General features: G+C 59.5%; 104 protein-coding genes, 1 tRNA gene and 1 pseudogene. 64 read left to right on the top strand and 42 right to left on the bottom strand.

All coding sequences use genetic code 11. From position 1 onward, the window contains the following. Positions 1–106 precede the first annotated feature (106 nt). Positions 107–628, top strand: a complete 522-nt coding sequence (locus tag HDE79_RS16800) for a PepSY domain-containing protein (RefSeq protein WP_184603537.1) — start codon at positions 107–109, stop codon at positions 626–628. 63 nt (positions 629–691) lie between these two features. Here the strand turns inward: HDE79_RS16800 and HDE79_RS16795 are convergent, their stop codons facing one another. Next, positions 692–1,270, bottom strand: a complete 579-nt coding sequence (locus HDE79_RS16795) for a gamma-glutamylcyclotransferase (RefSeq protein ID WP_184603536.1) — start codon at positions 1,268–1,270, stop codon at positions 692–694. 198 nt (positions 1,271–1,468) lie between these two features. On the opposite strand from HDE79_RS16795, the gene HDE79_RS16790 reads away from it, so the two are divergent. Further along, positions 1,469–1,651, top strand: a complete 183-nt coding sequence (locus HDE79_RS16790; RefSeq protein ID WP_184603534.1) for a CsbD family protein — start codon at positions 1,469–1,471, stop codon at positions 1,649–1,651. 191 nt (positions 1,652–1,842) lie between these two features. Here the strand turns inward: HDE79_RS16790 and HDE79_RS16785 are convergent, their stop codons facing one another. Further along, entirely contained in the window at positions 1,843–2,532 is a 690-nt protein-coding gene (locus tag HDE79_RS16785; RefSeq protein WP_184603532.1) for a methyltransferase, read from the bottom strand. A gap of 326 nt (positions 2,533–2,858) precedes the next feature. On the opposite strand from HDE79_RS16785, the gene HDE79_RS16780 reads away from it, so the two are divergent. The 7 genes from HDE79_RS16780 (at position 2,859) to HDE79_RS16755 (ending at position 8,962) form a co-directional block, all read left to right on the top strand. Beyond that, the gene (locus HDE79_RS16780; RefSeq protein WP_184603531.1) at positions 2,859–3,680 is read left to right on the top strand and encodes an SAM-dependent methyltransferase; all 822 of its coding nucleotides are present in this window, start codon (positions 2,859–2,861) and stop codon (positions 3,678–3,680) included. Between the two features lie 218 nt (positions 3,681–3,898). Further along, the gene (locus HDE79_RS16775) at positions 3,899–4,183 is read left to right on the top strand and encodes a hypothetical protein (RefSeq protein WP_184603529.1); all 285 of its coding nucleotides are present in this window, start codon (positions 3,899–3,901) and stop codon (positions 4,181–4,183) included. A 52-nt stretch (positions 4,184–4,235) separates the two neighbouring features. Further along, positions 4,236–5,051, top strand: a complete 816-nt coding sequence (locus HDE79_RS22060; RefSeq protein ID WP_255488472.1) for a hypothetical protein — start codon at positions 4,236–4,238, stop codon at positions 5,049–5,051. Between the two features lie 69 nt (positions 5,052–5,120). Further along, positions 5,121–6,104 carry a GGDEF domain-containing protein gene (locus HDE79_RS22055; protein WP_255488471.1) on the top strand — a complete coding sequence of 328 codons (984 nt, stop codon included), beginning with the start codon at positions 5,121–5,123 and terminating at the stop codon, positions 6,102–6,104. Between the two features lie 180 nt (positions 6,105–6,284). After that, positions 6,285–6,836 carry a GNAT family N-acetyltransferase gene (locus tag HDE79_RS16765; RefSeq protein ID WP_184603527.1) on the top strand — a complete coding sequence of 184 codons (552 nt, stop codon included), beginning with the start codon at positions 6,285–6,287 and terminating at the stop codon, positions 6,834–6,836. A gap of 23 nt (positions 6,837–6,859) precedes the next feature. Further along, a complete protein-coding gene (locus HDE79_RS16760; protein ID WP_184603526.1) occupies positions 6,860–7,156 on the top strand; it encodes a hypothetical protein in 297 nt (98 codons plus the stop codon). 3 nt (positions 7,157–7,159) lie between these two features. Beyond that, positions 7,160–8,962, top strand: coding sequence for a GGDEF domain-containing protein (locus HDE79_RS16755; protein ID WP_255488469.1), 1,803 nt, complete (start codon positions 7,160–7,162; stop codon positions 8,960–8,962). Positions 8,963–9,039: 77 nt separating this feature from the next. Here HDE79_RS16755 and HDE79_RS16750 read toward each other — a convergent pair whose 3' ends face one another. Beyond that, complete coding sequence (locus HDE79_RS16750; RefSeq protein WP_184603524.1) at positions 9,040–10,017, bottom strand: aldo/keto reductase; 978 nt, start codon at positions 10,015–10,017, stop codon at positions 9,040–9,042. 289 nt (positions 10,018–10,306) lie between these two features. On the opposite strand from HDE79_RS16750, the gene HDE79_RS16745 reads away from it, so the two are divergent. Beyond that, positions 10,307–11,980, top strand: a complete 1,674-nt coding sequence (locus tag HDE79_RS16745; RefSeq protein ID WP_184603522.1) for a M28 family metallopeptidase — start codon at positions 10,307–10,309, stop codon at positions 11,978–11,980. A gap of 9 nt (positions 11,981–11,989) precedes the next feature. Here HDE79_RS16745 and HDE79_RS16740 read toward each other — a convergent pair whose 3' ends face one another. Then, positions 11,990–12,601: a TetR/AcrR family transcriptional regulator gene (locus HDE79_RS16740; RefSeq protein WP_184603520.1), complete on the bottom strand. Its 612-nt coding sequence runs from the start codon at positions 12,599–12,601 to the stop codon at positions 11,990–11,992. A gap of 138 nt (positions 12,602–12,739) precedes the next feature. On the opposite strand from HDE79_RS16740, the gene HDE79_RS16735 reads away from it, so the two are divergent. The 6 genes from HDE79_RS16735 (at position 12,740) to HDE79_RS16715 (ending at position 18,237) form a co-directional block, all read left to right on the top strand. Beyond that, complete coding sequence (locus tag HDE79_RS16735) at positions 12,740–13,864, top strand: MBL fold metallo-hydrolase (RefSeq protein ID WP_184603518.1); 1,125 nt, start codon at positions 12,740–12,742, stop codon at positions 13,862–13,864. Further along, the gene (locus tag HDE79_RS22050; RefSeq protein WP_255488468.1) at positions 13,861–14,250 is read left to right on the top strand and encodes an SDR family NAD(P)-dependent oxidoreductase; all 390 of its coding nucleotides are present in this window, start codon (positions 13,861–13,863) and stop codon (positions 14,248–14,250) included. Before HDE79_RS16735 ends, HDE79_RS22050 begins: the two co-directional genes overlap by 4 nt. Positions 14,251–14,294: 44 nt before the next feature. Beyond that, positions 14,295–14,780: a hypothetical protein gene (locus HDE79_RS22045; protein ID WP_255488467.1), complete on the top strand. Its 486-nt coding sequence runs from the start codon at positions 14,295–14,297 to the stop codon at positions 14,778–14,780. Between the two features lie 124 nt (positions 14,781–14,904). After that, the gene (locus HDE79_RS16725) at positions 14,905–15,813 is read left to right on the top strand and encodes a retroviral-like aspartic protease family protein (protein WP_184603516.1); all 909 of its coding nucleotides are present in this window, start codon (positions 14,905–14,907) and stop codon (positions 15,811–15,813) included. A 131-nt stretch (positions 15,814–15,944) separates the two neighbouring features. Continuing rightward, the gene (locus HDE79_RS16720) at positions 15,945–17,357 is read left to right on the top strand and encodes a serine hydrolase (RefSeq protein ID WP_184603513.1); all 1,413 of its coding nucleotides are present in this window, start codon (positions 15,945–15,947) and stop codon (positions 17,355–17,357) included. Between the two features lie 151 nt (positions 17,358–17,508). Beyond that, a complete protein-coding gene (locus HDE79_RS16715) occupies positions 17,509–18,237 on the top strand; it encodes a tetratricopeptide repeat protein (protein WP_184603511.1) in 729 nt (242 codons plus the stop codon). Between the two features lie 80 nt (positions 18,238–18,317). Here the strand turns inward: HDE79_RS16715 and HDE79_RS16710 are convergent, their stop codons facing one another. The 3 genes from HDE79_RS16710 to HDE79_RS16700 form a co-directional block, all read right to left on the bottom strand. After that, positions 18,318–21,158: a M14 family zinc carboxypeptidase gene (locus HDE79_RS16710; protein ID WP_255488466.1), complete on the bottom strand. Its 2,841-nt coding sequence runs from the start codon at positions 21,156–21,158 to the stop codon at positions 18,318–18,320. A 230-nt stretch (positions 21,159–21,388) separates the two neighbouring features. After that, positions 21,389–23,707, bottom strand: a complete 2,319-nt coding sequence (locus tag HDE79_RS16705; RefSeq protein ID WP_184603509.1) for a transferrin receptor-like dimerization domain-containing protein — start codon at positions 23,705–23,707, stop codon at positions 21,389–21,391. Between the two features lie 139 nt (positions 23,708–23,846). After that, entirely contained in the window at positions 23,847–25,199 is a 1,353-nt protein-coding gene (locus HDE79_RS16700; RefSeq protein ID WP_255488465.1) for a hypothetical protein, read from the bottom strand. 191 nt (positions 25,200–25,390) lie between these two features. Between HDE79_RS16700 and HDE79_RS16695 the strand changes: the two genes are divergently transcribed. Continuing rightward, complete coding sequence (locus HDE79_RS16695) at positions 25,391–26,164, top strand: class I SAM-dependent methyltransferase (RefSeq protein ID WP_184603507.1); 774 nt, start codon at positions 25,391–25,393, stop codon at positions 26,162–26,164. 9 nt (positions 26,165–26,173) lie between these two features. Here the strand turns inward: HDE79_RS16695 and HDE79_RS16690 are convergent, their stop codons facing one another. Continuing rightward, positions 26,174–27,340 (bottom strand): glycosyl hydrolase family 18 protein, encoded by a 1,167-nt coding sequence (locus HDE79_RS16690; protein ID WP_255488464.1) that lies wholly within the window; start codon positions 27,338–27,340, stop codon positions 26,174–26,176. A gap of 156 nt (positions 27,341–27,496) precedes the next feature. On the opposite strand from HDE79_RS16690, the gene HDE79_RS16685 reads away from it, so the two are divergent. Next, positions 27,497–27,688: an oxidoreductase-like domain-containing protein gene (locus tag HDE79_RS16685; RefSeq protein WP_255488463.1), complete on the top strand. Its 192-nt coding sequence runs from the start codon at positions 27,497–27,499 to the stop codon at positions 27,686–27,688. Between the two features lie 96 nt (positions 27,689–27,784). Then, positions 27,785–28,294 (top strand): DUF1993 domain-containing protein, encoded by a 510-nt coding sequence (locus tag HDE79_RS16680; RefSeq protein WP_184603504.1) that lies wholly within the window; start codon positions 27,785–27,787, stop codon positions 28,292–28,294. Between the two features lie 346 nt (positions 28,295–28,640). Here the strand turns inward: HDE79_RS16680 and HDE79_RS16675 are convergent, their stop codons facing one another. Further along, positions 28,641–29,363, bottom strand: a complete 723-nt coding sequence (locus tag HDE79_RS16675; RefSeq protein WP_184603502.1) for an rRNA pseudouridine synthase — start codon at positions 29,361–29,363, stop codon at positions 28,641–28,643. 144 nt (positions 29,364–29,507) lie between these two features. Here HDE79_RS16675 and HDE79_RS16670 point away from each other — a divergent pair, with 144 nt between their 5' ends. Together HDE79_RS16670 and HDE79_RS16665 are read left to right on the top strand one after the other, a co-directional pair. After that, positions 29,508–30,518, top strand: a complete 1,011-nt coding sequence (locus HDE79_RS16670; RefSeq protein WP_184603500.1) for an LLM class flavin-dependent oxidoreductase — start codon at positions 29,508–29,510, stop codon at positions 30,516–30,518. Positions 30,519–30,603: 85 nt separating this feature from the next. Then, positions 30,604–31,461 carry a PA4780 family RIO1-like protein kinase gene (locus HDE79_RS16665; protein WP_184603499.1) on the top strand — a complete coding sequence of 286 codons (858 nt, stop codon included), beginning with the start codon at positions 30,604–30,606 and terminating at the stop codon, positions 31,459–31,461. Positions 31,462–31,551: 90 nt separating this feature from the next. On the opposite strand, the gene HDE79_RS16660 is transcribed toward HDE79_RS16665, so the two are convergent. The 5 genes from HDE79_RS16660 to HDE79_RS16640 form a co-directional block, all read right to left on the bottom strand. Next, positions 31,552–32,013, bottom strand: coding sequence for a hypothetical protein (locus HDE79_RS16660; RefSeq protein ID WP_184603497.1), 462 nt, complete (start codon positions 32,011–32,013; stop codon positions 31,552–31,554). A 93-nt stretch (positions 32,014–32,106) separates the two neighbouring features. After that, the gene (locus tag HDE79_RS16655; RefSeq protein ID WP_184603495.1) at positions 32,107–32,493 is read right to left on the bottom strand and encodes a VOC family protein; all 387 of its coding nucleotides are present in this window, start codon (positions 32,491–32,493) and stop codon (positions 32,107–32,109) included. An 88-nt stretch (positions 32,494–32,581) separates the two neighbouring features. Continuing rightward, positions 32,582–32,893: a hypothetical protein gene (locus HDE79_RS16650; protein ID WP_184603494.1), complete on the bottom strand. Its 312-nt coding sequence runs from the start codon at positions 32,891–32,893 to the stop codon at positions 32,582–32,584. A 435-nt stretch (positions 32,894–33,328) separates the two neighbouring features. Then, complete coding sequence (locus HDE79_RS16645; protein ID WP_184603492.1) at positions 33,329–33,760, bottom strand: FKBP-type peptidyl-prolyl cis-trans isomerase; 432 nt, start codon at positions 33,758–33,760, stop codon at positions 33,329–33,331. Positions 33,761–33,895: 135 nt separating this feature from the next. Next, positions 33,896–34,453 carry a YaeQ family protein gene (locus tag HDE79_RS16640; protein WP_184603490.1) on the bottom strand — a complete coding sequence of 186 codons (558 nt, stop codon included), beginning with the start codon at positions 34,451–34,453 and terminating at the stop codon, positions 33,896–33,898. Between the two features lie 91 nt (positions 34,454–34,544). On the opposite strand from HDE79_RS16640, the gene HDE79_RS16635 reads away from it, so the two are divergent. The 13 genes from HDE79_RS16635 (at position 34,545) to HDE79_RS16575 (ending at position 49,215) form a co-directional block, all read left to right on the top strand. Next, the gene (locus tag HDE79_RS16635; RefSeq protein WP_255488462.1) at positions 34,545–35,423 is read left to right on the top strand and encodes a pseudouridine synthase; all 879 of its coding nucleotides are present in this window, start codon (positions 34,545–34,547) and stop codon (positions 35,421–35,423) included. A 107-nt stretch (positions 35,424–35,530) separates the two neighbouring features. Then, positions 35,531–37,531, top strand: coding sequence for an oligopeptide transporter, OPT family (locus HDE79_RS16630; RefSeq protein WP_184603486.1), 2,001 nt, complete (start codon positions 35,531–35,533; stop codon positions 37,529–37,531). Between the two features lie 129 nt (positions 37,532–37,660). Beyond that, complete coding sequence (gene mprF, locus HDE79_RS16625; protein ID WP_343205990.1) at positions 37,661–40,315, top strand: bifunctional lysylphosphatidylglycerol flippase/synthetase MprF; 2,655 nt, start codon at positions 37,661–37,663, stop codon at positions 40,313–40,315. 11 nt (positions 40,316–40,326) lie between these two features. Further along, a complete protein-coding gene (locus tag HDE79_RS16620) occupies positions 40,327–41,133 on the top strand; it encodes an AcvB/VirJ family lysyl-phosphatidylglycerol hydrolase (protein WP_184603484.1) in 807 nt (268 codons plus the stop codon). Positions 41,134–41,310: 177 nt separating this feature from the next. Then, positions 41,311–42,597 carry a hypothetical protein gene (locus HDE79_RS16615; protein WP_184603482.1) on the top strand — a complete coding sequence of 429 codons (1,287 nt, stop codon included), beginning with the start codon at positions 41,311–41,313 and terminating at the stop codon, positions 42,595–42,597. Positions 42,598–43,260: 663 nt separating this feature from the next. Next, positions 43,261–43,869, top strand: coding sequence for a glutathione S-transferase family protein (locus HDE79_RS16610; RefSeq protein ID WP_184603480.1), 609 nt, complete (start codon positions 43,261–43,263; stop codon positions 43,867–43,869). A 75-nt stretch (positions 43,870–43,944) separates the two neighbouring features. Then, positions 43,945–44,358: a VOC family protein gene (locus HDE79_RS16605; RefSeq protein ID WP_184603478.1), complete on the top strand. Its 414-nt coding sequence runs from the start codon at positions 43,945–43,947 to the stop codon at positions 44,356–44,358. Positions 44,359–44,382: 24 nt separating this feature from the next. Beyond that, a complete protein-coding gene (locus tag HDE79_RS16600) occupies positions 44,383–45,066 on the top strand; it encodes a DUF899 domain-containing protein (protein ID WP_184603476.1) in 684 nt (227 codons plus the stop codon). Positions 45,067–45,150: 84 nt separating this feature from the next. Then, on the top strand, positions 45,151–45,564 hold the full coding sequence (locus tag HDE79_RS16595) for a YciI family protein (RefSeq protein ID WP_184603474.1): 414 nt from the start codon (positions 45,151–45,153) through the stop codon (positions 45,562–45,564). Positions 45,565–45,623: 59 nt separating this feature from the next. Continuing rightward, entirely contained in the window at positions 45,624–46,880 is a 1,257-nt protein-coding gene (locus HDE79_RS16590; RefSeq protein ID WP_184603473.1) for an RNA polymerase sigma factor, read from the top strand. Positions 46,881–46,973: 93 nt separating this feature from the next. Then, positions 46,974–47,330 carry a YciI family protein gene (locus tag HDE79_RS16585; RefSeq protein ID WP_184603471.1) on the top strand — a complete coding sequence of 119 codons (357 nt, stop codon included), beginning with the start codon at positions 46,974–46,976 and terminating at the stop codon, positions 47,328–47,330. Positions 47,331–47,443: 113 nt separating this feature from the next. Continuing rightward, positions 47,444–48,514 (top strand): class I SAM-dependent methyltransferase, encoded by a 1,071-nt coding sequence (locus HDE79_RS16580; RefSeq protein WP_184603470.1) that lies wholly within the window; start codon positions 47,444–47,446, stop codon positions 48,512–48,514. Next, positions 48,511–49,215: a pseudouridine synthase gene (locus HDE79_RS16575; protein WP_184603468.1), complete on the top strand. Its 705-nt coding sequence runs from the start codon at positions 48,511–48,513 to the stop codon at positions 49,213–49,215. The genes HDE79_RS16580 and HDE79_RS16575 overlap by 4 nt, the downstream gene beginning before the upstream one ends. A 43-nt stretch (positions 49,216–49,258) precedes the next feature. Here the strand turns inward: HDE79_RS16575 and HDE79_RS16570 are convergent, their stop codons facing one another. Together HDE79_RS16570 and HDE79_RS16565 are read right to left on the bottom strand one after the other, a co-directional pair. Next, positions 49,259–49,591, bottom strand: a complete 333-nt coding sequence (locus HDE79_RS16570; RefSeq protein WP_184603467.1) for a YkgJ family cysteine cluster protein — start codon at positions 49,589–49,591, stop codon at positions 49,259–49,261. A 61-nt stretch (positions 49,592–49,652) separates the two neighbouring features. Then, positions 49,653–50,243, bottom strand: coding sequence for a DUF1415 domain-containing protein (locus tag HDE79_RS16565; protein WP_184603465.1), 591 nt, complete (start codon positions 50,241–50,243; stop codon positions 49,653–49,655). Positions 50,244–50,357: 114 nt separating this feature from the next. Between HDE79_RS16565 and HDE79_RS16560 the strand changes: the two genes are divergently transcribed. Beyond that, complete coding sequence (locus HDE79_RS16560) at positions 50,358–51,917, top strand: YdiU family protein (RefSeq protein WP_184603463.1); 1,560 nt, start codon at positions 50,358–50,360, stop codon at positions 51,915–51,917. A gap of 73 nt (positions 51,918–51,990) precedes the next feature. Here the strand turns inward: HDE79_RS16560 and HDE79_RS16555 are convergent. Next, positions 51,991–52,067 (bottom strand) — tRNA-Arg (locus tag HDE79_RS16555). Between the two features lie 145 nt (positions 52,068–52,212). Between HDE79_RS16555 and HDE79_RS16550 the strand changes: the two genes are divergently transcribed. The 8 genes from HDE79_RS16550 to HDE79_RS16515 all read left to right on the top strand — a co-directional run bounded on the left by HDE79_RS16550 (position 52,213) and on the right by HDE79_RS16515 (position 62,238). Continuing rightward, positions 52,213–53,139, top strand: coding sequence for a glycosyltransferase family 2 protein (locus HDE79_RS16550; RefSeq protein ID WP_184603461.1), 927 nt, complete (start codon positions 52,213–52,215; stop codon positions 53,137–53,139). Positions 53,140–53,655: 516 nt separating this feature from the next. Next, on the top strand, positions 53,656–55,191 hold the full coding sequence (locus HDE79_RS16545) for an aldehyde dehydrogenase family protein (protein WP_184603460.1): 1,536 nt from the start codon (positions 53,656–53,658) through the stop codon (positions 55,189–55,191). A gap of 116 nt (positions 55,192–55,307) precedes the next feature. Beyond that, positions 55,308–55,604: a DUF4190 domain-containing protein gene (locus HDE79_RS16540; protein WP_184603458.1), complete on the top strand. Its 297-nt coding sequence runs from the start codon at positions 55,308–55,310 to the stop codon at positions 55,602–55,604. A 6-nt stretch (positions 55,605–55,610) separates the two neighbouring features. Further along, complete coding sequence (locus tag HDE79_RS16535) at positions 55,611–56,387, top strand: SDR family oxidoreductase (RefSeq protein WP_184603456.1); 777 nt, start codon at positions 55,611–55,613, stop codon at positions 56,385–56,387. Positions 56,388–56,488: 101 nt separating this feature from the next. Next, positions 56,489–57,256: a class I SAM-dependent methyltransferase gene (locus HDE79_RS16530; RefSeq protein ID WP_184603455.1), complete on the top strand. Its 768-nt coding sequence runs from the start codon at positions 56,489–56,491 to the stop codon at positions 57,254–57,256. 2 nt (positions 57,257–57,258) lie between these two features. Continuing rightward, positions 57,259–58,296: a quinone-dependent dihydroorotate dehydrogenase gene (locus HDE79_RS16525; RefSeq protein ID WP_184603453.1), complete on the top strand. Its 1,038-nt coding sequence runs from the start codon at positions 57,259–57,261 to the stop codon at positions 58,294–58,296. 31 nt (positions 58,297–58,327) lie between these two features. Next, the gene (murB, locus tag HDE79_RS16520) at positions 58,328–59,362 is read left to right on the top strand and encodes a UDP-N-acetylmuramate dehydrogenase (RefSeq protein WP_184603674.1); all 1,035 of its coding nucleotides are present in this window, start codon (positions 58,328–58,330) and stop codon (positions 59,360–59,362) included. A gap of 170 nt (positions 59,363–59,532) precedes the next feature. Next, positions 59,533–62,238, top strand: a complete 2,706-nt coding sequence (locus tag HDE79_RS16515; protein ID WP_184603451.1) for a pitrilysin family protein — start codon at positions 59,533–59,535, stop codon at positions 62,236–62,238. Positions 62,239–62,288: 50 nt separating this feature from the next. Here the strand turns inward: HDE79_RS16515 and HDE79_RS16510 are convergent, their stop codons facing one another. After that, positions 62,289–63,548, bottom strand: coding sequence for an MFS transporter (locus HDE79_RS16510; protein ID WP_184603449.1), 1,260 nt, complete (start codon positions 63,546–63,548; stop codon positions 62,289–62,291). Positions 63,549–63,683: 135 nt separating this feature from the next. On the opposite strand from HDE79_RS16510, the gene HDE79_RS16505 reads away from it, so the two are divergent. The 8 genes from HDE79_RS16505 to HDE79_RS16470 all read left to right on the top strand — a co-directional run bounded on the left by HDE79_RS16505 (position 63,684) and on the right by HDE79_RS16470 (position 75,508). Next, complete coding sequence (locus HDE79_RS16505; RefSeq protein WP_184603447.1) at positions 63,684–64,490, top strand: helix-turn-helix transcriptional regulator; 807 nt, start codon at positions 63,684–63,686, stop codon at positions 64,488–64,490. Between the two features lie 195 nt (positions 64,491–64,685). Beyond that, positions 64,686–66,854 (top strand): polyphosphate kinase 1, encoded by a 2,169-nt coding sequence (gene ppk1, locus HDE79_RS16500; RefSeq protein WP_184603446.1) that lies wholly within the window; start codon positions 64,686–64,688, stop codon positions 66,852–66,854. Between the two features lie 596 nt (positions 66,855–67,450). Beyond that, positions 67,451–71,836 carry an RHS repeat-associated core domain-containing protein gene (locus HDE79_RS22165; protein WP_184603444.1) on the top strand — a complete coding sequence of 1,462 codons (4,386 nt, stop codon included), beginning with the start codon at positions 67,451–67,453 and terminating at the stop codon, positions 71,834–71,836. Continuing rightward, positions 71,833–72,270 carry a hypothetical protein gene (locus HDE79_RS16490; RefSeq protein WP_184603442.1) on the top strand — a complete coding sequence of 146 codons (438 nt, stop codon included), beginning with the start codon at positions 71,833–71,835 and terminating at the stop codon, positions 72,268–72,270. The genes HDE79_RS22165 and HDE79_RS16490 overlap by 4 nt, the downstream gene beginning before the upstream one ends. Before the next feature lie 84 nt (positions 72,271–72,354). Next, a complete protein-coding gene (locus HDE79_RS16485) occupies positions 72,355–72,672 on the top strand; it encodes a hypothetical protein (protein ID WP_184603440.1) in 318 nt (105 codons plus the stop codon). Between the two features lie 38 nt (positions 72,673–72,710). Beyond that, positions 72,711–73,133 carry a hypothetical protein gene (locus tag HDE79_RS16480; RefSeq protein ID WP_184603438.1) on the top strand — a complete coding sequence of 141 codons (423 nt, stop codon included), beginning with the start codon at positions 72,711–72,713 and terminating at the stop codon, positions 73,131–73,133. A gap of 222 nt (positions 73,134–73,355) precedes the next feature. Continuing rightward, a complete protein-coding gene (locus tag HDE79_RS16475; RefSeq protein WP_255488461.1) occupies positions 73,356–74,342 on the top strand; it encodes an alpha/beta hydrolase in 987 nt (328 codons plus the stop codon). Positions 74,343–74,383: 41 nt separating this feature from the next. Further along, positions 74,384–75,508 (top strand): LacI family DNA-binding transcriptional regulator, encoded by a 1,125-nt coding sequence (locus HDE79_RS16470; RefSeq protein ID WP_184603436.1) that lies wholly within the window; start codon positions 74,384–74,386, stop codon positions 75,506–75,508. Here HDE79_RS16470 and HDE79_RS16465 read toward each other — a convergent pair. Then, on the bottom strand, positions 75,456–76,571 hold the full coding sequence (locus tag HDE79_RS16465; RefSeq protein WP_184603434.1) for a Gfo/Idh/MocA family oxidoreductase: 1,116 nt from the start codon (positions 76,569–76,571) through the stop codon (positions 75,456–75,458). The two genes, HDE79_RS16470 and HDE79_RS16465, sit on opposite strands and share 53 nt — an antisense overlap. A gap of 119 nt (positions 76,572–76,690) precedes the next feature. Here HDE79_RS16465 and HDE79_RS16460 point away from each other — a divergent pair, with 119 nt between their 5' ends. Then, complete coding sequence (locus tag HDE79_RS16460; protein ID WP_221440208.1) at positions 76,691–77,575, top strand: phytanoyl-CoA dioxygenase family protein; 885 nt, start codon at positions 76,691–76,693, stop codon at positions 77,573–77,575. A 51-nt stretch (positions 77,576–77,626) separates the two neighbouring features. On the opposite strand, the gene HDE79_RS16455 is transcribed toward HDE79_RS16460, so the two are convergent. Further along, positions 77,627–79,417 (bottom strand): sigma-54-dependent Fis family transcriptional regulator, encoded by a 1,791-nt coding sequence (locus HDE79_RS16455; RefSeq protein ID WP_343205989.1) that lies wholly within the window; start codon positions 79,415–79,417, stop codon positions 77,627–77,629. 329 nt (positions 79,418–79,746) lie between these two features. On the opposite strand from HDE79_RS16455, the gene adh reads away from it, so the two are divergent. From adh to HDE79_RS16425, 6 genes are all read left to right on the top strand, one after another. Continuing rightward, positions 79,747–81,267 (top strand): aldehyde dehydrogenase, encoded by a 1,521-nt coding sequence (gene adh / locus HDE79_RS16450; RefSeq protein WP_184603431.1) that lies wholly within the window; start codon positions 79,747–79,749, stop codon positions 81,265–81,267. A 224-nt stretch (positions 81,268–81,491) separates the two neighbouring features. Continuing rightward, positions 81,492–83,189, top strand: coding sequence for a methanol/ethanol family PQQ-dependent dehydrogenase (locus HDE79_RS16445; RefSeq protein WP_184603428.1), 1,698 nt, complete (start codon positions 81,492–81,494; stop codon positions 83,187–83,189). A 12-nt stretch (positions 83,190–83,201) separates the two neighbouring features. Continuing rightward, positions 83,202–84,437 carry a transporter substrate-binding domain-containing protein gene (locus HDE79_RS16440; RefSeq protein WP_184603426.1) on the top strand — a complete coding sequence of 412 codons (1,236 nt, stop codon included), beginning with the start codon at positions 83,202–83,204 and terminating at the stop codon, positions 84,435–84,437. A gap of 78 nt (positions 84,438–84,515) precedes the next feature. Continuing rightward, positions 84,516–86,732: a TonB-dependent receptor gene (locus tag HDE79_RS16435; protein WP_343205988.1), complete on the top strand. Its 2,217-nt coding sequence runs from the start codon at positions 84,516–84,518 to the stop codon at positions 86,730–86,732. Between the two features lie 19 nt (positions 86,733–86,751). Further along, entirely contained in the window at positions 86,752–87,159 is a 408-nt protein-coding gene (locus tag HDE79_RS16430; protein WP_184603424.1) for a DUF779 domain-containing protein, read from the top strand. A gap of 48 nt (positions 87,160–87,207) precedes the next feature. Next, positions 87,208–87,531: an EthD family reductase gene (locus tag HDE79_RS16425; RefSeq protein ID WP_184603421.1), complete on the top strand. Its 324-nt coding sequence runs from the start codon at positions 87,208–87,210 to the stop codon at positions 87,529–87,531. 6 nt (positions 87,532–87,537) lie between these two features. Here HDE79_RS16425 and HDE79_RS16420 read toward each other — a convergent pair whose 3' ends face one another. From HDE79_RS16420 to HDE79_RS16370, 10 genes are all read right to left on the bottom strand, one after another. Further along, positions 87,538–87,849 (bottom strand): GFA family protein, encoded by a 312-nt coding sequence (locus HDE79_RS16420; RefSeq protein WP_343205992.1) that lies wholly within the window; start codon positions 87,847–87,849, stop codon positions 87,538–87,540. Positions 87,850–87,881: 32 nt separating this feature from the next. Then, complete coding sequence (locus tag HDE79_RS16415) at positions 87,882–88,058, bottom strand: hypothetical protein (protein WP_184603417.1); 177 nt, start codon at positions 88,056–88,058, stop codon at positions 87,882–87,884. Between the two features lie 88 nt (positions 88,059–88,146). Beyond that, positions 88,147–88,599, bottom strand: coding sequence for a hypothetical protein (locus HDE79_RS16410; protein WP_184603415.1), 453 nt, complete (start codon positions 88,597–88,599; stop codon positions 88,147–88,149). A 327-nt stretch (positions 88,600–88,926) separates the two neighbouring features. Then, positions 88,927–89,301, bottom strand: coding sequence for a nuclear transport factor 2 family protein (locus tag HDE79_RS16400; protein ID WP_184603412.1), 375 nt, complete (start codon positions 89,299–89,301; stop codon positions 88,927–88,929). Between the two features lie 248 nt (positions 89,302–89,549). Continuing rightward, positions 89,550–89,804, bottom strand: coding sequence for a hypothetical protein (locus HDE79_RS16395; RefSeq protein WP_221440206.1), 255 nt, complete (start codon positions 89,802–89,804; stop codon positions 89,550–89,552). Positions 89,805–90,090: 286 nt separating this feature from the next. After that, positions 90,091–90,513, bottom strand: coding sequence for an SgcJ/EcaC family oxidoreductase (locus HDE79_RS16390; protein ID WP_184603410.1), 423 nt, complete (start codon positions 90,511–90,513; stop codon positions 90,091–90,093). Positions 90,514–90,620: 107 nt separating this feature from the next. Continuing rightward, positions 90,621–91,139, bottom strand: a complete 519-nt coding sequence (locus tag HDE79_RS16385; protein WP_184603402.1) for a L,D-transpeptidase — start codon at positions 91,137–91,139, stop codon at positions 90,621–90,623. A gap of 65 nt (positions 91,140–91,204) precedes the next feature. Continuing rightward, positions 91,205–91,675: an isoprenylcysteine carboxylmethyltransferase family protein gene (locus HDE79_RS16380; RefSeq protein ID WP_184603400.1), complete on the bottom strand. Its 471-nt coding sequence runs from the start codon at positions 91,673–91,675 to the stop codon at positions 91,205–91,207. Between the two features lie 691 nt (positions 91,676–92,366). After that, positions 92,367–95,828, bottom strand: a complete 3,462-nt coding sequence (mfd, locus tag HDE79_RS16375) for a transcription-repair coupling factor (RefSeq protein ID WP_184603398.1) — start codon at positions 95,826–95,828, stop codon at positions 92,367–92,369. 169 nt (positions 95,829–95,997) lie between these two features. Then, entirely contained in the window at positions 95,998–96,609 is a 612-nt protein-coding gene (locus HDE79_RS16370; protein WP_184603396.1) for a GNAT family N-acetyltransferase, read from the bottom strand. Positions 96,610–96,646: 37 nt separating this feature from the next. Between HDE79_RS16370 and HDE79_RS16365 the strand changes: the two genes are divergently transcribed. After that, positions 96,647–97,192, top strand: coding sequence for an MmcQ/YjbR family DNA-binding protein (locus HDE79_RS16365; RefSeq protein WP_255488459.1), 546 nt, complete (start codon positions 96,647–96,649; stop codon positions 97,190–97,192). Next, positions 97,189–97,581 (top strand): VOC family protein, encoded by a 393-nt coding sequence (locus HDE79_RS16360; RefSeq protein WP_184603394.1) that lies wholly within the window; start codon positions 97,189–97,191, stop codon positions 97,579–97,581. The genes HDE79_RS16365 and HDE79_RS16360 overlap by 4 nt, the downstream gene beginning before the upstream one ends. A 25-nt stretch (positions 97,582–97,606) precedes the next feature. On the opposite strand, the gene HDE79_RS16355 is transcribed toward HDE79_RS16360, so the two are convergent. From HDE79_RS16355 to rlmJ, 8 genes are all read right to left on the bottom strand, one after another. Beyond that, positions 97,607–98,728, bottom strand: a complete 1,122-nt coding sequence (locus HDE79_RS16355) for a TOBE-like domain-containing protein (protein WP_184603393.1) — start codon at positions 98,726–98,728, stop codon at positions 97,607–97,609. An 8-nt stretch (positions 98,729–98,736) separates the two neighbouring features. Next, on the bottom strand, positions 98,737–99,609 hold the full coding sequence (gene cysW / locus HDE79_RS16350) for a sulfate ABC transporter permease subunit CysW (protein ID WP_184603391.1): 873 nt from the start codon (positions 99,607–99,609) through the stop codon (positions 98,737–98,739). 24 nt (positions 99,610–99,633) lie between these two features. Next, entirely contained in the window at positions 99,634–100,458 is an 825-nt protein-coding gene (cysT, locus tag HDE79_RS16345; RefSeq protein ID WP_184603389.1) for a sulfate ABC transporter permease subunit CysT, read from the bottom strand. Between the two features lie 5 nt (positions 100,459–100,463). After that, complete coding sequence (locus HDE79_RS16340; RefSeq protein WP_184603387.1) at positions 100,464–101,462, bottom strand: sulfate ABC transporter substrate-binding protein; 999 nt, start codon at positions 101,460–101,462, stop codon at positions 100,464–100,466. A 153-nt stretch (positions 101,463–101,615) separates the two neighbouring features. Then, positions 101,616–102,362, bottom strand: a complete 747-nt coding sequence (locus tag HDE79_RS16335; protein WP_184603385.1) for an SGNH/GDSL hydrolase family protein — start codon at positions 102,360–102,362, stop codon at positions 101,616–101,618. Positions 102,363–102,387: 25 nt separating this feature from the next. Next, positions 102,388–103,296 carry a cation diffusion facilitator family transporter gene (locus HDE79_RS16330; protein WP_184603383.1) on the bottom strand — a complete coding sequence of 303 codons (909 nt, stop codon included), beginning with the start codon at positions 103,294–103,296 and terminating at the stop codon, positions 102,388–102,390. Between the two features lie 84 nt (positions 103,297–103,380). Next, complete coding sequence (locus HDE79_RS16325) at positions 103,381–103,893, bottom strand: Slp family lipoprotein (protein WP_184603381.1); 513 nt, start codon at positions 103,891–103,893, stop codon at positions 103,381–103,383. A 132-nt stretch (positions 103,894–104,025) separates the two neighbouring features. Then, the gene (gene rlmJ / locus HDE79_RS16320; RefSeq protein ID WP_184603665.1) at positions 104,026–104,973 is read right to left on the bottom strand and encodes a 23S rRNA (adenine(2030)-N(6))-methyltransferase RlmJ; all 948 of its coding nucleotides are present in this window, start codon (positions 104,971–104,973) and stop codon (positions 104,026–104,028) included. A gap of 408 nt (positions 104,974–105,381) precedes the next feature. Here rlmJ and HDE79_RS22025 point away from each other — a divergent pair, with 408 nt between their 5' ends. From HDE79_RS22025 to HDE79_RS16305, 4 genes and pseudogenes are all read left to right on the top strand, one after another. Next, positions 105,382–105,504: a hypothetical protein gene (locus tag HDE79_RS22025; protein WP_255484035.1), complete on the top strand. Its 123-nt coding sequence runs from the start codon at positions 105,382–105,384 to the stop codon at positions 105,502–105,504. A gap of 366 nt (positions 105,505–105,870) precedes the next feature. Next, positions 105,871–107,586, top strand: coding sequence for a copper resistance system multicopper oxidase (locus tag HDE79_RS16315; RefSeq protein ID WP_184603379.1), 1,716 nt, complete (start codon positions 105,871–105,873; stop codon positions 107,584–107,586). Then, a complete protein-coding gene (locus HDE79_RS16310; RefSeq protein ID WP_184603377.1) occupies positions 107,583–108,788 on the top strand; it encodes a copper resistance protein B in 1,206 nt (401 codons plus the stop codon). The genes HDE79_RS16315 and HDE79_RS16310 overlap by 4 nt, the downstream gene beginning before the upstream one ends. A gap of 36 nt (positions 108,789–108,824) precedes the next feature. After that, positions 108,825–109,358: pseudogene (locus HDE79_RS16305) on the top strand (cytochrome c); the annotation flags it as partial. A gap of 211 nt (positions 109,359–109,569) precedes the next feature. On the opposite strand, the gene HDE79_RS16300 reads toward HDE79_RS16305, so the two are convergent. The 4 genes from HDE79_RS16300 to HDE79_RS16285 form a co-directional block, all read right to left on the bottom strand. Further along, complete coding sequence (locus HDE79_RS16300; protein ID WP_184603373.1) at positions 109,570–110,499, bottom strand: DMT family transporter; 930 nt, start codon at positions 110,497–110,499, stop codon at positions 109,570–109,572. Positions 110,500–110,604: 105 nt separating this feature from the next. Next, on the bottom strand, positions 110,605–112,773 hold the full coding sequence (locus HDE79_RS16295) for an AsmA family protein (protein ID WP_184603371.1): 2,169 nt from the start codon (positions 112,771–112,773) through the stop codon (positions 110,605–110,607). 149 nt (positions 112,774–112,922) lie between these two features. Further along, positions 112,923–113,516 (bottom strand): phospholipid methyltransferase, encoded by a 594-nt coding sequence (locus tag HDE79_RS16290; RefSeq protein ID WP_184603369.1) that lies wholly within the window; start codon positions 113,514–113,516, stop codon positions 112,923–112,925. 96 nt (positions 113,517–113,612) lie between these two features. Continuing rightward, a complete protein-coding gene (locus HDE79_RS16285) occupies positions 113,613–114,566 on the bottom strand; it encodes a peptidylprolyl isomerase (RefSeq protein WP_184603367.1) in 954 nt (317 codons plus the stop codon). Positions 114,567–115,343: the final 777 nt, after the last annotated feature.

Below are 115,343 nucleotides of genomic sequence, written 5' to 3'. Positions count from 1 at the left end.
CTCTCATTCAGCGACCGTTAGACGCCTGACGACCGCGCATTTTGCGGATGCAGCCGATGTCAATTAATGGCATCGTTGGGGTTCTGCTTCTCTCTCCAAAGGCTTTATGTCGTCGAATCATCGATTTCTCAAGATTCTCCGTACGATCCATCTGTATCTGGGCGTATTCATGGCGCCCGCACTGATGTTTTTCGCCATCACTGGCGGTTTGCAGACCTTCAGCCTGCACGAGACCACGCGCGGCAGCAGCTATACGCCGCCCGCGTGGCTTGCCACTCTGGCCATGCTGCACAAAAAACAGACCATCGCGGCGCCGGTGCGTAAACCGCGCCCATCGGAAAATACGGCGCCTGCCGCGGCTGCTGGGCCCAGCAATGCGTCTCTTGCAAATGCTCTGCCTGATGTGCACGCAGCCGCACCATCCAGGGGGCCTCCTGACAGTGAAGGCGCACGCCCGAAGAAAAATCTGCTGCCGATGAAGATGTTTTTTGCGCTGGTGGCGTTGAGCCTATGCGCGTCTACGCTCACCGGGTTGTACATGGCTTACCGCTATAGCCGTAAGCCCGTGCTGGTCAGCAGCATTTTGCTTGCCGGTTTGGTGGTGCCGCTGCTGCTATTGCTGTTTTGACGGTCGCCGATGTTCTGATAATACGCCACGCGTAGTCGAATATTTGCGCCTCCTGCGAGCTAGTCAGCCGTTCGAATGCTTGATCAGCTCAGCCAGTTCGCGCTCGATCTCAAACACGTGCGGATCGTCTGCATCCATTTGCCTCAGCGCTTCGGCGAGGTGAAGCAGGTAATCACGATTTGGCCCGCTCGGCCCTGCGGACTGGGCGATATGCCGTGCTATTTCGCGTTCGGACGCAGCGCCAAGAAACGCGGCGTTTTCTTCGGTGGCTATATAGACGAGTCCATCGCTGCGCCGGCCATCATCCAGACTCAATTCGGTAACGAAGCGCAGATAGCCGTTCTTTTCTCGGACGTCCAGATGACCAAGCGCTTCGGGTGTGATCAGGTACGCCATGCCAACGCAGACGGCGCCGGGTTGGGGGATCAGCGTAACAACCCGCCCAGGTGCTTCGGGCGTGCCGCGATGATCATGCGAGCCCTGCCAGAAGCGGCGCACCCAATGACGAATCGAGGCTGGCCGTCGTTCGATATAGGGGAAGTCGGCCTTGTAGATCAGCGAGCCATAGCCGAACAGCCAGACTTCGGTGTGGCCGTCGAAATAAGTCATCTGCTGGTTGATGTTGACGGTATTGAAGGACAAGGCTTGGCTCTCTCGACGACAGTTGATTATGCCGTTTCATCTCATTCGGCGACGTTTTGTGAGCGTCGACCGGCGCCCTGATGCTGAACGCAGTGCCCGCGTCAACGCGTCGCGCACAGCAAAGTCACGATTCTTCCACGATGGCGCGCCTACAAGGAACGGGCCTGTATCGAGCAGGCTTCTTTCAGGAGATAAAGCGTGGACAAGAATCGCACCGAAGGCACCAAGCACGAGATCAAGGGCGCAGTGAAGGAAGTGGTAGGCAAGGTCACTGGCAACAAGACCAAGGAAGTGGCGGGCAATGTGGAGAAGAATGCCGGCAAGGCCCAGAAGGAATTCGGCAAAGCTACTGATGCAGCGCGAGACGCAGCGAGAAAGTAATTGCCGATAACAGCAAACTTTGATTTAAAGCATGTCGGGCGTGTGGCGTCAGCCTCGCGTCCGATGTTTTTGCGTGGCTGATTTATCAGGTTGATGGATGCAATCGAGCTTTTTAAATCACGCTGTTCGAATCCATTCACAAGGCCACATCAGCATTTGCGGCGAATGTACTAGTGGAGCAGCCATCTGCTTCAGTGGCTATATGCAACTGCACTGACAGCGCCAAAACCATCGCGTCGATAACTCAGCAGTCGTCCGCGAAATGGCGCCACATCGTTTGCATCAAAGCGACTGCACTGTTCGGTAACGACGTAACCCTGAAGGGTGAGTGCGCGCGTGAAAAACGTGCTGTTGCCACGGCCGGGGTCGGTGATCAGAATTTCGGCATCAGCGGTTGCGTGACGCGATATCGTCGCTGCCAGCTGGTCGGCATGACCCGATTCGTAGAGCACATCGCTGCCGATAATCAAATCAAAGCGGCCCAGCGTGATGTCGGGTATTTCCCATCGAAGATCACGATAGACGATCGCCAGCATCTTGTTTTGCGCGGCGTTATGGCGCAGAAACGGCTCGGCCAGCGGATGATGATCGCTGGCCGTAATGTCGGCATGGCGATGCTGCAAGACCAGACTGGACAGCCCGAGCCCGCAACCGAGTTCAAGGATGCGCTTGCCGCCGATGTCGTGCGTCGACATTGCCTCAGCCATCACCCGGCCCGCTGGCCAGACTTGACCAAACAGGCTCCATAACGCCGATGAGATACCGATGCGCGCGGCCAGGTGATGCGGGTCAGCGAACTGCTGCAGATCGCTCAGCGCACGGATTCGAAAGTCGTGACCGCCGAGGCGGACCACAAGCTCGCGGGTGGTATAGCCCGGCATGGGGCAACTCCCGTGAGGGCTTCATCCCGGCAATAGCGGGACAGAGCATTGAGATAGGGAGCGAAGCGGCACAAATCGCCAGGTCGCGCTGATGAAACAGCTGCTGAGCCATGGTACGCCAATGAACGTCATGGGGTTCGATTTACTTGTGAACGGGTAGCTTGCTCAATCTATGGCCTCCTCACAGCTTGAGCCCATTGGTTCGATCACATCAAGTAGTTCTTAACCGGTGTCGTACCTCGGTGCAACCCGCTGTTTCAACTGACCGTGCGATATTCTTCCGGTTACGTTATTCATATTCATGTTTTCAGCAGGGGCTATTTCAAATGAACGCCATCCGACCATCCGGAAGTCTTGTTTGCGTCGGCCTTGGCATGACGCTGGGTTCCCACCTCGGGCCGCTGGCGCGCAGCCATATCGAACAGTCCGACGTGGTGTTTGCGGGGCTCTCCGACGGCATCGTCGAGCTGTGGCTGATTCGTATGCACCCGGATGTGCGCAGCCTGCAGCAGTACTACCGCGAGGGCAAGTCGCGCATGCAGACCTACCGGCAGATGGTGGAAGCCATCCTCACCGAAGTGCGCGCAGGCAAGAAGGTGTGCGGGGTGTTCTACGGTCATCCCGGCGTATTCGCCTGGGCGCCGCACAAGTCGATCGAGGTCGCCCGCAGCGAGGGTTATCCCGCGCATATGGAGCCGGGCATTTCTGCCGAGGATTGCCTGTACGCAGATCTCGGCATCGACCCTGGTCGGTTCGGCTGCCAGCACTACGAGGCCAGCCAGCTGCTGTTCTACCAGCGCCGGATCGACCCGACTGCTTACTTGGTGCTGTGGCAGGTGGGACTGGTCGGCGATCAGTCACTGGCACGCTTCTCTACCGGTGCGGCCTACCGCCAGCTGCTGGTCGATGTGCTGGCACGCGACTACCCGTTGGAGCATGAGGTGATCATCTATCGCACGGCAACGCTGCCGATCCAGCAAGCACGGATTGAAAGGGTGAAGTTATGTGCGTTGCCGCAGGCGGATATCGGCATGGCCGATACGGTGGTGATCCCACCAGCGCGAGCCATGCAGGTGGATCATGAGATGAGGGCGAAACTGGATGTGCTGGACAGAGCGATGTCTGATGCCGTTTGCGCTGTCGGCTAACACATCTGACAGAGAGTTTGGATAGGCTGCCAAGTAGGAGTGATACAGGCAAGGCGTTGCTCTGTCTTCGGTTGGGTTCCGAAGAGGCGAAAGTTAGTGTGAGGGAATTGCACGACGTACCGGTTCGGCAGAGAAAACTGACGTTTTGCAAAACATTCCGGATCGCTGCACTTAGCATGCGGTTTGGTCTCAACAAGCGACATAAGGGGGATTATCAAGTGTTCGATGTCATCGATTTTCTTGAAAGTGTCGGCCAGGACGCAGAGTGGCGTCATGCTGACTCGGAGGCACTGGCGGTCGCATTGACGGGAGTGCAGATTGGCCCAGAGTTGCGGATGGCGATCCTTGCCAGGGATGAACGGGAGTTGCAGGCGTTGCTGGGACAGGATCCTTTCTGCTGTCTTATCAATCCTGCCAAACCAGACGAGGATCAGGAAGAATGTGACGGCAGTTGTAAAGAGGGTGAAGACGAGGACAAAGACAAGAGCACGGATGATGATTAAAGACCAGACTTCACGGCTTGCTGTTTTCGCGCCTGCAACCACTGGCTAGATTATGGACCAGGCGGGCAGATACAGGTCGGTGTTCGCATACTGCGCGCTTCTGCTTTTATTCGTCGCAGGCGCGGTTGCTGCCGCTGCCGCTGCGTCCGTACCCAGCGATCCTGCGCAGTTGCTAAGACAAGCTGAGAGCATCCAACCCTCCAATCACACCGAGTTCAACGAGCTCATGCGTCGACTCGACGAATTTACGGTGAGGCTCTCACCGCAACAGGAGCTGCATCGACGTTACCTCGCGGCCCGGCAGATCGCCTTTGCCGGCAACTACGCCGCCGCCCTGCCGTCGTTGACAGTGATCGCCGATCAAACGGTGGATCCCGTTCTGGCGTTTCGCGCTAGCGCCTCTGTGATCGACCTGTTGGTAGCTGAATCCCTCTATGAGGAAGCTTTTGCCAGGTTGAATCCATTGATGGACCAGCTGCCGAAAATCAAGGAAAACGACGTCCGCATGCAGGGTCTCGGTGTTGCGGCGCAGTTGTACAACGAGGCCGGCCAATACGATGCTTCCATTCGTTATGCCGATCAAATAATCAAGGAAAGCACCAACGCTGAAAGTGCATGCAGGGGTTGGTTCTACAAGTCTGATGCGCTATTTGAAAGTGGCAGTGCACAGCTACCCATCGATCAGCTTCACGGTGGTACGGAAGCGTGTGGCAAGGCAGGAAACACACTTTTTTCTCTTAGTTTTCAGTATTTGCTGGCGAGTTTCGACATGCGACAGGGTCGGCCTGAGTCGGCCGTCCGCTTGCTGCAAGCAAGCTATCCCGAGGTTCTACAAGCGGGTTTTCCGCCACAGGTTTCTGAGTTCTAGGCTACGCTGGCCAAGGCTTACTGGAAGGATGGTGATCTTGCCTCTGCATCGAAATTTGCCAGCAGTGCCTTGACTACGAATGCCAACAGGCCATATTCGGAGTCGACGGCCAACGCCTATCAAGTGCTTTACGAAGTCGACAAGAAAATGGGCGACAGCAGTAGTGCTCTGGCAAACCTCGAAAAATATGTCGTTGCCGAGGAGGGCTACCTGAGTCGACTCAGCGCGAAGACGCTCGCCTATCAGATCGTCAAGCAGAAGGTGTTGGCGAAAAAACTGCAGATCGACGGACTGGATAAGAAGAACAAGATTCTCACTTTGCAGGGAGAGCTGGATCGCCAGGCGGCGGAAACCAGTCGGCTGTACATCGTGTTGCTGTTGCTGGTCTTGGCAACGATCGCCGTGTGGACTTACCGGATCAAGCGATCGCAGCTGCGCTTCATGACGCTGGCCCGGCGCGATGGCCTTACTGGTATCTTCAATCGGCAGCATTTCGTCAATGAGGCCGAGCTGCAATTGCATTACTGCCGGAAATCATCGCGGGATGCCTGTCTGGTGCTGATCGACCTGGATCACTTCAAAGCTGTCAACGACACTCATGGCCATGCGGTAGGCGATCGCGTGCTGCAGCGTGCCGTCGCGGCCTGCAAGGCCTACTTGCGTTCGACCGACATCTTCGGTCGCCTAGGTGGCGAGGAGTTCGGCATCCTGCTGCCCGAGTGCACGCTGGCACAGGTTCTCGTCTTGGCTGAGCAGATACGCGTGAAGATTGCGACCGCTTCTGCTGGTGAGGACGCTCCCGATATCCCTATCTCCGCCAGCTTTGGTATCTCCAGCGTTGTTCATTCCGGCTACGAATTGCGCCAGTTGCTGATCCATGCTGACGAAGCGCTGTACCGGGCCAAGCGCGAAGGCCGTAATCGGGTCAGCATAATCAATCACCCGGAATGTGATAATTCGACGACCCGGGATGATTTAGTGGATGGCAATCCACATGTGTTGCAAGGCACTTCGACTTTCAGATCAGCGCCGAGCGAGCAGGCAAAGGAATGAAGGCAGCAAGCTCCACCGTGAACATGGTCTGCCAGATCCCATCTCAGTTTGCTGGTGTGCCGGCAGACGGAATAGCCCAAACCGTAATAGTTCCGCTAACGCGTGCCATGCAGCCGATCACACGATCGGGGTCAGGCCGGCCGTGCTGGACTTGACGATGGCTGCCCAGGTATGAGCGGCGTGGCTGATACGACTTTCGAACTCGAAACCGAGCGCTTGCAGCTACGGTTGCTGGAGGCCGGTGACGAGACCTTGTTCTGCGGGCTTTATACCGATCCGGAAACCATGCGTTTTATTGCGCCGCCACTTTCAGCGGCACAGGCAATCAGTAGTTTTCGAAAAATCGTGGTTCGGCAGTACGAGCCATCCCTTGAAGGGCGTTTTCTGGCGGTGCTGGAGAGGGCGACGCGGCAGCCCGTGGGCATCTGCGGCACGTCGCAACACGATGTCGATGCGCTCCGGCTGGAAGTAGGCATACTATTGAGGTTGGAAGCCCGGGGAAGGGGATTGGCGCACGAGGCGCTCATGGCGTTGATGAAAAGGATCTTCGCCATGTCACCTATACAGGAAATATGCGTGCGGTTTTCCGCGGAATGTCCAGCGGTCGAACGATTGAATATCAGGATTGGCTTCACGCCTTGTGCGGATGAGGTGCCGGGAGAGGGGCTGATGTCAAAACGTGTCTGGTCAGTGCATCGATCACCGTGGTACGCGGATCAAACAGTCAACTGAAACCAGCAACAGGGGGAATACTGATGTCGAACGTAATCGATTTTCTTGAAAGAATGGGGCAGGACGCGCACCTGCGTCACGCATCACAGGATGAAGTGGAGCGGGCACTGACGGGCGCACAAATCGATCCGGAGTTGCAGGCGGCGATCCTTGCCAAGGATCAGCGTCAGATCGAGGCATTATTGGGACATTGCAACGTCTCCTGCATGTTGATGCCGGGTAAGGAAGACGAAGACGAAGACACTGAGGAGAGCCCGTCGCGGGATAACGAAGAGGTTACTTCGCAGTCCAAGTCTTGCACTGCGGCTTCGGTAGGCTAGTCGATGTTTTCATCGGGGAGGCGGCGCCAGGTGTTTTCCACCGGGCTGGCTTTGCTCGTGGTGTTGCTTATGGGCACGGCCATTGCGGCCGTGCCTGTACCTAGCGATCCGGAGCTGCTGCTCAATCAGGCGGATAGTATCAAGACGTCGGATCATGCCAAGTTCGTCTCGATCATGGAACGGTTGGGCGACAGTACGACGAAACTGTCTCCAGAGCAGCAACTCTATCTGCGTTATCTCTATGCGTGGCAGAGCGCCTATCGTGGTGATTACGATACGGCTATTCCAATGCTGAACGCAGTTATCGAGAAATCCACTGATGTGACCTTGCGATTTCGCGCGGGCGCCACAGTAGTGAACATGTTGGGGATCGGATTCCGTTATGAGGAAGCGTTTGCTCGATTGAGCCAGTTGCTCGATCAACTGCCACAGGTGACTGATAAGGCTGCGCGTGCGCAGGGCTTGAGTGTTGCAGCGCAGCTGTATATCAAGGCCGGGCAGTATGATCTGGCCTCGGGCTATGCCGATCAATTGATCAAGGAAAGCCTTACCGCTGATAGCGTCTGCAGAGGGAAATATTTAAAGCTTGAGGCACTTTTCAGAAGTGACAAGCTGGATGCGCCCAGTAACCAGTTCCAAGATGGTATTGATGCTTGTGGTGAGTCGCTCTTTGCTAACGGGATTCGTTATTTTGTTGCGAATTTAGAAATCCAGCAGGGCCGGCCAGTTGACGCCATCAAGTTGTTGCAAAAAAATTACGCTGCTGTTCAGCGCACTCACTATCCGCCGCTGATTTCAGAGTTCGACGCATCACTGGCACAGGCTTACTGGAAAGAAGGCGAACTCACTTTGTCGCAACAGTTCGCCCTTGACGCCGTAAACAGCAGCGTCAAGAACGAATATACCGAGCCGCTGACCATCGCATATAAGGTGCTCTATCTGATCGCCCAGAAGCAGGGTGATATGGGCGCTGCTCTCGCTTACCACGAACGATACATGGGCGCTGACAAGGGCTATCTGAGTGACGTCAGCGCAAAGGCACTGGCGTACCAAATTGTCAGTCAGCAGGTGCTGGCGAAAAAGCTGCAGATTGACACGCTGAACAAGCAGAACCAGATACTTGAGTTGCAGCAAGCGCTCGGCAAGAAAGCAGCGGAAACCAGTCGGCTCTATATCTTCGTGTTGTTGATGGTGTTGGCGTCGATTGCGCTATGGACCTACAAGCTCAAACGCTCACAGCTGAGCTTTATGAAGCTGGCCCGACGTGATGGGCTGACCGGCATTTTCAACCGCCAGCATTTTGTCGCATCGGCCGAGCAGCAGCTGCAGTACTGTCAGAAGTCGGGGCGCGTGGCGAGCCTTATCGTGATTGATCTGGATAACTTCAAGACCGTCAACGACACCCATGGCCATGCGGTAGGTGATCACGTTCTGAAGCGGGCTGTCGCCGCCTGTCAGGCGCATCTGCGTTCAACCGATGTATTCGGTCGTCTCGGTGGTGAGGAGTTTGGAATACTGATGCCCGAGTGTGGCAAGGATGTGATCGCTGGTCGGTCCGAATTGATTCGTCTAGCCATCGCCAGCGTGTCCGACAGCGAAGACGCCAGTGGTGTCGTGGTATCCGCCAGCTTTGGTGTCTCCACAACGCTCCAGTCTGGCTACAACCTGCGACAGCTGTTGATTCACGCGGACAAGGCGCTTTACAGCGCCAAGCGGGAAGGCCGCAATCGCGTGGTTTTATTTGATGACGATACTGCGGAGTCCATCAAGGCACCGTTGACGGTGTCGCCCTTGCACCGTCGGTGATCCATTCAAACTTTGCCAGATATTCAAATGCCGTGGCCTAGTCGCAGCGTTCGACTTGCAACGCACGAGAGCCAATATCAAGTGTGACCAGCCACTGCGTGCGGCACATAGGCTTCCTCAAGCTTGGCGATTTCATCGGCATCGAGCTTCAACGACAGTGCTGCCACCGCATCGTCAAGATGATGCGGTTTGGAGGCGCCAACGATGGGTGCGGTGACAAACGGTTTCTGCGCGACCCATGCCAGCGCCACCTGTGCCTTCGATACACCGCGCGCCTTCGCCACGGCAGCAACTGCTTCCACCACTTTGCGGTCGGCATCAGGCACGGTGTAAAGCGTTTTGCCGAAGACGTCGGTGGATTCGCGCTCGCTACCATCATTCCAGTCGCGTGTTAGTCGGCCGCGCGCAAGTGGGCTCCATGGAATGACGCCAATGCCTTGCTCGTGGCATAGCGGCATCATCTCGCGCTCTTCCTCGCGATAAAGTAGGTTGTAGTGATTCTGCATCGTGGAAAAGCGCGTCCAGCCGTTGCGCTCCGCTACGTACAGCGCCTTGCTGAACTGCCAGGCGAACATCGATGACGCGCCGATGTAGCGTGCCTTGCCGGCTTTCACCACATCGTGCAGTGCTTCCATGGTTTCCTCGATCGGCGTGCGTGGGTCCCAACGGTGGATCTGGTACAGGTCGACGTAGTCGGTGCCGAGTCGGCGTAGGCTGTGGTCGATCTCGCTCATGATCGCCTTGCGCGACAGGCCCATGCCGTTGGGGCCTTCGTGCATGCGGTTGAATACCTTGGTCGCCAGCACGATCTGATCGCGCGATCCGAAATCCTTCAACGCGCGACCAACGATCTCCTCCGAGGTACCGTCGGAATAGACGTTGGCGGTATCGAAAAAGTTGATGCCCAGATCGATGGCCTTGCGGATGAATGGCCGGCTGGTTTCTTCATCGAGCGTCCAGCTGTGCGCGCCGCGGTTGGACTCGCCATAGGTCATGCAGCCCAGGCAGACGCGTGATACATCGAGGCCGGTGCGTCCCAATTTTACGTATTCCATCATCGTCTCCAAACGCAGGGCAGCTAAGTAGGGGGCACCGCTGACAGTACTGATCGGTGCAATGCATATCGCTGAGAATAACTCGCTATTGCTGTGCAAGTGATTTGCGTGGCGTGAAAGCGTACGACTGATGAACCCGGTCGTATGGGCTTGCGATATTTCGTAGCCGGCTGGCTCCGGCAGTTGGGTGGAATGGAGAGGGCTTCACGTCCATCACGCTCATTTTCCGTGGACAGCCATCGACGAGCGCGCTACAACTGGGGTCTGTTCGCCCGTGCCGGAGTGTTTGATGCGCCTCGTTTCAAAAGTTCTATTTACCGCCTTGTGCGTCGCTGTGGGCTCCACGCAGGCCACCGATCCTTCCGTGGCACTCGCGCCGCAGATCAACGCTGCTGATTTCGCCCAGTTCGACAAGACCCTCAGCTCGGATGCCTTCGGTGGTCGCAAGCCTGGCACGGCAGCCGAGCCCCTGACCACAAACTGGCTGGTCGAGCAGTACAAGCGTATGGGATTGCAGCCTGGCAACCACGGCTCGTGGTTCCAGACCGTGCCGGCCGACTCTACCCAGCTAGTGAATACCGATGTCACGCTGGATATTTCGGCGCAGGGCAAGGAGACCAAACTCGCCTATCGCACCGACATGATTGTCGAGACGCTACAGGCGAAAGCTGCGGTCGATCTGAAAAATTCGCCGATCGTGTTCCTGGGCTTTGGCGCCGATGCCCCGCAGTGGCACTGGAACGATTACAAGGACATCGACGTGAAGGGCAAGACGGTGATCGTGCTGGTCAACGATCCCGGTTTCGCCACGCTCGATCCGAAACTGTTCAACGGCCGCGCAATGACCTACTACGGCCGCTGGACCTACAAATACGCCGAGGCTGCGCTCAAGGGTGCTGCTGCCTGTTTCATCGTGCATACCAGCGATGCGGCAGCCGGTTATCCATGGACGGTGATCAAGAACAGCGGTAGCGGCCCTCAGCTCAGCCTGCCTTCCAGCGTCGATCCGTCGCCGCGACTGCCGGTCGCCGGCTGGCTGACCCGTGATGCGGCCACACGATTGTTCGCCGCTGCCGGTCAGGATTTCGACAAGCTTGAAAAGGATGCCGCGAAGCCCGGCTTCAAGCCGGTGCCACTGCAGGCGACGGTGTCGGTGAGCCTGAAAAACAAGATCGGCCATATCGAATCGCACAACGTGCTGGCGATGGTGAAGGGCAGTAGCAAGCCCGACGAGGCGGTGATCTACACCGCGCACTGGGATCATCTCGGTACCGATCCCTCGCTGAAAGGCCATCAGGTTTACAGCGGCGCGATCGACAACGGCACCGGGCTGACCATGTTGCTGGAGCTGGCTGACGCGTTCGCGCACCAGAAAACCCCACCGCAGCGCAGCGTGCTGTTCTTTATGCCGACGCTGGAGGAGTCCGGCTTGCTCGGCTCTCAGTACTACGCGTCCAAGCCGGTGTTCGCACTGGACAAGACCGTCGCCGATATCGCCGTCGATGCGTTGCCTATCATCGGCCGTGCCCACGATATGACGGTGATCGGCAAGGGCCAGTCGCAGCTGGAAGACATGCTGGCCGACGTGCTGAAATCGCAGGGCAGGGTCATTTCACCGGAAACCACGCCGGAGAACGGCTTCTACTTCCGCTCCGATCATTTCAATTTCGCCAAGGTTGGCGTGCCGGCGATGCTCGCGAGTTCCGGTCTCGATCTGTTGAATGGTGGTCGCGACGCGGGCCAGAAAGCGGCCTCCGATTACACCGCACATCATTACCACACGCCCAACGACGTGTTCGATCCGAACTGGGATTACTCGGGCATTCTCGAGGACACGCAGGCGCTGTATGAGCTTGGGCAGAAGCTCAGCGAGGACAGCGTCTGGCCCAAGTGGTACGCCGATAGCCCGTTTGGTGCCAAGCGCGCGTCGTCGATGTCGAAGGCTGATGGCGCCGTGAAGTAAAGGTTTGGCTCAGCGTGAGCCGGTGGCGTGCAGCCGGCTCACCAAGGTAAGGCATGCCTCCTCGATGAGGCGTGCTTGCTCGGTTTTTTTCGGCGCCGGTTGCCAGGCAATCACGGAAAACCAATAGGCCGAAGATTTCAGCAGCGCCACAAAGATATCGGCAGCCACGTGTGCGTCGAGCTTGCCCAACTTGCCGGCCTCGCCAGCTTCGTGGAACCAGTGATACACGCTGTTTTCCTTCTCGCCAAACTTCTCCATCAGTCGCTGGCTCTGTACCTCGGAGCGCATGCATTCGACCATCAGCACGCGGCTGAGCCGGATGAAATCCGGGTCGCAGATCAGCTGCATTTCCCTCATACCGACATCGCGTAACTGCTCAACGAAATCGCGCTGACTGTCGTAATGCAGTTTGCTGAGTGGGTCCACCCGTTCCATCAGAAGCTTCAGCACTGCCTCGAGTACGGCTTCTTTGGAAGGGAAGTGCTTGTACAGCGTGCGCTTGGAAACCTCGGCGCGGGTCGCAATGGATTCCATGCTGGCACCGGCCAGTCCGTGCTCGGCGAGTTCGGCAATACCGGCATCGAGCATGGCGTTGCGTTTGGTGGCGCTGCGGTTCAACAAGGTTTGCTCCTGGCGTGATGCACTTGCAACAAGTGGGCTGCGTAACTCTGGGCTCAAAAAGTATACGGTATAGTTTACTTTCTTTATGGCTTGTCATAAAGTATACGGAATAGTTTACTTTTTGCCGGAACATCCATCATGGTTATTGCATTTGTTCTTGTTGCTGCTTTTTGTCTTGGCTTGCTCGCTTGGCACGTCATAACGAAGCGTAGTCGCGTCGCACGGGCGCATAGCGGTTCGCCGGCATGGCGCAATGGCCGCTTTCGCAACGTTGCCAATACCAGGGTTGCGAGCCTGGGCGAGGTGTGGAAGACGATGCGTGCCCATCGCGGCCTGCGCCGCAAACCGCAAAATCCACTGCCGGTGGCGACGGTGCGCGCGGATGTGTTGAGCGGCCCCGCGTCGCAGGCCTTGCAGGTGACATGGCTGGGCCATTCCAGCGTGCTGATTGAAATCGACGGACTGCGCCTGCTCACCGATCCCGTGCTCAGCGCCCGTGCGTCGCCGGTGCCGTTTGCGGGGCCGAAGCGCTTTGCGCCGCCGGCGCTTACCGTGGCGCAGTTGCCGCCGATCGATGCGGTCATCCTTTCGCACGATCACTACGACCATCTTGATCGCGACACCATCCGTGCGCTGGCCGGTCGTGTAGGCCACTTCTACACGACATTGGGTGTGGGTCAGCGACTGATCGCCTGGGGCGTGGACGCCAAGCGTGTGACCGAGCTGGACTGGTGGCAGGAAACACGCTTCGGTCCGCTCACTCTAGCCGCTACACCGGCCCAGCATTTTTCCGGCCGGGGCCTGCGCGACGGTAACTTGACGCTGTGGGCATCGTGGGTTGTGCTGGGCACACACGAGCGGCTGTTCTTCAGCGGAGACACCGGCATGCACGAGGGCTTTAGCAAGATCGGCGAGCGCTACGGGCCGTTCGATCTCACCCTGGTCGAATGCGGTGCCTACAACGAAACGTGGCCGGACGTGCACATGCAGCCGGAGCAATCGCTCGCTGCGCACCAGTTGGTGCGCGGCAGGACGATGATGCCTGTGCACTGGGGTACCTTCGATTTGGCCTTCCATCGCTGGGACGAACCGGCCGAGCGCATTCGCGCGCTGGCGGCAGAGCAGGGCGTGCATCTGGTACAGCCTCGTCCCGGCGAAACCGTTCGTCCTGACACGGCTCTTCAATCCCCGTGGTGGCGGGCGCTCGAAGTGAATGCCGTCGACCATCCTTCCATCAAACTCACCAAGGAAACCACCGCATGAGTGGCTTCACCATCAGCGACATTCCCTCACAGATCGGCAAACGCGCCATTGTCACCGGTGCCAACAGTGGCCTTGGCTACGAGACGGTACTGGCGTTGGCCAACGCGGGTGCCGATGTGATCCTTGCAGCACGCAGCGAGAAAAAGGGTAGCGAGGCGCTGGCCAAAATTCGCGCGCTGTCACCGCAGGCGAAGGTGCGGCTGGAGTTGCTCGATCTGTCCAGCTTCGCGTCTGTCGCCGATTTTTCTGGACGGCTAAATGCCGAAGGCCAGCCGCTGGATATGCTCATCAACAACGCCGGTGTGATGGCCTTGCGGCAGCGCCAGACCACCGGCGACGGTTTCGAGATGCAGTTGGCGTCAACTATCTCGGCCACTACGCGCTGACCGCGCAGCTGCTGCCGCTGCTGGGTCGCGCGCCGGCACCGCGCGTGGTCAACCTCAGCAGCCTGATGCACCGCATGGGCAAGATCCATTTCGATGACTTGCAGCTCGAACACGGTTACACACCCAATAAGGCTTACGGTCAGTCCAAGCTGGCGATGCTGATGTTTGCGTTGGAGCTGCAGCGACGCAGCGATGCCAATGGCTGGGGTCTCATGAGCAATGCTGCTCACCCTGGTTATGCGCGTACCGAACTGATTTCGAACGGTCCGGGATCGACGGGATTCATGTGGTATCTCAGCCGCTTGCTCGAACCGGCCGTCAGTCATTCCGCTGCCGCGGGTGCGCTGCCCACGCTTTATGCCGCGACCTCGCCGAAGGCAAAGGCTTCGGGCTATTACGGACCGGATGGTTTTTCCGAACTCAAGGGCTCACCAGCACCGGCCAATATTTCGGCAAGGGCAAATGATGTCGCGCCAGCTGCACGACTTTGGGATGTTTCGGAAAAGCTGACCGGTGTGAGGTTTGCCTAAACGGATGTCGGTGAATGGACACCGGTCACACCGAGAATCGGCATGACCTTTGATCCATGACCTCCGCTGGGTTCTTGATACATTGGTCTTCCGCGAGAATGCATTCGTACAGGAATTCCGTTGTATGAACCCCTGGATCAGATGGATCACTGCAAGTGCGCTGATCACCGTCGCCATTAACCATGTCGAAGCGCAGGTCGCCCTGAGTGCGGCTGGCGATGGGCACGACGTGGTTCCAGTGACTGTCAATGGTCGCGGACCGTATCCTTTTGTGTTCGATACGGGTGCCGATGCCTCAGCGGTCTATCAATGGTTTGCCGACAAGGCCATGTTGAAGAAAGCTCCTGGTGGCACTGAGGAACTCTCGGGGCAAACAGGCAGCAGCCGGGTGACCATGTACTCAATCGGCAGCCTGGAACTTGATGGTTACCGTCTCAGACATGCAAAAGCCTATGGGTTACCCAACAGGCATGACTCCGGCAAGGAGGCAGGAGTGCTGGGTAACGATTTCATGGACGGTGCGGTTGTTGCGTTCGATTATCCGTGCCGTCGGGTGGAGGTTCACGCAAAGCCGATTGATCGGGACAAGGTCATAGGCAAAGGCGCGCCGGCGACATTGAGCGGACACGTCAAGGGTAATGATCTGCTGATTCTGCCGGTTACGGTGAATGGCGTCAGCGGCATGGCCATACTCGATACCGGTTCGCGAAACACCCGCATGACGACCAGTTTCGCGCAAGCAGCGGGCATCGATGCGAGCTCGTCCGAATTTCATGACGGAGAACCCATTTATGGCGCCAACGCCAAACCGATGGTTCCCCGTAGCGGTCCCATTGGCACCGTCGGCTTTGCGGGTGTCAGCGTCAAGGCAGTGACGGCGCAGGTCATCGATTTGCCGGTACTCAAAGAGGATTTCGGTGACAAGCCGGCGATGCTGCTCGGGGCGGACCTGTTGGGAAACTTCCGACTTTTCTACGATCATCAGGCACGCGTGGTCTGGGTTCGCCCGTCGAGCTGCAGTGCGTCGAAGTAAGGTCTCACGATAAGCAAATCGGGTCCTGGCACCTGGATACCGCTAGGCTTCCCCTTGTAGCGTGTCTGTTGCCGTGGTCGAACCCGGTTCGACTACGTAAATCTCCGGGGCTGGGTTTCAAAGGGGGGCTCGTGTCCAAGCAAAGAAAGTCGGTCGGCGTCTACGTTGGGCGCATCTTTGTGGGGCTGTTGGTCATTCTGTTCGGGCTGATTCTGTGGAAGCGCCCGGACAACGCGATTCGTATTGCGACTGCCAGTATTTCCGACGTGATGTGTTCCGGTGTGTTTGTTTCGGGACTGCCGCCGGAGCGTGCGTTTGACGAGAGCTTTGCGACTGACAAGGGATTGAAGGTTTTGCTGCCGGGTCTGCATTACGTGGTCGACCGCGCGAATCGGCGCATCACGACCGACTGGCACGGTCGCTTTTCCAGCGTGTCTACTTATTACCCGTCCTACGGCTGCGCGCTGCCATGGCAGACACCGCGCGTTGGCACTCTGCAAGCTGCACACGAAGTAACGAATCCACCTGAAATCCGACCGCTGGTCGAGTCAAACGATCCGGAAATTCGCGATGCGCTGGCACGTGCGTTCGCGGAGCCGGCGACAGGCGCTCGCCGTCACGTGCATGCGATCGTGGTGATGCACAACGGCGACATTATCGCGGAGCGTTACGCGAATGGCTTTGATCCCGACACGCCGCTGTTGGCTTACTCGGTCAGCAAGTCGGTAATCAACGCACTGGTCGGCATACTGGTGAAGCAGGGTAGGCTGGACGTGCATGCGTTGGCACCGGTAGCCGCATGGAACGGACCTGCCGATCCGCGTCATACGCTCACGCTGGATAACCTGCTGCGCATGACCTCCGGTCTTGCGCTGACCGAGGACGATAGCGGCTTCGATCCGGTGTCGATCATGATGTTCCAGAAATCCGACATGGCGACGTATGCGGCGCAGGCAAAGTTGAAGGCGAAACCCGGTACCGAGTGGGAATACAGCAGTGGCAATACACTGATCGTCGCCGGTGTGCTGCGCGATGCCGTGGGAGGTGGCGCGGCTGGCATGATCCGTTTCGCGCATAGGGAGCTGTTCGATGCCATCGGCATGCGCCATGTGCTGATGGAGTTCGATGGTGCGCAAACCCTGATCGGCTCGACCCGTATCTACGCCTCCGCACGCGACTGGGCGCGCTTCGGTCGGCTGTATCTCGATGATGGCGTGGCGAATGGCCGGCGAATTCTTCCGTCGCAATGGAACACCTATTCGAGCAGCCCCACGCTCGATGCGCCCTACGGCGCCGGTTTCTGGAGCAACGTGCCAGCACCGGGCGACAAGGAACCTCGCATTGCGGGCTTGCCAGCGGATGCCTATTTCGCCTCGGGCATGAACGGGCAGCGCATTGTGATCGTACCTTCGAGACACCTGGTGATCGTCAGGTTCGGCACGACCGTCGACCCGCCGAATTTCGACATGAAGGGGCTTGTTCGTCTTGTTGCCGATATATCTGGTGCAGTCAGTGACACCCCGATAGACGCCTCACTGAAGTGACGTTCGCCGCTGGGTAGCAGGCATGCGTAGAGATGACGGACACCCCGATCCGAAACCCGGACTCACGTGAAGGGGTTCTGCTGTTCTCGGGCAACCGCTACGGCTCGTATAATGGAGGCATGCCTCAATGCCGCCAGTGGTCTCCCCCAGCATGACTGCTGACGAATTACGCAATCTGCTGAAACTCGATCCTGAGCACGCCGCGGAGACCGTTCAGGGGCTCGGTAACCAAGGACTCCTCGCAGCGCAGATTCTTTTTGGCCAGATGCTGCTGGAAGGCAACGGGACCATAAGAAGCCGAGCCGCCGCGCTGGCTTGGTTCGAGCTGGCCGGAAAACAGGGCAGTGCCGAGGCCATAAATATGGTCGGGCGTTGCCTGGAAAATGGCTGGGGCACCGAACCTGACCTAGCGCAGGCGCTGGCCTGCTACGTATACGCCGCCAAGCTGGGGCATGACTGGGCACAGTACAACGTGGCCCGCATGTATTTCGACGGCGCCGGCGTCGAGCCCGATGCCGAGCGGGCCGCGCATTGGTACGCGCAGGCGGCAAACCAGGGTCATGCGCGGTCGATGAATCGGCTTGCGCGGTGTTACGAGCAGGGTTGGGGAGTCGCGCAGAACCAGTCAAGGGCCACGGACTGGTACCGACGCTCTGCCGAGGCCGGCTACTTCCGTGGGCAGTACAACTGGGCTACTGCCCTGGTGAGGGCGGGCAAGGTCGACGAAGCGGCGAACTGGCTGATCCGGGCCAGTCAGGAAGCGACGAGCCAATTGAAGAAGGCTATTGCCAGCTACGCCGCACAGATTGACCACCCCGCGATGCGCGCGGTTGCTTCGTCTCTGAACGAAGCACTTCGTGCAGTCGATGCCTCAAAGTAGAAGACAGGCTCCGACGTGCCGAATGCATTGGGCTTGCGGATGGGCAGCCATCTTGATGACTGCCCATCCAGAGAGCTGACTTATGGTTCAGCCGTCTGGCCATCCAGTTGATTGAAGTGGGTGATGGCGTTGAAGACCAGGCCGTAACTGCCGATGGTTTCGCCGCGCCAGATCGGGTTGCCGGCGAATAGCAGCACGTTGCCCTTGCCGTAGTGGGCGTCGACGACGGCAGCGCGTTCGGCCATTTCATCGCCACCGTCGAGCAGGCCGGCAATCAGCAGCTTGTCGGCATCGGCGTAGCGCAGGATCACCTGCGGACGCTGATCGGCGGGAATCGCCAGCGGGTTATTGCGCAGCTGCTCGGCGTTGAGCGGGGTGGCCTGCCAGGGCTTGGGATCAGGCAGGGCCGGTGGTGCTACCGAGGCGCGGCCTTCGGGCGTGTCAGTGTCGTGCGGGCCACCGCGTCCGGTGGGGCGCTGGAAGTCCTTGGCATTCGGCAGGCCGTCGTCGCCGGTGATCTGGTTGGAGACGGTAAAGGACTGGCCCAACGAGCTGTATAGCGCCAGGTCGTCGCTGGCGTAACCGCTGGCGACAGGATTTTTGCGATCCACAAAAGTGCTTTGCAACACGCTGCCGACGACCTTGAGGTTGTGTGTGAGCGTGACAAACACGCCCGGCGCCATGCCGCTGTCGATGGCGAACTTGGCGGTATCCTCGGCGGTGACCAGCAGGCCGCCGGCGTGTACGAACTGCTTCAGGTTTTCGAGACCCTTGGCACCCAGGCCAGGTCGAATGTCGTCAGTCGAATCGATCTTGCCGATGTTGGGCGTGAGCTTGGTGGTTTTCCACGGCATGGGGTTACCCCACATCGGCAGGCCATCGACGATCTGTTCTGCAGTAACACCGCCAATCGGGCCGAACAGGATCACGTCGTACTTCGCATGCAGGTCGCTGCTGCGCGCCACATCCTGCGTGCTGATGTAGGTGTAGGGCACGTGCAGCTTGTCCAGCGCCATGCGCCACCAGCCTTCGGTCTGGGTATCCAGCCAGGTGTGCATCAACGCAATGCGTGGCAGCTTCGCCACTGGGATATCGATCGCGGCCAGTCCCTGCGGCGGCGTGATGGCATCGCTGACGGCGCTCATCGGCGCCTTGAGGATGGCATTGTCGGTGACTCGTACCACTTGGACGTTGAACAGGTCGCCCATCGACCAGGCGGTATCGTCGTAGGGATGCTGCTGCGGGTCTTTCGGCGACCAGTACTGGCGGTCAAGCAGGGCATCGGCTATGCGCGAGTAGGGCTGATCCATGCGCACGACGTAGCTGCCGGCGGCAAAGGTCCTCGAGGTGGCTTTTGCTTTCGGATCGTCGCCCTGTTTCGGGATGGTGATAGTGACGGGTGCGGTCGTGCGGCTGACCTCGACGTGCTGTAGCTGCATCACGTGCAGCAGTTGTGCTTGTGAACCGGTGCGCGTTTCGCCAGCCGGAAAAACATAGGCGGCGGGGCCAGCCTCCTGGGGTTTCTCGATCGAGCGCTTGCCCTTGAGGTAGAAATTCTTCAGGAACAACGGGCCGTTGTCGGAGAAATAATTCAGTGCGGTGAGCAGACCGGTCTGTTCGTAGTTGTTGTTGTCGCGCTGCGACCAGAGGACCTCGGGCAACGGGGGGTTCGGCCGGTACCAGGTGCGTGTGTATTCCTTGGGGCTGAGCGTGCGCTTGACCGTATCGGCACCGTCGTTGCCGAAGGTTTCGTAAAGACGGCTGACGCCGTTGTGCATGGCGGCGATGAACATCAGATAGCCCGGACTCCAGGTATCGAAGTCGCCGTGGGTGAACACGCCGGGCATGCCGAACTTGGTCAGCTCCTGCACGTTGTTCCAGCCCAGCTGTTGCCACTCGCCGGTCAGGATGGGATCGATCCACGCGTTGTACGGGCCATCGCCGACGGTGTTGTCGTAGAGGAACGGCACCGACTCATGCAGGTCATGCAGCACCTGCGCGTGCCAGCCGATATAGGTATCGGCGATGTTACGCGTCAGGTTCAGCGTCATGCCCATCGCGTCGCGGTTGTTGTCGTGCGCCACGTAATGGCCCCAGTACATCAGCGGCGAATAGTTCTGCCCCGGATGCGCAAGGTGCCAGTTGTACAGATCGACCATGCGGTCGCGGCCGTCGACTTCGACGATCGGCGTGATCAATGTGATCACGTGCGAGCGGATCTGCTTGATATACGGCGAGTCGTCCACGGCGAGGCGATAGGCCAGCTCCATCAGCGCGGTTGGTGCGCCGGTTTCGGTGGAGTGGATGGTGCCGGTGATGTAATAAACCGGCGTCGATTGCGCGACCAGCTGATCGGCGGTGTCGTCGTTCATGCCGATAGTGCGCGGGTCGGCCAGCTTGGCCAGCCGCGCCTTGTTGGCGTCCAGATCGGCGAGCACGTTTTCGTCTGCAATGGCCACCGCAATCATCTCTCGGCCTTCTTCGCTTTTGCCGATCGAGAACACTTTCACTCGTGGGCTGGCTGCGGCCAGTGCACGGAAGTAGCGATAGACATCAGCCGAGTAGGGCAGGTAATTCGGCGCGCCGGAAATATGGCCCAGTACCTTGTCGGGTGTTGGCACGGTCGCGGAGGCAGGCAGGTAATCGGTCAGCGGCGAGTTGAACGATGGATCGGTGGTGAACTTGAGGATCTGGTCGGTGTATGCCTGATCAATTGCCTGGGCCGGATCGCGGGCATAGGACTTCGCTCCTGCCGGATCACTCGCTGCCGACGTTGGGCCAACACCAAGCGCCAGCAGCACAGTCAGTGAAAGCCGGATGGACACGCGCATGATGCATTTCCCCTGATTGGCACGACGACAGATCGATGCACTCTGCCAGAACACGCAGGGTTTCGTGTAGCCCATCAGTTGGGTAGCCATGGCGGCAGACTCAGTCATTCACCAGGTCAGCCATTGACGGATACCGGATCGCAACGGTCCATTCGCTACAGACTCAGCCTGCCTCCAGCAAAGCAGGCTGAGTCGATTAAAGCGAAGGATTCAGTGCGAGGGGGGATCAAAGCGAGGCCGTCGGCGCGCTACCGGCTAACGCATTCACATCGACGCCCGACAAGCCAATGCCGGCCCCATGCTGGCGTCCAAATGCGGCATCAGCTCTTGGTGTCGAGCAATACAGTCAGCTGGTCAAGCTGTTGCCGGTAGTGATCGATGACCTTGGCTGTGATCACTGTGTAGTGATTGGCCTCGTCCCAACGACGTGCCTCCAGGGCCTCGCGCACGCCTGGCAGTGTCTTGACACCGTAGCCGGTCAGCATGCCGGGCGCATAGACCATGTGCTTGAACCATGGTCGTGTTGGCAAGCCGTCGGAATTGGTCAATGCCTGCTCCATGCGACCCATCTGTGCGTTCAGCTCAAGCCCCTGTTTTGCCGGCAGGTTGAAGCCGGTGGCTGCGCGTTTGCTGTAGGCGGTTTCGAAAGCTTGCGCGCTCTGTGTGAGTTGCTTTGCTGCCTGATCCAGCGGGGCGAGATCGATCGCCGGTACATCGGAATCGCGCTCAGGTGGTGCGATCGGACGGGTTGGGTCGGCATCGAGCGTGAATGCGTGGCCGTCAAGGAGTTTGTGCTGCTCGTCGGTTGCCTTGCGCGTTTTGTCGACGAGTTTGTGCAGCTCATCGACGTAACGATCGAGCGTGCTGCTGAAGTCACCAAAGCGCATCGGCAATACGTTGGCATCCGCACTGCGTAGCACGATGTGTCCGACAACCTTCGAGAGTGCGATGCCGTATTCGAACGTTGGATCGCCGAAGCGTACATAGTGATCGAACGAATCGTACTGAGAGTGGTAGATACCCTCATCGTCGTCCTCGTCGCTGAAGCCGAGGTCGAGCGAGGCGATGCCGAGGTGCTCCAGGAAAGCGCTGAAATCGGAACCGGAGCCGAGCGCGGAGAGCGGCACATCGCCGCCTTGCGCGGCGATTTTCGCTACATCCTTGGCTTCGGGTTTGGCATCCTCATCATTGCCGGCGATCAGCATGTGTGCACGCAGGCGCTCCCGTACGCTGACGTGGGTTTCTGGATCGGTCACACCATCGGCGACTTGGTTGACCAAGTGTTGCAGCGAGTGGCTGCCGCCAGCGGCGAGAAAGCCGCGGCCATTGGTGTCCGAGTTGACGTACATGACAGCCTTGGCCTGCAGCTCTTTCGCATGCGTTTCGGCCCATTCAGTAGAGCCGAGCAAACCAGGTTCCTCGCCATCCCAGCTGGCGTAGACGAGCGTGCGCTGCGGGCGCCAGCCCTGCTTGACCAGCGCACCGATGGCCTTGGCCTCGGCCATCAGCGCGACGTTGCCGGCAAGCGGATCCCATGCGCCGAAGACCCAGCCGTCGTGATGGTTGCCGCGCACAATCCACTGATCGGGCTCGGTGCTCCCCTTGAGCTTGGCGATGACGTCATAGACTGGCTTTTGGCCCCAGTCCGACTGCACGGTCAAGTGGACTTTGGCCGTGCTTGGGCCGACGTGATAAGTGAGTGGCAGCGAGCCGCGCCAGTTGGCGGGTGCCACCGGTCCAGCGAGCGCCTGTAGCAGCGGGGTGGCATCCGCGTAGGAAATTGGCAGCACCGGAATCTTCAACAGCGATGTGGCGTCTTTGATGGCAAGGCGTTTGGCGCCGGGGACAGAGCCGATACCTGGTGTCAACGGGTCACCAGGGTAGACCTGCATGTCCGCGACCGAACCACGCTGCACGCCGTCGGCCGGACGCCAGCCGCCCTTCGGGTAAACATCGCCTTTGGCGTAGCCGTCTTCGTGCGGATCGGAATAGATCAGGCAGCCGATCGCGCCATGCTGTTGGGCCAGCTTGGGTTTCAGACCACGCCAGCCGCCGCCGTAGCGAGTAAGCACGATCTTGCCGCGCACATCGATACCGCGCCTCGCCAGATCTTTGTAGTCGTCCGGCATGCCGTTGTTGGCGTAAACCAGTTTGGCGGTGACATCGCCATCGGCGCCATAGACGTTGTAGGGCGGCAGAGCGCCATCGTGGATGCTCGAGGTAGCATCGCCAGGAATCGTCGGTTCCTTGAGTGCGGCGGTGAAAGGGCGCGGGCCGAGTAGCTCAAGCGCCACTTTTTTTGGCGTGGGATAGAGCACGCTGAAGGTTTCGATATGCGCATCCCAGCCCCATTCGCGGAACTTCGCCAGCATGAACTCGGCATTGGCCTTGTCATGCGGTGAGCCGACCTGGTTCGGCTGCGACGACATCTGCTTGAGCCAGTTGCGCTGGTCGGCAGGGTCGAGCTGTGCATCGAAGCGTTGTTCAAGACTTTGCTGTTTGGCAGCGTCGCTGCTAGTGAAGCCGAGCATGGCCGTGTCGTCGCTGGCTGGGTTATTGCCGGTCGCTACCGCGGTAGCAACGCATGTCGCCATCGTACAAACAGCTATCAGGCGATGCTGCAATCTCAAACGTGTCATGCCATTTTACTCCTCATGGGTCTATCGATATTTGGGTATCTTCGAGCCAAGATCATTACCATCATCTTGCCAAGCTTGAAGATCGGACAAGAGCAGCGGATTTCGCGATGGCCGTGGGGATGAAGCTCGGAAGAGGCTACTAACGGGTTGCGGTATCTCCGGCAACGGTCACTTCCTGCTCGAAGAGCAGCTGTGCTCTTTGGTCGGTGTATGTCAGCTTGTATTTCCCCGGGCGCAAGTAAAGCTCACTGATAGGTGCGCCCTGATGAAAACGTATATGTTCTTCCTGAGTGGCGCTCAGTGGAATGGGATCAAGCGCAATGAGGTCAGCGGGAATAGCATCCATGCCTTCATCGAAATAGCGCGCCTCCACCATGCATGGATACGACTCCTTGCAGCGATCGCCACTGACTGGGTAGGGTTTGCGCAGGCCGCCTAGGTCGGCCCAAGTCGGTCTGCCGCGATCCAGCTTTTGCGCAGGAAAAAATACGCTGACGTCGTAGCCACTGCGCAAGGTCCAGGGTTTACCGGTGCCATCAATGAAAACGGTAGGGACCTGCGGATTGAATTTTCTGATGACCTCGGAAAGGTAAGGGTGATCGTCGTGACTGTCTTCATGCGGAAATAGCATGGTTTGCTCGACAGTCAGTGCATCGATTCCTGAAAGCTTGTGCAGGTATTCGGCCATGGATGATCCGCCAAGAAAACCTCCCGATTTCTGGATATGCGCGTAACCCGCGTCGAGTACCAGCTTGGCGTTAGGGTCCTTCTTGAATACTTCTTGGTAGACGTTGTTGGCTTGTTCTCTCTCACGAGCATCGCCGGTGGCGTCGGAAGTCGCCTCGTAGGCAACGACTTTGAACCCGAGTTTCAATGCGGTTCGGACCATTTCCGCGCAAATCGGCTCTTCCGTGTAAAAGCCGCTCTCCTTGATCGGATAACCCCGACCCTGAAGTCTGGTATCCGTTTGATAAAGTGTTTCTGCCGCAAAATAGTTAAAACCCTCTTTCCTCAATTCGCTTAGTACCTGCACGGTCAGAGTCCGCGTCATAGGTACGTTGTGCGCTTCATTGAAAAAAACGGCACGATAGTTTTTGGCCAGTTCGGGAATAGCTTGCAGGGCTGGCTTGGCGGAAAAACCCCCCTCGGCAAGAGGCGATGAATGATCCTCTGTGGTCAGTCCCTGCTTTATGGAAAAGCTGGCCGATGCGTCAGTGTAGTCGCCAATAAAGGTCTGGTACCAGCTGAGGTACTGTCCAAAGATCACGCGGAATGCAGTGTCGTTGTATCTGACGTGTGCGTAGCGCATCACCTGATACTGAGCCAATAAACCTTTACGGGTCTCGGCTTCGCGCATTATCAGCTCTGACTTGCGCGATGCCTCCAGTTGCTGCGACCGCCATTGCCCTGGCAATTGGGCATGAGAGGTCGTGGAAAGCAATGCAAGAAAAGATATATAACCCAGGGTGAGCCCTGTTCGAGATGCCTGCATATTGTTCCCCTGTTCCGTCACGACGAGGTAGCAAAGCTCTTTTACCAGTCCACGCGGCAACTGTCGCGTGGCTGTCACGAAGAGCTATTGTTAGCTGAAACGCAGTTGGCAAAACCCTGCCAATCGTCACATCACGTTTTCCATCAATCGGGAGCACAATGCGTGGACCTTTGCCGATTGCGGAGTCACTCATGCGTTCGACTATTCTTGCTCTCCTGATAGCCGTTGCCTTGCCTGGTGCAGCGCTTGCCCAGATGTCAGGTGCTCATACTGGTGCGATTTATGCCGTGGTGGCCAGGGCGGTGGGTGATCCCGCGCGACAGGCCGACAAAGTGAATGACGAACGCCGCAAGATCAGCTCGATCATGGAGTTTGCTCATGTGCAGCCCGGGCAGAAGGTATTGGAGTTGATTCCCGGTAGCGGTTATTTCACCCGCGTGTTCAGCGCCATCGTCGGGCCGACCGGCCATGTGTATGCGCTCTGGCCGAACGAGTACGCCAAAGAGGATGGCGACGATCTTTCCGCGATGAAAAAATTTGTGGCCGAACCGCATTACGCCAATGTCAGTGTGCTTGAGCAGCCCTCCAATCAGCTGAGTTCGCCGGAGCCGGTGGATTTGGTGTTCACCTCGCAGAATTATCACGACTACCCGGACAAGTTCATGGGCAGTGTCGATCCGGCAGTACTGAACAAACAGGTATTCGATGCGCTCAAGCCGGGTGGCTTGTTCGTGGTGATCGATCACGTGGCTCCTACCGGCAGCGGCATGCAGGACACCGATACGTTGCACCGGATCGACCCGGCGATCGTCAAGCAACAGGTCGAGGCCGCGGGTTTCGTGTTTGATGGCGAGAGCGGCGCGCTGCGCAATCCGGCCGACACGCACACCCTCAAGGTGTTCGACAAGTCGATCCGCGGCCATACCGATCAGTTCATCTATCGCTTCCGCAAACCGGCGAAATAAGCGGAGTAATCACTGCAGGTCACGCCAGATCGCGTCCAGTAGTACATTCTGCGGGTCTTCGCTCTGTTCCCAGTACATGATGCCGCCAAGGTGCTGCGTTTTTACGTAGGCAGCCTTGGCGGCGATTGACTGCGGATCGTCATAGCTGATGAAAGTATGGGTCGCTGCGTTCCACAGATAAGGTGCCTGCGCATCGGCATCCCAGTAGCGCACGAAGCCGTTCCGGCCGATGAAATCAGCTTCGAGCTGCGGCCACGGATGTTCGGTGCCGTAATGACCGTAAGCCTGGTACAGGCCGTTGTGGCTGGGCTTCACGTCGTCGAATTCGCGGCCGTAGAACGCTGCACCGATCAGCAGTTTTTTCGGCGGAACACCGGCGGCGAGAAACTGGCTCACCGCGCGGTCGGTGGTGCGCGCATCGGCTGGGGTGAGCGGCGACGCATGCAGGCCTGTGTGATGTCCTGTTGTCGGCGTCATCGAATTGACGAAGTCGTATGTCATCAGGTTGAACCAGTCGAGATAAGGCGCGATGGCGGCGATGTCGATGCCATTGACGAATGGGCCGTCCGCGATCGCCATGCTGAGTGTGTAACGACGCGTGCCGCGGTGACCGTTCCCCTGAGCCGCGCTATCCAATGCGGCGCGGACGTCTTTCAGCAGCAAGGTCAGATGGGCGTGATCCTGTGGACTGGAGCGGATGCCTGATTCCGAATGCTCCGGATATTCCCAGTCCACATCGAGGCCATCGGCATGGTTGTCCACCAGCAGTTTTGTCGCGCTGTCCGCAAAGCGTTGCCGGCTGGCTGCCGTGCTGGCCGCCTCGGAAAATCCACCTGAGCCCCAGCCGCCGACCGACACCACAATCTTTAGTTGCGGATGCGTCGATTTCAACACGGTCAGCTGATGCAGTCTCGATGCCGCAGCAGGATCGAGGACGACATGGTCGTCGACTACCCGGGCGAAGGCGAAGATCAAGGTGTCGATCTTGTCAGCATCGATGTGATCCACGTCTTCTTTGACGACATCGTAGCCCACGACCCGATAGTGGGAGGGCTTCACCGCCGCGATGTGTGCAGGCATGGCGCTACAGACCCGTAGAAGCAAAGCCAGGCACAGTGTCATGCCCAGCTTTTTGCCGATGATGTTGTCGCGATGTTGCCCGCCGTCGATTCGCATGTGCATCGTTCCAATGAGTACGATCGGTTATCTTCGCAGTCGCCGCTGGCCTTGCCTATAACCAGCTTGAAAGATGGTGCTGACGTCCATGTTGAGCTTCGCGTCGTTCGCTCGCACATGGGTTAGTGGTAGACGAAAAGGCGATCGCGACCAGTCATGCAAAACGACAAGCCACCCATGCACGACATCGCCGTCGATCCTGCGGATCCGCCGCCAGTGCGCCCAGTCGAGCCGGATGCCGCAGAGTGTTGCGGGGAAGGCTGCGTGCCGTGCGTGTTCGACATTTACGAACAGGCGCTGGAACGCTATCAGATCGCGCTGGCGGCCTGGCGTGAGCGACATGCTTGAAGTCAACGGCATAGCACCAGCCATGAGGGCATCACTGGACTACACTGCGCCGATCATTTCGCCATGTTCCACATTTGCCATGTCCCAGGAAATCCCATGCCTCACGCCATCTATATCAGTTCGGTTCCCGTATTCCGCCAGATGCTCGGCGGGCTTGACACCATCCTCGCCAAAGCCGAGGCGCATGTTGCAGCAAAAAGCATCGAGCCATCGGCGTTGACGCAGGCTCGGCTGTTTCCGGACATGTTCCCGCTGGCCAAGCAGGTGCAGATCGCGTGTGATTTTGCGCGTGGTGTATCGGCACGTTTGGCGGGTGCCGAAGTGCCGAAATACGATGACAAGGAGTTGAGCTTCGAGGCGCTGCGTGGGTTGATCGCGAAGACGATCGGTTTTATCGATGGTTTCGACAAGACCCTGTTCGACGATGCTGCAAAGCGCGACATCGTGACCCGGCCGGGCACGCCGAAAGAGCGTCATTTCACCGGTCAAACCTATTTGCTGAGCTACGGCTTGCCGCAGTTCTTCTTCCACGTGACCACTGCGTACGCGATCCTGCGGCACAACGGCCTGGAGATCGGCAAGCGCGATTACATGGGCGAGTATTGAGCGAACGATTGAGCCGAAAAGGTCACGACGGCGAAGTGTCGTACCGAGTGACTTGAGTGCGATGCGTACAAGCCGGATAGCTGCACCAGTCGACGTGTAATGACTGGTGCAGCTACCGTCGGGCAGGCAGGAGGATTACTTGGCGTTCTTCTTCTTTTCCTGCTTGGCCAGCTTCTTTTCCTTCATAGTTTTTTCCGGCTTTTTCTTGTCACTTTTCTTGGAGTCCAAACCCTTGCTCATGCTGCTCTCCGCGGTGTGGTAGGTGTGATGTAAAGCTCGGTCGCCCGCCGTTGCTTACGTTTCGAGAGACATGAAACAGCGTCGACAGGCTGATCCAAAGTTTACGCTAGATACGCTCGTGCGGCGCCAGATAACGCCACTGGCCCGGCGGCAATTTGGCCAGTGAAATACGGCCTATGCGCAGACGCTTCATCGCCAATACCTTCAGGCCGACCGCGTGGCACATCGGCTCGATCTGGCTGGGCTGCAATACCTTGAACGCAAATCGCAGCCGTTGCTCGCTCTGCCAGCTGACCTTGATCGGCGGCATCGCGTAATTATTGAAGCGCAGGCCGTGATTGAGCAGGGCCAGCCCATTGGCGATCAGTTCGCCGCTGACATCAACCACGAATTCCTGCTCGACTCGATCGATGTCCTCGGTGAGTTTGCGCGTCACCCGCCAGTCCTGGGTAAAGATCATCAGGCCAGTGGCTTCAGTTGGCAGCGGTAGCGGCGAAGTCAGCCGCTGAAGGTGGCGTTTCAGTGGCCGCACGCCGGAGGCGTCATCTGGCGACCGCGTGTCCGGTGTAACCAGCGCACTGGCCGGATTCGGGCCAGCGCCAGCGTCGTAACCGGCAGGTTTGTGCAGCACGAGGGTGGCCGGTTCGGTGGCGATCAATTGGGCGCCGGGATCCAGTTCGACAGTCTGCGTATCAACCATGAACTGCGGCTTTTCGACCACCACGCCGTCCACGCGCACCCAGCCGCCCTCGATGTACTGCTCGGCCTCGCGCCGTGAGCATTGCGCAAGGGCGACGACGCGTTTGGCGAGGCGAACCGGGTCAGTCATCGAGATGCCGTGAAAGAAGATGTGGCCATTGTAGGCGGGGTTCGGTCTCATGCATGCCGATCTGACGCAGCTGGAGCAAAAGCCGTTGGCAATCCACGCAATCGTCCCCAAATCATCGGCCATACGCTACTGCGAGAACACCACATGATTCCTTTTTCGATCCTTGACCTGGCGCCCGTCACGGAAGGCAGCGATGCTGCGCAGGCATTCCGCAACACGCTCGATCTGGCCCAGAACGCCGAGCGCCTGGGCTATCGCCGCTACTGGCTGGCCGAACACCACAATATGGCCGGTATCGCCAGTGCGGCCACCGCGGTACTGATCGGCTACGTGGCCGGCGGTACCTCGCGCATCCGCGTCGGCTCCGGCGGCATCATGCTGCCCAACCACGCGCCGCTGCAGGTGACCGAGCAGTTCGGCACCCTGGCTTCGCTGTATCCGGGGCGCATCGATCTGGGCCTGGGACGCGCGCCGGGCACCGATCAACCGACCGCCAAGGCACTGCGCCGCTATTTCGACAGCGCCGATGCGTTTCCGAACGACGTGATGGAGCTGCTGGGTTACTTCGAACCGGTAAAACCGGGCCAACCGGTGCGCGCCGTGCCAGGCGCCGGAATCGACGTGCCGGTGTGGCTGCTGGGTTCAAGCCTGTTCAGCGCGACCTTGTCGGCCCGACTTGGCCTGCCGTTCGCATTCGCCTCGCATTTCGCGCCCGACGCGATGGATGAAGCGCTGGCGCTTTATCGACGGGACTTCCGGCCGTCGGCACGGCTGCAGCAGCCGTACGCGATGCTCGGGGTCAACGTGGTCGCCGCGGAAAGCGACGCCGAGGCGCGCCGGCTGTTCACCACCCAGCAGCAGAGCTTCATCAATCTGCGCCGCGGCCGACCTGGGCTGATCCCGCCACCCATCGACGACATCGAGTCATACGCTTCGCCCATGGAACGACACGGCGTCGACCACGCGCTGGCCTGTGCCGTCATCGGCAATGCCGCTACGGTGGAAGGAGGTATCGAAGCCTTCATCGAGAGGCACAAGCCGGACGAGCTAATGATCACGGCCAACGTATTCGACCATACGGCAAGGCGTCGATCGTTCGAGATTGTGGCAGGCGTGCGCGACCGGCTCAGTGCACCCAGCGTGCAGGCAAGCTGAGGCCCGACAACGAGAAATAAGCGAGTAATGCCGCAGATCGGCCATAATCGGCGTTATTCCACGAATTGCTGAAGCTTTTCCACGCATGAAGACACCCAAGGGCCTGCAGGATCTGATCGACGAAGGCGTTATCGACCAGGTCCTGCGACCGCTGAAGAGCGGCAAAGAAGCTTCCGTTTATGTCGTGCGCTCGGGCGACGATATCCGTTGTGCCAAGGTCTACAAGGACATGGCACAGCGCAGTTTCCAGGCGCGCGTGCAGTATCAGGAAGGCCGCAAGGTGCGCGGCAGCCGGCAGGCCCGTGCCATGGGCAAGGCCACCAAGTTCGGCCGCAAGGAGGCCGAGGCCGCCTGGAAGAACGCCGAGGTCGACGCGCTCTATGCGCTCACCGCCGCTGGCGTGCGTGTGCCCAAACCGTATGGTTATTTCAACGGCGTGCTGGTGATGGAGCTGGTCACTGACGCTGACGGCTACTCCGCACCGCGTCTGGGCGAAGTGGAGTTGTCAGCAGATACCGCGCGTGATTACCACCGCTTCCTGATGCAGCAGGTAGCTCGCATGCTTTGCGTGGGGCTGATCCACGGTGATCTCTCCGAATACAACGTGCTGGTCGGGCCGGAAGGCCCGGTCATCATCGACCTGCCGCAGGTGGTCAGCGCCTCCGGCAACAACTCGGCGCGCACCATGCTTCGCCGCGACGTCGGCAACATCACCATCAGCCTCTCGCGCTTCGCTGCGGAATTGTTGGACAGCCACTACGCCGAAGAGATGTGGGCACTGTTCGAACTGGGTGAACTGCACCCCGATACCGAACTCACCGGCCACTTCGAATTCGACGAAAGCATCGCCGACGTCGACAGCGTGATGCAGTCGATCATCGATGCGCGGGAGGAGGCGATCATTCGCCAGCAGGGCAGGGACGAGGCGGCGCAGGCGGATTGAGGCGCTGTTTAGGAAGTTTCCGGTAATCAGCGCAATACGCACTCGTGAGCCGTTGTGGCAGCGGCTCACTTGTCCCAGTAGTTACGCCGCTCATTTTTTGATACTGGCGTGATAAGTCCCGACGTCATGCACACCTCCCCGACCAAACGTATATATATCGCCGGCTGACGAGCCATCCGATGTCACCATGCCGTCCATCACTAGATAGGCATCGCAGGTGCCCCCGGTGAGGTCGATCTTGATCTTGTTATCAACGAACCTGGCGACACCATATGACGCGAGGGGTAATGGTGGCGAGAGCACGTCGGGTCGAATGAAATCCACACGGAAGCCATCGCCAACGTCGCCCATACACGATCTTGCATGATCCGAAGTAATCAGCATTTCCAGCTCGCCGCGGCTTTTGCCATCGGCATTAACCACATCGACTTTCCATGGAATACCATGCGGAAATTTAGCTCGAAGCGCATCCATCGGAAGGGCGTCTGCCGCGATGACTCGGCTGGCTGCCGATAAAACAAGAAAGGCAATAAATAGTTTGTGCGACAGCATGAAGGGCCTGACGTTTGACTTAAGCGGACCGCCGAAGGCAGGTCCGCTTGAAGGAGGGGTTCGGCGGCGCATCCTGGCCGATCAGACCAGGGCTCATTTGCCCTCGGGCGGCTGCCAGAGTTCGACCTTGTTCCCCTCTGGATCCATGACCCAGCCGAACTTGCCATACTCGGAGTCATCCGTTTTCTCGAGTACGTTGCAACCTTCATCGCGTAGTGCCTGAAGCAGCGAGGTCAAGTTCTCGACGCGATAGTTGACCATGAAGGTCGACTGGCTTGGCGCGAAGTGTTCGCCATCGGCGGCGCCGATGGACCATGCGGTCGTTCCGTTTGTCGGATTGCCCGCAGCATCCGACCACGTAAACGCCGCGCCTCCCCATGCCTGGACGTCGATTCCCAGGTGCTGCTTGTACCAAGCTCGCAGCGCGACAGGCTCCTTCGCGTTGAAGAAGACCCCTCCGATACCCGTAACTCTCTTCATTTGCGCCTCCGAAGTGCGGCCAAGTTGGAGCGTACCGTGTTTGCGGCGACTAACGCTGGAGGCGTAGCCGTCCGCCTTGAACGAGTAGTTAGGCATAAGGATGAGATTCGCGATACCAGATGCCAATGCATAGAAGCAATGATGCAAGAGTACATGCGCCTGCACCAACGATTGCAACATTAAGAAAAATGCTCGTGCCTTGTGCCGGCCCAAAGGTGTAATTAATGAGTGCATACAGCAAGGAAAGCGGGATGCAGACTATGAAGAAGATACCAAATGCACCTGATACGCTAACTGCGTAGTACAGGCAGTCAAAGCGATCTTCGCCAGCCTTAAGAGCACCAACATTGATCGCAACTGCAAGCACCACAATGGTAAGAGTCAGTGCAAGGTGCCACATGTTGGTTGCTCCAAGGCCTAACGCTAATTAGACCCCATATCGGGCCATATGCATCGGATGTTCAGCTTTAGGTCGTAGCTCGTCAAGCGAGCAAATTTCGCAAATAGACAAGGGTTTGCCGGGTGACGGCTACGGTGTGGCGGAGCGAGGATGGCGTTCGCATATCTCACGGACTTGCCGGGCATGGCTAGGGCATGGATTCCCGAGGTAGAGCAACACAGGAGCGGTTACCGAATGCCCGGCAAGCGCCAAGCGGGGTGTCGTTTTCTACGGGCGTACCGTCTGTCGCCTTACGGGCCTGCTTCGGCTGTTCACCCATGTTGCCGCGTGCGTGAGGACAAGTAAAAGCAAGTAACTCGGCCTCCGCAGGAGGCCGAAAGCCCTCAGCTTCAACGCACCAAGATCATCGCAAACAACGCGGCGATACCGCCAACCTCATGGCGTAACCCCCAACAACTCCACATCAAACACCAGCGATGCGCCCGGCGGAATGGCATCGCCTGCGCCATCGTCGCCATACCCGAGTGTTGCCGGAATCAGCAGGGTACGCTTGCCGCCGATGCGCATGCCGGCTACGCCCTGATCCCAGCCAGCGATGACCCGGCCTTCGCCGAGGGGGAAGGTGAAAGGCGTGCCGCTGTCGAGCGAGCTATCGAATTTCTTACCGTGTTTGTCCTTGGCGGTTTCGTCGTAGAGCCAGCCGGTGTAGTGCACCTGCACTTGCATGCCGGGCTTGGCCACCGCACCGGTGCCGACCTTCTGTTCGATCACGGTGAGTTTGTCCACGCGACCGTTGGCGTGCGCTTGCGGCGTGGCGCTGCAGGCGGCGAGGGCGATCAGGGCGAGCAGGGGCAGCAACCAGCGCATGGCATGAGTCCTTGGAGTGGTTTGATTGAGGTATGACTGGTTAAATCAGAATCGGTTGAATCGGCGTGAGGCAGATTCAATCAGCGGGCAATTGTTCTTGAAAATGCGGCGATACGATAGTCGTATTGCGCTTGCTCAGCTGACGGCTTCAGCGACACCCATGCGTCGTAGGGGATCGATCGTCACCGACTCAACATCGTTCATCAGCTGTAGCTGGCCATCCTGGATCAGCGCCTGCAGACGCATGCCACGCTGCAGCAGCGGCAAGAGTTCGGCGACGGTGGTGGCGGAGATGTCGAGCACGGTGAGGTTTTTGTTGCGCCCCAGCGATGCGCCGACCTTGCTCCACCAGATGTCGGCTGTGTTGCCGCCGTAGTTGATCACCACGACCTGACGTGAGCGGCCGCAGGCTTTGCGGATGCGCGCTTCATCGGGCTGGCCCAGCTCGATCCACAGCTCGATTTCGTCGGTATAGGCCTTGCGCCACAGTGCCGGTTCATCCTCATCGCTGATGCCCTTGCCGAACTCCAGCCGATCGTCCGCGTAGAGCGCGAACGCCAGCAGGCGTACCATCAGCCGCTCTTCGGTTTCCGACGGGTGCCGTGCCAGCGTCAGCGCATGAGTGGCGTAGTAATGCCGATCCATGTCGCTGATCTGCAGTTCGACCTTGTAGATGGTGGAGTTGAGTGCCATGGGCATGCCGGTCGGTGATAACCCGCCTATTCTACGCTCCGATGCCGTCTGGGAGGCGTGTCTTACACTGCCGGTCGCCATGCGATCAACTATGACCTCCTTTGTCCGTGATGCCGAAGCCAGCACCGTGCATCTGCCGGCCGGCCCTTGGCAGACCGTGCTTGACGCGCTTTGCGCCACGTTTCCCGCGATCAGCCGTGAGCAATGGGTGGATCGCATGGCGCGTGGGCGAGTGCTGGATGCGCAGGGTGGGGCGATCACTTTGGCGACGCCGTATCCGCGAGTCGGGCTGCGCATTCATTACTACCGCGAAGTGGTCGATGAAACGCCCATACCGTTTATCGAAACCGTGTTGCACGTCGATGAGCATCTGGTGGTGGCCGACAAGCCACATTTTTTGCCGGTGATCCCGAGCGGCAGTTTTGTCGAAGAAACTTTGCTGCGAAGGCTGATGCGCCGGCTGGACAATCCCGATCTGGTGCCACTGCATCGGATCGATCGTGCGACCGCCGGACTGGTTTTGTTTTCGGCGAATAGGGCGAGTCGATCCGCCTATCAGGCGCTGTTCCAGCAACAACGTATCGAGAAGCGCTATGAAGCGCTGGCGCCGCCGTTGGCAGAGTCGTCGTTTCCATTGACGCGACGCACGCGGCTGGTACGCGGCGAGCCGTTTTTCCGCACGCATGAAATCGATGGCGAATCGAACAGCGAGACGCGTATCGAAGTGATCGAGCGCGGGAATGATCTCTGGCGTTACGCGCTGTATCCGATCACCGGTAAGAAGCACCAACTGCGGGTGCATATGTCGGCGCTGGGTGCGCCGATTTCCAACGACTCCTGGTATCCGACGTTGACCACCCAGGACCTTGACGACTATCAGCGTCCGCTGAAATTGCTGGCGAAAAGCTTGACGTTTGTCGATCCGCTTTCCGGCGAGCTGCGCCGTTTCGAAAGCTGTCTGGGCCTGTAAAACACGTTTTTCGCACGGCCGAGCTATGCCGCAACGTTGGCAAAATCACCACGCACGGCGATTCCACGCTATCTTTCCCGGCAGAATCCGTCCGGGGAGAATCATTCGTGAGTGCACAGTTACCGTCCAGCGCTGCGCCGCGCACCGAGTTGACCATTCGAGGCTTGATCATTGGTGTGGTGATCACGCTGGTGTTCACCGCGGCCAACGTGTTCTTTGGTCTGAAGGCCGGCCTCACGTTTGCCACGTCGATTCCGGCGGCGGTGATTTCGATGGCGATCCTGCGTGGATTCAAGAATTCCACAATCCAGGAAAACAACATCGTGCAGACGATTGCCTCGTCGGCTGGCACGTTGTCGGCAATCATCTTCGTGTTGCCGGGGCTGGTCATGATCGGCTGGTGGAACGGCTTTCCGTTCTGGATCACGTTCGGCATCTGCGCTACCGGCGGCATTCTCGGTGTGATGTATACAATCCCGCTGCGCCGCGCGCTGGTGACGGATTCCGACCTGCCGTATCCGGAAGGCGTGGCCTGCGCCGAGGTACTTAAAGTTGGCGGGGGTGATGATTCGGAATCATCGGCAGAAGAAAGCAGCAAGGACGGATTGCTGGCTGTCACGGCAGGCACGATTGTTTCGGCGGTGTTCGCCATCGTTGTCGCCACCAAGATTTTTGCCAGCGACGTGGTGCAGTACTTCCGCATCGGTGATCGCGGCGGTGCCACCGGTTACGATTTCAGCTTGTCGTTTGCGTTGCTTGCGGTCGGCCATCTGGTCGGACTTTGGGTGGGTATTGCGATGCTGCTCGGCGCGGTGATCGCCTGGGCCTGGGCGGTGCCGCACTACACGGCGCTGGCGGCGACAGCCGGAGCGGCCGCGGATGTGGCGCAGGCGGCCTGGAGCCATAAAGTACGCTTTCTGGGCGCTGGCACCATCGGTGTGGCGGCAATCTGGACACTGGCCAAGCTGGTCAAACCGGTCATCAGCGGTCTCAGTTCGGCGATGGCGGCTTCGCGCGTGCGCAAGTCCGGGCAGGGCGCCTTGCTGCCGCGTACCGAGCAGGACATGCCGATCGGCATCGTCGGCCTGATCAGCCTGATCTGTCTGCTGCCGATCGCGTGGCTGCTGGGCAATTTCGCCAATAGTGCCGGGCTAGGCTCGCACCTGTGGCTGCTGATTGTCGGTGGACTCGTTTTCGTGGTTGTGATGGGTTTCCTGGTGTCGGCCGTGTGCGGTTACATGGCTGGTCTGATCGGTTCGTCCAACAGCCCGTTGTCGGGTGTCGGCATCCTGGTGGTGATCATTGCGGCATTGCTGCTGGTGGTAGCCGTGCAGTCACAAGTATCGGTCAGTGCGGGCAAGGGCATGGTCGCGTTTGCGTTGTTCATCACTTCGGTGGTGTTTTCGGTGGCGACGATTGCCAATAACAATCTGCAGGATCTGAAAACCGGCCAGTTGGTCGACGCCACGCCGTGGAAGCAGCAGGTGGCGCTGGTGATCGGCGTGCTGGTGGGGGCGGCGGTCATTCCGCCAGTGCTCGATCTGTTGAACAAGGCGTATGGCTTCGCCGGCATGGCGGGCGTCGATCCCGCGGTTGCATTGCCTGCCCCGCAGGCCGGCCTGATCTCGGCGCTGGCGCAGGGCGTGATCCAGGGCAATATCGACTGGAGCCTGATTGGCCTGGGTGCGGCGATCGGCGTGGTGCTGATCGGGCTGGACGCGCTGCTTGGCCGCTTCAGCCAATCCGCCGCGTTGCCACCGCTGGCTGTCGGCTTGGGCATCTATCTGCCAACATCCACCACACTGATGATTGTCGTTGGCGCGGTAGTCGGCTGGTACTTCGACAAGCGTGCGGATCGGACGGCCAAACCGGAGGCGACCAAGCAGTTGGGTGTGCTGCTGGCCTCGGGCATGATTGTGGGCGAAAGCATCATTGGTGTGATCATCGCCGCAATCGTGGTTTTCTCGGGCAAAGCATCGCCATTGGGGCTGGTTGGGGAAAGTTTCGACAATGCGGCGATCTGGATCGGCGGCATCGCCTTCCTCCTGGTCAACCTGGCGCTATATCTCTGGGTGGCGAAGTTGGGCCGGAAGTCGGCTGAAGGCTAGTGCCCTCTGCGGCATGACGACCTGCAACATGAGGACCTGCAACTTGAGGACATGGGGCAACAGGTTATTCACGACCTGAATTAGGTGAGGCTTTACACTAGACCGCTATCAGAGGGAGTTCGTCGTCGCGTGAAGCCACAGGGCGCAGAGCCACAAGACGTGCAGCAGGAAAAGATTGAGCCGGCTTTGAGCGCCGAGCAGGCCCTGGCACCGCCAAGCCAGCGCATGGTGATACTGCGTCGGCTGGCCGGGCCGCTGTTCTCGGTAGCCATGCTGTGCCTGGCGCTGTGGGCGCTGCATCTGCTGGCCAAAGAGGTGGATTACCACCAGGTACGCAAGTACGTGAACCGGCTGTCGCGTCCGCGGTTGCTGCTGGCTGCGCTGTTCACCGCGCTGGGTTATGCGGTGATGACGTTGTACGACCGTTACGCGCTGGTCTCGATCGGGCGAAAGCTGCCATGGCGACGGGTCAGCTTGATCTCGTTTATCAGCTACGCCTTCAGCAACGCCGTGGGTATGTCGCTGCTGGTGTCGGGTTCGATCCGCTATCGCTTCTATATACAGAACGGCTTGACCACCGCGGAGGTCGCCAAGGTGGTGCTGTTCTGCACCACCAGCTTCTGGCTGGGCTTGCTGGCACTGACCGGCGTCACTTTGCTGTGCATACCGCTGCCGCTGGATTTCCCGATGGCGCCGTTACGCATGATGGCGGAACTGCGTATCCCGATTGCGCTGGCGCTGACCCTGGTGCCGCTGCTGTGGCTGGCCGGCGGTTTGTTGCATCGGCCACTGCGAATTTTTCGCCTGCGCATCAACATGCCTTCGGTATCGACCGGCTTTCGGCAGATCCTGATCGGCGCGTTTGACTGGGGTCTGGCGGCGGCGGTGCTGTACATACTGATGCCCGATCAGCTCAACAACGGATTCGGGCATTTCCTGGCGATCTTCGTGATCGCGCAGATTGCCGGTTTGATCAGTCATGTGCCAGGCGGGTTGGGCGTATTCGAGGCGATCATGCTGGCCGGCTTTGGTGCCACCGGCAACGAGGCGTTGGCGGCGCCCATCCTCGGCGCGCTGGTGGTGTTTCGGGTGGTCTACTATCTGCTGCCGCTGTGCGGCGCCATCGTGATGGTGCTGCAGCGAGAGGCGCGCGGCATCCGTGAGAAGTCGCTGCTGTCGCCGTGGTTCACCGGCTTGTTGCCATCGTTTTTTGCCGGATTGACCCTGGTTTCCGGCGCGGTACTGCTGTTCTCCGGCGCCACGCGTGCGCTGCCCAACCGCATGGAGATGCTGCGCGAGGTACTCCCGCTGTCTGTGCTGGAGGTGTCGCATCTGCTGGCCAGCGTGATCGGCATGCTGCTGCTGATTCTCGCGCGTGGGCTGCAGCGTCGGCTCGATGCGGCGTATGTGCTCACGCTGATCCTGCTGGTGGCCGGTGCGATCTTTTCGCTGCTCAAGGGCATCGACTACGAAGAAGCGACCCTGCTCACCCTGCTGGCGATGGCGTTGGCGCCGGCGCACCGGTTGTTTTATCGACGCGCTTCGCTGTTCAGCACCACGTTTTCGTTGGGCTGGATTCTGGCGATTCTTGCGGTGCTGAGCTGCGCGGTGTGGCTGGTAACGTTCAGCTTCAAGCACGTCGACTACAGCAACAGCCTGTGGTGGGAATTCAGCTTCCATGAAGGTGGTGCGCCGCGTGCGCTGCGAGCGCTGGTGGCGGCGGCGGCGGCGGGCATGCTGTTTGCGCTGGCCAGTTTGATCAAGCCAGTCAAGTTGCATCGCGAACCTCCCACGGAAACGGAGCTGGCACAGGCGCTGCCACTGATCAAGCAGTTTCCATCGGCGCAGGCGCATCTGGCGCTGATGGGTGACAAGACCTTGCTGTTCGACGCCGAACACAGGGCGTTTGTGATGTACGACATTGAAGGCCGCAGCTGGGTCACGATGGGCGATCCGGTAGGCGCGAATGAGGATGTTCGCCGCGAGCTGGTATGGGCTTTTCTGGAACAGTGCGAACGCGCAGGTGGATGGCCGGTTTTTTATCAGGTCAGCCCGGCGGATCTCGACCTGTATCTCGAAGTGGGCATGAACCTGCTGAAGATCGGCGAAGAAGCACGCGTGCGTCTGGACGGTTTCAACCTCGACGGCAAATCGAAAAAGGTGCTGCGCAACACGGTCAACAAACTCGGTCGTGATGGCCTGCGGCTGGAGATCGTGCCGGCCGAGGCGGTCGCGGCTTTGATGCCGCAGATCAAGCAGATTTCCGATGCGTGGATGGGCGACAAGCGCGGACGCGAAAAGCGCTTTTCGCTAGGCGCGTTCGACCCGCGTTACCTGGTGCGTACGCCGATGGCGCTGGTGTGGCAGAACGACAAGCTGGTGGCCTTTGCCAACCTTTTTCTGACGGAAACACGTGAGGAAGCCTCGGTCGATCTGATGCGCTTTTTGCCCGATGGCCCCACCGGCATCATGGATTATTTGTTCGTGGAGCTGATGCAATGGGCCAAGGATGAGGGCTATCGCTGGTTCAACCTCGGCATGGCGCCGCTGGCCGGCCTGCAGAACCGGCGGCAGGCGCCGCTGTGGAATCGCTTCGGCGCTCTGGTATTCGGACGTGGCGAGCGCTTCTACAACTTCCGCGGGCTGCAGCGCTACAAGGACAAGTTCGATCCGGAATGGGAACCGCGTTACATGGCTGTGCCTGGTGGTATCGCTTTGCCAATGATTCTAACCAACGTTGCCAGCCTCATCGCTGGCGGCCTCACGGGTGTTGTACGTCGATGAAAAGCAGGCCGATGAAACGCAAGAAGCTGGTTGTGCTGGCCGTCGTGGTCGTCGTTGCTGCGGTGGTGTTGCTGATATGGCAGCCGTTCGCGCGCGTCAGCCTCGAAAGCGTTGCCGTGCCGATGCAAGTGAGCAGCTTCAGCTCGCCACCCCCGGCTGGCAAAAGCGACGTAATGGCGATCATCTATTCCGGCGACGGCGGCTGGGCCGATCTGGATCGACGCCTGGGCATCGCTTTCATCGATCGTGGCATTCCCGTGCTCGGGATCAACACCTTCAAGTACTACTGGCGCAACCGCACGGCTGACGAATCCGCTGCTGAACTCGATGCGCTGATGACCAAGTACACCGCGGCATGGAACAAGCCGCGCATCTGGCTGATCGGCTATTCCTTCGGTGCCGATCTGCTGCCCACACTCGTCAGCAAGCTCAGCCCCGCCAATCGAGCGCGTATCACCCAGATGGTGTTGCTGGCACCGAGCAAAGAGATCAATTTTGAAATTGAGCTCCAGGGTTACATGATCAAGCAGGGCTGGTTTCAGGACCACTTCAAGTCATTGATGGAAAGCATCAACCCGATCAAGGAATACGACGCCATGCCCCCGTTGCAGGCGCTCGACAACAAGCTACCGGTGGTCTGCTACTACGGCCTCGACGATGCGGATGACACCGTCTGCACCGAGCCGAACGTGCCCAAGTGGATCGTCATGCATCCGAAGAAGGGAGACCACCATTTCCAAGGTGGCTACCAGCCGCTGGCCAAGCAGATGATGGATGAGTTGCCAGTGCAGGTATCCACAGTGGGCGCCACGCGCTGAATCAACTCAGGGGTACTGGCTGGCGCCGGTATCCGCCACCCTGCCTGATATGACAAAACGGTGTTGAGCCGGGAATTTCCGCCAGCTCATATGGCGGCTGGGTTGAACAGGTTCTTCTTGCACTGCAATGAAGCAATGCGATGATTAAGCAGTCTAAGACTGTGGTTACCAGAGACGATGGTTCAAATACCGGCGAAGATGCGGCGTCCTCGTGTACAGCAAACAGCGAGCTTTGCCTTTTCTCGATATCTGTATATGGCGGGTTGCCTATTGCTTGCCTTGTTCTGGCTAGTGGCTGTGATCCGCGCACGCGAAACGAATACGCTGATCGTCGACGAATGGGCGCACACGGCGCAGATTGTCAGTTTCCTTCACGGTGACTTGCACGACGTCAATGCCAATATGAGTTATATCCCCGGTTACCATTTGCTGGTAGCTGGCATCATGAAACTGTTCGGTAGCCAGTCGTTGGCTGGTGCGCGAACAGTCAACATGTGCTTTGGCCTGCTGGGCGGCGTGTTCTTTTATCTGGTGCGACGAGAGCTGGTGCAGGAGCACTTGTCGCGCACAGTTGCACAGTTCCTGTTCTTTCCACTGCTGTATCCATATTGCTTCCTGGCTTACACGGATGTCTTGTCGGTAGCACTGGTACTCGCCGCATTCTGGGCTACGTTGCGTGATCGTCATCTGTGGGCTGCGGTGGTCTTGATCGCAGCAATGGCAGTGCGGCAGAACGATGTCGTGTGGGCGGGCTTCCTGGCTATGTATGCACTATGGCCTATCTTGCGGGAGACACACTGGCGGCCTTGGCTTGCGGCATCCGAGGTATTTCGTATCGCGTGGCCATATTGCGCTACAACATTTTTATTCTTGGCGTACTGGGCATGGAACGGCACCATCGTTTTCGCAAATGCCATGGCCAATATCCATCCGGACGCCAGCTTCCATTGGGGTAATCCGTTTTTCTTCCTTTTCGTTGCGGGGATCTTCCTCCCGCTGCAGTTGGGGAGTGGTTTACGGCGATTCGCGCTGGCTGCATGTGCAAATTCTTGGTGGTTACTGCTTCCGCTGGCAGTTTTTGCGATCTATGCTGCGGGTTTCGCGGTCACCTCCATTGGCAACCTGATGGCGGCAGATCATTTCCTGCACAACGCCGTGCTTGTTGCAGTTGCCCGAAATCACTGGGCTTGGTGGGGATTCGGCCTAGTCGCAACTATTGCAGCTTGCGGGCTGGCCCATACGCAGTTCAGCGCTCCGCAGGGCTGGCTGCTTTTTCCGTTTGCCACTTTCTATCTGGCGGCATCCTGGTTGATTGAAGGACGCTACACATTAATCTCCTTCGCATTATGGCTTGCATTGAGGCGACAGGAGAATGACACGGCTGAACGCATCACGCTCGGTGTTTGGGTAGTGCTGGCGCAGTTCTTCGCGCTAAGCATCCTGGCGTCGCGCTTCATGCTTTGACCGCTGATGCCAGCAGGAGCTATGGCAGCCCCTGCGACAGACAGCATGCGTGACATGGTGACTTTTGCTTGGCGTTGGCGTGCCGTGGATCACATGGCGACATGCCCGGCTCACTCAATTGTGGGTGATCACTTGCTACCGGCTGCGCAGGTGCCCGGGACTGCCGACGCAGGTGCGCGGATTGGCTATACGCCCTAGCGTGCCGTTGAAAAACACACCGACCGCGCACTCACATCACGCGGGCCACTTTATTTTCTGATCGTCGAAGACCGTCTCGCCCCATTTTCGTATGCAAGACAGGCGCCTTACGGCGGCGGTCGAGGCAACTCCGTCTCATCTTGCGCTCCCAGCCAGAATGTTGCGCATTCGCATCAGGTTCCAACCCATCATGGTGGTCTGGAACAACGCATTCACCCGTCCGGACAAGATTCGTCCGGCTGCAACCCTCGCCCAGATGCGCTGAAGTCAAAGCAGAATCCGGGGCTTTCGGTGCTTGCCTGGGCCGGTTCCGTGTCCTGGGCTCAATGGAATCCATGACGATGTCGATTCGGGTCGATCCCGTTCGTCATGGAGGCATAGAGTCGATTTCTGGCTCTTTCTGAGAAGGCCTGCGGTTTCCACCGAAGAGCAGCCCTGAACTCACGAGCCAAAGGGTCACCGATCATGAAACTCTACTATTCAGACGTGCTTTCCCCGCGCAAGGCCTGCGCCGTGGCGAAGTATCTGCAGATACCCGTCGAGTACATTTTTCTCGATCTCAGTCGTGGCCAACAGAAGACACCACATTATCTGGCGGTCAATCCGAACGGCCATGTGCCAACACTGGTCGATGACGATCGGGTCTTTTGGGAGGCCGATGCCATCACCTGCCATCTGGCCATGCGCGCCAGCTCGGACCTCTGGCCACAGGACGAGCGGCAGATCGAGATCATCCGCTGGTTGAGCTGGGCAGCGCAGCATTTCAACCGCTATGCCGGGGAGCTGTATTTCGAATACATCATCAAGGCGCGCTTCGGTCTCGGTGATCCCGATCCTCGTGTTGTCACCGATGCACAGCAGCAGTTCCGCCGTTATGCCGCCGTTCTTGATGCGCATTTGGAGCGCCGTCGTTGGCTGGTCGGTAACCAACTCAGCGTGGCGGATTTCACCGTGGCAATCACGTTGCCCTATGCAGAGCATGCACACATCCCGCTGGACGATTTCCGCCACATGCGCGATTGGCACAACCGCCTGAACGAACTGGAAGCCTGGCGTGAGCCTTTCCCGGCTTGAATTCACTGCGGCGATGCACGTCTGTTGAGGCTAATGCTTGCAATACATCACACAGGTTTTATCAAGGAGAACACCATGAAATTGATTGCCTATCTGTTTTTCGATGGCCAATGCGAGGCAGCGTTCAAGTTCTACGAGCAGTGCTTGGGAGGCACGATGAACAGGATCGTGCGGGCAAGCGAGGCACCTGGCTGCGGTGCGATGCCGGCCGAATCGCGCGACAGAATCATGCATGCCCATCTGACCTTCGGCGATCAACAGCTGATGGGCAGTGACTGGATGGCTGATCAACCGTTCGAGCAAGCCAAGGGTTTCTCCATATCGCTCAATGTCGATACCGTCGCCGAGGCCGAGCGCATATTCGCAGCGCTGACAGAAGGTGGCGAGATACGGATGCCAATGGAAAAGACCTTTTTTTCCGCCCGTTTCGGCATGCTGGCCGACCGCTTCGGTACGCCCTGGATGGTCAACTGCGAAAAGGACGGCTAAGCCGTTGCCAACCGGAGTACACGCATGAATCTTCCTCCCATCGTGTCGAAAGACGAATGGCTGATCGCACACCAGCAGCTATTGGCGAAAGAGAAGCAAGCGACCCACGCACGGGATGCGTTGGCTGCGGAGCGGCGTCGTCAGCCGATGGTCCGTATCGACAAGGACTATCGGTTCCACACGCCCGAAGGCGAAGCTTCTCTATTGGGCCTGTTCGAGGGTCGCCGCCAATTGATCCTCTATCACTTCATGTTTGCGTCGGGCGTGCACGGTTGGCCGATCGCCGGTTGCCCGGGTTGTTCGATGTTCGTCGATAACCTGGGGCAATCCGCGCACCTGCATGCCCGCGAGACTTCAATGGTGCTGGTGTCGCGCGCGCCGCTGGAAAATCTGCTGGCTTACCGTCAGCGTATGGGCTGGACGGTGCCCTGGTATTCGTCGATCGACAGCGATTTCAACACCGACTTCGGGGTCACTTCCGATCAGGGCGAAGCATTCGGCTTAAGCGTGTTTCTGCGAGATGGCACGGATGTCTTTCGCACCTATTTCACTACCGGGCGCGGCGTTGAGGCACTCGGCAGCCACTGGACGCTGCTCGATCTGACTCCACTGGGTCGCCAGGAGGATTGGGAAAATTCACCCAGCGGCCATCCGCAAACCGCGCCCTACCTATGGTGGCGCCGACACGACGAATACGACGACGTATAGACGACTTCACGGCAAGGAAGGCTGCAAGTCACAGTTAGTTCGAGAGCAAGATTCGAGGCATGGTCCAACACGGGAGGCACGACGATGCGATTCATGGTGATGGTGAGGGCTACGCCGGACTCAGAAGCCGGCACGATGCCCAGTGAGCAGCGGATGGCGGAAATGGGTCGTTTCAACGAGGAGCTGGTCAAGGCCGGGGTGATGCTGGCCGCCGAGGGACTGCAGTCCAGCTCCAAGGGTGTACGGGTCGTTTTTTCCGGTGCCAGACGCACCGTGGTCGATGGTCCGTTTGCCGAAACCAAGGAGCTGATCGCCGGCTTCTGGTTGTGGCAGGTGCGCTCGCGGGATGAGGCGATCGAATGGGTCAAGCGCTGCCCCAATCCGTTCGACGGGGAATCCGAAATCGAGATTCGTCAGGTGTTCGAGGTGGAGGATTTCGGTGAGGCGTTGACGCCGGAACTACGCGAGAAGGAGCAGCGGCTGCGTTCGAGATCGTGAGTCCGTGTCGCATTTCCGACACTTGCATCGGTCAGTCGGCAATGGTTTGATCGGCGGCTATGACGTCGACCGATCTTCAGCGCCGCATCGAGGCGCTCTGGCGCATCGAATCACCGCGATTGATTGCGGTGCTGGCACGGATGCTGCGCGATGTCGGTGTTGCCGAGGAACTGGCGCAGGATGCCCTGGTGGCTGCGATGGAATCCTGGCCGCAAACCGGTGTTCCGGACAACCCGGCGGCGTGGCTGACAACCACCGCCAAACGCCGTGCCATCGATCATCTGCGCCGCCAGAAGCTGCTGGAACGCAAGCACGCACAGCTGGGCTACGAACTGGAGTCCGAACAGGAGCAGCGCACGGCCGACATCGAGGATGCTATGGATGACGAGATCGGCGACGACCTGCTGCGCCTGATGTTCGTGGCCTGCCATCCGGTGCTTTCCACCGATGCACGCGCGGCATTGACGCTGCGCCTGCTCGGCGGACTCACGACCAGCGAGATCGCCCGCGCATTCCTGCAGCCGGAGCCGACCATCGCCCAGCGCATCGTGCGCGCCAAACGTCAGCTGGCTGAAAAGAAGGTGGCGTTCGAGGTGCCGAGAGCCGCCGAATTGGGCGAGCGCCTGGCATCGGTGCTGGAAGTCATCTATCTGATTTTCAATGAAGGTTACACGGCTACTACTGGCGACGACTGGATGCGTCCCGGCCTGTGCGAGGACGCCCTGCGCCTGGGTCGTGTGCTGGCTGGACTGATGCCGACCGAGGCTGAGGTCCATGGGCTGGTGGCATTGATGGAAATCCAGGCATCGCGTGCACGAGCCCGCATCGACGCTGGAGGGAATCCGGTGTTGCTGCTGGAGCAGAACCGTTCGCTTTGGGATCGCCTGCTGATCCAGCGCGGTTTCGATGCGTTGGAGCGCGCGATAAAAGTCGGACCCGCCGGCCCGTATACCCTGCAGGCAATGATCGCTGCCTGCCATGCACGCGCGCTGGCCGCTGAGCTAACCGACTGGCCGCGCATCGCTGCGCTATATGCAACGTTGTCGCAGCTGACGCCGTCACCGGTCATCGAATTGAACCGTGCCGTAGCGGTATCGATGGCGTTCGGCGCCCAGGCGGGGCTGGATCTGGTCGATGCGCTGGTCAAGGCATCTGCGCTGGATAACTACCATCTGTTACCCAGCGTACGTGGCGACCTGCTGAACCGGCTGGGGCGTGTGGACGAGGCTCGTGATGAATTCCTGCGGGCTGCCGCGCTCGCCGGCAATGCCTGCGAACACGGACTGCTGCTGAAGCGCGCCGCCGCCTGTGGCTGATCGGTGGGGCTATCGCGAATGGATCTATGCTGTCGACGATTTTGCCATTACCGTCATTGACCCGATCCGACCAAACTATCGAAGGAGCATTTCATGGCTTACTTGTTGCTGATCGTCGAACCGCGCGGCCAGCGTGAAGCTCGCACTGCCGACGAAGGTCGCCAGGCTTACGCGCAAATGGTGGCGTTCGGTGAGAGCTTGAAGGAGCGTGGCCTGCTGACGGCGAGCCATTCGTTGCTCCCCGATGCTCACGGCGTGCGCGTACAGCAACGCGAAGGCAAAAGCGTGCTCAAGGATGGCCCGTTTGCGGAGGCCAAGGAAATGGTCGGCGGTTTCTTTCTGTTGGGTTGCACCAGCAGGGACGCGGCGATAGCTGCTGCTGCCGAGTGCCCGGCGGCGGCGTGGGCCACCGTCGAAGTGCGCGAGACGGGCCCCTGTTTCGTGAGTTGACGCCGAACGCCCTATGGCTTGGAAATGCTGCATGAGGCAACCCTAGGTCATATTCGATGTCCGAACTTGCCACGACGTACAATGTCACGCTTATTCAGCGTTGAAGCCTTCACGTGACAGCTATCGGTGTTTTCGCAGCGCCGCCCGATGCGGCGCTGGATGCCTTGTTCGTACCACTTGATACGGGAGAATTGCGTCTGCCGGCGGACGGTCGCGTGCTTTTTCTGCGCGCGCGTGCGGGCTTGCGTTTGCGCGAGAAGGCATCGAAAAGCTGGTTATGCGAGCAGAGCTTCATGCCGTTTGCGGATGAGCTCGGTCGAAATGGGTTTAGCGTAGGTGAGCCGGGTGAGGGCGAAACGTTTTCGCTGATCGTGCTGTTGCCGCCGCGTCAGCGCGAGGAGGCACGAGCCTTGTTCGCGCGCGCGTTGCGGCATCTGGCGCCGGGTGGGATGGTGCTTGCCAGCATGCCGAATACGGAAGGGGCGAAGTCGGGTGAGGCGGATCTGGCGAAACTGGCCGGTGACGTGCAGCATCTCTCGAAGCATAAATGTCGTGTGTTCTGGAGTACGCCAAGCGTGACGGACATCGATCAGTCATTGCTGAGCGAGTGGCTGTTGCTGGACGCGCCGCGCGAAATCATGGACGGCTATATCAGTCGACCTGGTCTGTTTGCGTGGAATCGCATCGACCGCGCGTCAGCGCTGTTGGCGGCGCATTTGCCGACGGATCTGCATGGCCGTGTGGCTGATCTCGGCGCCGGTTACGGTTACCTTGCCACGCAGGTGATCGCGCGCTGTCCGATGGTATCCGCGATTGATCTGTACGAAGCCGAGGCGCGCGCGTTGGTGCCGGCGCAGATCAATCTGGACAATGCGCGTAATAGCAGCGGCCGAGCCGTGGAGGTTTCGGTGCACTGGCATGATGTGACAAGTGGGCTGCCGCAAAAATATGACGCCATCGTCAGCAATCCGCCGTTCCATCAGGGGCGTGCGGATTTACCTGCGTTGGGTCAGGCATTCATCGTCAGCGCGGCCGATGCGCTGCTACCGGACGGTTGTCTGTGGCTGGTGGCGAATCGGCATCTACCTTACGAGGCGTTGTTGATGAAGCGTTTCCGCGATGTGCGTGCGGTGACGATGCAGGATGGTTTCAAAGTGATCGAAGCTCGCGGAGTGCGTGGATGAAACTTGTCAAAATGATTGCAAACCTGGGCTACGGCAGCCGCAAGGATGTCTCGCAGATGTTCCGCGCCGGGCGCATTACCGATCTCGATGGTGAAGTGCTGTATGCCGATGACGTGGTCGCGCACGAAACCATTCGCATTGACGACGAGCCGATCGATCCACCGATTGGCTTGGTGCTGATGATGAACAAGCCGTTGGGCGTGACTTGCTCGCGCAAAGACCCGGGTCGCGTGGTCTATGACTTGCTACCGCCGCGCTACAGCGTGCGTACGCCGGCGTTATCCAGCGTGGGACGGCTCGATCGCGATACCAGCGGCTTGCTGTTGTTTACCGACGATGGTGCGTTGTTGCACCGGATCATCTCCCCCAAAGCACAGGTAACCAAGGTCTATAAGGCCACGCTGGCGCAGGATCTGCGCGGTGACGAGGGCGAGTTGTTCGCCAGCGGCACGTTGATGCTGGAGTCGGAAAAAGAGCCGCTGGCGCCAGCCGTGCTCGAAGTGCTGGCGCCGCGCCACGCACAATTGACCGTTACCGAGGGTCGCTATCACCAGGCACGACGAATGTTTGCCGCGACAGGCAACCATGTGGAAACGTTGCAGCGTATTTCGGTGGGTGGACTCACCCTGGGTGAGTTGCCGCTCGGCGAATGGCGAGTGATGGATGCTGGCGAAGTCGCGCGGATTTTCGATACCGATTGATTCGTTGGTAATAACGAACGAGGAATCTTCATCAGATCAGTCGTCAGATCAGATTGACCTGCGTCGGAATCGACTCGCCATACCACTTTTGCCGCTCGTCCTGGCAGCTCGGGCTGCCCATCGCGTACTTGCGACAGATGGAGGGGCGCTCGTCGTAGATGGTGCAACGGGAGGTGTTGGGATCCACCGCCGCGCACCAACCGTCTTCGCCTTTGGCCAGCGTTTCCATGCCACGTAGGTCGCGGTGGATCAGCCATTCGGGCACGTGATCGTCAGGCATCAGCACGACCGTCAGGCGGCAGCAGATGGCTTCACATGACGTGCAGCGAATGCTGGGGTCGATGCTTTCCGCGTAGGGATTGGGGAGATTTTTCACTCGTCAGCATGACAGCATCGATGGTCATGCACCTGAACCGGGAGAATTCAGTCGCGCGCCGTCATTCGGCGTTATCGCGCCATAGCGCCTGCCAGCCATCGGTGCCCAGGCGTTGCAGTGTGTCCATGTTGCGGCGATAAATGGCATCGGTATCGGTCATCGCTTCCATCGCACGCTCCACGCTGGCTTCGCGCAGCAGGTGCAGTGTGGGGTAGGGCGAGCGGTTGCTGAAATTCTCGATATCGTCAGGTGCACTCTCGGCAAACTGGTAATGCGGATGAAAACTGGCGACCTGCAGCTCGCCTTCCAGACCCAGCGTTTCCACCGCTGCGTCGGCACTGTCGAGGAAATCGTTGTAGTCGAGAAAATCGCCCAGCACATAGGGGTGAATCAGCAAGGTAGTTTCGCATTCGCTGGCGTCGATGGCGTTCAGGCTTTGCAGTTCTCCCAGCAGATCGTCCAGCAAGGTGTCGGTATCGCGCGCATGGCTCACGGCGTAGCGAATCTTCTGTTGCACCATTGGCACCCGTGCGAACGGGCACAGGTTGAGGCCGACCACCGCACGTTCCACCCAGCGACGCGTGGCATCGATATAGGGTGCATCTTCAGGCTGCAAATCGGCGGTGATGAAAGGGCTGACGGTGTCGTTCATGTCGTACGGTAGCAACGGAGAAAGCGCGACTATAGCGGTTGCGCCAGCCAGCATCGTTGGCGAGGGCCAACTGCACCCCCATATGAGTGGTTTGACCATCCGGGCCAGCACCGCATGCACCAGCCGACTTTCGACAATGCGTTCATCCGCGATTTGCCGGGCGACCCGGAGCAGGGCTCGCGTCGGCGCCAGGTGGAGACCGCACTTTATTCGCACGTCGATCCATCGCCGGTAAGCCAGCCACGTGTACTGGCCTATTCACGAGAGATGGCGAACACGCTTGGGTTCAGCGCCGAGGATGTTGCCTCGCCGGAATTTGCACAGGTATTCGGCGGTAATGCGCTGCTTGATGGCATGCAGCCGTACGCCGCCAACTACGGTGGTCATCAGTTTGGCAACTGGGCCGGGCAGCTGGGTGACGGGCGGGCGATTTCTCTTGGCGAAACGATCAATGCGGCGGGCGAGCGTTGGGAGTTGCAGCTGAAGGGCGCGGGTCTGACACCTTACTCGCGCGGTGCGGACGGTCGTGCCGTGCTGCGTTCGTCGGTGCGTGAATTCCTATGCAGTGAGGCGATGCATCATCTCGGTGTACCGACCACACGCGCGCTGAGTCTGGTCGATACCGGCGAGCAGGTTGTGCGCGACATGTTCTATGACGGCAATGCGGCGCCCGAACGTGGCGCGATCGTCTGCCGCGTGGCACCGTCGTTCCTCCGCTTCGGCAACTTCGAATTGCCCGCCTCACGCGGTGATACGGCGTTGCTCAGGCGGCTGGTGGATTTCACCATCCGCCGTGACTTTCCCGAGCTGAAGGGCGACGGTGAAGGAGTGTATGCGACGTGGTTTGCGCAGGTATGCGAGCGCACCGCGCAGATGGTGGCGCACTGGATGCATGTGGGCTTTGTGCATGGCGTAATGAACACCGACAACATGTCGATCCTCGGTCTCACCATCGACTACGGCCCGTACGGCTGGGTCGATAATTTCGATGCGGACTGGACGCCCAACACCACCGATGCGCAGCGCCGGCGCTATCGCTTCGGTCAGCAGCCCAATGTGGCATGGTGGAATCTCAGCCGGCTGGCCGGCGCGCTGGCGCCGTTGTTTGCCAGCACCGATCCGCTGCAGGCTGGGCTCGATCATTATGCCGCCGCGTTCGATATGGCCGATCGCGCCAATATCGCCGCGAAATTCGGACTGGCCGAATGCCGCGATGATGATGTGGCACTCATGCAGTCGCTGCAGTCGCTGATGCAACAGGCCGAAGTCGATATGACGTTGTGGTTTCGCGCACTGGCCGACGTTGATGTCAGCGCTCCGAGCCTCGCGTTGTTCGATGACGCCTTTTATGACGAAGCCAAGAAGCTCGACGCGACGGAAGACCTCAACGACTGGCTGAGGCGCTACACGTCTCGACTGGCCAGTGACCCGCAATCGACCGGGCAGCGACGTGCAGGCATGAATGCCGCCAATCCCCGCTACGTGCTGCGCAATTACCTCGCGCAGCAGGCGATCGATCTTGCCGAGCAGGGCGACAACAGTGGCATCGACGAGCTGCTTGAGGTGATGCGCCGCCCCTATGACGACCAGCCCGGCCATGAGCGTTACGCGCAAAAACGTCCCGACTGGGCTCGGCAAAAAGCCGGCTGCTCGATGCTCTCGTGCAGCTCGTGAGCTGACGCGTATGGCGTCGGGCAGATTTCTGAAACGACAAAGGCCGGCATCGCCGGCCTTTGCATTCAAACAGTGGTGCCCTCGAGACGATTCGAACGTCCGACCTGCCCCTTAGGAGGGGGCCGCTCTATCCAACTGAGCTACGAGGGCAGCGGCGAGATTTTCGCATGGATCCGGCTGTGGCGCGATTTCGTCGTACTGGCCAGCCGCGTCTTAACTGCCGAATTAGGGATGTTTGTATACGGGGTGATCCAACTTACTATGACATATTGTATCTGGCTCAAGAGCCCAAGCCATGAATCAACCTAGAGTTGCTGTACTGATCCCGTGTTACAACGAGGCAACCGCGATTGCCAAAGTCATTACCGGCTTCATGGCTTCGCTTCCTGCGGCCAAGGTCTACGTCTACGACAATAACTCCAGCGATAGCACAGCCAAAATTGCAGCCGAGGCAGGAGCTATCGTTCGCAATGAGTCGCAACAGGGCAAGGGTGCAGTGGTGCGACGGATGTTCAGGGATATCGAGGCCGACTTTTATATTATGGTCGACGGCGACCACACGTATGATGCGTCCTTGGCTCCTGAGCTCCTATATATCGCTCTTGAAGAACAGTGCGATCTCGTCAACGGGATTCGCAGAGAAACGGAGGATGACGCCTATCGCGCAGGTCATCGGCTTGGCAATACCATGCTAACAGGCGCTGTACGAAAGATTTTTGGTGACCGTGTGCAAGACATGTTGTCGGGCTATAAGGTTTTTTCACGCCGCTTCGTGAAATCCTTTCCGGCAAGTTCAATGGGCTTTGGCATTGAGACTGAGCTCACTGTTCACGCGCTGGAACTGCACATGCCGGTGGCACATCTTGAAGGTGAGTACCGGGGACGTCCGGACGGTTCAGCCAGCAAGCTGAATACGTATCGCGACGGCATTCGCATCCTGTGGCTGATCTGCCAATTGTTCAAGCATGAGCGACCTTTTGCTTTTTTCTCGGCCATCGGCTTGGTTTTTGCGGTTGGTTCTGTAGTGCTAGGCATTCCTTTGGTCAGTGAGTATTTGCATACCGGTCTGGTGCCGCGCTTTCCCACAGCGATATTGGCTACGGGCGTCATGTTGCTGGGCATGCTCAGCTTCGTGACTGGCCTGGTACTGGATACGGTGACCCGAGGTCGGCGTGAGATGAAGATGTTGGCCTATCTGAGTTATCCGTTTTACGAAGGTTGAAACCAACATCAAGCCAATCAAGGATTTGAGTGCTTTTGTCTAAATTTCTTACGGGTAGCTGGTCTTGTATCTGGTTACTGATGCTTTTGCCTGTGCTGATGCGATTGCCGGTATTGCTGGGTTACTGGGACCCTGATCCTTGCCGCCAAGCAGCGGGTACTTTTCGACTACCGCCCAAGTCATTTCGGGCTGATTCTCCTTGGATTTGGCTTGGGCATTGCCGGTTTGCTCTATAGCGGCCTGGCGGGACTGGAGGAGTTCAGGCGTGAGCCCGGTAATGCGTCGGCAAAGCAAGTGCTGACGCCAAACAACCTGGCAATGTGAGCATAAAAAACTTGCCGATGGTGGTCGAGTGTCACGTAGGCAGTTCCTCGCTCTTTGGATGCCAAGCGACGATTGTCGTGTGCGTGTTGCAGGTGCAGCCGGTCAGGCTCCCTTTTGCCGCCTGCTAGAATGGTGGGCTAGCTACTTCAATTCACGGCACCGGCAGGTGCCACGCCGCCTCAGGAGTCATCCATGTCCCATGCAATCCTCAATGCGCTCAGCCTCACGGACGCGCAGTCCGGCACGTATCTCGGTCAGGGCGAGTGGTCGAAAACCACCGATGCTGGCACGCTGCAGCCGATGAATCCGGCCAGCGGAGAGGTGATTGCCACGGTGCATGCGTCCAGCGCGGCGGACTACGCGAAGATCGTCGAGCGCGCCCAGGCGGCCTTCAAGGTCTGGCGCACGACACCAGCGCCCTTGCGTGGCGAAGCGGTACGCTTGTGCGGGGAAGCCTTGCGCAAGCACAAGGATGCGCTGGGTTCGCTGGTCGCTTTCGAGATGGGCAAGATCAAGCCCGAGGGCGATGGCGAAGTGCAGGAGATGATCGACATCGCCGATTTTGCGGTCGGCCAGAGCCGCATGATGTACGGCGCCACCATGCACTCGGAGCGTCCGGGCCATCGCATGTATGACCAGTACCACCCGCTCGGCCTGGTCGGCATCATCAGCGCGTTCAATTTTCCGGTCGCCGTGTGGGCGTGGAATGCGATGCTTGCCACGATTGCTGGCGATATCTGCATCTGGAAGCCGTCGCCGAAGACACCGCTGTCGGCCATCGCCACGATCAAGATTTGCAACGAGGCGCTGAAGGCCGGTGGTTACCCGGACCTGTTTTTCCTGTTCAACGACGCTGGTACCGAGCTGTCGCAGGCGTTTGTCGACGACAAGCGCATTCCGCTGATCAGCTTCACCGGCTCGACCAAGGTCGGTCGCATGGTCGGCGAGCGTGTGGCGCATCGCATGGGCCGTTCGCTGCTGGAGCTGGGCGGCAATAACGCGATCATCCTCGATGAAACCGCCGACCTGAAGCTGGCCATTCCCGGCATCGTGTTCGGCGCCGTCGGTACGGCCGGCCAGCGCTGCACGACCACGCGCCGCCTGTTTGTGCATCACTCGATCCACGACAGCGTGGTCGAGACCCTGGTGAAGGCCTACGGCCAGGTCGAAGGCAAGATCGGCGATCCCACGCTTGCCACCACGCTGATGGGCCCGCTCAACAGTCCCGAGGCGGTGCAGGGGTATCTGGCCGCCATCGAAAAGGCCAAGGCTGCCGGTGGCAAGGTGCTGACAGGTGGCAAGGCGTTGACCGATCGCAAGGGCAACTTCGTATTGCCGACGATCATCACGGGCATTGCCAATTCGCATGAAGTCGTGCAGACAGAAACCTTCGCACCGATCCTCTACGTGATGCCGTTCAACACGTTGGACGAAGCCATCGAGATGCAGAACGACGTGCCACAAGGCCTGTCCTCGTCGGTGTTCACCAACAACCTTCGTTCGGCCGAGCAGTTTCTGTCGGCGGCCGGTTCCGATTGCGGCATCGCCAACGTCAACATCGGCACCTCGGGTGCGGAAATTGGCGGTGCGTTCGGTGGTGAAAAGGAAACCGGCGGCGGTCGCGAGTCCGGCTCGGACGCATGGAAGGTCTATATGCGCCGCCAGACCAACACCATCAACTACTCCGACTCGCTGCCGTTGGCCCAAGGGATCAAATTTGATTTGTAGCATCAAGTTCGATCTGTAAGTTCTATCTGTAATGGCGATAGAGAAAGGCGGATGATGCATCGTCCGCCTTTCAGTCACGAAGGCGTTGTTCCCACCCGGCATCCGTGAGCTAACCGATGAGCTATCAACCTTCCTACCAGTCGACTACTACCAGCACGCTGGCGATCGTCAGCCTGGTGTTCGGCATTCTCACCTGGTTGCTGCTGCCGTTTATCGGCGCGATCGTGGCGATCGTCTGCGGCCATCTGGCACGCAGCGAAATACGCCGCGCTCCCGCAGGAACCGTAGTGGAAGGTAATGGGATGGCGATCGCTGGACTGGTACTGGGCTATGTGCATCTGGCTTTTGCGGTGTTGGCAGTGCTGGTGATTATTGGCGTGCTGTTCCTCAGCGTCGGCACGTTCTGGCACTGATTTGTCATGGCCGAGCTATCGCCATCCAGTCCGTTTGATTATCGCGATTATCGCGTCGTCATTGCCGGTGGTAGCCGCGGTATCGGTCGCAGCATGGCGCTGGCGTTCGCGCAGGCCGGTGCTGCCGTGTCGATCTGCGCACGTGGCGAAGCCGCATTGGAAGAGACCCGTAAACAGGTGGCCGAGTTCGGCGGCGTTACCCATGCACAGCGCTGTGATCTCGCCGAGGCTGCTCACATAGATGGCTATATCGCTGGCGCAGCTGACGCGCTGGGCGGTATCGACGTGCTGATTAACAACGGCACCGGCTTTGGCTTTGGCGATGACGAAGAGAGCTGGGCGTCCGGCATCAACGTGGATCTGCTTGCTGCCGTTCGCGCCTCACGTGCGGCGCTGCCGTTTCTGCAGGCTTCGTCGCATGCGTGCATCCTGCACACCACGTCGATCGCCGCGCTGCGTCCTCGCGGCAGCGGCGCGCCATATGCTGCAGTGAAGGCGGCACTGACGCACTACACGGGTTCGCAGGCGCTCGTGCTGGCAAAGCACGGCATTCGCGTCAACGCGATAGCGCCCGGTTCGATCGAATTCGCCGACGGTCTGTGGGAGCGACGCAGTCACGAGGCGCCGGAGGCCTATCGCGCCACGTTGGCAAAGATTCCGTTCGGTCGCTTCGGCAAGCCGGAGGAAGTGGCGCATGCGGCGCTGTTTCTGGCATCGCCTTACGCGGCTTGGATCACCGGCCATACACTGGTGGTTGACGGCGGCCAGATGCTCAATGGCTGAGCACGCATAAAGAGTTGCATGAAGTTTGGAGTCGATGAAATGCCCGATTCAAATAAACGCGGCCAAATGAAACAAGGTCAAATAAAACGCGGCCAAATAAAATGACCAGCCTGCAATCTACAGCGCGTTTCAGCGATCGTGTCGATGACTACGTGCGCTATCGCCCCGACTATCCAGCTGCGCTGCTCGACTGGCTGCAGCGCGAGCATGGTGTCAGCACCGATTGGCTCGTCGCGGATATCGGCGCCGGCACCGGCATCTCGTCGAAGATGTTGCTCGATGCGGGTTACCGCGTGATTGCGGTCGAGCCGAATGCGCCGATGCGCGCGGCGGCGGAAAAGTGGTTGGGCGGCAACGCCCATTTCAGCACCATCGATGGCCGCGCCGATGCTACTGGCCTGGATGACGCCAGCGTCGATCTGGTCACGGTGGCACAGGCGTTTCACTGGTTTGACGAGGAAACGACGCGGCGCGAGTTTGCGCGCATTCTCAGGCCCCGTGGTCTGGCGGCGATCTGGTGGAACTCGCGCCGACTCACCGGCACGCCGTTTCTGGAAAGCTACGAGTTGCTGCTGCAAACCTATGGTACGGATTACACCAGCGTTGCCGAGCGCTATGCCGATGATGCACGTATGCGCGCATGGTTCGGCAAGGGCTTTGTCGGCAGCGCCCGTTTCGCGCATAGCCAGCAGCTGGATTTCGAGGCGCTGCGCGGGCGGCTGATGTCATCGTCGTATGCGCCGAAGGAAGATCATCCCAAGCATGCGCTGATGCTGAAGGCGCTGCGCGAATTATTCGATGCCTGTACCGAGCACGGCACGATAAGCTTCGACTACGACACCCGCGTGTTCGCGGGACACCTGGCCTGAACATGTACGATTTTTTGCGGCCCCTGCTGTTCAAGCTCGATCCCGAAGTCGCGCATGGCCTCACCCTTTATGGCTTGGGCGTGGCTCAGCGCAGCGGCTTCGCGCACTGGCTGGCCAAGCCGCCGGCTGACCTGCCGACGACGGCCTTCGGCATCACGTTTCCCAATCCAGTGGGACTCGCGGCGGGTCTGGACAAGAATGCCGACCATCTCGATGCACTGGCCACGCTGGGTTTCGGCTTTATCGAAGTGGGTACGGTCACGCCGCTGCCGCAGCCGGGCAATGACAAGCCGCGCATGTTTCGGCTCGCAGGACATGAAGCGATCATCAATCGGCTGGGCTTCAATAACGGCGGTGTCGAGGCATTGGTAAGCAATGTGCAGAAGGCGGCATATCGCGGCGTGCTCGGCATCAACATCGGCAAGAACAAGGACACGCCGAACGAGCGGGCCGTCGACGATTACCTGATCTGTCTGCGTCGCGTGCATCAACACGCCAGCTACATCACGGTGAACATTTCCTCGCCGAATACGCAGGGCCTGCGCGACCTGCAGGAAGAGGCGACGCTGCGGCGCTTCATCACCACGTTGCGTGAGGCGCAGGAGCAACTCGGCTCACAGCAGGGCAAACGCAAGCCGATGCTGTTGAAGATCGCACCGGATCTTGCCGAAGCGGAACTCGATGCAATCGCCGAGGTGCTGCTCGATACCGGCATCGACGGCGTCATCTGCACCAACACCACGATCGACCACGCATCGGTGACCGACGACCCGCAGAGCGCCGAGATGGGCGGCCTTTCCGGCAAGCCCTTGTTCGATCGTGCCACGGCGGTGCTGGCCGGTATGAGCAAACGGGTGCAGGGGCGCATTCCGCTGATCGGCGTGGGCGGTATCCTCGATGGTAGCAATGCCACCGAGAAAGTCGAGGCCGGTGCGGCCCTTGTGCAGATTTATTCCGGGCTGATCTATCGCGGCCCGCAGCTGGTTAACGAATGCGTCGATGAAATGCGTCGGCAGAGGGAAGACTCGCATGCCGGTTGAGCGCATGAACAGGTCGCCGCAAGGTACGGATATGGGCGGCTACACGCTGATCGAAAACGCCTCGCTGGCGACACGTAATACGCTACGCGTTGCAGCAAAGGCCAGCCTGTTGGCAGAAATCCGCGACGCGACCAAGCTACCCGAACTGCTGCAGTTTCCGGCCATCCGTGATCGCCCGCTGCTGGTGTTGGGCGAAGGCAGCAACGTGCTGTTCACCGGCGACTTTGACGGCACCGTACTCGTGATGGCCACCCGCGGAGTCCAAGTTGAGAGCGATGGCGACAGCGCGCGCATCGCGGTGGCCGCAGGCGAACGCTGGGACGACTTCGTGCGCTGGACCCTGGGCCAGGGTTACGCGGGCATGGAGAATCTCATCCTGATTCCCGGCACGGTCGGGGCGGCTCCGATCCAGAACATTGGCGCTTACGGTTGCGAAGTGGCCGAGTTCGTCGAGAGTGTCGAGGCGTGGGATATCCGCGAGCATCGCGTGGTGACGCTGGATCATGCCACCTGTGCATTCGCCTATCGCGACTCGCTGTTCAAGCGTGAGCCGGGTCGTTACATCGTCACCGCCGTGCGCTTTGTGCTGCCGCGCCAGCGCGAACTGCGCACCGACTACGCAGGCATCCACGACGAGCTGCAGCGCATGGGCGTGGACAAGCCCGCGCCCTTCCATGTGGCTGAAGCCGTGGTGCACCTGCGCACGAAAAAATTGCCTGACCCGGATGTGATCGGTAACGCCGGCAGTTTCTTCAAGAACCCGATAGTCGACAGCACGTTGGCCGAATCGCTGGCACGTGAGCATGCGGGGCTGGTGTCTTGGCCGGCGGGCGAAGGCCGCAACAAACTGTCCGCCGCGTGGCTGATCGAGACGGCCGGCTTCAGGGGCCTGCGTGAAGGCGATGCGGGCATCTCCAATCGCCACGCGCTGGTGCTGGTCAATCACGGCAAGGCCAGCGGTGAGCAACTTTGGGTGCTGGCGCAGCGCGTGATGGACGGTGTGAAAGCAAGCTTCGGCGTGCAGCTGGAGCCGGAACCATTGGTAATCGGTGCACGCCACAGTTAGCCATCGAAATGCTTAACCGGTGAATACGCGCGTCGTGCAAACATGTCTTATGGCACACGGACTGGAGACGCGGGACACCCAGAATCGGCAGGCTCGTCCCCGATTCATCAACGCAAGCGCTGCGGCGAACACCGCACCACAACCGGCAAACTACAAGGAATCACAGGCTAATGACGTTGAACAAGCTCAAACCCCTGACATGGAGTGTGTTGCTGGGTATCGGTTTGCTGGGTGGGGTGGCGCATGCCGCTGACGCCGCAGCGCCAGCCGCTGCCAGCGAAGCCGGCAACGTCACCCGCGCCACACTGAAGAACGGTTTGCGCGTGGTGATCGTGCGCGACACGCTGGCGCCGATGGTGACCACCCAGATCACCTATCTGGCCGGTGGCTACGAGACGCCGAAGGGTTACCCCGGCACCGCGCATGCGCTGGAACATATGATGTTCCGCGACAGCACCGGCATGACTGGCGCGCAGTTGAACGAGATGACCGGCAAGATGGGTGGCGACAACAACGCCTTCACCACCAACGACGCGACCCAGTATTACTTCGTGGCACCGTCGGCCTACCTCGACATCTTGTTGCACATCGAAGCCACCCGGATGCAGGGCTTGCTGGTCAGCGACAAGGACTGGGGGCTGGAGCGGGGCGCGATCGAACAAGAGGTGTCGCGTGATATTTCCGATCCCGGTTTCCTGGCGTTCGAGAAGGCCGAGGGTGCGCTCTACGCCGGTACCGGCTACGAGGCCGATCCGCTGGGTACGCGGCCGACGTTCGACAAGACCACCTCCGGCGTGCTGAAGCAATTCCACACCGATTGGTACGTGCCGAACAATGCGATCTTCGTGATTGTTGGTGACGTCGATCCGCAGGCCACGCTGGCCAAGGTGCAGCAACTGTTCGATCCGATTCCTCAGCGCGCCACGCCGGCGCGCGTGCCGATCAAGCTGAAACCATTCAAGCCGCAGACCATCGCCAGCAGTACGCCACAGGGCACTGGCTCGGTGCAATTTCTGTATCGCATGCCGGGTATGCAGACGAAGGACTACGCGGCGGCACAGGTACTGATGGACGTGCTGAGCAATGCGCGCAGCAGCCTGTCCGAGCTGGCGGCGCAGGGCAAGGTGCTGACGGCTGATGCACAGATGCAACCGTTCACTCGCGGCGGCATCGGCGTGGTCGAGGCCAGCTTTCCCAAGGGCGGCGACGCAAAGCAGACGCAGGCCAGTCTCGATGCAGTCGTCGCACAGCTGCTCAAGGACGGCGTATCACCCGAGCTGGTCGATGCCGCGAAGCGCTCCGAACTGGCCCAGGCCGAGTTCAACAAGAACAGCGCGGTGACCCTGGCCAGCGCATGGTCGCAGGCACTGGCATGGCAGGGCGTGGATTCACCCGAGGCGGCCGAAAAACTGATTGCCGCCGTGACGGTCGACGATGTCAACCGTGTGGCGCGTGAGTATCTGAAATCGCATCAGCGCATCACCGTGGTGCTGACGCCGAGCGATGACGGCAAGCGTCCACCGGACAGCAGCGGCTTTGGCGGTACCGAGTCGTTCGGTGGCGACGACAAGCTCGATGCACCATTGCCGGAATGGGCCGAAAAGGCGCTCGGCACGTTGCAGATGCCGCATTGGACGTTGGCGCCTACCGATATGACGCTGGCCAATGGCCTGCGTTTGATCGTGCAACCGGAAAGCATCAGCAAGACGGTAACCGTGGTCGGCCACGTCGATCACGATGCCGGTCTGCAGGAGCCGGCGGGGCAGGAGGGTGTCGGTCGACTGTTGGCTTCGCTGTTCGATTACGGCACCACCAACCTCGATCGCACCGCCTTCCACAAGGCGCTGGATGACATCTCCGCCACGGCGTCGGGCGGCAGCGATTTCAAGCTCGCCGTGCCAAGCGGCGCATTCGACAAGGGCATGCAGCTATTGGCCGACAACGAGTTGCATCCGGCGCTGCCGCCACAGGCGTTTGAGGTGCAGCGCAGCACGCTGGCGCGTACGCTCGCCGGCGAGATCGAATCGCCCGAGTACAAGATGTTCCACGCGTTGACCAAGGGCATGTTGCCGGCCGGCGACTCCGGCCTGCGCGAGGCATTGCCGACCACGGTGAACGCGCTGACCCTGCCGAACGTAAAGAGCTATTTCGACGCGACCTATCGTCCCGACCTGACCACCCTGGTCGTGGTCGGCGATGTGACGCCGGAACAGGCCAAGGCCACCGTCGAGAAATATTTCGGCGACTGGAAGGCCAGCGGACCCAAGCCCAATGTGATCCCGAAGCCCGTGCCGCTGCATCCGGCCGCCTACACCGTAGTCAATAACTCGTTCGCATCGCAGGACCAGGTGTTGATGGGCCAGATGCTCGATCTGAACCTGACCAATCCCGACCGCTACGCGATGAACCTCGGCAACGACGTGCTGGGTGGCAACGGCTTCGCCTCGCGTCTGATGGTGGACGTGCGGGTCAAGCACGGCTACGCCTACGGCGCCAGTTCCGGCCTGCGTTTCAACCGCTCACGCTCGATGTTCTTCGTGGAGTACGGCAGTGATCCGGGCAAGGTTGCACCGGTCGATGGTCTGATTCGGCAGAACCTGGCCGCGATGCAGAACACACCGGTGAAGCCAGAGGAGCTGGTCAACGCGCGCCAGTTCGAGATCCGCTCGATTCCCCTGGGCGTGTCCAGCGTTGATCAAATCGCCAGCTCGCTGGTGGGCTGGGCTTACAAGGGTCAGCCGCTGGATGAGCCGATGGTGGCCGCCAAGTACTACCTCAACCTCACCGCACCGCAGGTGCAGGACGCGTTCAAGAAATACCTGCAGCCGGCGCATATCGTGCAGGTGGTGCAAGGGCCGGCTCCAGCGACACATTGATCTGACACGCACAACAAACCGGCCCGCCATGACAGCGGGCCGGTTTTATTTCAGACGGCAGACAGTTTGGCGTGTCGAGGTCGCTCAAGGTTCGGCAGAAACACGGTGATCAAGCCCATCAGCGGTAGATACGCGCACAGTCGGTAGACATACTCGATGCCATGGCTATCAGCCACATGCCCCAGCACCGCCGCACCTATGCCGCCCATGCCGAAGGCGAAGCCGAAAAACAGCCCGGAGACCATGCCGACGCGACCGGGAATCAGCTCCTGCGCATAGACCAGGATCGCTGAAAACGCCGAGGACAGGATCAGTCCGATGATCACGGTCAGCACGCCGGTCCAGAACAGGTCGACGTGCGGCAGCAACAGGGTAAACGGTGCGACCCCGAGAATCGATGCCCAGATCACCCATTTGCGCCCGATGCGGTCGCCGATCGGGCCGCCAAACAGCGAGCCGGCCGCCACCGCAAACAGGAACACGAACAGATGCACCTGTGCGCTCTGCACCGACGCTCCAAACTTGTGGATCAGATAAAACGTGTAATAGCTGCTGAGGCTGGCCAGGTAGAAATACTTGGAGAAGATCAGCAAACCGAGGATGCTCATCGCCAGCACCACTTTGCTCACGGGTAACGCGTGTACCACCACAGGTGCGCGCCGCCCTTGCTGTTTCACATGCTGGTGCCGATACCAGCGACTGACTTGCAGCAGCACCACGATTGCCAGCAATGCCGCCAGCGAAAACCACGCCACGCTGCCGCGTCCGTGCGGCACGATGATCCAGGCCGCCAGCAGCGGCCCCAGCGACGCACCGGTATTGCCGCCGACCTGGAACAACGACTGCGCCAAGCCGTGACGTCCACCCGAGGCCATACGCGCCACCCGCGAGGATTCCGGATGAAACACCGACGAGCCGGTACCGACCAGCGCGGCCGCCAGCAGCAGAATGGGGAAACTCGGTGCCACCGCCAGCAGGATCAGGCCGCACAGGGTGAAACTCATGCCCAGCGGCAGCGAATACGGCATCGGCCGGCGGTCGGTGAACATGCCCACCAACGGCTGCAGCAGCGACGCGGTGAGCTGGTAGGTCAGCGTGATCAGTCCGATCTGGCCGAAATCGAGCGCGAAATCGTGCTTGAGGATCGGATAGATGGCGAGGATCAACGACTGGATCATGTCGTTGAGCAGATGTGAAAAACTGATGGCGCCGATGATGCCGAAATTGGTGCGATCCCGCGCCGCCGTTGTGGTCTGAACAGGTGTAACGGGTAACGACGACAAGGGAATGGGATCAACGCGCGTCTGCATAGTCAACTCGATGGGGGTAAATAGCGGAACAAGGCTCGGTCGCGGCCATTGCGCGATCGGGTGCATCACCATAGAGTTCTGTGCAGCGGCCCGCATTCACGTATGGGCCAATAATCATCGAATTCGGGCCAGACCATGCGCAATACCCGTATCGACCCCTACGAAGACACGCCGCGCGACGTGCTCGCTACCGCCAACGATTACCCGACTCACGACTTGCTGCCGCCGCATGCGCACCGACGCGGCCAGTTGCTGCATGCCGTCACTGGCGTGGTCACCGTGCATACGGCAGCGGGCAGCTGGGTGATGCCGCCGCAGCGTGCGCTGTGGATCCCCCCGGGTGTCGTGCACGAGGTGCAAATGCGCGGTCCGGTGTCGATCTTCAGTGTCTACGTGCACCACACTGCTGCCGAGGCGGCCGGTCTGCCCGCGACATGCCGGGTGATCGAAGTATCGCCGCTGCTGCACGCCCTGTTGCTGGAAGCGGTCGACTTGCCTGCCGAATACGCCCTGGATGGTCGCGATGGGCGGGTGATGGCCTTGTTGCTGGACGAGATCCGCAACATGCCCGAGCTGGCGCTGAGCACGCCGCTGCCGCACGAACGTAGATTAGCTTCACTGTGCCGCGCCCTGATCGACGCGCCCTCGCTGGAGATCGGCATCGATCAGATGGCGACCCGCGCCGGCATGAGCCGACGCAGTTTCACCCGGTTGTTCCGCGCGCAGACCGGCATGAGCTTCGCTGCCTGGCGCCAGCAAGCTTGTCTTCTGGCCGCGTTGACCCGGTTGAATAGTGGCGAATCGATCACTCAGGTAGCCATGGATCTGGGTTACGCCAGCGCCAGTGCGTTTACCGCCGCATTCCATCGTGTATTGGGTGCCGCACCCAGTCGCTATCTGGCATCCCACGAACGCATCGCTCGCACCAGAGCGGATAGCTGATCGAGGCATGTCGTGCTAACCAGCATTGCATGGCGCAAGGTCATCCGCCTGTCAAAGTACTGCGGCAAGCTGAGTACGTTATTAACTTGCCTTGCGGTATACCGCACTTGCACGCGACAGCGGGTTACCATCCCTCCAGCTGCAACCACGGGCCGGACACACGACCTGCCTGACGGACTATATGGATTTGTACCGATGAACACTCGCATTATCCGCGAGGCCTTGCCGACCGACGCCTCCGTGCCTGCTGCCAACGACGGCGAGCCGTCGGTGCCGATGCCGATCGATCTGACCGACAAGCGTCTTTACATCCATCGCGAGCTGTCGCAACTGCAGTTCAATATCCGTGTGCTGGATCAGGCGCTCGACGAGCGCACGCCGCTGCTGGAACGGCTGAAATTCCTGCTGATTTTTTCCAGCAACATGGACGAGTTTTTCGAGATACGCGTGGCCGGCCTGAAGGGGCAGATCGCACTGGATCACGAGCTGATCGGTCCCGACGGCATTGCCCCGCGTCATGCGCTGGCCGAGATCAGCGAGATCGCGCATCGGCAGATCGAGCGACAGTACTCGATCCTCAACGAACGCATTCTGCCGGCGCTGGTCGAGCAGGGCATCCGCATCGTGCGTCGCCTGCAGTGGTCGCACAAACAGAAGCTGTGGGTGCGTCGCTATTTCCGTGAAGAAGTCGCACCGCTGATCACGCCGATCGGGCTGGACCCGACTCATCCGTTTCCACTGCTGGTCAACAAGAGCCTCAACTTTATCGTGCGACTGGAAGGCGTCGATGCGTTCGGCCGTGATTCCGGCCTGGCGATCGTGCCGGCACCGCGCGTGCTGCCGCGTTTGATCCGCGTGCCCGATGCCATCAATGATGGTGGCGACAAGTACGTGTTGCTGTCGTCGATCATCCACGCCCATGTCGATGAATTGTTTCCCGGCATGAAGGTACTCGGCTGCTACCAGTTCCGTCTGACACGCAATGCCGATCTCACGCTCGACCCGGAAGATATCGAGGATCTGGCCCTCGCGCTGCGCGGCGAGTTGTATTCGCGCCGCTTCGGTGATGCGGTGCGATTGGAAGTGGCGGACAACTGCCCGAAAGAACTGACCGACTACCTGCTCAAACAATATGGCCTGGCCGAGTCCGAACTGTATGAAGTAAATGGTCCGGTCAATCTGGCGCGGCTTTTTCGCATCGCCAGCGAAGCGGGTTACCCGAACCTGCAATACCCGACGTTTACGCCGACGCTGCCAAAGGTGCTCAAGCACACCGAAGATTTGTTTCAGGTGATCGGCAAGCAGGACGTGCTGCTGCTGCATCCATACGAATCGTTTGCGCCGGTGGTCGATCTGTTGCGTCAGGCTGCCAAGGACCCGCAGGTGCTGGCGATCAAACAGACGCTGTATCGCACTGGCGCCAAATCCGAAATCGTCGACGCGTTGGTCGACGCGGCCCGCGCCGGTAAGGAAGTGACTGCCGTGGTCGAGCTGCGCGCACGTTTCGACGAGGAGTCGAATCTTTCGCTGGCCTCGCGTCTGCAGCAGGCCGGCGCGATGGTGATCTACGGCGTGGTCGGGGTAAAGACGCATGCCAAGTTGATGCTGATCCAGCGTCGCGAAGGCAGCGAGCTGGTGCGTTATGCGCATCTGGGTACCGGCAACTACCACACCGGCAACGCGCGGCTTTACACCGACTACAGCCTGCTCACCTCCGACCAGGTGTTGTGCGAAGACGTGCACAAATTGTTCAGCCAGCTCACCGGCATGGGCAAGGTGCTGCGCATGAAAAAGCTGTTGCATGCGCCGTTCACTTTGAAGAAGACACTGCTCGAACTGATCGCGCGCGAAACCGCCAATGCCGAAGCCGGCAAGCCGGCGAGGATCATCATCAAGGTCAACGCGCTGACCGAGCCGAAGCTGATCCGCGCGTTCTACAAGGCCAGCATCGCCGGCGTGTCGATTGACCTGATCGTGCGCGGCGTCTGCTGCCTGCGGCCGGGCGTGGAGGGCGTGTCTCAGAACATCCGCGTGCGATCGATCATCGGGCGCTTTCTCGAACACAGCCGCGTGTACTGGTTTGCCAACGATGGCGAGCCGTTGCTGTATCTGGCCAGCGCCGATCTGATGGAGCGCAACCTCGATCGCCGCGTTGAAACCGCGTTCCCGATTCAGGGCAAAAAACTGCAGCAACGCGTGCGCAACGCGCTGGATCTTTATCTCACCGACAACACCAGCGCGATGCTTCTGCAGCCCGATGGCCAATATGTGCGTGTACCGTTCGCCGAAGGCGATACGCCGCGCAACGTACAGGCCCATCTGCTGGAAAAGCTCTGCAACGTCGGGGCGTCGGTCGCTCACTGACGCGTGCAATGCGGGATGTTTATGGCCTGGTTTTCATCATCGCCTGATGACGAAAGGTCGATCAGATAGAGGCGTGTTACACCGTGCCAAGCGTTCCGCGGCAGCATTTAAACTAATGCATTTGGATACGTAAGTACGTCGGTGTAAACCCGCGAAAAGATTCGCTTGCTAGTCAAGAATGGCTGGCTGTGTCGGCGTAACCTTACGTGACGACGCGCAACATTCTTACGTCAGGCGCTTGCTATAAAACACCACAGCTGGTTCGATAGTTTTCTTGCAAGAAAACTGTCTTGCAACGCTGCTATAAACTTTTCGGAAGGGGTGCTCGCGAAATCCGCGGGCCATAATTAAACGCCGCAATGGCGATCAGGGAGAAGCGTATGTCAAGGATGGCGCGGATACGAGGTCGTTTGAGTACGCCGTATACGGCATTTCTGCTACTTGTCCTGCTGCTGCAGTTAAGCGGTTTGGGGTGTCCGATAAGCGGTGCTCAAGCCCAAAGCAATAATGCGGGGCCGGCTTACTCTTATGTGCCCGATGACAGCAGTCCAAATAGCGGAAAGGTCTATGGCCCATTTCCTTCGCTCCAGTCGGCTGTGCAATCGGCGACGCAGTATTATACGGCCCTTGACGGCCCCAGCGGCACCAATCCGAAAGCAAGTTGCCATATCATATATAGCCCTTACACTTATTATTACGGTGGATTAGAAGGCTTTGTCGAATATACCGCGAGTCCCGGAAATACCCAGGCGTTTTGTCAGGTAGATGGCAATGATTTTGCCGAAGTTTTTGCCTCTTTCGTAAACTATGATCCGGGCAAAAACGCGGGTACCTGCGATTGCGATAAAAGTGGCAACGGCCAGGTAGGAGCCACCAGCACGGGGTCGTCGGTAAAGTCGGACCCCGTCAACACCGCCACTGGCAACAAGTTCGAGCAAGAAACCGACTATCCGGCGCCGAGCGACTGGCTCACCCTGCGGCGCTTCTATAACAGCCATGTCGCCGTTGTACCGACGGGCTTAGGTACCTCGTGGCGCCATTCGTTCGATCGCTCGCTGATCATCAATTCAACGACCTCCATCAATCTGTTTCGCCCCGACGGGCGCTACGAGTTGTTCCAGAAGGCCAACGGCGCATGGACGCCCGATGCCGATGTGGCCGATACCCTGACCGAGCAAGACGACAGTAGCGGCACGCCGACCGGCTACAGCGTTTTCGTAGCGGGGCCCCGTCAGACCGAGCAGTACTCCGCTGCTGGCTTGCTGCAATCCATCACCGACCCCGACGGTAAGGTCACCACGCTCACCTACAGCACGGCCAGCACGCCAGCCTCGGTCGCCCCTGCGGCGAATCTGCTGCTTACGGTGACTGACCCCCAGGGGCGCGCACTCAACTTCACCTACAACAGCAACAGCCAACTGGCGACGGTGACTCAGCCGGATGGCGGCGTGCTGACCTATGGGTATGACACGAGTGGCAATCTGAATTCAGTACAGTACCCCGACGGTAAGACGCGCCAGTACACCTATAACGAATCCACGCTCACCGGCGGCGCCAATCTGCCCGGTGTATTGACCGGCACCATTGACGAGTCCAGCACGCGTTACGAAAGCACGACCTACAACAGCAATGGCTGGGCTACGTCCGTCTATCACGGCGCGGCTGGCGCCGGCATCGATCTAACCACCTTCGTCTATGGCACCACGGCTGGCGCTGGCACGACGCTGACCACGCCGCTTGGTGCCGTGAGCAACCTGGGCTACCAGAACGCGCTCGGCGCGCTCAAAGTCAGCGGCAGCTCGGCGCCCTGCGGCGACGCCTGCAACCAGCCCTGGTCCGCCCAGACCTATGACGCCAACGGTTATCCCAACACGGTGACGGACTGGAACGGCAACGTCACCCAGACGACGTACGGCAGCAACGGCCTGCTGGGTACGGAAGTCGATGCCTCCGGCACGGCCGCTCAACGGACCACGACGACGATATGGAATAACACGCTCCGCGTGCCGTTGAGCCAAACCGTGCTCAACGCGGCCGGCACCACCGTCGCCTCAACCGCCTGGGTCTACAACGCCGTCGGCCAGACCCTGGCGCGTTGCGACATCGACCCGACCGTCGCCGCTGCCGCGTCCTACACCTGCGCCACCAGCGGTACGGTCCCTGCGGGCGTACGTCGCTCCAGCTACACCTACTGCACCGCCGTCGATACCACCCAGTGCCCCCTTGTCGGCTTGCTGCTGACCGCCACCGGCCCGCGCACCGATCTGACCCAGACCACCACTTACACCTACTACCTCACCGACAGCAGTACGTCGCAGCATGGCGACCTCCAGTCCGTCACGGATTCCCTGGGCCACACCATCACGTATCTGAGCTATGACGGTGTCGGTCGCGTGCTGAGTCAGCAGGATGCCAATGGCGTCGTCACGACCTTCACCTACTATCCGCGTGGCTGGCTACATACCCGCAGCGTGGGCAGTGCCACCACCACGATCACCTACACGCCCTACGGCGCCGTGGCGACGGTCACTGACCCTGACAACATCACCACCACCTACAGTTACGATACCGCCCACCGCCTGATCCAGATCAAGGATGCGATGGGCGCCTATCTGGTGTTCACGCTCGATGCGGCCGGCAACCGGATCAAGGAACAGGCCTTTGACAGCGGTAACGGCGTGCGGCGCACGTTTACGCGCCAGTTCAACACTCTGGGTCAGCTCGTCGACGTCATCGACGGCCTCAACCACACCGTGTTCAATGCCAGCGCCAGCGGCAACTACGATGGCAACGGTAACCTGGTGCATTCGGTCGATGCCAACAGCATCCAGCGGCAGCAGGGCTACGATGCGCTGGACCGCCTGACCAGCACCATCGATGACTACAACGGCACCGACAGCCTCACCCCGAACACCACCAGCAAATTCGGCTATGACGCCCTGGATCGCCTCACCGGTGTCACCGACCCCAGCAGCCTCACCACCAAGTACACCTACGATGGCCTGGGCAACCGGACTGCCCTGCAAAGCCCCGACACCGGCACCAGCACCGACACCTATGATGCGGCCGGTAACCGGCTGACCCACACTGATGCCAAGGGAGTGGTGAGCACCTCGACCTACGATGCGCTCGATCGCCCTAGTGCCACCACCTACGCCGACACCACCCTCAACGTCAGCTACACCTACGACGAGGCCAACAGTGTCACCGGCTGCCCGACCTCGAACCCGGTCGGCCGCCTCACGCGTGTCATCGAGAACGCCGTTACCACGATCTATTGCTACGACACGCACGGCAACGTCACCCAGAAGCAGCAGATCACGCCCAGCGCCACAAACACCACGCAATACACCTATTCGCCCGGTGATCGCCTGCGCACTATCCTGAGTCCGGATGGCACCTCGGTTTACGATCTCTACAACGCCGACGGCCAGGTCAGCAGTGTGCAGTCCACGCCCTCGGGCGGCAGTAACACCATCCTCGTCAGCGATGTCGCTTACCTGCCGTTCGGTCCGGTGCTGCGCTACACCCTGGGCAACGGTCAGCTGGTCACGCGTAGCTACGACGCCAACTACGCGCTGAGCGACCTCACCAGCCCAGCGCTGAATCTGCACTTCGCGCGCGATCCGATGGGCCATATCATCGCTGAGGGAAATGCCGCTGGCGCTAGTCCGGCGACGGAAACCTATAGCTACGACCCGCTGTATCGCCTGACGGGAATTACCGATGGCACCACATCGATCGAAGGCTTGACCTATAACGAGACCGGCGATCGTCTGACCAAGACGGGTAGTGGTCTTGATGTAGGCACCTATGCGTATACCAGCGGCACCCATCAGCTCAGTAGCATTGGCAACGCGGCGCGCACGGCGGACGCCAACGGCAACACCACCGCCAGCACCAGCGCCGGGCAGACCTGGGGCTACGGCTACAACGGGCGTAACCGCCTCACCGTGGTGCAGGCCAGCGGATCGACGGTCGGCACCTACACCTACAACGCAATGGGCCAGCGCATCCAGAAGGTAGCCACGGCGCCGGCCGCGCTTACCCAGCGTTTTGCCTACGACGAGCAAGGCCATCTGATCGGCGAATACACCTACAGCAGCCACCGAGACACGATTTGGCTGGGCGACATTCCGGTCGCTACGGTCGACATCGTCGGCACGACCAACACGGTCAACTACATCACCGCCGATCAACTGGGCACGCCACGGGCGGTGAGCAACACTGCGGGGACGACGATCTGGTCGTGGCCTTACGTCGCCAATCCGTTTGGAGAGGTCGCGCCGACTTCGACCACGGGTTACGTGCTCAATCTGAGGTATCCCGGCCAGTACTTCGATATTGAGTCAGGCTTAGTGGACAATATCAATCGAATTTACGAACAGGGTTCTAGTCGTTACTTACAATCCGATCCGTTGGGTCTTATGGCGGGCATGTCCACTTATGCGTATGTCAGCGGAAATCCCCTGTCGAGCATAGACCCCAATGGGCTATTGGCGACGGTCCGAGTAAGCGGCAACACTGTTACGGTGACTATACCAATGAGCTACGTCGGGCCTGGAGTGACGCCTGAACTCACGGCACTGTGGAATCAATCCATTGCGCAAACATGGTCGGGGACATTTGGTCAATATAACGTGACAACAACTGTAATACCTGGTGGCCCTGGTATTGCGAACACAAATACAATAACCGTTCCGGCCGGAACAGGGCGATCCCAAACTATCGTGGACGGTAATACCGGCACTTGGTATGCAGATGATCAATTGGGAAAACCCAATCCATGGACTGCTGCGCATGAAGCCGGTCATTTAATGGGTCTTGAGGACCAGTACATAGATTTTTGTTCGAATGGAAAGACTATATCTATGCCGTATTGGGGGTTTGATAACGATATTATGGGTGCTTTCGGCGCCCCGGTTACCTCTTCGGATATACAAGGGGTCATTAACGCACATAAACATTGGTGGCAGCGATGAAATACGCACCCTCTCTAGTTTTTGCTATTTTACTTCTTTGCGGGAGTTCCGCAGTGTCGGCAGAAGATGCTTGGCTGCAGTCCGCACCAACTAAATTTTGGGGAAAGGATTGGCGAAAAATTCCAGCAGCTAGCTATCTTGACCTTGGCAATGACCCCGTTGCAGTAAATATGCTTAAAGACGCAAAGTTCATCGTTGACACAAGCACTTCAGGAAAATCATTGTCTTTGAATTGTAAACTACCAAGCAAAAGATACTTGATTCGATCCTTATTTTTAGACAATCTGAATAATGCTGTATACGAGAGCTCGAATGGCTTAATTATAACTGCTGGTTCATTCTCTGAGCCTCATGAACCATCCAATGGAGCTATCGCAATTTGCCTGATTGGCGATCCCGTTGATGTGCGTGGGAATACTGGATTTGCGAAGTAAATGAGTCAAAGTCTTTTATGCCGATGTATTACATGAAATAAGCTAATTACTTTGGTTAAAATTAATCGTAAGACTCGGTGATTATTGAATATTAAGATTGTTCCTTTTGTCATTGCGGGAACCATTGTTCACCTTGGCTTGTGTGTGGCGGCCTTCATGCCGCGCGTAAATTGCGGTTTCAACGATGCCTGTATGTTGGCTACGTCGACGGCTGCGAAAATTTTTGAAGATATAATGTCTCTGCCGCTTGGCTTGTTGGTTATTTTATTCCATGCGGGTGGCGGCGGAGCGACTGGATTGACATTCCTTTATCCAATGCTGAACTCGCTTTTGGCAGTATTGATCATATGGTTTGCTTTGGTTCGTCCTCTTGTTCGTCGGGCAAACAAAAAGAGTTCCTGAGTACCTACATCTGCAACATCCTTGGCAAGAATTTTCTTGTGAAAAATAAATCCCAGTCCTATCCTAATCTTTTTATTTCTCTCACATTTTGGATAATGGCGATTTTCCTTTACGTCGCTGCTGCTGCGCCTTTAGTTCCTGTGCTCAAATCAGAGGCGCATTTACTGTCTTCAATTTCTTTTTTTCCGATAATTTTTGGTATTCTACTCTTTCGATCTAAGATCGCTATGAATGCGGTAAAAACCTCAAGCCTAGTTCAAAGTATTAAAGAAGAGAGGTTCATTAGACTGTCTACTTGGGCGGCATTTCTCGCTATGTTTTTTACAATTGTTATTTACTTGATTAATGCGGAAGCTGAGAAAAAAATGGTTCCACCCAATTTTATAATTACGCCGTTTGCCTTATTCTTTTTTTACGCGGGTCGCTGGTGCATGTTTCGGCCTGGCTCACGCCTAACATGAAGTTGACGTCTCGCCGGTTCTGGATAGCATAAGCACTTAGAGTTATGGCGCGGCTGCTAGAAAACTCTGCAACGTCAAAGTGCTTGCTGTTCAATGAGTTGATATGGTTGAAAGATGTCGTGCGCTTGGCTGAGTGAATGTGCCAGGCTTATCACGCGTTGCCTCACATGCCTGTCAACGGTCAGCTACCGCGCCACGTTTTTGTGGTTTCGGGAGAACGCGATGATTCGATTCGACGCTTTGATGTTTCGCACGACGATGCTCGTTGGGCTGGTGTTGGCGTGCCAGTGTGCGACGGCCGGCCCGTCGGGTGATGCGCCGATGCAGCGACGTGCTGTCGTGGTCGACGAGCAGGGCGATATGTCGCCCGCCACGTTGCCGGCGGGTATACGCGTGGTGCGCGATGTAGCCTACGGCAGCGATGCGAATCAGCGTTTCGATGTGTATGCACCGGCGCATGCGCAGGATGCGCCGGTGATTTTGATGGTGCATGGTGGCGGTTGGCGCATCGGCGACAAGGCGGCGCGCGGCGTGATCGAGAACAAGGTGGCGCGTTGGGTGCCGCGCGGTTTTATCGTGATCTCCACCAACTACCGCTTGCTGCCCAGTACCGTGCCATTGCAGCAGGCGCAGGACGTGGCGGCAGCGCTGGTCGCCGCACAGAATCAGGTTTCATCCTGGGGTGGCGATCGGCATAAATTCATCTTGATGGGACACTCCTCCGGTGCGCACCTGGTGGCGTTGATTGCAGCGGAGCCTTCCATTGCAATACGGCAGGGTGCTACGCCATGGCTGGGCACGATTGCGCTGGATAGCGCTGCGTTGGATGTCGTGCAGATCATGCAGTCGCCACACTTTCCGCTGTACGACAAGGCGTTTGGCAGCGATGCCACCGCGTGGACAGCGGCGTCGCCGTTTCAGCAACTAAGCGCCGCCGGTGCGCCGTTTCTCGGCGTGTGTTCATCTCTGCGCAAGGATTCGTGTCCGCAGGCGCACCAGTTTGTCGACAAGGCCGTGTCGCTCGGTACCCGTGCGCAGGTACTGGAGCAGCCGCTGACGCATATGCAGATCAATCAGCAGCTGGGCACCACATCGGACTACACCACCCAGGTCGAAGCATTCATGCGTGGCCTCGATCCGGCTGTCGCGCGGCTGCTGGATGACGGTTATCGACAGGTTGCAGCCCTGCCCGTGGTGATCAGCCGCTGATCGGATGACGGAAAGATCTGCAGACAGGCGTGCGGCCTGTCATGCATGATTCGCTGGTCGTTTTTACTCAGGGTCTGGCATTGAACAAACGCGGTTCCCGTTCGGCTTTCCCTTCGCGCGTCAGTGCGCAGGATGTCGCCGACAAGGCGCGAGTGTCGATCTCGGCTGTCTCGCGGACGTTCACCGAAGGTGCCAGCGTTTCCGCGACCATGCGTGCACGTGTCGAGGCAGCGGCGAAGGTGCTCGGGTTTAGGCCCAACCATGCGGCGCGGAGTCTGGTTACTGGTCGTACCGACCTGATCGGCCTGGTGTCCAATCACTTTGCCAATCCGGCCTTTCTTGATGTTTTCGACCATTTCACCCAGCAACTGCAGGCGCGCGGCTTGCGTCCGCTGCTGGCCAATCTCGCCGAGCGCGGCGGTGCCGATGCTGCGCTGGAGATGATGCTGAAGTACAGCGTGGATGCCGTGCTCATCGCGACATCCGCGCCACCGGCCGGCTTCGCCGAGCGCTGCGTAGCGGCAGGCCTGCCGGTGATGCATCTCTTCGGACGCAAGGGTGGTCCTGCGGCGGCTCCCGTGGTGACGGTGGACAATGCGGCCGCCGGCGCCGAGGTCGGTAAGTTGATGTTTGCGCGTGGGCTGCGGCGCCTGGCCTTTCTCGGCGCATCGCGTACCGACATGGCATCGCGCGATCGCTGCCGCGGCTTCGAGCGCGCGCTGTCCAAACATGGCTGCAAACTCGTGGCCAAACACTTCGGTGGCGACTACTCGCACGAACACGGCAGGCAAGGCATGCACGCCTTGCTCGATGCTTCGCCGGAGATCGACGGCGTCTTTTGTGGCGATGACATCATCGCCCTCGGCGCGATGGATGCCTGCCGCGAACGCGGTATTGTCGTGCCGAGGGATGTCAGTATCGTCGGCTTCGACGACATGCCGCTCGCCGCATGGGCCGCTTATCGCCTCACTACCGTGCGCCAGCCGATTGCCGCGATGATCGAACAGGCCATCGCGCAGATCGCCGCGTGGCTGGTCGAGCCCGATCAGGTCCCCGCATCGACGATTTTCGATGCTGAGATCGTCGAGCGTGGCAGCCTGATCGCTGCTGGTATCAAAGATCGACCCAGCGTCGTTCGGAGGCCGACTGCAGCGCGGCGGCGATAACACGGTCCACCTCATGGCCAGCGCGAAAATCAGGCCACACCGATTGGCCGCCAGCGATAGCGCGAATGAAGTCGCGCGCCTCGATCACGATCTGTTCGTTGTAGCCGGTACCGTGGCCCGGCCCCTGGTTGAACGACGCGTAGTCGGGATGGCCGGGGCGCATCAAGATCTTCTGGAAGCCTTGCCGCTCCAGCGGGCGATTCGCATCGAAAAGCCATAGCGCGTTCTGATCCTCCTGATCGAAGGCGAGGGCGCCGCGCGTGCCGGTGATGCGATAGGTGTAACCCATCTTGCGGCCAGCCGCGACGCGGCTGAAACCGAGCGTGCCGCTGGCGCCGCTGGCAAAGCGCAGCAGCAGCTGGCCGAGGTCGTCGTTGTCTACGGCTTCCTCGCCTTGCGGTCCTGTGCGACGCGCTTGCACGACATGCGTATCGGCGACCAGCGAACGGATCGGCCCGACCAGGCGCAGGCAGGCGTTGATCACGTGGGCACCGACGTCGCCCAGCGCGCCAGCCGCCGTGGCCTCGCTTTCGCGGGTGCGCCAGCTGGCCGGCAGTTGTGGTGAGTGAAGATAGTCTTCGGCGTGCTCGGCGGCGATGTGGATGACTTCGCCGATTTCACCCGATGCGATGATTTCATGCGCCAGTTGGCTGGCCGGCGTGCGGATGTAGTTGAAGCCGACCATGTGCGCCACGCCGGCGCGCTCGGCGGCTTCGGTCATTTGCAGCGATTCGTCCGGCGAGCAACCCAGCGGTTTTTCGCAGAAGACGTGCTTGCCTTGCGCGATGGCCGCCAGTGCCATCGGCAGATGCGTGCGCGGTGGGGTAGCTATCACTATCGCATCGATGTCTGGATCGTTGACCAGCGACTGCCAGTGACCGGTCGAGCGTCGCCAGCCCCAGGCTTGCGCGTGCTCGCGCGCACCGTCATTGCTGGAGGTGGCGAGCATTTCGCAGATGGGTAATAGCGGTGTGTCGAACACGGTTCGCACCGACTGCCAGGCCAATGTGTGTGCCTTGCCCATATAGCCGGCGCCGATCAGGCCAATGCGTAGTTGCTCCATTGAAACTCCTCGTGGGTTTCATTCGACTCTACGCATGCTGCACTGCGTTTTGCAAGCGCTTGCAAAAAAGCGTAGCGTTCGCCTCGACCACTCTTTTTCTCAGTCCGAGGTACGCCATCGTGTCTGCACTGTCCGCTCGCTCACCCGCTATTGTCGTCGGTTCGAAAATCATCGATGCGGCGCATCTCGATGTCGAAGCAACCGTGCGCGAACTGTTCGATGGTTCTGGCGCAGTGACCATCCGAGGCTTGTTCAATGCGGCGGAGATTGCCGAGGCACGCGACGTGGTGATGCGCGAATCCGAATCCGCGGCGCCCAAGGTCACGCATTTCCAGGGTGCGGCGGGCAAGGCTGGCACCATCGACCTGCAGCGGCGTGTGTGGAATCTTCTGGCCAAAGGCGAGGTGTTCTCACGGATGGCGGCGCATCCGCAGCTGATGCAGGTGATGCGTGCGTTTCTTGGTACCGGTTTCACCATGGGCTCGATTGCGGCCAATCGCATTCTTCCCGGTGGACCGGGGCAGGAGCCGCATATCGACTATCCCTACTGGGATTACCATTCGCCACTGACGCATCCGGCGCGGCTCAATGCCAGCTTTCCGCTGAACGCGCAGGCGACGATCATGCTTGATCCGTTCACCGTCGAAACCGGTGCGACGGCCTATGTACCGGGCTCGCAACACGAGCTGCGTTACCCGGTCGAAAGCGACCGCTTCTACGATCGCTGTGAACGCATGCTCGGCGAACCGGGCGATACGGTGATTTTCTTCGGCGCGGTATGGCATTGCGCCATGCCCAATCTGTCGCAGCAGGACCGCTCGGCGATCCTGATCCAGTATTTGCCGAAGTGGGTCAAGCCAATGGAAAACCTGCCAGCCGCGTTGCCGTCGGAATTCATTGCACAGGCGAGCCCGGATCTGCGCCAGCTGTTGGGACTGGAATTTCCGTATCCGGAAATTCTCGACAGCGCCAGGGCAGGTAATGCCGAGGGACGGATGCGCTAGTTTTTCCCTCGGTGCGCCGATTTATCTACCGAGCTATCAATAGCTTCGTCGTCAGTCAGCGCCATGTTGCGCAAGACGTCGATAAATCGTGCTGCGGCTGACACCGAGCTTGCGGGCGGCAGCGGCAACGTTGCCATCGCAGGTGGCGATGGCTTCATCGATGGCGTGCAGCTCGATCGATTCGAGGCTTCCCGACAGGTTCGCATGGGGGAGTACCTGCGCCGAACCGTGCGTCCGTAAATCCTCGGGCAAGTCACGTCTGGTTACCACCGATCCGACACTACCTAAAGCCATCAGACTGCGCAGCAACCCGACCAGCTGCCGCAAGTTGCCGGGCCAACGTCGGTTGGCCAGATCCTGCACCAGCTCGGGATGCAGATGCATCGGAATCTGATCGCCGCCCAAGGCACGCCAGAGCTGCTCAATGACCGACGCAAGATCCACATGTTCGTGCAGCGCCGGCAATCGCAGGGTCGACTGCGCAATGCGGTAATACAGGTCGGCGCGGAATTCACCGCGCTCTGCCGCTGCGGAAAGATCACGGTGCGTGGCAGCTATCACGGTGACGTCGATCGGGTGTGCGCGACTACCGCCCAGCGGTGTGACTTCGCGCTCCTGCAGCACGCGCAGCAGGCGGCTCTGCATCGCCAGCGGCATGTCGCCCAGCTCGTCCAGGAACAGGGTTCCACCATCGGCTTCGCGCAGCAGGCCGGGCGAGCCTTCGCGGCGCGCACCGGTGAAGGCGCCCGGCAGATAACCGAACAGCTCCGACTCGATCAGGCTCTCGGGCAGGGCGGCGCAGTTCACCGCAATGAACGGTGCGCCAGCGCGCGCGCTGCGCCGGTGTAGTTCGCGCGCAACCACCTCTTTACCGGTACCGGTTTCGCCCTGCAGCAACAAAGGGATATCCGCATCGAGCAGGCGAACGCTGCGGTCGATTGCCTCATTCATCGTCGGTGAAAAAACCGGCGCGGGCGAACGCAATGGTTTGACATGCGTAGAGCGCAATGCACGCAGAGGTGTGCTGCTTTGCCGAGGCACATCACGGCGTGCGTGAACCATTTCGCCACTCTGGCAGCGCATGCCGGTCACGCTACCGGGTCGCGGCAATGCCGAGGCAAACAGTTCGTCGTAGCGGCGCTTGCCCAGCTCGCTCCAGTCCATGCCCAAAAGGCGCAGCGCGTGCCGGTTGGCAGCGACAAGTTTGTGTGCCTCGAATACCAGCATGCCTTCACGTGCGGTGCCGAGCAGCGCTGCGTCGGGCTGGATGCGCACGATGTCGGCGCCGTCGAAACCGCTTTCGAACAATCGATGCTCGATCTGCTCTACGGCCAACTGCACCATGCCCAGCGCATGCAGATGGTGCGATGACGATTCGCCGGAAAGATCGAGTACGCCGACTACTTCACCATGCGGGTCGAAGATCGGCGAAGCCGAGCAGCTCAGTACTTTATGCGGCGCGTAATAGTGTTCGCCGCCGCGCACTTCGATCGCGCGACGTTCGATCAGTGCGGTGCCGATCGCATTGGTGCCGGTGGCGGCTTCGCTCCAAGGTGCACCGGGACGCAACGAGACACGTGCAGCCTTGTCGAGAAAATCGGCGTTGCCCAGCGCGTCGAGAATGAAACCATCAGGCGCCGTCAGCACCACGATGCTGCCGGCGTGGTTGGCGCTGGCATAGAGCGCTTCCAGCTCTGGCCGACACAGGCGCCGCAATACCTCGTGTTGCTCCTGCATCTCGCCCAGCTGATGCCGCTCGACCAGCGCGACACTGGGTCGCTCGTCGGCAACCAGGCCTTGCAAGCGACAACGGCGCCATGAGGCGAGGATGGTTTCAGACACTAGACCGCGCGGTTCGGAGCCACTGTCGAAAAAGCTGCGGCGCGCATGGTTGATCGATTCTGTAAAACCCGGATGCCGCATGGGTGATTGTGTGTGTCGCAATATGCGACACCTCCGTGAGGTGTGTCTCGATACAAAACATATGCTGGGGCAAAGTGCAACAGCCGAACTGCCGAGTTTATTGTTGCGTTGCAGCGATTCAGGAATTTTTCCCGGTTGTTGTGCGATCCAGTGGGTTGGCACAGCGCAGCACGGTACCTCGTGACAGGTCCGCTGGCATGGCTCCTGCTCTTGTGTCTGTACCTTTCCCAGATACGGAGTGCTATCCCATGACCAAGCTTGAGCAGCAACATCTCGCGGTGCAGGTTCCCTTCAAGCAGCGTTACGGCAACTTCATCGGCGGCAAGTGGGTTGAGCCGAAGAACGGCAAGTATTTCGACAACATCACGCCGATTACCGGCCATCCGTTCTGCGAGATTCCGCGCTCCGACAAGGACGATGTGGAAGCCGCACTCGATGCCGCCCATGCTGCCAAGGACGCCTGGGGTAAAACGTCGGTCGCCGCGCGTGCACACATCCTCAATCTGATTGCCGACCGCATGGAGCAGAACCTCGAGGTCATTGCCTACGCCGAGACCTGGGACAACGGCAAACCGATCCGCGAAACGCTTAATGCCGATGTACCGTTGGCGATTGATCACTTCCGCTACTTCGCCAGCTGCATTCGCGCGCAGGAAGGCTCGATGGGTGAGATCGATAACGATACGGTTTCTTATCAGTTTCACGAGCCGCTCGGTGTCGTTGGCCAGATCATTCCCTGGAATTTCCCGCTGCTGATGGCCTGCTGGAAGCTGGCGCCAGCGCTCGCCGCGGGCAACTGCGTGGTGCTGAAGCCAGCCGAGCAGACGCCGGTAAGCATCCTGGTATGGGCCGAGATCATCGGTGACCTGTTGCCACCAGGCGTGCTGAATATCGTCAACGGCTTTGGCCTCGAAGCGGGCAAGCCGCTGGCGTCGAGCAACCGCATCGCCAAGATCGCCTTCACCGGCGAAACCACCACTGGTCGATTGATCAGCCAGTACGCCAGCCAGAACCTCATTCCGGTCACGCTGGAGCTGGGTGGCAAATCGCCGAATATTTTCTTCGCCGACGTGATGGACGAGGACGATGATTTTCTCGACAAGGCGATCGAAGGCTTCGTGCTGTTCGCCTTCAATCAGGGTGAAGTCTGCACTTGCCCGAGCCGCGCCTTGATCCACGAATCGATCTACGACAAGTTCATGGAACGTGCACTCAAGCGTGTAGCGGCGATCAAACAGGGCAACCCGCTCGATCCGGCCACGATGGTCGGTGCGCAGGCATCCGGCGAACAGCTGGAGAAGATTCTTTCCTATTTCGATATCGGCAAGCAGGAAGGTGCCAAGGTGCTGATCGGCGGCGAGCGCAATACGCTCGATGGTGAGTTCAAGGACGGCTACTACGTCAAGCCGACGGTGTTCTTCGGCAACAACAAGATGCGCGTCTTCCAGGAAGAGATTTTCGGCCCGGTGGTTTCCGTGACTACCTTCAAGGATGATGAAGACGCATTGGCGATTGCCAACGACACACTCTACGGCCTCGGCGCGGGCGTGTGGACGCGCAACGGCACGCGTGCGTATCGCTTTGGTCGCGGCATCCAGGCGGGTCGCGTATGGACCAACTGTTATCACGCCTATCCCGCACATGCCGCCTTCGGTGGCTACAAGCAATCGGGTATCGGTCGCGAAAATCACAAGATGATGCTCGATCACTACCAGCAAACCAAGAACCTTCTGGTCAGCTACTCGCCGAAAAAGTTGGGATTTTTCTGAGCCGAACCGGGAAGCGGGCGGCCATCTAGCCGTCCGCCAGCGCGGACTCCGAAGAACTACCCGCAGAAAAATCCAGTTTGAAATCACATATTGAGAACGTGCCGATCAAATGCACGCTCGCCGAAGTGTGCATTTGATCAGGGACACATCGCTGTAAAACGGCTAGTCGCAGTACTCATCTGCTCAAGTAAATCGCGAAAACCCGCAATGACAAGGGGAAATGCATGCAACGCTTCAATGCCTTCCGCAATACGAGTCTTTTTATCGCCATGCTGGTGATGGCCAGTAGCGCACTGGCGGCCGATTACGCGCCGGTCACCGATGCACGCCTCAAGGCTGCCGCCACCGATGACGGCTGGCTGATGTACCGCCACGACTACACCAGTTCCGGTTACTCGCCGTTCGATACGATCAACAGCGGTAATGTGGCTGGCCTCAAGCAGGTTTGGGATTACAAGACCGGCATGGAGCAGGGCCACGAATCACCGCCGATCGTCAACGGCGATTACCTGTTTGTCACCACCCCGAAGGATGGTCTGATTGCCTTCCAGGCCAGCACCGGCAAGCAGTTGTGGAAGTACCAGCAGGATCTGTCGCAAGTCGGCCTGAAGACCGTCTGCTGCGACGTGGTCAACCGCGGTGTGGCGCTGTACGGCGACAATGTCTACATCGCCACGCTCGACAACTATGTGGTCGCGCTGAATGCCAAGACCGGCAAGGTGGTCTGGAAGAAGCAGCTGTTCGGTGCGGATCTCGGTTATGCGATGACGCTGGCACCGCTGATCGTCAAGGGCAAGGTCATTGTTGGCGAGTCCGGCGGTGAGTACGGTGCTCGTGGATTCATCACGGCGCTGGATGCAAAGACCGGCAAGCAGGTGTGGAAGCAGTACACCATTCCGTCGCCTACCGAACCGGGCGGCAAGACCTGGCCCAAAGGTGCCTACAAGACCGGCGGCGGTGCTGCGTGGTTGACCGGCAGTTATGACGCTGAAACCGACACGCTGTTCTGGGGCGTCGGCAATCCGGGGCCGTGGCTCGCCACGCTGCGGCCGGGTGACAATCTGTACAGCGATTCGGTCATCGCGATGAATCCTTCGACAGGCAAGATCAAATGGAATTTCCAGTACACGCCGAACGATAGCTGGGATTACGACGGCACCAACGAGACGGTACTGACCGATATCAATTATCAGGGCGTGCAGCACAAGGCCCTGGTCAGTGCGAGCCGGAATGGCTGGTTCTATGCGATCGACCGTATCAGCGGCAAGCTGATCTATGCGCAGAAATTCGTGACGGCGACTTCAGTCAGCGGCATGAAGGACGGCAAGCCGGTCACCGATCCGGCCATGCGTCCGACGATCGACAAGCAAGTGTTCACTTGTCCAAGCTTCCTCGGCGGCAAGAACTGGTGGCCGATCTCGGTCGATCCGCAGACTCACATGGCCTATGTGCCGGCGATGCATACCTGCATGACGATCAAGGGTGCCACGGTCAGTTACAAGGCCGGCCTGCCGTTCCTGGGCGAGTCGTTCAACGTCACGGCCGATCCGGCATTCAAGGGTCAGTACGGTGACGTGATCGCACTCGACATCAATACGGGCAAAAAGGTCTGGAACCACCCCTCGGAAACTCCGTGGAACGACGGCATGCTCAGTACCGCCGGCGGACTGGTGTTTTCAGGCAGCGCGGATGGCTATTTCTATGCATTCGACGCCAAGACCGGCAAGGTGTTGTGGAAGAGCCCGCAGCTGACCTCCGGCATCATCGGTGTGCCCAGCACCTGGAAGGTCAATGGCAAACAGTACATTGGCGTCTACGCTGGCTGGGGCGGCGCCACACCGATCTGGGGCGGCGACATGGCCAAGGATCCGAAAGTGCAGAACATCCCGCTCGGTGGTCACCTCTACGTATTCTCGATGTAACGGAGTCAACGCATGAAGCAACAGATGTTTAAAAAGAGCCGGCTTGCCTGGCTTGTCGGATCGGCCGCCGTGCTTTTGTACGGCGGCACCGCCGTTGCGGCGGAGTTGTCCGTCTGCATCGACAAAAGCAGTCCGACCGCAGCAATGGACAGTGGGCTCGCGCACGCGATTGCCACTCAGGAAGCCAATACCCTGGCCTTGCACGAGTTTGATGGCAGCGGTGGTGGAGACGACGACGGTTTCAGCATGAAGGAGTTCGGCAAGCTCGCCAAGGCCACCTGTTCGCTGGTACTGGGCTTTCCCGTCGATGCTGATTCAAAATCCACGCCGCCAGGCGTGCTGGCTACTACACCTTATGGTCACACCGGTTTCGTGCTGGTAACCCCGAAGGGGAGCAAGGCGACGACGCTGGATCAGCTTCCCAAAAACACGGATGTTGCCGTGACCTACCAGACCACGCCGAATCTGTATTTCGTCGATCATCCCGGCGTGAATGCAGATATTCATTTGACCGATGATGACGCGCTCAGCGCACTGGAGAAACGCAAAGTGCATGCGGCGATGTTGTGGCAGCCGACGGTCGTGCACTATCTGGTGGGCAAGCATGAGGCGGCACGTTTCAGCTATCACGAACTCGACGAGCCGCATGCGCAGTTCAACCTCGTTGCACTGTATGACGCAGAGCATGCACCGGCGGCTATGGAGTTCGAGAAAGCGATTGCCGCACTGACCGAGTCTGGTCAGTTGGCGAAGTTGCTTGCACCGTATGCACAAGCCGGCTTGGCGATGCCATCCAGCCGCGGCAAGAGCGCCATGCTGAAAAGGTCGGCGGTTGAGGGCGGCATCGATCGGCTCTGCGGTTCCAAAAAGTCGTCGGCGAAAACAGATGCAACACCGCCGGCGCTATTTACTTCGACCCAGGCCGATAGTGGAAAGATAAAGTACCTGACCTACTGCGCCATGTGCCATGGTCCGACCCTCCAAGGGCGGGCAGGTCCCGCATTGACGGGGCCGAATTTCGCCTCGGCCAAGGCGAAATTCCACGTCAGCGAGGTGTTTACCATCGTGGCAAACAACATGCCTGCGACATCTCCGGGAACGCTGGCACACGAGGACTATGTGGAGATCATGGCCTTCCTGTTGCAGCAGAACGGTTACCCCGCTGGTGATAAGGCACTCACTTTCGAGGACGCCACAAAATCCAAAGTAAAGCTGCTATACCGTGCTGGACCAATCGATAATAAGTGATCGCAGAGCCGTGTTTATGCGAAACCACTGAGGCGTCTGGCGCTTCGGTGGTTTTGCTTTTGCTTAAGGGAGATCGATGTGACGCATGGCATCACGCGCCTTCATCAAGGCGGGCAGAAAGAGTTAGTTACACTGCGACTGGATAGGGCAATCGCACTGGCACTTTGCGTTGCCGCACTGGCTTCGCAACAAGTGCTTGCGCAGGACGCCGCGCAGGCACCCACGCCTGATACCAAAACCACCACACTGCCGGTTGTGAAGGTCAACGCCAGCCGCATGGCGATTTCGCCGTTCGATCTTCCCGCTGCGTTGACCGTGGTGAACGTGGAGCCGACTTCGGCGGCGCAACCCGGTATCAATCTCTCCGAAACGCTCACTGGCGTACCCGGCATCATCGCGCGCGACCGGCAGAACTACGCGCAAGATGAGCAGATATCCATTCGTGGTTTCGGTGGTCGTGCGACTTTCGGCGTGCGCAGCATTCGCCTGTATGTCGATGGCATCCCGGCCACGCTGCCGGACGGGCAGGGCCAGGTCTCGCAGTTCAATATCGATAGCGCCGATCGCGTGGAAGTGCTGCGTGGACCGTTCTCCGTGCTGTACGGCAATGCCGCCGGCGGTGTGGTGCAGATGTGGAGCGCGGACGGCACCGCCGTGCCGCAGACAACGCTTGGCTTTTCTGGCGGCAGCAACGATACGTTCCGCTACAGCGCCGATACGCGCGGCATTGTCGGTCCGGTCGACTACAACATTGCCGCGTCGGAATTCATCTCCGGCGGTTATCGCCAGCACAGCCGCGTGCATCGCGAATCGGACAATGCCAAGTTCGGCATCGACCTAGGCAAGCAGCGCAAGCTAACTGTGGTGTTGAACCGCTTCTATCAGCCCATCGCGCAGGACGAACTGGGTCTTACGCGTGCCCAGGTCGATGCCGATCCGCGCCAGGCCACCGCCGTAGCCAGCCAGTTCAATACCCGCAAGAGCACCAAACAGACCGAGCTCGGCCTGATCTACGAACAGCAGGTGGATGAAGACGACCAACTGCGCGCGATGGTCTATCACGGCCAGCGCAGCATTCTGCAGTTTCAGGCGATACCCGTGGCAACCCAGAAAAATCCGCTGCAGTCCGGCGGCGTGGTGCAGCCCGACACCGACTACGGCGGCACCGACGTGCGCTGGACGCACAGCGGTGACCTGCTCAACCGCGACTACGAATTCGTGCTTGGCCTGAGTGCCGACTATCAGCATCAGCGTCGGTTCGGCTTCAACAACTTCGTGACCAACAGTGCCGGTATCACCCAGTTGGGTGTGATCGGCGCACTGCGTCGTAACGAGAACGACGATGTCGACAACGTCGATGAGTACGCGCAGTGGTACTGGCACTTTGCCGACCGCTGGTCGCTGTTGCTGGGAGCTCGCCGCGATGACGTGCACTTCCACGAGCAGGATTTTTATATCACCGCCACCAATCCCGATGACAGCGGCCGCGTGACTTACTCCGCCACCACGCCGGTGGCTGGTGTGCAGTTTCGTCCGTCCGACACCGTGCGCCTGTATGCCAGCTACGGCAAGGGCTTCGAGACGCCGAGCTATAACGAGCTGGGTTATCGCAGCGACGGCCAACCCGGCCTGGCGTTCAACCTGAGACCGCAGTACAGCCGCAATCTCGAACTCGGTGCCAAGTGGCAGATCATGCCCGGGCTGGAATTCGATGCGGCCGCTTTCCGTGCCGACACACGCAACGAACTCACCGTCGACACCAACGAAAACGGGCGCGCCACTTATGAGAATGTGGGCGATGCGCGCCGGCAGGGCCTGGAGTTTTCGTTGACCGGACAGCTCGGGAACGACTGGCAGCTATCGGCTGGATTCACTCATCTTCAGGCGGAATTCCGCAGTGCGTTTTTCACCTGTACCACCACGCCGTGCGCGGTGCCGACCACACCGGTGGCTGCCGGCACGCCTATACCTGGCGTGCCCGACAACTACGGTTCGCTGCGCCTCGAACACGGTACCGATCTGGGCTGGCACGAAGGCCTCACCCTCCAGGGCGTAGGCTCGGTCACCGTCAACGATACCGACACACAGCATGCGGCAGGCTATGGGTTGATCGACATCGACACCAGTTACACCTTTTCGCTTGGTGAGACAACGCGACTGCAGCTCAGCGCCAGCATCGACAATCTGGCCGATCGCCGTTACATCGGTACGGTTATCGTCAACGACAGCAACGGCCGCTATTTCGAACCCGGCCCCGATCGCACCTACATGCTCGGCGCGCGGCTGACGTTCTAGCCCAATGAAGGAGACAGCCATGTCTGACGTTCAATCCATCGAGACAACGACCGAGAAACGAGTCGAGAAGGTCCTCGCCACGGCGGCGGCTGATGCATTGATCGAGCGGCTGCGGCAAAAGCATGGTCCGGTGCTGTTCCATCAATCCGGTGGCTGCTGCGATGGCTCCTCGCCGATGTGCTATCCGCAAGACGACTTCATTGTCGGCGATCGTGACGTGCAGCTCGGCGTGATCGCCGGTGCGCCGTTCTACATGAGTCCGTCGCAGTACGAATACTGGAAGCATACCCAGCTGATTATCGACGTCGTCGAGGGGCGCGGCGGCATGTTCTCGCTCGACAATAGTGAGGGCGTGCGCTTTCTCACCCGCTCGCGCCTCTTCACCGACGAAGAGATTGCACAGCTGCAGAAAGACGGCCGATTCTGAGTTCAGCGAATCCGTTTCAGCACGAAAGTCATCAACAGGAGACAGGCAATGGTCAAGGTCAGTGTGATGTATCCCAACGTTCCCGGTGCACGGTTCGACCACACTTACTACAAAGACAAGCACATGCCGCTGGTCAAGCGCCTGATGGGCGACAGCTGCAAGTACTACACAGTCGACAAGGGCATCAACGGCGGCGCTCCCGATGCACCGGCCACGTATGTCGGCATGTGCCACATCTTCAGCGAATCCGCCGAGATCTTTCAGGCCGGCTTTGGCCCACACGCCAAGGAAATTCTCGCCGACATCGCCAACTACACCGACCTCGCGCCGGTGCTGCAGATGAGTGAAGTGGTGGTGGGTTTTCCGGGGTAATCAACGTCACGGCATGCCCGCGCCAACGGTTGCCCGAACGGGAATGCCTGTTGTATCAAAACCTTCAAGGCAGAATACGTTGATGCCAAAAAAATCTGGCGTGATCCGTTTCCTGTGAAAGGGATAGATACCGCAGACTTTGCAGAAGTAGTGTGTCGCAGTAAACGTATGGAACTGATACTGAGTCAATGACTCAGCGCCTGCGAGGAGTTTGAACTGGCTCTCGTGGACCTTGACCATGAGTGCATTCTTGCGCCGACAGATGGAGCAGTCACAGGTCGTGAACTCCGGAAAGTCGGATGCGATTTCGAAGCGCACTGCGCCGCAGTGACAAGACCCCGTGAATGTCTTCAAATCTGCTTGGCCGGAGCTGATAGCGGCTGAGGATTACGACGAAAAAGCCGAAACCAGAAAAAGCTTTCAGCGAGAAGGCCTACTGCAGTAAACACAGCAGCACCCGAGGAAAAGCCAAGAGCGTAAAAGCACATTGCTGTGAGCAGACAGGCAATCGTGACTAGATGCTTCATTGAGTAGCTCCTCATAAAATATTCCAGTGATGCGCAATGCCTGAATCAAGCAGCGCGCAAGATCGTTTTGTTCTGCTGGAATGAGTTGTCAGGTTGCATGGGCATCTCCCTGGATGATTGACTTCAGCGTATCCAATGCCAATGCCTCATCAAGCGTGCTTGCCAGGGTAGCAATATCGTTTGGCACCCAGTTCGGAAAGGGTATCGCTTCTGTGACATGTTTGCCTGACGCCGTGTGCTGCTCAACGAGTTGCGCAATCTGTTCCGGGCGGAAGTGCCCGGCACAGCGAACCAGGGCAGGCCATAACCGCCGATGCACAAGCGTGACTTTGCCAGAGATGAGGCGGCACACAAGAACTTGATCAGACTCATGAACAAGACGCGTGATCTGAAAAATTTCCTTGCCGCGAGGATGAGTCCACCAGCTGCCGCTGATCTTATCGCCAGTGATTGCCTGAACGAGCGAGGGAACCTGGCCGTTGGCCGATTCTAGAACGATGCCGTGCTTCCGGACGAAGGTAATTGCTTCAGCGGGTGTCACAGCAATTCTCCTTTGCAATCTAGCCTTTCCTTCAAGCGGACCGCTGGAGGTGGGGTCGCTTGAAGGAAGGGTCAGGCGTTGGCGCTGATGCTCTCATTGTTCCTCCAACCAATCGACGGCTTCACTTTCGTCTGCAAATGATCGGAATTGGCGACCTCGCTTCGCCTCGCCGATGTACTCGCCAAAGCGCTCGCTAAACGATCTACCAACGTCGAAAACACACGCCACAGCGATTCGATAGTTGACAAGCTTCTGAATGAACTCACCGGCAAACCGATTTTGTAGCTCAAAGAACTCTTCTGGAAGGGTAGGGCCCAAAGCCAGGTTTTAGACCTTCTTGGGAACGCGTTGGGCTGGATCATAGAAGAACGTCTCCTCCGCGATTCGTTCACCCTCCCAGCGCTGGTACGCGAGCTCTTCCATATGTGTGACCGTGCCGTCGGCCCAATCGAAGTGAAAGATCCAGCGAATGACGACTCTGTCGCCGTTCACGAAGACCGGGCGAACGCACTTCGACCATACAGACTTGGCTCGCGCCATGATCTTGTGTTCGTTGGTCACGTGTGCGTCTCTTCCAACCCGCGGAGGCGATTGGTTCTCTTGCATCGAAGAGTCTGCGGTATAGAACTCCTCGCATGCTTCGGCATGGGCATTTTCTTCAACACGTGCGATGAAGCGCTCAAGTGTTACGGTCGTGGGCATTTGCTTCCTTCGGTTGAACGATTAGGGGCTATGGCCTAACGCGCGAATTAAGCGGACCGCCATAGGCGGATCCGCTTGAAGGAAGGGTTAGGCGGCGGTCGCTGAGACACAACCGATCTTCAGGCGGGCGGATTCCGCCACTTACGCTCCACCCGCGTAGAAATACTCCTCGCGTACGATCTTTCCATCCTGAATGGTGAAGAGTCCGACTTCGTCCATCTTCATTCTCTGGCCGGAGGGCTTGTTCGTTACGTCGTATTGAAATCCGACGACGAACCTATTGCCATGGGGCCAAGGACCCGTGACAGAGGCCGAATGGATTTCGTGATTGGCGCTCCACCATTCGCCTTGATGGCGGCAAGGCCTCTTGCTTCTTGTTCTGCGCCTGGCATCGCAATCGCTTCTACGCTTACAGCGTCGGAAGCGTACAACGCCTTCGCCTCATCGTTCTTTCCTTGCTTACAGAGGTCCACCAGTTTGTTGGCAATATCGAGAGTGTTCATACGGTTTCCTTTCGGTCGAAGTGAGAGATTCGAGGGCCCCAAATTGGGGGCCAGGCCTCGTCCCTAGCGATTGTTGACGAGTCACGCTGCATCACCTTCGACGCGGCGCCGTCAAAGAGTCTCCAGCAGACCTGCTGACAGCGTGGTGTCAGGAGAGATTCAGACGAGATGAAAGACGGCTGACGCTTGAATTGAGCGGTGGCGTAGGTCTCCGCTTGGATGAGTATTTAGGCACAAATCCTTCATCGCCTATCAAGGCCTTCGTGCATCTAAGCGAAACGTTACACTAGTTGCGCAAGATTGCCTCACCGGTCCGCGGGTTTGTAAGGGTCACATTCTCAAGCGCCCGAATGCGCCAGATCTGGTTCTGTCTGGTCAACACTGCGAGGATCAACGTATCCACTACGTGTGGTCCGGCCGGGTGGGCGGCGCCGGCCGCTAAGCGACTCCAGAAATGTATGACCGCCGCCCCGTCAGCAATATGAGCGATATCGATTAGCTCGTTCTGGAGCGTAGAGTCGCGATAGATTGTTCCGTGAATGGGAACGTGGAGTGCCACGATCTCTTCAATGCCTCGGACATAGTGCCCGAAACGATTCACGAACGTCGCGTCCTGATCGAATAGGTCACCGAGAGCAGCCATGTCGTGACCGTTCCAGGCAGCTTGGAACGCACCGGGCGCATCTTCAGGTCTTTTCATCTTGGTCATAGGAGATGTGATCGTATGTCTCTTGGATTACTAAGGTGCCTAACGCCTAACGCTGGAGTTAATCGGCGGTGTAGCCTTCCGCCTTGAATGAGTAGTTAAGTTGTAGCCTACTTTAGGATCGTGACCTTGTCCCCAATTTGAACATGCTTGAATAGAAACTCCACATCAGCATTGCTTAATGCGATGCAGCCCCAAGTCCAATCCGATTGTGTGCCGCCGCCGTGAATGAAAATATCACCACCCAAGGGAGTGCCCTGAGGCGGAAGAACATGCTTATTGATCGCTTTCTCAATTGCCGCGAAATCGGTCTGCGAAATCCTGCGGGAGTTTAGACCGATCTGAGCGTCTTGCAGGTTGGGATAGCTTAGGCCTAGCGAGAGATAAAACTGACTCTTGGCATTCTTGTGCGTTACGAAATAGATGCCTTCAGGCGTCTTTCTGTCGCCCTGTGCAGACTTTGCGCCAGTTGGTGACGAACCGAGCGCGATCCTGAAGGTCCGCGAAGCCCCTTGGTCCTGATACAAAAGAGTACGCTTTGCCTTCGAAATAGTTATATCCGCAGCTAAAGCGCTGCCTATAGAATGCATCAGAAAAATAATAGTAAGTGCGTAAACGGGCTTGATCATATTCGGCCTAACGCACGACCGCGCGCTTTCTGCATGGCTCGGCTGGGGCGGCTTGGTGGGGGTGCTTATAGCCATCGGCGCGTTCGCTTCGCGTAGTTTACAAATGCCTCGCCGAACTCTTGCTCTAACTGTACTTCCTCACGCCTGATGAAGCGGTCTATCAAGGGAAGATGCAGAGCGGTGATGGCTAAGGCTGTTACGGAGCCGAGGAGCAGTGCTGCCCCAAAGAACATAAATACATTCCCGCCCAAATAAAGAGGGTTTCGCGAAAACCGATAGGGGCCGGAGGTGATGAGCACCGCTTGAGGTCGCAGCGAAACAACACGCAATCCGTGCTGATAAAAATGGACTGCAGCCCATGTGCGTACGAAGAATCCCAAGGCCAGCAGAGAACACCCTGCGATGCGCGCAACTACCGAAGCGAAAGAAGCTATCCCCAGGAGCGAATCCGCATACGCACCGAGATAGGCAACGAGTAGCGATACCAGCAGGACGCCGATGTTGTGCAGAATGCTTTTGGCAATGACGGCGATCACGGCACCTCTCTTTGGCACACCCAACGCTGGAGTTAGGCGCCACCCGAACTGCTCGGGTTGTGAGAGCCACCTGTTTCAAGCTTACTACTGCAATGCAGGCACTGATTGAAGTAAGGCCAGGCAATGCCAAAAAATGAATCGCCGCCAGATAACTTGACGCTATAGAAGCCACGGCACCGTGGACAACGCCATAGCAACAAGTAGAACATGAGCAAGGCTTCGATTGCGGCAAGGGAATTCAGAAGAGACGGGCGGATTGATGTGCTGAGTAGAAGCATTATTAAGGCAAATAGAAACGGCCACGCAATGCGAGCTATGCGGAAATTTCTTGATTCTGCTCGCGTGATTGCTTGGGTCATTGCCTTTGACGCCTAACGCTAAGTAGACCCCTAAAGTGGGTTGTTGCGCCAAGTATGCAGTCCCCTTTCTGACCGTTCAAGCGGCGAACTCTTACGTCAGATCATGCACTTGCGCTGCAGCGCCATCGTGGTAACCACTCAAATCTACACCCACGTACTCAATCGAGGCGGCCAGGGCGTGCTGAGTCCGTTGGATCGTTGAGGATCACGCGTTGTGTCACCGGCACGTACGAGTTACCTACCATGTCATGCAGTGGCGCACTCTGTGCGTAAGTGCCCCGATGTGATCGTGCAAAAAGCGTCGCGCACAGGGTGCGCTCCTGCACATGTTGTCAGCCCGGCCGTCGTGCACCCAGCACTACCAGCACTTCCTGTGCACTGCGGATGCGTTCAGTGGCGCCTGGCAGATCCAGCGTGATCTTCAGTTTGTCTTGGCCGTCGAGTTTGTAGACGCGTGGCAGGCGCTGGATCAGTTTGATGATGGTCATTGGATCGATCTCCGGATTTTCGCGGAACACGATGCGGCCGCCGTTGGCACCGAAGTCGAGCTTGCGAATGCCGAGCGGCGTGGCCATCAGTTTCAGGGTGGCAACGGCGAACAGTTGCTTGGTCGGATCGGGCAGCAGGCCGAACCTGTCGATCATCTCCACCTGAAGATCGCGCAGCTCGTCTTCGCTGCGCGCGCTGGCGATGCGCTTGTACAAGGTCAGGCGCGCGTGCACGTCGGGCAGGTAATCGTCGGGGATCAGTGCGGGCAGGTGCAGTTCGACCTCGGTTTCGTGCTCGCTGCTGAGGTCGAAGTCCGGGATCTTGCCGGACTTCAGCGCGCGCACGGCGCGATCCAATAGTTCGGTGTAGAGGCCGAAGCCGATTTCCTGGATCTGGCCGGACTGCTCGTCGCCAAGCAACTCGCCCGCACCGCGAATTTCCAGATCGTGCGTGGCCAGGGTGAAGCCGGCACCGAGTTCTTCCAGCGAGGCCAGCGCTTCGAGGCGCTTCTGCGCATCGGCAGTGATCGACTTGCGGTCGGGCACCACGAGATAGGCATACGCGCGATGATGCGAACGGCCGACGCGGCCGCGCAGCTGGTGCAGCTGTGCCAGTCCGAAGCGATCCGCGCGATTGATAATGATGGTGTTGGCGGTCGGGATGTCGATGCCGGTTTCGATGATGGTGGTACACACCAGCACGTTGAAACGCTGGCGATGAAAATCCGCCATCACGCCTTCCAGCTCGCGCTCGGGCATCTGGCCGTGGGCGATGCGAATGCGCGCCTCGGGCACGAGTTCTTCGAGTTCACGCACGGTGCGCTCGATGCTCTCGACTTCGTTGTGCAGAAAATACACCTGGCCGCCGCGCGACAGCTCGCGCTGCAGCGCCTCGCGGATGGTGGCGGGATCCCACGCAGCAATGAAGGTGCGCACGGCTGTGCGGTGCGCTGGCGGTGTGGCAATCAGCGAGAGATCGCGCAGGCCAGCCATCGCCATGTTCAGCGTGCGCGGTATCGGCGTGGCGGTCATGGTGAGTAGGTCGACTTCGGCACGCAGTTTTTTCAGCTGCTCTTTCTGGCGCACGCCAAAACGCTGCTCTTCGTCGACGATCACCAGTCCGAGATTCTTGAACTTGATGTCTGGCTGCAGCAGCTTGTGTGTGCCGACAATCACGTCGATCTGGCCATCGGCGAGACGCTTCAGCGCCTCGTTCACTTCCTTGGTCGAGCGGAAGCGCGACAACACGTCGACGCGTACCGGCCAGTCGGCGAAGCGGTCGGCAAAGTTGCGGTAATGCTGTTGCGCCAGCAAAGTGGTTGGCACCAGCACGGCGACCTGTTTGCCGGCGGTGGCTGTCGCAAACGCGGCGCGCAACGCGACCTCGGTCTTGCCGAAGCCGACGTCGCCGCAGATCACCCGATCCATCGCACGTGGCGCCGCCAGATCGTTGAGCACGGCCTCGATCGCGGTTTCCTGATCGGGCGTTTCCTCGAACGGGAAGGTGCTGCCGAATTCTTCGACCATCTGCCGGTCGATTGGCAGCGATTCGCCGCCGCGGGCCTGCCGCTGCGCGTAGATCGCCAGCAGCTCGGCGGCGACGTCGCGTACTTTCTCTGCGGCTTTCCGGCGCGCGCGTTCCCAGGCATCGCCGCCCAGCGAATGCAGCGGCGCCAGTTCCGGCGCGGTGCCCGAGTAACGGCTGACAAGGCCGAGCTGCGCCACCGGCACGTAGAGCTTGTCGCCCTTGGCGTATTCGATGGTGAGGAACTCGCCATCCATGCCGCCGACATCCATCGACACGAGGCCCTGGTAGCGACCGACGCCGTGATCGACATGCACGATCGGCGCGCCGAGCGTGAGCTCAGTGAGATCGCGGATGATGCTTTCCGGATCGCGCGCGGTGCCGCGTCGGCGTTTGCGATCGCGCTCGCTGCGCACGCGCTCGCCGTAAAGCTCGCGCTCGGTGAGTACGGTGATAGCCGGCTTGGTCAGCGCAAAGCCCTGTTCCATGCCGGCGATGACGATGCCGAAACGTGCATCGGACGCGTCATTCAAGAAAGCCGACCAGCTGTCGGTGTTCGCGGGCTTCATGCCGGCCGTCGCCAGCGTCTCGATCAGCGCCTCGCGACGGCCCGCTGAATCGGCAGCGATCAGCACGCGGCCCTTGTAGCTCTGCATGAAGTGCTGCAGTGACGTGCCGGGCTCCTCACCCTTGCGGTTGAGTGGCACGTCTGGCGCCGGCTGCGTGCCGGTGTTGATGGCATGCTCGTGATCGCCGGCGACCACTTCCACACGCAAGCGCTTGTTGAGCTGTTCGCGCAGGGCTTCCGGTGGCAGATAGATTTCCGCTGGCGGCAGTACCGGGCGCTCGATGTCATGCGCGCGCTGGTCGTAGCGTTCGGAGGTCTGTGTCCAGAACTGTTCGGAGGCTTCGGCCACGCCTTCGCCCAGCACGAACAGCGCATCGTCGGCGAGGTAGTCGAACAGCGTCGCGGTCTGCTTGAAGAACAGCGGCAGGTAGTACTCGATGCCGCCAGGCGTCACGCCTTCCTTCATGTCCTGGTAGAGCGGGCAGCGACGGACGTCGATCGGAAAACGTTCGCGCAGGTTGCCGCGGAAATCCTTGGCGGCTGCCTCGGTCAACGGAAACTCGCGTGCGGGCAGCAGCTCGATTTTTTCGACCTGCTGCTGCGAGCGTTGGGTCTCCGGGTCGAAGCTGCGGATCGACTCCACTTCATCGTCGAACAGCTCGATGCGGTACGGCTCGCTGGTGCCCATCGGAAAGATGTCGATCAGCGCGCCGCGCACGGCAAAGTCGCCGGGCTCGGCCACCTGTGGCACGTTGCGGTAGCCCGACGCTTCCAGCCGGCGTTGCTCGGCGATGATGTCGAGTTTCTGCCCTTTGCTCAGTACCAGCCCGGAGCCGGTGATATGCGCGCGCGGCGCGATGCGCTGCATCAGCGTGGCCACCGGTACCACCAGCACGCCGCGCTTTACGCTGGGCAGCTGGTAGAGCGTGGCGATGCGCTGCGAGACCACTTCGGGGTGCGGGCTGAAGACGTCGTAAGGCAGCGTTTCCCAATCGGGAAAATGCAGCACGGGCAGGCCGCCCGCAAAGAGTTTCAATTCGGCTTCCAGCGCATGTGCGCGCTGGGTATCGCGTGTGACGGCGACCAGCAGGCCTTGATGCGAACGTGCCGATTCGGCGATCAGCAGCGCGCGCGCCGAGCCGTGCGGCGGCGTCCAGTAACGGCGCTGCTTGGGCGTGGTGGGCAGGGGAGGATGCGGGATCAAGGCTGACATAGAGAACGCTTATTTCGGGACGCGACCGGCAGGTCGCGTCTGGGTAAGCGGACAAGTGTAGCTTGCCGATGGCAATCGGCTGACCATGCAGGAAGATCGCGCGGGCAAAAGTCGCAGCTCAGCAACGCGAAGCGGGCTGCGAAGCCAGGTCGCCGGAAGAGCAGGCTTTCTAGACGAGGCGCAGCGTGATCTGCGCGACACCGGGTTCGTTGTCCATGCGGCGACGGACAAAACCCAGTGTCTTGCACAGATCCAGCATTGGCCGGTTTTCCAGCAGCACGTAGCCCCAGATTTCGGCCAAGCCGCGGTGGCGGCAGTCGTCGACCAGGCGTTGCATCAGCAAGGCGCCGAGGCCGAGACGGGTCCAGTTCTTTTCGACCAGTACCGAAAACTCAGCGCTGTCGGCGGCCTGGTCCACATAGATACGCCCGACGCCGCGGATCTCGCCCGGAACCACCGTTTCGTCCACCAGCACCAGCGCGGTCTCGATGGTCGAGTCGATCTGGCATAACCGCTGCGCCATCGGCGTGGGCAGTTCGGACATGGCATGCAGAAAGCGGCGGCGGACGTCCTCCGGCGAAAGCCGCAGAAAACAGCGCTGCAAGGATTCAATGTCGTTTGGCGCGATGCTGCGCAGGTGCAGCTTGCGACCGTCCTGGATGGAGACGAGCTCGCCCGAGATGGCTCGAACCAGGCGCGGCGCAAAACGCTCACGCGCCGGCGGCCGAAGCGAGGCCTCATCCGGCGGCGTGGAGAAATCGATGGCGGGTAAGGAAAGCATTTCCATACTCTAGCGTATTTGGTGCGACGCAACATGAATGAAGGCCTTTCAAACAAGGGGGTTAGCCGCTAAGGCGCGCCGTGTGCAGGCTGCTTGCCGGGTAGTTGAATCGGTCTCAAACCGCTGGGCGGCCGTGGCTTTGCCAGCCACAATGGGCTCTTCGACGGATCTTTGCGCGGGAGCAGGCATGGGCAAGACCACGGGCATGACGGCACAGCAGCTGGAAGCGTTCTGCGGCCACTGGCCGGGCGTAACGCGCGACATCAAATGGGAAACCAATCTCGTGCTCAGCGTAGGCGGCAAAATGTTCGCGATGACGCCAGCAGATGGCAGCGATGGCGGCCGGCTATGGTGCAAGGTGGAAGACGCGCGGTTTTTGGAACTGACGGATCAGCCGGGTATCATGCCCGCCCCGTATCTGGCGCGTGCCCACTGGATATCGATAACCGAGCCACGGCGCTTCGCCAGTGCCGAGCTTGAGGGCTTTATCCGCGACGCGTATGTGTTGGTGCGGGCCAAGCTGACCAAAAAATTGCAGGCGGAGCTCGGTCCGCTGCCGACCATCAAGGTAAACAAGAAATGACGCAACATCTTGGCGCACTCGCGCTACTGGTCGCGGACTATGACGAGGCGATCGCCTGGTACACCCGTGCACTGGGTTTCGAGCTGATCGAAGACACCGACATGGGCCAAGGCAAACGCTGGGTCCTGCTCGCCCCACCGGGCTCGAAGGAAACCCGCCTGTTGCTGGCCAAGGCCAAGGGTGACGAACAAGCCTCTCGCGTCGGCAATCAGACTGGTGGCCGCGTATTCCTGCTGCTGAACACCGACGACTTCGAACGTGACTGGCAGCGCATGTGCGCCGAAGGCGTGCACTTTCGCGAAGAACCGCGCCATGAGGCGTACGGCACCGTCGCGGTATTCGATGATTTATACGGCAATGGCTGGGATTTGCTGGAGCTGAAGAAGTAGGGCGATCGGTTCGCTGCTCTGTGGTCTAGGCGAAAATCGTGCTTTGCGCTTGCCACATCCAGCGATCTTGCACGGTTGCGTCATCGCCGGGTTTGTCGATGGCGAACACTACGGCGCTGCGCGGTGCGACGCGCAGATCGACTCCGGTTTGCAGACCGAGCCTGGCAACGTCTTCGCCGGCGATGTCGGCTTCCAGGGTCTGGTCGATTGCTGGAACGTAGAGTTCCAGATGCACCACGCTGCCGGCCAGGTAGATGTGGCGCAGGTGGGCGATCCAGGCGGGCTGGTTTGCGGGTACGCCTAGCGCAAGATGTTCGGGACGCACGTAGGCGGTGGCGTGTGCGTGTCGGCCGTGCCACGGGTCGCCATCGAGCACCCATTCACCCGCAGCGAGTTTGCCATCAGTGCAGGTTACGGGCAGCTTGTTGACCTTGCCGATGAATTCGCAGACGAATGGCGTGGCTGGCTGTTGATAGATCGCCTCGGGCGTGCCGACTTGTTCGATGCGGCCACGATTCATCACGGCAATACGGTCGGCGAGTTCCAGCGCTTCTTCCTGATCATGGGTGACGAAGATGGTGGTGAGTTTCAGGTCTTCGTGCAGTTCGCGTAGCCAGCGGCGCAGGGTCAGGCGGACCTGGGCATCGAGTGCGCCAAAGGGCTCGTCGAGTAGCAGCAGGTCGGGCTCCACTGCCAGCGCGCGCGCCAGGGCTACGCGTTGGCGCTGGCCGCCGGACAGCTGGGTGGGATAGCGATGGCCATAGCCATCCAGCTGCACGCGCTTGAGCAGCTGATCTACGCGTTCGGTAATGGCGGCCTTGGACGGCCGAAGCTTGCGCTTGCGCACGCGCAGGCCAAAGGCGACGTTCTCGGCAACGGTGAGGTGGCGGAATAGCGCGTAGTGCTGAAACACCAGCCCGATCTTGCGTTCGCGTGCCTGTGCGGCGAGAAAGTTATGGCCGTCTAGATGCACACTGCCGGCGTCGGGATAATCCAGCCCGGCGAGTATGCGCAGCAGCGTGGTCTTGCCCGAGCCGGAGGGCCCGAGCAGGGCAAGGAATTCGCCGGGCGCAATCGACAGACTGACATCGTCCAGTGCGGGGAAGTCAGTAAAGCGGCGGCTGAGATGGGAAAGTTCGAGAGTCATCGATGGTCTCAGTGGCTGCCGGGCGCATGTGTGGCGATCTCATCGCCGTAGTGCCATTCCAGCAGCGTCTTGATCGCCAGCGTCAGCAGCGCGAGCAGCGCCAGCAACGAGGCAATAGCGAAAGCGCCGACGTAGTCGTACTCGTTGTAGCGCATCTCCACCTCCAGCGGCATGGTGGTGGTGAGTCCGCGGATATGGCCGGAGACGACCGATACCGCGCCGAACTCGCCCATCGCACGGGCGTTGCTCAACAGCACACCATAAAGGAGTGCCCAGCGGATGTTGGGTAGCGTGACCCGGAAAAACATCTGCCAGCCACCGGCGCCGAGCACGCGCGCGGCTTCCTCCTCGTCGCTGCCCTGTGCCTGCATCAGCGGAATCAGCTCTCGCGCGACAAAGGGCAGGGTGATGAAGATGGTCGCCAATACCAGCCCTGGTACCGCAAAAATGATCTTGACGTTATGTGCATCCAACCACGGTCCGAACCAACCCTGCGCGCCGAACAGCAGCACGTAGACCAGGCCGGAGATGACCGGTGATATCGAAAACGGCAGATCGATGAAGGCACCCAGCAGTGCCTTGCCGCGAAACTCGAAACGCGCCATCGCCCACGCCGCGGCCACACCGAAAACAATGTTCAACGGCACGGCGATCACCGCCACCAGCAAGGTCAGACGAATCGCGGAAAGCGCTTCCGGCTGGTTGATGCTCGAAAGATAGACATGCATGCCCTGGCGAAACGCCTCGACGAAAACCACGCTCAGCGGCAGCACCAGAAACACGGCGAGAAAGCTTACGGCGACGAGAATCAGCAGCGCGCGTCCGATCTTTCTCGGCCAGTGCGGCTGGCGCTTTTGCAGGCGTATCGACTGTGCATTCATCGTTTCGCGTTCATCAGTTCAGACTCATCGCGTCTGCTCCGCCCAGCGCCGGCTCCATCGCTGCAGCAGTGAAATGACGATCAGCAGCACGAATGAGGCAATCAGCATCACCATACCCAGGGCTGCAGCGCTGGCGTAATCGAATTCCTCCAACTTCTCCACGATCAGCAGCGGCGCAATTTCCGAGCGCATCGGGATATTGCCGGCGATAAAGATCACGGAGCCGTATTCGCCCACGGCCCTGGCCAGCGCTAGCGCAAAGCCGGTCAGCAGCGTCGGGAACAGCATTGGCAGGATCACCCGAAAGAAGGTTTGCAGGTGCGAAGCGCCGAGACTCTCGGCCGCTTCTTCCACATCACGATCCAGTGACTCCAGCACCGGTTGCAGCGTCCGCACCACGAACGGAAAGCCGACGAAGACCATCGCCAGGATCACGCCCGGTGGTGCGTAGGCAATCTGGATGCCGTGCGGCACCAGCCATTGCCCGAGCCAGCCGTTGGGCGCATACAGCGCCGTCAGTGCGATACCGGCAACCGCTGTCGGCAAGGCGAAAGGCAGGTCGACCAGCGCATCAAGAAAGCGCCGCCCGGGGAAGCGGTAGCGCACCAACACCCAGGCAACCAGCAGGCCGACGACAGCATTGACGACCGCCGCAAAAGTGGCGCCGACAAAACTCAGCTTGAGCGCTGCAAACGTGCGTGGCGAACTCAGCAGGCGGATCAAACCGTGCAAACCGATGCCCGATGCTTTCCATGCCAGCGCTGCCAGCGGCAGCAGCACGATCAGGCCCAGATACGCCAGCGCATAGCCCAGACTGAGCCCGAAGCCGGGCAGGATGCGCCGACGCATGCGTCTCAGTGCCCGGGGCCGATCTGGTCGAAGATGGCACCATCGGCAAAGAACTTCGTCTGCGCCTGACGCCAGCCACCGAACTCGTCGTCGATGGTAAACGTGTTGACCTTGGGGAACTGGGCGGCGAACTGCGCGGACACCGCCGGCAGGCGCGGACGGTAGAAACTCTTGGCCTCGATCGTCTGGCCTTCGGGTGAATAGAGAAACTTCACGTACGCCTCGGCGACGGCGCGCGTGCCGTGCTTGTCGACATTACTATCAACTACTGCTACCGGCGGTTCGGCCAGGATGCTGATGGACGGCACCACGATATCGAAGGTGCCTTTGCCCATCTCCTGTTGTGCCAGCAACGCCTCGCTTTCCCACGCGACCAGCACATCACCCACGCCGCGCTGCGCGAACGTATTGGTGGAACCGCGCGCACCGGTGTCGAGTACCGGCACGTGCTGGTACAGCGCCTGCACATAGGCCTTGGCCTTGGCTTCATTGCCGCCGGGCTGTTTCAACGCATAGCCCCATGCGGCGAGAAAATTCCAGCGCGCGCCGCCGGAGGTTTTCGGATTTGGCGTAATCACCTGGACGCCGGGCTTGATCAGATCTGCCCAATCCTTGATGCCCTTCGGATTGCCCTTGCGCACCAGGAATACGATGGTCGAGGTGTACGGCGAGGAGTTGTCGGGCAAACGTTTCTGCCAATCCTTGGCGAGCAGCCCGCGATCGGATATCGCGTCGATGTCATAGGCCAGCGCCAGTGTCACGATATCGGCCGGCAGGCCTTCAACTACCGAGCGCGCCTGTTTACCGGAGCCACCATGCGACATCTGGATCGTTACGTTGTCGCCATGCTGCGCTTTCCACTGCGTGGCGAACGCGGCATTGATATCGCGGTACAACTCGCGGGTGGGATCGTAGGACACGTTGAGCAGCGTCACGTCCTTCGCATGCAGCGATGTTATTGTCAGTGTCGCCAGCAGGGCTAGCATTGTTCCGAACTTTTTCATCGTCGTTTCCCTTTGGCAGCTCGACTCGCCAGCGTAACCAACGAGCGGCCCGTCGCGAAATGGCCAAACACCATGTGTTTATACCCGATCGTTATGCGGGATGGCTGGTGAAAGCGCTATTCCGGAATGCGTCATTAGTGTTTATCGTCTCGATTAGTGCGCCAGCGCCTGATCGATCGCTTGTTGGGCCAGCGGTGTCATGACGGCGTAACCGGCGGTATTCGGATGCAAGCCATCGATCGTGAAATCTTTCTTCAGCGCCTTGTTGGCATCGAGCAGGGCCGGGTAGTAGTCGAGGTAGATAAAGCGTTCACGCGCTGCGTAGGACTTTATCCATGCGTTGAGCGCCAGGATTTCCTCGGGTGGGCGAGCTTTCGTCTGGTTGGGTTGAATGTAATCACTCACTGGCGTGAGCGATGCCAACACGACCTTGATGCCGTTGGCGCGTGCGAGTTCGGCCATGGATGTGAGATTGTCTTCGACCATTTTGAGTGTGGTCGGACCGGCATTATTCGCAATATCGTTGGTGCCGCCCAGAATCACGACGACGCGAGGCTCCAACGCGATGACGTCGGGGCGAAAGCGAACCAGCATCTGCGCGGTAACCTGACCACCAATACCCCGGTTTACATAAGGCTTGCCAGGAAAAAAGACACCCTGCAGGCGGCCCCAGATATCGGTAATGGAGTCACCTATAAAAACCACGCGCGGCTCGCCCTTTGTGGGTTTTGGCAGTGCCGCGTTTTCGTTGCGGTAGCGCGCAAGCTGCGGCCAGTCGGCCAGCAATTTTTCATCGGCCTGAATTTTCTCTGCAATCGCTTGCGGTGACGGTGCAGGGGCTTGCGCCATCGCCAATCCGCTATAAAAAACTGCGGCGAGAATCGTGATGTGTTTTCTCATGGCGAATAGGTCCATCGGTTGCAATTCAATCGGTAAAATCGGGTTCGAAGAAACTCCAGCGCACGTCGTCGAACTCGGTTTTCATCGCCCGTTCGACGGTGTTGATCGCGTCGATCAGGCCGCGCGAGTCGGTGGTGGGCGCCATCAGTGCCTTGACGGCGACCATTACATCGGGGCCCATCTGCAGGGTGATCAGGTTGAGTACTTTGGATATCTCAGGGCGCGCTTCGAGGAAGGTGAGCAGTTCGGCGCGACGCTGGGGTTCGACGCCCTGGCCGATAAGCAAGGCCTTTACCTCGATGGCCAACAGAACGGCGACGACGACCAGCAGCACACCGATGGCAATGGTGCCTACCGCGTCGTAAATGATGTTACCGGTCGCCATGGTCGTGCCGATGGCGATGGCGGCGAAGCACAGGCCGAGCAGGGCCGCCAGATCTTCTCCGAAGATCACCAGCAGTTCGCTGGAGCGCGTCTCACGAAACCAACGCCACAGGCTGCGGCTGGCACGTGCCTTGTTGACTTCGACCAGGCAGCCGCGCATGGAAATGCTTTCTGCAACGATGCCGAATACGAGCACGCCCAGCGCCAGCCAAGGCCACTTCAGCGGCTCCGGATTCGTGAGTTTGTGCACGCCTTCATACACCGAAAACATGCCGCCGACCGAGAAAAGCAGGATCGCCACCAGGAACGACCAGAAGTACAGCGCACGGCCCCAGCCCAGCGGATATTCCGATGACGCCGGCCGTTTCGCCTGACGCATGCCGAGCAGCAGCAAACCCTGGTTGCCGCAGTCGGCGAGCGAGTGCACCGCCTCGGCCATCATGGCGCCAGAACCGGTGATGAAGGCTGCCGCCAACTTGGTTACGAAGATCGCGAAGTTCGCGCCGAGCGCGAGCAGAATGGCCCTCAGCGAGTTGGCGTTACCGGACATGCGATTCCCTTGGACTGATGGGTTCTACGTGGTTCAAGCGGTGACGCATGGCAGCGCGCACCGCTGTCGATGGCTGCGGTGCGATCAATGAATGCCGACGCCGACACCCAGGCCGAAGCTGACATTGCTGCGACCCTGCTGCATTTCCTTCTGCGTCCACACATGCGACTGGGCGACGTTGACCAGCGGGAACACGTAATCGGCTTCACCGACCTTGCCGGCATGGCTGCCGTTGAGCTTGCCGCTAACCGTGATCAGCGAGCCACTCGGATAATCCAGTGGCTCCACATAGCCGCTCATCACCACGATGAAGCGACCGTTGCCGCTGTCATTCGCTTTCGGCCGCTGCGAGCTATCCAGTGGATAGGCCAACACTTCGACTTCGCTGTGATCGGACAGGTTGGTGACCTGCACGATGCGTCCACCCCAGATCACGTCGCCGCTGGTATAGCGCTCGGGCGTTTGCGACACCTGCATGGGCGTGACGATCACGGCGCCGGGCGCGGCCTTGTAAATCGGTGCGGGCGCGCAGGCGACAAGGACCACGGCGACCAGCGGGCCGAACAACCGACAGACGTAATGAGCAGTGCTATGCATGACCGAGCTCCAATAAACATGGCGAAGAAACCCGACTGTTCCAGCTGGATCAGCCAGTCTGGTGGTGAAAGCTACAACATGAGGCGTTGGAACAGCGTGTATCGTCAACGAGCGTTATCGCGCCGGACCGGATTAGCGCGGCCGACGCGTTCGTGGCTCGGGTGCGAGCCGGGAGCGGGGCAGTGGACTGGCGACGGGCGGCTCATCGCCCTCCTGCAACAGCCAGTCCAGCTTCCAATCAGCGGGATGGTCCTTGGATAGCAGTCGCGCCATGGCCCGTAGTGAATCGCGCAGCACATCGTCGAGTTTCCACGGCGCGTTCAGAATCACCATGCCGGAGCCATTCAAGCGCAGCGGGGAATCGTCCGGATGCACCATCAGTTCGGCGCGCAGCACGCGCTTGGCACCGCTGCGCGGCAGCCAACGCAGGAACGGCTGCACCTGGCTGCGCAGCTTGATCGGATACCAGATGGCGTACACGCCGGTCGGCCAGCGCTGCATGCAGGACTTGATCGCCTGTTCGAGCTGCTTGTACTCGGCCTCCTGCGCTTCATACGGCGGATCGATCAGCACCAGGCCGCGCTTTTCCTTCGGTGGCAGCAACGCTTTAAGCGCCTCGTAGCCATTGCGCTGGTGGGTGTGGATGCGCGCGTCGCGATGGAATAGCTCGGCGAGGCGGGTGGCTTCTTCAGGGTGCAGTTCGCACAGCTGGGCGCTGTCCTCGGCGCGTATCGCCTGGGCGATCTGCAGTGGCGAGCCGGGATAGAGCTTGAGGCCGTCCTCGTTGCCCGGAATGGCCAGCACGCTGTCCAACCAGCGGCGCAGCAGCGGTGGCAGGCTGGCGGCATCGGCCTTGCCACCGTGCAGATCGGGGTAGAGCAGCCGTGAAATGCCGTCCTTGAACTCGCCGGTCTTGGCGGCCTCCCTGCTGTCCAGCGCATAGCAGCCGCTACCGGCATGCGTCTCGATGACGCAGAACGGCGTTGGCTTGCTGCGCATCGCCTCGATCAAGGCAAGCAGCACGGTGTGTTTCAGGACATCGGCGAAGTTGCCGGCGTGATAGGCGTGGCGATAATTCATGGCGATCACGGCATGCGGGATGCTCCAGTATAGAGGGCTGGGCACGGCATCCCCGTTCAAGCAGTTGAGCGCTGGCGGCGCAACGCCTAAGCTGTAGCGGTGAACCGATCACTTCGCCATGTCAAACGCTCGCCATTCCTTCGGGTTCTGGCGTGTTTCGCGTGGCTGCTGTTGGTGGCCATTCCGGTTCACGCTGAGTCGCTGGCCATGAATAGCAGCATGCATGCGATGGGCCGTGCCATGGGCGCGATGTCGTCCATGCCCATGGCTAAGGCCGCCAGATCCAATGATTGCCAGCACGCTGTGCAAGCCAAAGTGCCAGTGCACGCCGAGGATTGCTGTCGTGGTGGCGATGGCAATCATGGAATGGCGGCCAGTTGCCACTGTGCTGCAACGGCCGGAAGTGCCATGGCTGCCATAAGCATGATTGAGCTGCTGCCGGTGTTGCCCGGTGATATGCATCCCACGCTTCGCATAACCACCGCGCCGGATATTGCCCACGGTCCGCCGCTGCGGCCGCCAGCGGTCTAGGGCGTGTCATCAATGACCAAGTGGTCCGCGCCGGGAGCTGTTTGCGCGCAGGCCAAGGAAGAGCGAAGAAGTGTACGTCGGTACACGCCTGAGCGATGACGCCGGCCTGGGGGCAAACAGACCCGGCCCGGAGGGTTGCTTCGCTGTGGCCGCCATGCGGCAGCGCGCGGCTTGGCCTGACCGCCAGTCAGGCGCTGCGCCACGCGCCACCACCTGACAACCACCGCGAAACAACGCGAGCCACTTGGTCATTGATGACACGCCCTTCTCTCTCGTTACGTTGAGCTTGGTTTGCGTGCGCCGATGAGCGCGTGCGCGACTGACGTCTACGACCGGCATCGTCAGGATGCCTGCCCGGAGAGTTTCATGAAAAGCCGTTTTCCCCTTTCCGCGACCGATTTGTCGCGGCGGCGCTTTGTCCAGGGTCTCACCATGGGCAGTGTTGCTGCTGGTTTCGGCCTGCTGCGTTCTTCCAACGCCTGGGCGTTGACCAGCACTGGTCAGTCCACCGTACTCAGCGGCACCGATTTTGCGCTGGATATAGCCGAGACGCCGGTCAACATTACCGGCGCGGTGCGATTGGCGACTACCGTCAATGGCGCGATGCCCGGGCCTGTCCTTCGCTGCAAACAAGGCGGCACGGTGACCTTGCGCGTGACCAACCGCTTGCGCGTTCCAACCTCGATCCACTGGCATGGCATTGTGCTGCCATCCGGCATGGATGGCGTGCCGGGCATCAGCTTTGACGGCATCGCTCCGGGCGAGACGTTCGTCTATCGGTTTCCGCTTAGACAGTCAGGCACGTACTGGTACCATTCGCATTCGCGTTTTCAGGAGCAGACCGGTTTATTCGGTGCGCTGATCGTTGATCCCGCAGGCCCGGATCGGTACGCGTCTGATCGTGATCATGTGGTGTTGCTCAACGACTGGACCGATGAAGATCCCGAGCACATTTACGCCAAGCTCAAGAAACGGAGCGACTACTACAACCGCGCTATGCCGACCGCGCCGGGCTTTGCACGCGACGTGCGCGAGCAGGGCCTGAGCAACGCACTGGCCGCGCGCAGGATGTGGAACGAGATGCGCATGAACCCGACCGATCTCAGCGACGTCTCGGGTTACACCTATACCTATCTGATGAATGGCGCGTCGCCGGCCGGCAACTGGACCGGCCTGTTTCGTCCCGGCGAAAAAATCCGTCTGCGCTTTATCAATGGTTCGTCGATGAGCATCTTCGACGTGCGCATTCCCGGTTTGAAAATGACCGTGGTCGCTGCTGATGGCCAGGATGTGGAGCCAGTATCGATCGACGAGTTTCGCATTGCCGTGGCGGAAACCTACGACGTTATCGTCGAGCCGCAGGAGGATCGCGCGTACACGCTGTTCGCCCAGTCGATCGACCGTACTGGTTACGCTCGTGGCACGTTGGCGCCACGACCGAGCATGCAGGCCGAGGTGCCGAAAGTCGATCGCATCGTCCAGCTCGGCATGGCGGACATGATGGGCGCGATGGCAATGTCAGGTTCCGGCGATCACTATGGCATGGTCATGGGTAACGTGCCGGCGGTGCATCATGCGCGCACCGAGTACGGCCCCGGCGTCGATATGCATGTCGATATGCCACGCAGCAATCTCGATGATCCCGGCAACGGTCTGTGCAACAACGGTCGACGCGTGCTCACCTATGCCGACCTGCACACTGTCGGTGGCTCGATCGACGCACGCGAACCCGGTCGGGAAATCGAGCTGCACCTCACCGGCAACATGGAACGTTACATGTGGTCGTTCGACGGCGTGAAGTTTTCCGACGCTGCGCCGGTGCATTTTCGGCAGGGCGAGCGGCTGCGTATCGTGCTGGTCAACGACACCATGATGAATCACCCGATCCACTTGCACGGCATGTGGAGCGAGCTTGAAAATCCGGATGGCCATTTTCAGGTACGCAAGCACACCATCAACGTGCAGCCGGCGCAGCGCATCACCTATGCAGTCACTGCCGACGCCGCCGGGCGCTGGGCTTACCACTGCCACATGCTTTATCACATGGAAGCAGGCATGTTCCGCGAAGTGGTGGTGTCATGACTGCGCGTCATGGCATCACCTCGACCACGCTATGCCGTTCGCTGCTGCCTGCGCTGCTGTTTGCCGGCATATCGGCTGCGGTGGCGCAGAGCGCGCCGGCCTCGTCCAGCAGCGCGGTGTCGCCGGATATGTCGGGTATGGATATGTCCGGAATGGATCACGGCAGCATGCCAGGCATGGACATGGACAAGCCGTCGGCATCGACGAGTGTTGCGGCTCCGGCAAAACCTTCGACGGTCAAAAAAGTCGATGGTAAGGCGATGGATGCGAAGCCGGCAAAGTCCAAGGACGACATACCGAACATGGACGGTATGGAAGGTATGCAGGGAATGGATCATGCGGCCGAGCCCGCGACGAATCCGGCATCGAAGAAATCCGCCACTCCTGATGCCATGTCCGACATGGATCATGGTTCGATGGCTCCAGCCAAAAGTGCTGACATGTCCGGCATGAGCATGGGTCCGATGCAGGGCGGCAGCGCACCGCCGAATGCGCGCAGTGCCGATTATTCGGACGGCATTGGCTACGGTGCCATGCGCGGCATGGACATGCAGGACAACGCACCGCAAAGCATGCTGCTGATCGATCAGTTCGAAGCGTTCAGCGGCAAGAATGTCAACGGACAAACGTGGGAAGTCGAGGGTTGGTATGGCAACGATGACAACAAGCTCTGGTTGCGCACTGAGGGCGAGCGTAGTCAAGGAAGACTCGATGACGGCGATGTTGAAGCGTTGTGGAATCACACCATCGCCACCTATTGGAGCAGCCAGCTCGGCGTGCGGCAGGATCTGGGTGAGGGGCCGAACCGTCACTGGGCCGCGTTCGGTGTACAGGGTTTGTCGCCTTACTGGTTTGAGCTGGAAGCCACTGGCTATGTCGGTGACGGTGGCCGCACAGCCGCACGTTTTCGGGCGGAGTACGAAGTGCTGTTTACCCAGCGGCTGATCTTGCAACCGGAATTCGAGGTCAACCTGTATGGACAGTCCGATCCGGCGCGTCGCATCGGCAGCGGGTTGTCGGATGCCCAACTGGGCCTGCGTTTGCGTTACGAAATCAACCGACAGTTTGCGCCATACGTCGGTGTGGTCTGGACGAACCGATTCGGTGGAACGGCTGATTTTTCGCGAGACGATCAGCAGGCCGGTTTCAATCAAGCGCGGACGGATCGACAGTGGGTCGCGGGCATCCGTTTCTGGTTTTGACAATTTCTCTCAACAGACATCCAGTGGGAAACTCTCATGAAGCAAACCATCACGCAATTCGTCATTACCTTGGTCATCCTTTTGGTGATCGCAGCCGCCGGCACCGGGGCATTCGTGTATTCCGGCATTTACAACATCGGTGCAGATGATCACCACAGCCGGCCGGTGTTCTCGTTGCTGCAGACTTTGCGCGAACGTTCGATTGCCGAGCATTCGCGCAATCTCCAGGTGCCTGACCTCGAAGATGCCACCTTGATCCTCAAGGGCGCTGGCCAGTACGCGGCAATGTGCACGCAGTGCCACCTCACGCCGGGCATGAAAGATTCCGAGATTCGCCCGGGCCTTTATCCGCAACCACCCAACCTGGCAAAGCTGCGGGTAGATCCCAAAGAGGCTTTCTGGGTAATCAAGCACGGCATCAAGATGAGCGCGATGCCGGCATGGGGAAGCAGTCATGACGACGCCACGATCTGGAGCATGGTCGCCTTTTTGCAAAAGCTGCCGGACTTGTCGCCAAGGCAATACAAGGACATCGTCGCCAAAGCGCCGCCGGATAACGATATGGACATGGACAACGGCGACGATCATTCCAAGGACGCTGACGATATGCCTGGCATGACGATACCGGCCAAGGCTACGAGCGCCGCGCCACCTGCGAATGAGCCGAAGCATCGAGGCGGCTGAGTTTTCGGGACCACATGGGTCCTGGGTGAATAGCCATCCAGGACACTGTGCGATAGAGCCCTCACCCGACCTGAAGACCGCGAATGGTTCGCTTGAGTCACTCCACCATGCTGTGGCTTTCAGCTGTACCCAGCAGCTCCGGCTGCTCTGTTGCGAGCTGCTTGCGGTTCAGTAGTGGGTGTACGAAAACGGCGGCGAGGATCACCGCCACGCCCGTGTAGAACCAGCCGTCCAGCTCGCGTTGCTCGTGCAGAAGCACGACAGCCAGCACAATGGCGTAGACCGGTTCGAGGTTGGTGATCATCTGCGTGCCGAAGGCACTGATGTGGCGCAAGGCCACCAGTGCGAGCGCGAAGGGCAGTAACGTGCAGCCGAAGGAAAGCGCCACCAGCATCAACGCGTCGTGCATGCTGGGCAATACAAAAGCAGCGCCGGTATGCGGGAACAATGGTGCCATCATGGTAAGAAAAAGTGTGCCTGTGCCTAGTTCGATGCAGGTCACTGTCAGCGGATCACCGTGTTCCACCAGTCGCTTGTTGAGCGAGCCGAACAGTGCCACGAACAAGGCGGACAACACGCCGACCAAGATGCCCAGGCGCATGCCGTGCGGCACGCCGCCAACTACCATGGCAACGCCGGGAACCACCGCAATGCCGATCAGCAATTCGCGCGGGTCGAATTTGCGTCGCGCAATCCACGGTTCGATGAAGGCGAGGAAGACTGGTCCCAGCGCGATGCAGGTAGCACCGACCGACGCATTGGAAAGTTTGATCGACGCATAGAAACTCAGCCAGTGCAGCGATACCAGTACACCGATACCGGCATAGGCCCAGCGCAGTCGTATCGGCATCGCGATCAGGCCACGCCATACCCTGGGTATCAGCAGCAGCGCACCGGAAACCAGCAGCATCCGCCACCACACCAGCGGCAGCGCGGGCAGGGTGATCAGTTTGCCGAGGATGGCAGTGAATCCCCATAGCACCACGCAGAAGTGGATCTGCAGGCGCGCCTTGCTGACAGCTTGCATGCTGGACTAAACCTGGTGAAGAAACTGGCGGCCGGAGAGCTGACATTCTAGCCGGGCGCGCGCTGCATGAGGCGCACGCGCCCAGCCCGGTTCAACGTGAGCGTGTCAGTTCGGCTCGTTAGCAGGCTTGCTCTTCGTTGCTGCTTCCGTTGCCGGCATCGCCTTGCCCGAGTTGCGCAGCTGCTGCAGTACGTCGCGGCAGGTGTTGCTGCTGTCGTCACCATGATTGGGCGAAACCAGGGCAAGCAGCGCTGCTGCCGGTGCTGCCACCACGCCTAGCGTCACGGCGCCGGCACCACGAATGATCAGCGGAACTTTCTGCACGCCGACATCCGGATTCTTCAGTGTGCCGCGCGCATACAGCGGTGTGCGCAGCGAGAAGATGCGAAATCCCTTGGTCTGCGGGCGGATGTTGAGATCCAGCTTCTCGTTGGCAAAATTCACCGTGCCATCGACCTTGATCACTGCATCGTCAGTATCGAAGACGAACAGGTTCATGTTGAACAGGCCGTCCTTGGCGGTCATGTCCGAGGCGGCGCAGTTGATCTGCACGGTACGATCGCCAAACAACTTGCCGATGATGATGTTGCCGACGTTGAGTCCAGCAGTCTCCAGCAGTGTTTTGCTGATCGCACCGTCGTTCATTAGTAGCTTCATTTCACCGTTCGAGCTGCCCAGCAGTGCCGCCACAGAATTGCCATGTGCGGTGAGGTTGACGTCGCCATTGATTTCGCCGAACGCGGTTTGCATTGGCGTAAAGGTTGGGAACAGTTGCTTGAGCTTGAGATGTCGTGCGCTGATTTTTATCGTGCCCTGTAGCGGCGCCTTGCTGCCGTCGAGCCGGATCGTGCTTTCTATGGTGCCGCCGGCAAGGCCGAAGTTCAGGGGTGCCAGTTGCAGCACGCCGTTGTCCATCACCAGATGGGTGTTGAGCGAATTGATCGGCAGCTTGTCGTTCTGCACGATGCGTACAGCGTTGAAGGTGACGTCGGCATCCATGGCTTTCCAGCGATCGGTGCTGAACGGCTCGACCGGCAATAACTTGTCCGCCGGCTGCACGGTTTTATCACCGCGCTGTTTCTTTTCCGCATCGGAGCCGCCGCCGATCAGCGGTGCGAGGTCGGCGAATTGCAGCAGCTGCGAAGACAGGTTGCCGCTCAGCTTTGGCCGTTCGCCACCGGTGGTATAGAGCAGGCTGCCGCCGGTATCCGTGCCACCAATATGACCATGGAAATTCTCGTAGCTGAAGCGGCTGTTGTTGCGATGCAGTTCGGCCTTCAAACGACCTTCGGTGGCGTAGGGCGGCGTGTTTGGCAAGGTCACGCCGGTAATCGCATACAGCTTGGCCATGCTGGAGCCGGAGAACCATAATTTCAGATCCAGCGCCGCCAGATGCACAGGGTCAGTCAACGTGCCGACCAGCGCGATATGGTTATCGCCGATATGCACGTCGGCCTGCACGGGGAAGGGCTGGTTGGCCTCCTGCAGCGCAAGCACGGCGCCGGTTTTACCGCTGCCCTTGACGGTCGCGCCCTGGTAACTGCCATCGACTTGCCAGGCAAACTGGTAACTGGTTTTCGATGCCGCGGCTGCGGCCTGGCCATCTGCTGCGTCGGTTGCTGCAGCCTTTTTCTGGGTTCTGGAATGGGTGCCGGTTTGTGCGTTGGTTGTAGCGGATTGCTGTGCTACCAGCTGGTCGTACGGAATCGCCTGCTGCAGCGGCGTGATGGCGACCTGCAGCTTGATCTTGCTGGCCGCGTCATCCAGCGATACGTCGCCGCGATCGAAGCCAATCGAACCGAGCTGAAGATTCCATGTCGACGGTGGGCCATTATCTTTCGGTAGCGTGAAATCCCAAGTGGCGCGGCCTTGCTTGTCGCGCTGCAGATCGACAGTGGGATGCACCAGCTGCAGCGATGGCACGTCGATCTGGTGAGCGATCAGCGGCAGTGGCGACAGCCGAAAGCGCAGCGCCTCCAGTTGAGCGAACTGCGGCTTCGCTGCCCATGCTGGATTGCCGATGTGGATATCGCGTGCGGTGAATTCCGGCCAGGGCATCAATGCGCGCCAGCCGCTTTCGGTCGGCTCGCGCCGCCAATCCACACTCAGGTCACCCTGGATGGCAAATGGACGGCCAATGGCCTGGCTGACTTTATCGTTGATGAAAGGCTTGAGGCGGTTCCAGTCGAAGGTGGCAATCACGATCACCAATACGATGATCAGCGCCAAGAATAGTCCCGCGATCCAGTTCAACACCTTGCGGCTGCGTTTCATCCACTGATCCCTTTTTTCCGCCCTGCAAGCACGGGCTTTGTTGGGTTTGATAGCGCAATAGATGGAAAGATTATGTGTGCAGTACGCGAAAGCCCATGAATGAGCCCGCTCATCCCTGGCGCAGACTCAATCGTGCGATGGATTGACGCTCAAGCCGCGACGCGTTTGCATTGGCGCCGACCGATCCGATAGACCGTGGCTGGCGGCAGATTGAACAGCACACTGCCGATGCGAACGGCTTCGAGATCCAGTTGATCGAGCAGCTGGCGCGGCAGTGGGCAGCGCGTTCCGTAGGTGAACTGGTAAAGCGCGCCATCGGCATGCAGCTGCTGTTCGAAAACACCGCGTATGATCGCGGCGACCTGTTCCGGCGGCATCGACAGCAACGGCAGCCCGCTGATCACCGCACTGGCACGCTCGTCACCAAACAGCGGAAGCGTCTCGCCCAGCTGTGCGGCATCCATGCGTAGCACGCGTGCCTCGGGATAACGCTGGCTCAAGGCATCGGCAAAGACCGGATCGGCTTCCACCAGCGCCAATCGATGGGTTGGCAGTCCGCCAGCCAGCAGCGCGCGGGTGAATACGCCAGTGCCCGGTCCCAGTTCGATCACCGGACCGTGACGATGATTCACGTGGCGCGTCATCAGTCGCGCCAGCGATGGCCCTGACGGGACCACGGCACCGACGCTGCGTGGTGCCCGCAGCCATGCTCGCCAGAAGCTAAAGGTATCGCTCAACAACATCCGGTTTCCCGATCAGTACGTGGTGTAACGCATACATGCAAATCTGCCAGTCCACAAAACTAGCTGATGACGCTGAATATAATGTTGTGGCGCTGATCAATGCTTGCCGGCTGTTGTGGTGGTGATTTCGCGCATCGGTACATCGATGCTGCAGATATCGACCTTTCCGGCTGGTACGGTATAGAACGCATCGCGGCGGTTGCGCTTGGCGTCGATCAACGCCAAAAAGGTTTTGCTGTCGGTACGCAGCACTTCAATCGCTGGCTGCTGTGCGGCAGGCAGCTCGGCCGCCAGTTGCACGGACTGGATGGTGATCTGCTGGGAGGGCTTGTCGTAAAAGCCCATCGGCTCCGCACCGCGTGGCAGGCTGGACAGCAGTGGCATGCCGTCGAGCACGCGACCGATCACTGCCAGGTTGCGATCCAGCCGACGCGGCGACTGGCCGATTACCGCGTACAGGGCGCTACCGTTACCGGTTTCTGGTCCATTGTCGCGGCCTACGCCAACCATGCCATAGCAGTGTGTAAGCCATTCCTGTCCGCTGGTTGGATCGCGCGCTACCGGAAAGCCTTCGGAGAAACCGACTTCCGGTGCATAGACATCGCCATCGGGCAGTTTGGTCCACGGCAGTTTGGTGTCGATCGGGCGAGTGAATTCCGGCGCCACGGTAGCCTTGGCCTTGCCTAGCGATCGGATCCTGGATTTGTCGCCGTTGTCATCGCCGGCGGGGTCATCCCACTGGGTTACGAAGTTGTCCTGCACCCGCACGATCGCCAGGCCATCGAAATAATGCTGGCGCACCAGCGTACGGATATTGGCCGCATGCAGCGGTGTGAAATCCGGTGCCAGCTCGATCAACACGCGGCCGCTCGGCAGCTGCATCACCAGCAGATTCTGCGGATCGGGCCTGCGCCACTCGGCCGGTGTGGACTTCGCCAATAACTGGGACGTAGTCGGTGTCGGCTTGGCCTTTTCCTTTTCAGCCAGCGCCGGTAGCGCGAACACGAGACATGCCAGTACAGCGGCGGCGAGATGGTAGCGGCGAATCATGGCGGTCCCCTTATGTAACGGTCGGCACAACGCACAACTTAGCAGGCCAGCGTGGGGATGACACCAAAGTGTGGAAAGATTCGACTACCAAGGTGCATGCGAGAGCCGTCATGGCCCGAGGCCACCCGGTCGGAGCAATGGCGACGCGAATATAAAGCCCGGGCGGCCTGGCGCCCGCCGTCAATACCGCCGCGCCTCTGAACGCTAGATACCACTGAAGGCGGGGCGTCGCGCCAACTGCTGTCATAACCCGTGCTATCGTTATGGTCAGAATGAACAGGCGTTACCACCTCAGTCGCCGTCGCCGTACCCTTTGGGTATGGGCGGTATTGTTTTGTCTGTTTTTTCAGCAGCTGGCCATGGCCAGCTATGTCTGCACACTCCCGACGGTACCGGCGCATGTTGCCTTGACGGGTGAATGTGCCGCGATGCGGACAGGCTCAAAGGTATCGTCCGCTCACGTTCATGCCACGTCGGATCCTCGGTGCGTTGAGCACTGCAGTAACAACGTGACGTCTTCTCAGGACGCGCATGCTCTGACGGTGCCCCCTGTCTTGTTACCTTCGCAGTCGCCCGCTCTACTGGGCACCAGCGTGCCTGCGCTGAGAGCATTGCCAAGCATTTCGAAGTATCGCTCTGAGCCACCGGCCATGTTGCGGTTCTGCACCCTTCTGATTTAGCCCTCGATTGCTAGCCATTCGGTGGTCATGCCTGCGTGCATGGCCCGTACGGTCTTGTCATCGGAGCTATCCATGTTTTGCCAACAAATCTTGACAC

It is taken from the genome of Rhodanobacter sp. MP1X3 (genome assembly GCF_014207165.1).
In the GTDB taxonomy this organism is placed as follows: domain Bacteria; phylum Pseudomonadota; class Gammaproteobacteria; order Xanthomonadales; family Rhodanobacteraceae; genus Rhodanobacter.
The sequence above is the reverse complement of the archived record's forward strand: the minus strand, read 5'-3'. Positions and strand labels throughout refer to the sequence as shown.

What these genes read in the sequence shown, in the direction of transcription:
- HDE79_RS16325 (WP_184603381.1), bottom strand. Translation starts at nt 103,893, where the DNA reads ATGCATAGCACTGCTCATTACGTCTGTCGGTTGTTCGGCCCGCTGGTC.
- mfd (WP_184603398.1), bottom strand. Translation starts at nt 95,828, where the DNA reads ATGTCAGCCTTGATCCCGCATCCTCCCCTGCCCACCACGCCCAAGCAG.
- HDE79_RS22050 (WP_255488468.1), top strand. Translation starts at nt 13,861, where the DNA reads ATGAGTGGCTTCACCATCAGCGACATTCCCTCACAGATCGGCAAACGC.
- HDE79_RS16365 (WP_255488459.1), top strand. Translation starts at nt 96,647, where the DNA reads ATGAAGGCCTTTCAAACAAGGGGGTTAGCCGCTAAGGCGCGCCGTGTG.
- rlmJ (WP_184603665.1), bottom strand. Translation starts at nt 104,973, where the DNA reads ATGAATTATCGCCACGCCTATCACGCCGGCAACTTCGCCGATGTCCTG.
- HDE79_RS16310 (WP_184603377.1), top strand. Translation starts at nt 107,583, where the DNA reads ATGACTGCGCGTCATGGCATCACCTCGACCACGCTATGCCGTTCGCTG.
- HDE79_RS16330 (WP_184603383.1), bottom strand. Translation starts at nt 103,296, where the DNA reads ATGTCCGGTAACGCCAACTCGCTGAGGGCCATTCTGCTCGCGCTCGGC.
- HDE79_RS16315 (WP_184603379.1), top strand. Translation starts at nt 105,871, where the DNA reads ATGAAAAGCCGTTTTCCCCTTTCCGCGACCGATTTGTCGCGGCGGCGC.
- HDE79_RS16545 (WP_184603460.1), top strand. Translation starts at nt 53,656, where the DNA reads ATGTCCCATGCAATCCTCAATGCGCTCAGCCTCACGGACGCGCAGTCC.
- HDE79_RS16385 (WP_184603402.1), bottom strand. Translation starts at nt 91,139, where the DNA reads ATGATCAAGCCCGTTTACGCACTTACTATTATTTTTCTGATGCATTCT.
- HDE79_RS16510 (WP_184603449.1), bottom strand. Translation starts at nt 63,548, where the DNA reads ATGCAGACGCGCGTTGATCCCATTCCCTTGTCGTCGTTACCCGTTACA.
- HDE79_RS16710 (WP_255488466.1), bottom strand. Translation starts at nt 21,158, where the DNA reads ATGGCTACCCAACTGATGGGCTACACGAAACCCTGCGTGTTCTGGCAG.
- HDE79_RS16390 (WP_184603410.1), bottom strand. Translation starts at nt 90,513, where the DNA reads ATGACCAAGATGAAAAGACCTGAAGATGCGCCCGGTGCGTTCCAAGCT.
- ppk1 (WP_184603446.1), top strand. Translation starts at nt 64,686, where the DNA reads ATGAACACTCGCATTATCCGCGAGGCCTTGCCGACCGACGCCTCCGTG.
- HDE79_RS16360 (WP_184603394.1), top strand. Translation starts at nt 97,189, where the DNA reads ATGACGCAACATCTTGGCGCACTCGCGCTACTGGTCGCGGACTATGAC.
- HDE79_RS16540 (WP_184603458.1), top strand. Translation starts at nt 55,308, where the DNA reads ATGAGCTATCAACCTTCCTACCAGTCGACTACTACCAGCACGCTGGCG.
- HDE79_RS16755 (WP_255488469.1), top strand. Translation starts at nt 7,160, where the DNA reads ATGTTTTCATCGGGGAGGCGGCGCCAGGTGTTTTCCACCGGGCTGGCT.
- HDE79_RS16285 (WP_184603367.1), bottom strand. Translation starts at nt 114,566, where the DNA reads ATGATTCGCCGCTACCATCTCGCCGCCGCTGTACTGGCATGTCTCGTG.
- adh (WP_184603431.1), top strand. Translation starts at nt 79,747, where the DNA reads ATGACCAAGCTTGAGCAGCAACATCTCGCGGTGCAGGTTCCCTTCAAG.
- HDE79_RS16560 (WP_184603463.1), top strand. Translation starts at nt 50,358, where the DNA reads ATGCACCAGCCGACTTTCGACAATGCGTTCATCCGCGATTTGCCGGGC.
- HDE79_RS16655 (WP_184603495.1), bottom strand. Translation starts at nt 32,493, where the DNA reads ATGAAGAGAGTTACGGGTATCGGAGGGGTCTTCTTCAACGCGAAGGAG.
- HDE79_RS16800 (WP_184603537.1), top strand. Translation starts at nt 107, where the DNA reads ATGTCGTCGAATCATCGATTTCTCAAGATTCTCCGTACGATCCATCTG.
- HDE79_RS16585 (WP_184603471.1), top strand. Translation starts at nt 46,974, where the DNA reads ATGGCTTACTTGTTGCTGATCGTCGAACCGCGCGGCCAGCGTGAAGCT.
- HDE79_RS16430 (WP_184603424.1), top strand. Translation starts at nt 86,752, where the DNA reads ATGTCTGACGTTCAATCCATCGAGACAACGACCGAGAAACGAGTCGAG.
- HDE79_RS16595 (WP_184603474.1), top strand. Translation starts at nt 45,151, where the DNA reads ATGCGATTCATGGTGATGGTGAGGGCTACGCCGGACTCAGAAGCCGGC.
- HDE79_RS16400 (WP_184603412.1), bottom strand. Translation starts at nt 89,301, where the DNA reads ATGCCCACGACCGTAACACTTGAGCGCTTCATCGCACGTGTTGAAGAA.
- HDE79_RS16705 (WP_184603509.1), bottom strand. Translation starts at nt 23,707, where the DNA reads ATGACACGTTTGAGATTGCAGCATCGCCTGATAGCTGTTTGTACGATG.
- HDE79_RS16505 (WP_184603447.1), top strand. Translation starts at nt 63,684, where the DNA reads ATGCGCAATACCCGTATCGACCCCTACGAAGACACGCCGCGCGACGTG.
- HDE79_RS16340 (WP_184603387.1), bottom strand. Translation starts at nt 101,462, where the DNA reads ATGAAAAAGTTCGGAACAATGCTAGCCCTGCTGGCGACACTGACAATA.
- HDE79_RS16535 (WP_184603456.1), top strand. Translation starts at nt 55,611, where the DNA reads ATGGCCGAGCTATCGCCATCCAGTCCGTTTGATTATCGCGATTATCGC.
- HDE79_RS16745 (WP_184603522.1), top strand. Translation starts at nt 10,307, where the DNA reads ATGCGCCTCGTTTCAAAAGTTCTATTTACCGCCTTGTGCGTCGCTGTG.
- HDE79_RS16700 (WP_255488465.1), bottom strand. Translation starts at nt 25,199, where the DNA reads ATGCAGGCATCTCGAACAGGGCTCACCCTGGGTTATATATCTTTTCTT.
- cysW (WP_184603391.1), bottom strand. Translation starts at nt 99,609, where the DNA reads ATGAATGCACAGTCGATACGCCTGCAAAAGCGCCAGCCGCACTGGCCG.
- HDE79_RS16470 (WP_184603436.1), top strand. Translation starts at nt 74,384, where the DNA reads ATGCATGATTCGCTGGTCGTTTTTACTCAGGGTCTGGCATTGAACAAA.
- HDE79_RS16475 (WP_255488461.1), top strand. Translation starts at nt 73,356, where the DNA reads ATGATTCGATTCGACGCTTTGATGTTTCGCACGACGATGCTCGTTGGG.
- HDE79_RS16640 (WP_184603490.1), bottom strand. Translation starts at nt 34,453, where the DNA reads ATGGCACTCAACTCCACCATCTACAAGGTCGAACTGCAGATCAGCGAC.
- HDE79_RS16445 (WP_184603428.1), top strand. Translation starts at nt 81,492, where the DNA reads ATGCAACGCTTCAATGCCTTCCGCAATACGAGTCTTTTTATCGCCATG.
- HDE79_RS22025 (WP_255484035.1), top strand. Translation starts at nt 105,382, where the DNA reads ATGGCTGCCATAAGCATGATTGAGCTGCTGCCGGTGTTGCCCGGTGAT.
- HDE79_RS16300 (WP_184603373.1), bottom strand. Translation starts at nt 110,499, where the DNA reads ATGCAAGCTGTCAGCAAGGCGCGCCTGCAGATCCACTTCTGCGTGGTG.
- HDE79_RS16490 (WP_184603442.1), top strand. Translation starts at nt 71,833, where the DNA reads ATGAAATACGCACCCTCTCTAGTTTTTGCTATTTTACTTCTTTGCGGG.
- HDE79_RS16670 (WP_184603500.1), top strand. Translation starts at nt 29,508, where the DNA reads ATGATTCCTTTTTCGATCCTTGACCTGGCGCCCGTCACGGAAGGCAGC.
- HDE79_RS16645 (WP_184603492.1), bottom strand. Translation starts at nt 33,760, where the DNA reads ATGCGCTGGTTGCTGCCCCTGCTCGCCCTGATCGCCCTCGCCGCCTGC.
- HDE79_RS16565 (WP_184603465.1), bottom strand. Translation starts at nt 50,243, where the DNA reads ATGAACGACACCGTCAGCCCTTTCATCACCGCCGATTTGCAGCCTGAA.
- HDE79_RS16750 (WP_184603524.1), bottom strand. Translation starts at nt 10,017, where the DNA reads ATGGAATACGTAAAATTGGGACGCACCGGCCTCGATGTATCACGCGTC.
- HDE79_RS16575 (WP_184603468.1), top strand. Translation starts at nt 48,511, where the DNA reads ATGAAACTTGTCAAAATGATTGCAAACCTGGGCTACGGCAGCCGCAAG.
- HDE79_RS16610 (WP_184603480.1), top strand. Translation starts at nt 43,261, where the DNA reads ATGAAACTCTACTATTCAGACGTGCTTTCCCCGCGCAAGGCCTGCGCC.
- murB (WP_184603674.1), top strand. Translation starts at nt 58,328, where the DNA reads ATGGGCGGCTACACGCTGATCGAAAACGCCTCGCTGGCGACACGTAAT.
- HDE79_RS16780 (WP_184603531.1), top strand. Translation starts at nt 2,859, where the DNA reads ATGAACGCCATCCGACCATCCGGAAGTCTTGTTTGCGTCGGCCTTGGC.
- HDE79_RS16760 (WP_184603526.1), top strand. Translation starts at nt 6,860, where the DNA reads ATGTCGAACGTAATCGATTTTCTTGAAAGAATGGGGCAGGACGCGCAC.
- HDE79_RS16465 (WP_184603434.1), bottom strand. Translation starts at nt 76,571, where the DNA reads ATGGAGCAACTACGCATTGGCCTGATCGGCGCCGGCTATATGGGCAAG.
- HDE79_RS16675 (WP_184603502.1), bottom strand. Translation starts at nt 29,363, where the DNA reads ATGACTGACCCGGTTCGCCTCGCCAAACGCGTCGTCGCCCTTGCGCAA.
- HDE79_RS16695 (WP_184603507.1), top strand. Translation starts at nt 25,391, where the DNA reads ATGCGTTCGACTATTCTTGCTCTCCTGATAGCCGTTGCCTTGCCTGGT.
- HDE79_RS16530 (WP_184603455.1), top strand. Translation starts at nt 56,489, where the DNA reads ATGACCAGCCTGCAATCTACAGCGCGTTTCAGCGATCGTGTCGATGAC.
- HDE79_RS16605 (WP_184603478.1), top strand. Translation starts at nt 43,945, where the DNA reads ATGAAATTGATTGCCTATCTGTTTTTCGATGGCCAATGCGAGGCAGCG.
- HDE79_RS16725 (WP_184603516.1), top strand. Translation starts at nt 14,905, where the DNA reads ATGAACCCCTGGATCAGATGGATCACTGCAAGTGCGCTGATCACCGTC.
- HDE79_RS16440 (WP_184603426.1), top strand. Translation starts at nt 83,202, where the DNA reads ATGAAGCAACAGATGTTTAAAAAGAGCCGGCTTGCCTGGCTTGTCGGA.
- HDE79_RS16335 (WP_184603385.1), bottom strand. Translation starts at nt 102,362, where the DNA reads ATGAGAAAACACATCACGATTCTCGCCGCAGTTTTTTATAGCGGATTG.
- HDE79_RS16735 (WP_184603518.1), top strand. Translation starts at nt 12,740, where the DNA reads ATGGTTATTGCATTTGTTCTTGTTGCTGCTTTTTGTCTTGGCTTGCTC.
- HDE79_RS16715 (WP_184603511.1), top strand. Translation starts at nt 17,509, where the DNA reads ATGACTGCTGACGAATTACGCAATCTGCTGAAACTCGATCCTGAGCAC.
- HDE79_RS16660 (WP_184603497.1), bottom strand. Translation starts at nt 32,013, where the DNA reads ATGCTGTCGCACAAACTATTTATTGCCTTTCTTGTTTTATCGGCAGCC.
- HDE79_RS16635 (WP_255488462.1), top strand. Translation starts at nt 34,545, where the DNA reads ATGACCTCCTTTGTCCGTGATGCCGAAGCCAGCACCGTGCATCTGCCG.
- HDE79_RS16550 (WP_184603461.1), top strand. Translation starts at nt 52,213, where the DNA reads ATGAATCAACCTAGAGTTGCTGTACTGATCCCGTGTTACAACGAGGCA.
- HDE79_RS16370 (WP_184603396.1), bottom strand. Translation starts at nt 96,609, where the DNA reads ATGCTTTCCTTACCCGCCATCGATTTCTCCACGCCGCCGGATGAGGCC.
- HDE79_RS16690 (WP_255488464.1), bottom strand. Translation starts at nt 27,340, where the DNA reads ATGCGAATCGACGGCGGGCAACATCGCGACAACATCATCGGCAAAAAG.
- HDE79_RS16525 (WP_184603453.1), top strand. Translation starts at nt 57,259, where the DNA reads ATGTACGATTTTTTGCGGCCCCTGCTGTTCAAGCTCGATCCCGAAGTC.
- HDE79_RS16680 (WP_184603504.1), top strand. Translation starts at nt 27,785, where the DNA reads ATGCCTCACGCCATCTATATCAGTTCGGTTCCCGTATTCCGCCAGATG.
- HDE79_RS16665 (WP_184603499.1), top strand. Translation starts at nt 30,604, where the DNA reads ATGAAGACACCCAAGGGCCTGCAGGATCTGATCGACGAAGGCGTTATC.
- HDE79_RS16785 (WP_184603532.1), bottom strand. Translation starts at nt 2,532, where the DNA reads ATGCCGGGCTATACCACCCGCGAGCTTGTGGTCCGCCTCGGCGGTCAC.
- HDE79_RS16515 (WP_184603451.1), top strand. Translation starts at nt 59,533, where the DNA reads ATGACGTTGAACAAGCTCAAACCCCTGACATGGAGTGTGTTGCTGGGT.
- HDE79_RS16355 (WP_184603393.1), bottom strand. Translation starts at nt 98,728, where the DNA reads ATGACTCTCGAACTTTCCCATCTCAGCCGCCGCTTTACTGACTTCCCC.
- HDE79_RS16600 (WP_184603476.1), top strand. Translation starts at nt 44,383, where the DNA reads ATGAATCTTCCTCCCATCGTGTCGAAAGACGAATGGCTGATCGCACAC.
- HDE79_RS16590 (WP_184603473.1), top strand. Translation starts at nt 45,624, where the DNA reads ATGACGTCGACCGATCTTCAGCGCCGCATCGAGGCGCTCTGGCGCATC.
- HDE79_RS22060 (WP_255488472.1), top strand. Translation starts at nt 4,236, where the DNA reads ATGGACCAGGCGGGCAGATACAGGTCGGTGTTCGCATACTGCGCGCTT.
- HDE79_RS16415 (WP_184603417.1), bottom strand. Translation starts at nt 88,058, where the DNA reads ATGAAGCATCTAGTCACGATTGCCTGTCTGCTCACAGCAATGTGCTTT.
- HDE79_RS16615 (WP_184603482.1), top strand. Translation starts at nt 41,311, where the DNA reads ATGGTTCAAATACCGGCGAAGATGCGGCGTCCTCGTGTACAGCAAACA.
- HDE79_RS16425 (WP_184603421.1), top strand. Translation starts at nt 87,208, where the DNA reads ATGGTCAAGGTCAGTGTGATGTATCCCAACGTTCCCGGTGCACGGTTC.
- HDE79_RS16290 (WP_184603369.1), bottom strand. Translation starts at nt 113,516, where the DNA reads ATGTTGTTGAGCGATACCTTTAGCTTCTGGCGAGCATGGCTGCGGGCA.
- HDE79_RS16620 (WP_184603484.1), top strand. Translation starts at nt 40,327, where the DNA reads ATGAAACGCAAGAAGCTGGTTGTGCTGGCCGTCGTGGTCGTCGTTGCT.
- HDE79_RS16685 (WP_255488463.1), top strand. Translation starts at nt 27,497, where the DNA reads ATGCAAAACGACAAGCCACCCATGCACGACATCGCCGTCGATCCTGCG.
- HDE79_RS16650 (WP_184603494.1), bottom strand. Translation starts at nt 32,893, where the DNA reads ATGTGGCACCTTGCACTGACTCTTACCATTGTGGTGCTTGCAGTTGCG.
- HDE79_RS16295 (WP_184603371.1), bottom strand. Translation starts at nt 112,773, where the DNA reads ATGAAACGCAGCCGCAAGGTGTTGAACTGGATCGCGGGACTATTCTTG.
- cysT (WP_184603389.1), bottom strand. Translation starts at nt 100,458, where the DNA reads ATGCGTCGGCGCATCCTGCCCGGCTTCGGGCTCAGTCTGGGCTATGCG.
- HDE79_RS16395 (WP_221440206.1), bottom strand. Translation starts at nt 89,804, where the DNA reads ATGAACACTCTCGATATTGCCAACAAACTGGTGGACCTCTGTAAGCAA.